At 43.2% G+C, this 106599-nt stretch carries 90 protein-coding genes, 1 tRNA gene, 2 pseudogenes and 1 riboswitch; of the genes and pseudogenes, 60 read left to right on the top strand and 33 right to left on the bottom strand.

Annotation, left to right across the window (positions count from 1 at the left end):
* The 6 genes from PBAL39_RS21460 to PBAL39_RS21435 form a co-directional block, all read left to right on the top strand.
* Window positions 1–356, top strand: a 356-nt coding sequence (locus tag PBAL39_RS21460; protein WP_008245571.1) for a DUF1731 domain-containing protein, incomplete at its 5' end; no start/stop codon positions are given.
* Window positions 357–371: 15 nt separating this feature from the next.
* Entirely contained in the window at window positions 372–569 is a 198-nt protein-coding gene (locus tag PBAL39_RS21455) for a deoxyribodipyrimidine photo-lyase (protein WP_008245568.1), read from the top strand.
* 288 nt (window positions 570–857) lie between these two features.
* Window positions 858–1280, top strand: coding sequence for a hypothetical protein (locus PBAL39_RS25755; protein ID WP_008245567.1), 423 nt, complete (start codon window positions 858–860; stop codon window positions 1278–1280).
* A 30-nt stretch (window positions 1281–1310) separates the two neighbouring features.
* Entirely contained in the window at window positions 1311–1904 is a 594-nt protein-coding gene (locus PBAL39_RS21445; protein ID WP_008245566.1) for a penicillin-binding protein activator LpoB, read from the top strand.
* Window positions 1905–1927: 23 nt separating this feature from the next.
* Window positions 1928–3364, top strand: a complete 1437-nt coding sequence (locus tag PBAL39_RS21440) for a COG3014 family protein (protein ID WP_008245558.1) — start codon at window positions 1928–1930, stop codon at window positions 3362–3364.
* A 41-nt stretch (window positions 3365–3405) separates the two neighbouring features.
* Window positions 3406–3663: a hypothetical protein gene (locus tag PBAL39_RS21435; RefSeq protein ID WP_008245556.1), complete on the top strand. Its 258-nt coding sequence runs from the start codon at window positions 3406–3408 to the stop codon at window positions 3661–3663.
* Here PBAL39_RS21435 and PBAL39_RS21430 read toward each other — a convergent pair.
* Window positions 3660–4145 (bottom strand): annotated as a pseudogene (locus PBAL39_RS21430) (ATP-binding protein); the annotation flags it as partial. The gene PBAL39_RS21435 and the pseudogene PBAL39_RS21430 overlap by 4 nt on opposite strands.
* 1028 nt (window positions 4146–5173) lie before the next feature.
* Here PBAL39_RS21430 and PBAL39_RS21420 point away from each other — a divergent pair.
* The 22 genes from PBAL39_RS21420 (at window position 5174) to PBAL39_RS21325 (ending at window position 30405) form a co-directional block, all read left to right on the top strand.
* Window positions 5174–9559, top strand: coding sequence for a CusA/CzcA family heavy metal efflux RND transporter (locus PBAL39_RS21420; protein ID WP_008245551.1), 4386 nt, complete (start codon window positions 5174–5176; stop codon window positions 9557–9559).
* Window positions 9560–9567: 8 nt separating this feature from the next.
* Complete coding sequence (locus PBAL39_RS21415; protein WP_008245550.1) at window positions 9568–10803, top strand: efflux RND transporter periplasmic adaptor subunit; 1236 nt, start codon at window positions 9568–9570, stop codon at window positions 10801–10803.
* 51 nt (window positions 10804–10854) lie between these two features.
* Complete coding sequence (locus PBAL39_RS25105) at window positions 10855–11199, top strand: four-helix bundle copper-binding protein (RefSeq protein WP_083801800.1); 345 nt, start codon at window positions 10855–10857, stop codon at window positions 11197–11199.
* Window positions 11200–11333: 134 nt separating this feature from the next.
* Window positions 11334–13520 (top strand): heavy metal translocating P-type ATPase, encoded by a 2187-nt coding sequence (locus tag PBAL39_RS21410; RefSeq protein WP_008245545.1) that lies wholly within the window; start codon window positions 11334–11336, stop codon window positions 13518–13520.
* Window positions 13513–14835 (top strand): NRAMP family divalent metal transporter, encoded by a 1323-nt coding sequence (locus tag PBAL39_RS21405; protein WP_008245543.1) that lies wholly within the window; start codon window positions 13513–13515, stop codon window positions 14833–14835. Before PBAL39_RS21410 ends, PBAL39_RS21405 begins: the two co-directional genes overlap by 8 nt.
* Before the next feature lie 40 nt (window positions 14836–14875).
* Window positions 14876–15532, top strand: a complete 657-nt coding sequence (locus tag PBAL39_RS21400; RefSeq protein WP_008245542.1) for a phosphatase PAP2 family protein — start codon at window positions 14876–14878, stop codon at window positions 15530–15532.
* Window positions 15522–16265, top strand: coding sequence for a ZIP family metal transporter (locus PBAL39_RS21395; protein WP_008245541.1), 744 nt, complete (start codon window positions 15522–15524; stop codon window positions 16263–16265). Before PBAL39_RS21400 ends, PBAL39_RS21395 begins: the two co-directional genes overlap by 11 nt.
* Window positions 16266–16297: 32 nt before the next feature.
* Entirely contained in the window at window positions 16298–16969 is a 672-nt protein-coding gene (locus tag PBAL39_RS21390; RefSeq protein ID WP_198139864.1) for a DUF1345 domain-containing protein, read from the top strand.
* A 22-nt stretch (window positions 16970–16991) separates the two neighbouring features.
* The gene (locus PBAL39_RS21385) at window positions 16992–17189 is read left to right on the top strand and encodes a hypothetical protein (RefSeq protein ID WP_157274154.1); all 198 of its coding nucleotides are present in this window, start codon (window positions 16992–16994) and stop codon (window positions 17187–17189) included.
* A gap of 12 nt (window positions 17190–17201) precedes the next feature.
* Window positions 17202–17807: an HD domain-containing protein gene (locus PBAL39_RS21380; protein WP_008245538.1), complete on the top strand. Its 606-nt coding sequence runs from the start codon at window positions 17202–17204 to the stop codon at window positions 17805–17807.
* 20 nt (window positions 17808–17827) lie between these two features.
* Window positions 17828–18004 carry a hypothetical protein gene (locus PBAL39_RS25630; RefSeq protein WP_008245537.1) on the top strand — a complete coding sequence of 59 codons (177 nt, stop codon included), beginning with the start codon at window positions 17828–17830 and terminating at the stop codon, window positions 18002–18004.
* A gap of 6 nt (window positions 18005–18010) precedes the next feature.
* Window positions 18011–18481, top strand: coding sequence for an MgtC/SapB family protein (locus PBAL39_RS21375; protein ID WP_008245535.1), 471 nt, complete (start codon window positions 18011–18013; stop codon window positions 18479–18481).
* A 163-nt stretch (window positions 18482–18644) separates the two neighbouring features.
* A complete protein-coding gene (locus PBAL39_RS21370; RefSeq protein ID WP_232282993.1) occupies window positions 18645–20453 on the top strand; it encodes an LTA synthase family protein in 1809 nt (602 codons plus the stop codon).
* Window positions 20450–21169, top strand: a complete 720-nt coding sequence (locus PBAL39_RS21365) for a phosphatase PAP2 family protein (RefSeq protein WP_083801799.1) — start codon at window positions 20450–20452, stop codon at window positions 21167–21169. The genes PBAL39_RS21370 and PBAL39_RS21365 overlap by 4 nt, the downstream gene beginning before the upstream one ends.
* 562 nt (window positions 21170–21731) lie before the next feature.
* A complete protein-coding gene (locus tag PBAL39_RS21360) occupies window positions 21732–22112 on the top strand; it encodes a helix-turn-helix domain-containing protein (RefSeq protein WP_008245530.1) in 381 nt (126 codons plus the stop codon).
* Between the two features lie 222 nt (window positions 22113–22334).
* Window positions 22335–22808 carry a hypothetical protein gene (locus PBAL39_RS25465; protein WP_157274153.1) on the top strand — a complete coding sequence of 158 codons (474 nt, stop codon included), beginning with the start codon at window positions 22335–22337 and terminating at the stop codon, window positions 22806–22808.
* A gap of 73 nt (window positions 22809–22881) precedes the next feature.
* Window positions 22882–23367 carry a DUF3347 domain-containing protein gene (locus PBAL39_RS21350; RefSeq protein ID WP_157274152.1) on the top strand — a complete coding sequence of 162 codons (486 nt, stop codon included), beginning with the start codon at window positions 22882–22884 and terminating at the stop codon, window positions 23365–23367.
* 56 nt (window positions 23368–23423) lie between these two features.
* Window positions 23424–23999, top strand: coding sequence for a DUF3347 domain-containing protein (locus PBAL39_RS21345; protein ID WP_008245524.1), 576 nt, complete (start codon window positions 23424–23426; stop codon window positions 23997–23999).
* Window positions 24000–24001: 2 nt separating this feature from the next.
* Complete coding sequence (locus PBAL39_RS21340; protein WP_008245523.1) at window positions 24002–24463, top strand: heme-binding domain-containing protein; 462 nt, start codon at window positions 24002–24004, stop codon at window positions 24461–24463.
* Window positions 24464–24468: 5 nt separating this feature from the next.
* Window positions 24469–27225: a multicopper oxidase domain-containing protein gene (locus PBAL39_RS21335; RefSeq protein ID WP_008245522.1), complete on the top strand. Its 2757-nt coding sequence runs from the start codon at window positions 24469–24471 to the stop codon at window positions 27223–27225.
* Window positions 27226–27236: 11 nt separating this feature from the next.
* Entirely contained in the window at window positions 27237–29780 is a 2544-nt protein-coding gene (locus tag PBAL39_RS21330; RefSeq protein WP_039867355.1) for a heavy metal translocating P-type ATPase, read from the top strand.
* 130 nt (window positions 29781–29910) lie between these two features.
* Window positions 29911–30405, top strand: a complete 495-nt coding sequence (locus tag PBAL39_RS21325) for a DUF305 domain-containing protein (RefSeq protein WP_008245511.1) — start codon at window positions 29911–29913, stop codon at window positions 30403–30405.
* A gap of 205 nt (window positions 30406–30610) precedes the next feature.
* Here PBAL39_RS21325 and PBAL39_RS21320 read toward each other — a convergent pair whose 3' ends face one another.
* The 8 genes from PBAL39_RS21320 to PBAL39_RS21285 all read right to left on the bottom strand — a co-directional run bounded on the left by PBAL39_RS21320 (window position 30611) and on the right by PBAL39_RS21285 (window position 35579).
* On the bottom strand, window positions 30611–30946 hold the full coding sequence (locus PBAL39_RS21320) for a PleD family two-component system response regulator (RefSeq protein WP_255348740.1): 336 nt from the start codon (window positions 30944–30946) through the stop codon (window positions 30611–30613).
* Between the two features lie 257 nt (window positions 30947–31203).
* Window positions 31204–31941: a metallophosphoesterase gene (locus PBAL39_RS21315; protein WP_008245507.1), complete on the bottom strand. Its 738-nt coding sequence runs from the start codon at window positions 31939–31941 to the stop codon at window positions 31204–31206.
* 3 nt (window positions 31942–31944) lie between these two features.
* Window positions 31945–32715: a metallophosphoesterase gene (locus PBAL39_RS21310; protein ID WP_008245505.1), complete on the bottom strand. Its 771-nt coding sequence runs from the start codon at window positions 32713–32715 to the stop codon at window positions 31945–31947.
* Entirely contained in the window at window positions 32715–33800 is a 1086-nt protein-coding gene (gene arsB / locus PBAL39_RS21305; RefSeq protein ID WP_008245501.1) for an ACR3 family arsenite efflux transporter, read from the bottom strand. The genes PBAL39_RS21310 and arsB overlap by 1 nt, the downstream gene beginning before the upstream one ends.
* Window positions 33800–34225 (bottom strand): arsenate reductase ArsC, encoded by a 426-nt coding sequence (locus PBAL39_RS21300; protein WP_008245500.1) that lies wholly within the window; start codon window positions 34223–34225, stop codon window positions 33800–33802. The genes arsB and PBAL39_RS21300 overlap by 1 nt, the downstream gene beginning before the upstream one ends.
* Before the next feature lie 5 nt (window positions 34226–34230).
* A complete protein-coding gene (locus PBAL39_RS21295; protein ID WP_050784380.1) occupies window positions 34231–34716 on the bottom strand; it encodes a GNAT family N-acetyltransferase in 486 nt (161 codons plus the stop codon).
* Window positions 34717–34727: 11 nt separating this feature from the next.
* Window positions 34728–35198 carry a DUF6428 family protein gene (locus tag PBAL39_RS21290; protein ID WP_008245498.1) on the bottom strand — a complete coding sequence of 157 codons (471 nt, stop codon included), beginning with the start codon at window positions 35196–35198 and terminating at the stop codon, window positions 34728–34730.
* Between the two features lie 51 nt (window positions 35199–35249).
* Window positions 35250–35579: a helix-turn-helix transcriptional regulator gene (locus PBAL39_RS21285; protein ID WP_008245497.1), complete on the bottom strand. Its 330-nt coding sequence runs from the start codon at window positions 35577–35579 to the stop codon at window positions 35250–35252.
* A 395-nt stretch (window positions 35580–35974) separates the two neighbouring features.
* On the opposite strand from PBAL39_RS21285, the gene PBAL39_RS21280 reads away from it, so the two are divergent.
* The 5 genes from PBAL39_RS21280 to PBAL39_RS21255 all read left to right on the top strand — a co-directional run bounded on the left by PBAL39_RS21280 (window position 35975) and on the right by PBAL39_RS21255 (window position 41571).
* A complete protein-coding gene (locus tag PBAL39_RS21280; RefSeq protein ID WP_157274150.1) occupies window positions 35975–36355 on the top strand; it encodes a helix-turn-helix transcriptional regulator in 381 nt (126 codons plus the stop codon).
* A 98-nt stretch (window positions 36356–36453) separates the two neighbouring features.
* Window positions 36454–36846, top strand: coding sequence for a VOC family protein (locus PBAL39_RS21275; RefSeq protein WP_008245495.1), 393 nt, complete (start codon window positions 36454–36456; stop codon window positions 36844–36846).
* Window positions 36847–38290: 1444 nt separating this feature from the next.
* The gene (locus tag PBAL39_RS21265; RefSeq protein ID WP_008245487.1) at window positions 38291–39487 is read left to right on the top strand and encodes a sulfite oxidase; all 1197 of its coding nucleotides are present in this window, start codon (window positions 38291–38293) and stop codon (window positions 39485–39487) included.
* 92 nt (window positions 39488–39579) lie between these two features.
* Complete coding sequence (locus PBAL39_RS21260) at window positions 39580–40176, top strand: DUF305 domain-containing protein (protein WP_008245485.1); 597 nt, start codon at window positions 39580–39582, stop codon at window positions 40174–40176.
* A gap of 3 nt (window positions 40177–40179) precedes the next feature.
* Window positions 40180–41571, top strand: coding sequence for a beta-propeller fold lactonase family protein (locus PBAL39_RS21255; RefSeq protein WP_008245482.1), 1392 nt, complete (start codon window positions 40180–40182; stop codon window positions 41569–41571).
* Between the two features lie 6 nt (window positions 41572–41577).
* Here the strand turns inward: PBAL39_RS21255 and PBAL39_RS21250 are convergent, their stop codons facing one another.
* The 5 genes from PBAL39_RS21250 to PBAL39_RS21230 form a co-directional block, all read right to left on the bottom strand.
* Window positions 41578–42564: a YeiH family protein gene (locus tag PBAL39_RS21250; RefSeq protein WP_008245480.1), complete on the bottom strand. Its 987-nt coding sequence runs from the start codon at window positions 42562–42564 to the stop codon at window positions 41578–41580.
* Window positions 42565–42681: 117 nt separating this feature from the next.
* Window positions 42682–43431: a substrate-binding domain-containing protein gene (locus tag PBAL39_RS21245; protein ID WP_008245473.1), complete on the bottom strand. Its 750-nt coding sequence runs from the start codon at window positions 43429–43431 to the stop codon at window positions 42682–42684.
* An 11-nt stretch (window positions 43432–43442) separates the two neighbouring features.
* Window positions 43443–44363, bottom strand: coding sequence for a substrate-binding domain-containing protein (locus PBAL39_RS21240; protein WP_008245472.1), 921 nt, complete (start codon window positions 44361–44363; stop codon window positions 43443–43445).
* Window positions 44364–44382: 19 nt separating this feature from the next.
* Window positions 44383–44838, bottom strand: coding sequence for a DsrE family protein (locus PBAL39_RS21235; RefSeq protein WP_008245470.1), 456 nt, complete (start codon window positions 44836–44838; stop codon window positions 44383–44385).
* A 19-nt stretch (window positions 44839–44857) separates the two neighbouring features.
* The gene (locus PBAL39_RS21230) at window positions 44858–45946 is read right to left on the bottom strand and encodes a c-type cytochrome (RefSeq protein ID WP_008245462.1); all 1089 of its coding nucleotides are present in this window, start codon (window positions 45944–45946) and stop codon (window positions 44858–44860) included.
* A 144-nt stretch (window positions 45947–46090) separates the two neighbouring features.
* Here PBAL39_RS21230 and PBAL39_RS21225 point away from each other — a divergent pair, with 144 nt between their 5' ends.
* The 3 genes from PBAL39_RS21225 to PBAL39_RS21215 are packed head-to-tail and all read left to right on the top strand — an operon-like array spanning window position 46091 to window position 47919.
* Window positions 46091–46990 (top strand): LysR family transcriptional regulator, encoded by a 900-nt coding sequence (locus PBAL39_RS21225; protein ID WP_008245460.1) that lies wholly within the window; start codon window positions 46091–46093, stop codon window positions 46988–46990.
* Window positions 46983–47489, top strand: coding sequence for a hypothetical protein (locus PBAL39_RS21220; RefSeq protein WP_008245457.1), 507 nt, complete (start codon window positions 46983–46985; stop codon window positions 47487–47489). The genes PBAL39_RS21225 and PBAL39_RS21220 overlap by 8 nt, the downstream gene beginning before the upstream one ends.
* A gap of 40 nt (window positions 47490–47529) precedes the next feature.
* Window positions 47530–47919, top strand: coding sequence for a YidH family protein (locus tag PBAL39_RS21215; protein WP_008245456.1), 390 nt, complete (start codon window positions 47530–47532; stop codon window positions 47917–47919).
* A gap of 160 nt (window positions 47920–48079) precedes the next feature.
* Here the strand turns inward: PBAL39_RS21215 and PBAL39_RS21210 are convergent, their stop codons facing one another.
* From PBAL39_RS21210 to PBAL39_RS21195, 4 genes are read right to left on the bottom strand one after another with little or no spacing between them, the layout of a single operon-like run.
* The gene (locus PBAL39_RS21210; RefSeq protein ID WP_008245455.1) at window positions 48080–49372 is read right to left on the bottom strand and encodes a voltage-gated chloride channel family protein; all 1293 of its coding nucleotides are present in this window, start codon (window positions 49370–49372) and stop codon (window positions 48080–48082) included.
* Between the two features lie 18 nt (window positions 49373–49390).
* Complete coding sequence (gene eno, locus PBAL39_RS21205) at window positions 49391–50671, bottom strand: phosphopyruvate hydratase (protein ID WP_008245454.1); 1281 nt, start codon at window positions 50669–50671, stop codon at window positions 49391–49393.
* Between the two features lie 58 nt (window positions 50672–50729).
* Window positions 50730–51143: an EamA family transporter gene (locus tag PBAL39_RS21200; protein ID WP_008245453.1), complete on the bottom strand. Its 414-nt coding sequence runs from the start codon at window positions 51141–51143 to the stop codon at window positions 50730–50732.
* Between the two features lie 20 nt (window positions 51144–51163).
* On the bottom strand, window positions 51164–51691 hold the full coding sequence (locus PBAL39_RS21195; RefSeq protein WP_157274149.1) for a hypothetical protein: 528 nt from the start codon (window positions 51689–51691) through the stop codon (window positions 51164–51166).
* Between the two features lie 42 nt (window positions 51692–51733).
* Window positions 51734–51802: riboswitch (Fluoride riboswitch) on the bottom strand.
* Window positions 51803–52029: 227 nt separating this feature from the next.
* Here PBAL39_RS21195 and PBAL39_RS25945 point away from each other — a divergent pair.
* Window positions 52030–52368: a four-helix bundle copper-binding protein gene (locus tag PBAL39_RS25945; RefSeq protein ID WP_008245450.1), complete on the top strand. Its 339-nt coding sequence runs from the start codon at window positions 52030–52032 to the stop codon at window positions 52366–52368.
* Window positions 52369–52706: 338 nt separating this feature from the next.
* Here PBAL39_RS25945 and PBAL39_RS21190 read toward each other — a convergent pair.
* The 8 genes and pseudogenes from PBAL39_RS21190 to ruvX all read right to left on the bottom strand — a co-directional run.
* Window positions 52707–53786, bottom strand: a pseudogene (locus PBAL39_RS21190) (YifB family Mg chelatase-like AAA ATPase); the annotation flags it as partial.
* Window positions 53787–53917: 131 nt separating this feature from the next.
* Window positions 53918–55258: a signal recognition particle protein gene (gene ffh, locus PBAL39_RS21185; RefSeq protein WP_008245448.1), complete on the bottom strand. Its 1341-nt coding sequence runs from the start codon at window positions 55256–55258 to the stop codon at window positions 53918–53920.
* A gap of 84 nt (window positions 55259–55342) precedes the next feature.
* Window positions 55343–56392, bottom strand: a complete 1050-nt coding sequence (locus tag PBAL39_RS21180) for a DUF3078 domain-containing protein (RefSeq protein ID WP_008245447.1) — start codon at window positions 56390–56392, stop codon at window positions 55343–55345.
* A 63-nt stretch (window positions 56393–56455) separates the two neighbouring features.
* Window positions 56456–57208: a hypothetical protein gene (locus PBAL39_RS21175; RefSeq protein ID WP_008245446.1), complete on the bottom strand. Its 753-nt coding sequence runs from the start codon at window positions 57206–57208 to the stop codon at window positions 56456–56458.
* Between the two features lie 48 nt (window positions 57209–57256).
* Complete coding sequence (locus PBAL39_RS21170; RefSeq protein WP_008245445.1) at window positions 57257–58177, bottom strand: glucosaminidase domain-containing protein; 921 nt, start codon at window positions 58175–58177, stop codon at window positions 57257–57259.
* On the bottom strand, window positions 58177–58851 hold the full coding sequence (locus PBAL39_RS21165; RefSeq protein ID WP_039867350.1) for a glucosaminidase domain-containing protein: 675 nt from the start codon (window positions 58849–58851) through the stop codon (window positions 58177–58179). Before PBAL39_RS21165 ends, PBAL39_RS21170 begins: the two co-directional genes overlap by 1 nt.
* A 2-nt stretch (window positions 58852–58853) precedes the next feature.
* Window positions 58854–59489 carry an O-methyltransferase gene (locus PBAL39_RS21160; protein WP_008245443.1) on the bottom strand — a complete coding sequence of 212 codons (636 nt, stop codon included), beginning with the start codon at window positions 59487–59489 and terminating at the stop codon, window positions 58854–58856.
* A gap of 15 nt (window positions 59490–59504) precedes the next feature.
* A complete protein-coding gene (gene ruvX / locus PBAL39_RS21155) occupies window positions 59505–59921 on the bottom strand; it encodes a Holliday junction resolvase RuvX (RefSeq protein ID WP_008245442.1) in 417 nt (138 codons plus the stop codon).
* Window positions 59922–59971: 50 nt separating this feature from the next.
* Between ruvX and PBAL39_RS21150 the strand changes: the two genes are divergently transcribed.
* Genes PBAL39_RS21150 through PBAL39_RS21140 form a run of 3 tightly spaced genes read left to right on the top strand, consistent with a single transcriptional unit; the run spans window position 59972 to window position 63157 of the window.
* Window positions 59972–61120: an ATP-binding protein gene (locus PBAL39_RS21150; RefSeq protein ID WP_008245441.1), complete on the top strand. Its 1149-nt coding sequence runs from the start codon at window positions 59972–59974 to the stop codon at window positions 61118–61120.
* A gap of 2 nt (window positions 61121–61122) precedes the next feature.
* Window positions 61123–62685: a regulatory iron-sulfur-containing complex subunit RicT gene (gene ricT, locus PBAL39_RS21145; protein WP_039867349.1), complete on the top strand. Its 1563-nt coding sequence runs from the start codon at window positions 61123–61125 to the stop codon at window positions 62683–62685.
* On the top strand, window positions 62678–63157 hold the full coding sequence (locus PBAL39_RS21140) for a gliding motility lipoprotein GldH (protein ID WP_008245439.1): 480 nt from the start codon (window positions 62678–62680) through the stop codon (window positions 63155–63157). Before ricT ends, PBAL39_RS21140 begins: the two co-directional genes overlap by 8 nt.
* Here the strand turns inward: PBAL39_RS21140 and murF are convergent.
* Window positions 63140–64441: a UDP-N-acetylmuramoyl-tripeptide--D-alanyl-D-alanine ligase gene (gene murF, locus PBAL39_RS21135; protein ID WP_008245438.1), complete on the bottom strand. Its 1302-nt coding sequence runs from the start codon at window positions 64439–64441 to the stop codon at window positions 63140–63142. The genes PBAL39_RS21140 and murF overlap by 18 nt on opposite strands.
* A gap of 89 nt (window positions 64442–64530) precedes the next feature.
* Between murF and PBAL39_RS21130 the strand changes: the two genes are divergently transcribed.
* From PBAL39_RS21130 to PBAL39_RS21110, 5 genes are all read left to right on the top strand, one after another.
* Window positions 64531–67014 carry a M14 metallopeptidase family protein gene (locus tag PBAL39_RS21130; protein WP_232282990.1) on the top strand — a complete coding sequence of 828 codons (2484 nt, stop codon included), beginning with the start codon at window positions 64531–64533 and terminating at the stop codon, window positions 67012–67014.
* Between the two features lie 322 nt (window positions 67015–67336).
* Entirely contained in the window at window positions 67337–70543 is a 3207-nt protein-coding gene (locus PBAL39_RS21125) for a SusC/RagA family TonB-linked outer membrane protein (protein WP_008245436.1), read from the top strand.
* Between the two features lie 12 nt (window positions 70544–70555).
* Entirely contained in the window at window positions 70556–71992 is a 1437-nt protein-coding gene (locus PBAL39_RS21120) for a SusD/RagB family nutrient-binding outer membrane lipoprotein (protein ID WP_008245435.1), read from the top strand.
* A gap of 470 nt (window positions 71993–72462) precedes the next feature.
* On the top strand, window positions 72463–75603 hold the full coding sequence (locus PBAL39_RS21115; protein WP_008245431.1) for a SusC/RagA family TonB-linked outer membrane protein: 3141 nt from the start codon (window positions 72463–72465) through the stop codon (window positions 75601–75603).
* A 19-nt stretch (window positions 75604–75622) separates the two neighbouring features.
* On the top strand, window positions 75623–77212 hold the full coding sequence (locus tag PBAL39_RS21110) for a RagB/SusD family nutrient uptake outer membrane protein (RefSeq protein WP_008245429.1): 1590 nt from the start codon (window positions 75623–75625) through the stop codon (window positions 77210–77212).
* A 176-nt stretch (window positions 77213–77388) separates the two neighbouring features.
* Here the strand turns inward: PBAL39_RS21110 and PBAL39_RS21105 are convergent, their stop codons facing one another.
* A complete protein-coding gene (locus PBAL39_RS21105) occupies window positions 77389–78294 on the bottom strand; it encodes an LD-carboxypeptidase (RefSeq protein WP_008245427.1) in 906 nt (301 codons plus the stop codon).
* On the opposite strand from PBAL39_RS21105, the gene metG reads away from it, so the two are divergent.
* The 4 genes from metG to PBAL39_RS21085 all read left to right on the top strand — a co-directional run bounded on the left by metG (window position 78293) and on the right by PBAL39_RS21085 (window position 82091).
* Window positions 78293–80443: a methionine--tRNA ligase gene (gene metG / locus PBAL39_RS21100; protein WP_008245418.1), complete on the top strand. Its 2151-nt coding sequence runs from the start codon at window positions 78293–78295 to the stop codon at window positions 80441–80443. The genes PBAL39_RS21105 and metG overlap by 2 nt on opposite strands.
* Window positions 80444–80450: 7 nt before the next feature.
* Window positions 80451–80522 (top strand) — tRNA-Arg (locus tag PBAL39_RS21095).
* Window positions 80523–80787: 265 nt separating this feature from the next.
* On the top strand, window positions 80788–81621 hold the full coding sequence (locus PBAL39_RS21090) for a hypothetical protein (protein ID WP_157274148.1): 834 nt from the start codon (window positions 80788–80790) through the stop codon (window positions 81619–81621).
* 23 nt (window positions 81622–81644) lie between these two features.
* Window positions 81645–82091, top strand: a complete 447-nt coding sequence (locus tag PBAL39_RS21085; protein ID WP_008245408.1) for a methionyl-tRNA synthetase — start codon at window positions 81645–81647, stop codon at window positions 82089–82091.
* A 53-nt stretch (window positions 82092–82144) separates the two neighbouring features.
* Here PBAL39_RS21085 and PBAL39_RS21080 read toward each other — a convergent pair whose 3' ends face one another.
* The gene (locus PBAL39_RS21080) at window positions 82145–82774 is read right to left on the bottom strand and encodes an HAD hydrolase-like protein (RefSeq protein WP_039867363.1); all 630 of its coding nucleotides are present in this window, start codon (window positions 82772–82774) and stop codon (window positions 82145–82147) included.
* Window positions 82775–82979: 205 nt separating this feature from the next.
* Here PBAL39_RS21080 and PBAL39_RS21075 point away from each other — a divergent pair, with 205 nt between their 5' ends.
* The gene (locus PBAL39_RS21075; RefSeq protein ID WP_008245404.1) at window positions 82980–85409 is read left to right on the top strand and encodes a TonB-dependent receptor; all 2430 of its coding nucleotides are present in this window, start codon (window positions 82980–82982) and stop codon (window positions 85407–85409) included.
* 93 nt (window positions 85410–85502) lie between these two features.
* On the opposite strand, the gene PBAL39_RS21070 is transcribed toward PBAL39_RS21075, so the two are convergent.
* From PBAL39_RS21070 to PBAL39_RS21055, 4 genes are all read right to left on the bottom strand, one after another.
* Window positions 85503–86969, bottom strand: a complete 1467-nt coding sequence (locus tag PBAL39_RS21070) for a SusD/RagB family nutrient-binding outer membrane lipoprotein (protein ID WP_008245402.1) — start codon at window positions 86967–86969, stop codon at window positions 85503–85505.
* A gap of 9 nt (window positions 86970–86978) precedes the next feature.
* Window positions 86979–90221, bottom strand: coding sequence for a SusC/RagA family TonB-linked outer membrane protein (locus tag PBAL39_RS21065; protein WP_008245400.1), 3243 nt, complete (start codon window positions 90219–90221; stop codon window positions 86979–86981).
* 415 nt (window positions 90222–90636) lie between these two features.
* Window positions 90637–91074 (bottom strand): carboxymuconolactone decarboxylase family protein, encoded by a 438-nt coding sequence (locus PBAL39_RS21060; RefSeq protein WP_008245395.1) that lies wholly within the window; start codon window positions 91072–91074, stop codon window positions 90637–90639.
* A 132-nt stretch (window positions 91075–91206) separates the two neighbouring features.
* Entirely contained in the window at window positions 91207–91704 is a 498-nt protein-coding gene (locus PBAL39_RS21055) for a Crp/Fnr family transcriptional regulator (protein ID WP_232282989.1), read from the bottom strand.
* A 166-nt stretch (window positions 91705–91870) separates the two neighbouring features.
* Here PBAL39_RS21055 and PBAL39_RS21050 point away from each other — a divergent pair, with 166 nt between their 5' ends.
* The 10 genes from PBAL39_RS21050 to PBAL39_RS21005 form a co-directional block, all read left to right on the top strand.
* A complete protein-coding gene (locus tag PBAL39_RS21050) occupies window positions 91871–93355 on the top strand; it encodes a gluconokinase (RefSeq protein ID WP_008245391.1) in 1485 nt (494 codons plus the stop codon).
* 154 nt (window positions 93356–93509) lie between these two features.
* Window positions 93510–94187, top strand: a complete 678-nt coding sequence (locus PBAL39_RS21045) for a DUF4397 domain-containing protein (RefSeq protein ID WP_083801798.1) — start codon at window positions 93510–93512, stop codon at window positions 94185–94187.
* Window positions 94188–94191: 4 nt separating this feature from the next.
* Window positions 94192–97032, top strand: a complete 2841-nt coding sequence (locus PBAL39_RS21040) for a TonB-dependent receptor (RefSeq protein ID WP_008245386.1) — start codon at window positions 94192–94194, stop codon at window positions 97030–97032.
* Window positions 97023–97829 (top strand): DUF4249 family protein, encoded by an 807-nt coding sequence (locus PBAL39_RS21035; RefSeq protein WP_008245385.1) that lies wholly within the window; start codon window positions 97023–97025, stop codon window positions 97827–97829. The genes PBAL39_RS21040 and PBAL39_RS21035 overlap by 10 nt, the downstream gene beginning before the upstream one ends.
* Before the next feature lie 36 nt (window positions 97830–97865).
* Complete coding sequence (locus tag PBAL39_RS21030; RefSeq protein WP_157274147.1) at window positions 97866–98933, top strand: sensor histidine kinase; 1068 nt, start codon at window positions 97866–97868, stop codon at window positions 98931–98933.
* A complete protein-coding gene (locus PBAL39_RS21025; RefSeq protein ID WP_008245380.1) occupies window positions 98930–99637 on the top strand; it encodes a LytTR family DNA-binding domain-containing protein in 708 nt (235 codons plus the stop codon). The genes PBAL39_RS21030 and PBAL39_RS21025 overlap by 4 nt, the downstream gene beginning before the upstream one ends.
* A 176-nt stretch (window positions 99638–99813) precedes the next feature.
* Entirely contained in the window at window positions 99814–103056 is a 3243-nt protein-coding gene (locus PBAL39_RS21020; protein WP_008245378.1) for a TonB-dependent receptor, read from the top strand.
* A gap of 12 nt (window positions 103057–103068) precedes the next feature.
* Window positions 103069–104991, top strand: a complete 1923-nt coding sequence (locus PBAL39_RS21015; RefSeq protein WP_008245375.1) for a RagB/SusD family nutrient uptake outer membrane protein — start codon at window positions 103069–103071, stop codon at window positions 104989–104991.
* A gap of 22 nt (window positions 104992–105013) precedes the next feature.
* Window positions 105014–106282, top strand: coding sequence for a DUF4959 domain-containing protein (locus PBAL39_RS21010; protein ID WP_008245373.1), 1269 nt, complete (start codon window positions 105014–105016; stop codon window positions 106280–106282).
* A gap of 21 nt (window positions 106283–106303) precedes the next feature.
* A partial coding sequence (locus PBAL39_RS21005) for a DUF4998 domain-containing protein (protein WP_008245365.1) occupies window positions 106304–106599 on the top strand: 296 nt, incomplete at its 3' end.

Here is a 106599-nt window from a genome sequence, read left to right as displayed (position 1 = left end):
TTTTCGCCGGGGCCACCCTCTCCGATGGCAAACAATGGGTGCCATGGATCCACATCGACGATATGGTTGGCATCTTCATTCATGCACTGGAACAGGAATCCATCACTGGCACGTACAATGCCTGTGCTCCCTATCCGGTGACCAACAAAACCATCACTCAGGCGATTGCACATCAGCTTCACCGCCCAGTCTGGCCCTTTAAGGTTCCCAAATCCTTCCTATCCTTATTGATGGGCGAGATGAGCATTGTCGCCACCATGAGCACCAATACTTCTGTAGAAAAGCTCCTGGAAAGCGGTTTCAGATTTAAATACCTACAACTTAACGATGCTTTAGCCGATATTTACGGCTCCTAACTACCCGGATACTTCATGAAAAAAGAAATTAGCATCTGCTGGCTCAGAAGAGATCTAAGACTCGAAGATCATACTGCACTTTACCATGCCCTGAAAGGCCCCCATCCCGTATTGCTATTGTTCATCTTCGACACCAACATCCTCAGCAAGCTGCCAGTAAAGGATGCAAGAGTAACATTTATCTACAACACCATCAAAGAGCTCAATGCCTAAAGGACCCTGAACTACAGGTATGTACAAAACCTGGGTACTCCTTGCTATTGCCTGTACAAAACCTTAGGCGACGAGGGCTGTTGTCTTATCAGGAAAGGGATGTTTTAAACATTAACCGCTTAATCGGCTTAATTGTAAAAACAGCATTTGATTTAACAATATTTAACTTTGTTATGGCAAAGTTGAGCGGAACTCTTTATATCTTTGTTATACAAAGCGCTTTTATTTGCTTTGAGTTAAATGCTCCCTAGATTCAAATCTGTCAGCTAAACATAAATTGATAAAGAGATGAAAAAGAATTTGATGATCATCGCCGGTTGTATCGCAGGTCTTGCGTATTCGACGGTGAGTTATGCGCAAAAGCCAGAATTACTACCGGATCAGAACCCTCGCTATCAGGAAACACGGGCGAAGTATATTGAGCTGGCTGATTCCCTTACCAGTACACAGGGAACAACGGTACAGAATACCTATAAAGCTTATGACTGGTATACGGCCAGGGCAGAAAGACGTCAGCTGCGCCGGGAAAGAAATGCAGCGTACGACTGGTATAACCCATACTATGGTAATTCTTACTTCGGCAACTCCTACTTTTATCCATCACTAGGTTCTTCAATCAGCCTGGGCTTTGGTTCCCGTCATGGATGGGGAAGCTTTGGATATGGTTTTGGTGGCGGTTGGGGCGGAGGCAGACGCTGGAACCGCTGGTAATCAATCACAAGAAAATTTACATTTAAATATATGCAGTTCAAAAAGATAATGACAATTGCAGCTTTTGCTGTTTCCGGAGTGATCATCAGCTCATGCTCCAGACAAGTAACACGTGTTAACACCGATCAGGCAATCGACATCAGTGGAAACTGGAACAATACCGATTCGCGATTGGTAGCTGCAGAAATGACCCAGACGATACTTGGCAGCAAATGGTTACCAAGCCATCTTGAGGCTAAACAAGGGAAAAAACCTGTCGTAATTGTAGGTACCGTTACGAACAAAAGCCATGAGCACATCGATGCTGAGACTTTTGTGAAAGATGTAGAGCAGGCTTTCATTTCCAGCGACCGTGTAAGACTGGTACAGGGAGGTAAAAAAAGAGAAGAACTGCGTGCGGAAAAAGGCGATCAGCAGGACAATGCTTCTGTCTCTACAATGAAAAAGTTTGGGTTAGAGAATGGTGCTGATTACATCCTTCAGGGATCAATCAATTCTATTGTAGACTCACATAAAAGACAAAAAGTAGTTTATTACCAGGTAAACCTTGAGCTAACCGACATTCAAACGAATGAAGTAGTATGGATCGGCGACAAGAAAATTACGAAATACGTTAAAAATTAGTCTGGTTTTCGGACTAAATCTCTATGTCAAATACGAGCAAGAATACTTTCGGAGCATCTGTCCTTCTTGGGCTGATGCTCTTTCTTTTTAGCTGTTCCAGTTACAATGACATGATTGCGCCTTACTATAAGGAGATCTCCAGCGGAAATTATGCTGAAGCACAGAAGGCGCTGGAAAAGAATAAAATCCTGAGCAAGCCACGTAATCAATTGCTCTTTCTTATGGAGAAAGGCAAGACCAGTCACCTGACCGGGGATTACGAAAATAGTAACCACTATTTTAACGAAGCTGATTCTATGCTGGAGCGCGGTTTTCGCAGTGCTGGTGACGCCCTTGTCGGCACGCTGGTGAATCCGATGACGCAATCTTATAAAGGGGAGGATTTTGAGAAATTCATGATCCACTATTATAAGGCCCTCAACTATGTTTTCCTGAACAAAACTGAAGATGCCATTGTGGAAGCACGACGCATCAGCTTACAGTCACAGGAGCAGGGAGATAAGTTCAATGACAAGGATTCCAGATATTCCAAAGATGCCTTTTCACTGATGCTGCAGGGGCTGATTTATGAATACGACAATGATGTCAATAATGCTTTCATCGCCTATCGTAATGCGGCAGAGGTTTTTCTGAACAGCAAAGACCAGACCTACTATGGCACAAAGATGCCCGTTGGTTTAAAAAACGATGTGCTGAGGACTGCTGATCTGAACGGTTTTACGGCAGAACTTCAGCGATTTGAAGGACTTTTTGGAATGCATTATACACGTCAACCAAAACCCGAGGGTGGTGAACTGATTTTCTTCTGGGAGAACGGCATGGCACCTGTAAAACAGCAGCAGGAATTTTTCTTTTCATTGGTAAAAGGTGATGACGGTGGCCTGTTCTTTACCAATGTTGGCGGCTCCATCATCATTCCCTTTGACCGTAGTTACAGTAATGATGGTTTCAATGCGAATTCTATCCAGAGTCTGAGGGCTACTTATCCAAAGTATGTGGCAAGAGCGCCTTTTTTCAGCAGGGCTACGTTAAGCAACGGTACAGATACGGTAGGTTTTGAGAAAGCTGAGGACATCAATGAACTGGCCTTTAAAACGCTGGATCAGCGTTTTCTGAAGGAGATGAGCAAGGTGCTTACGCGTCTGGCAGTGAAAAAAGGGGCGGAATATATCCTGAAAGAAAGCTCAAAAGGAACGGGGAAAAATGGTAAAGACAACACCCTGCTCGAAGGTCTTGGCCTTGGAGTTCAATTGTATAGTCTGCTTTCTGAAAAGGCAGATACCCGTAACTGGCAATCGCTCCCTGCAACCATTAACTATGCGAGAATTCCGTTGCGTAAAGGACAAAATACGATTACATTAAGCCTGAACGGGGCTAACGGCAGCGCCGCAGATACCAAAACGATAACAATAAACGGAACTGGAAGAATGCAGTTTTACAACTATTCTAGCCTACGTTAGTTAGGGCTTCCGGTTTTTATGATTACAATAGAATAAAAGAAATGCAAGAACCTTTTGACATCAGCATTGGAAATGTTGACTACGCTGTTTTTCCTGAAGGAAATGATACTTATGTCATCTTTAAGGACGGTAAAGAATACGTACAGATTCAAAAAGATACAGAGCTCCAATGGTTGAAGCTGGATCCTGAAACTGCCCTTCCGCTGTTTGAGATCGATGAAGAGATCAACCAGATTGGTAGGGAAATCCTTGCTTACGTGCCGGAAGAAGAGGATGAGGACGACGAGGAAAGCATCTAGGTAGGCCAGGTATTTCTATCAAGGCTACGGTAGTGTATTGCTTCTGCGAGATGTGCTGAGCTAATCGCTTCCGCGCCTGCAAGATCGGCAATGGTCCTTGCAACCTTAAGGATCCGGTCGTACGCCCTTGCGGAAAGGCCCAGTTTATCCATTGCTTTTTTAATCAATGCTTGTCCCTGTTTGTCGATTTTACAGACTTTTCTGACCATATTGGAACTCATCTGTGCATTGTAGTGAAGATCGGCCATGCCCTCAAAGCGGATATCCTGTAACCTTCTGGCTTCTATTACACGGTTTCTGATGACCATACTTGTTTCTGATTTTTGTTCAGAGCTGAGGTCTTTAAATTTTACCGGTGTTACTTCGATATGCAGGTCAATGCGGTCCAGCAAGGGGCCGGATATTTTGCTCAGGTATTTCTGTACCAACAGCGGGCTGCAGTGGCATTCCTTATCCGGATGGTTATAGAATCCACAAGGACATACATGCGTTGCCTTGTTTGCGATACGATAAGAGCTCGTCAAAGCCAAATATAGTAAGATATCCACATAATCCCGTCACTTTAGGTGAACATATACGGCGCAGAAGAATGGACTTAAATATGTCACAGGCGGCGGTCGCGAGGTCACTAGGCGTAGTCGAAGATTGCATCACGTATTGGGAAAACCACCGGAGTCAGCCGAAAGTTTCGTACTATCCACGAATTATTGCTTTTCTAGGATACTTTCCATGGCAGTTTGATATAAGTACATTGCAAGGCAGGTTGAAGGAATATCGATACCTACACGGGCTGAGCTATAAGACAGTCGGAGTGATATTCGGAATGGACGCTGCTCATATTAGGAAACTCGAGGAAGGAAGTGCCTTTCCGTTCCGCAAGACGATTGCAAAACTGGAGCAGTTGTTAGCAAGCCCGCCAACCGAATAGGGTCATCTTTGTTTAACTCTGGTATCAGCAACTGCAATACTTTAAATCGCTCTGTTGTCGCTATTATTTAGATATTGACGTTCTATATTTTTCATTAAATATTATTTTTCCTAAATCACTTCAATTTTGCTCTATATTTTTTTATATTTGGCAAAAGTGTATATAGTGAAATTTTGGAGCAGACTTATTTGTATTATAGTAATCGCACTGAGCTGTACTCCCTGCGCAGATGCTGCTGTATATAATAAATTTTCAGTTAAGACTAGCTTTTCAAGACCAGTTACTCAAACAAATAACAAAAGCTGCACAGATGCTTGTTCGCCGTTCTGCGTGTGTGCTTGTTGTAACACCCCAACATTTGTACGTCAAACAATAATTTCTATTGATATTCCTCTACAAATAGTAAGAGAGTATTCAAACAACATTTCCGGTAAGGCAACCTCCGCCTCTCTTTCCGTTTGGCAACCTCCCCAATTAGGTTAATTTAAATTATCAAGTTATTGCGCCTGAATCAATTCCTTATGGAAGTGATTCAGTCTCGCATTGATCTGTTTTTTTTATTTATACCTAATTTAAAATTCAATGCTGAAAAAAATCATTCAGTTTTCTATACAAAATAAACTGGTCATTGGCCTGTTTACCTTAGCGCTGATTGCATGGGGGGTATATTCCCTTCGTCAATTGCCCATAGATGCCGTACCAGATATTACCAATAACCAGGTGCAGGTGATAACCCTTAGTCCTTCCCTTGCCACGCAGGAAGTAGAGCGGCTAATATCCTATCCTGTAGAACAGACCATGTCTACCATTCCCGAGATAGAGCAGGTTCGTTCTATCTCCAGGTTCGGCCTTTCTGTAGTTACTATCGTGTTTCACGATGATGTAGATATTTACTGGGCTCGCCAACAGGTCAATGAAAAATTGGCCGAAGCTAAAAATAATATTCCCGGCGGGCTTGGAAACCCAGAAATATCCCCAATTTCAACCGGCCTTGGTGAGATATACCAATATGTGATCCATGCTAAACCGGGATTTGAAAAGAAATTTAATGCCCGTGAACTTCGGAGCATTCAGGATTGGATTGTCCGTAAACAGCTTTTGGGAACTCCGGGCATTGCCGAGGTAAACAGTTTTGGCGGGCTATTAAAGCAGTATGAGATTGCTTTAGACCCTGATAAATTGCGAAGCTTTAACCTAAGCATCAGCGATGTTTTTACATCGCTGGAACAGAACAACCAGAATACGGGCGGTGCTTATATTGATAAAAAACCAAATGCCTATTTCATCCGAAGTGAGGGACTGGTCGGCAGCTTGGACGACATCAACAAAATTGTAGTTAAGAACAACACCAATGGGATACCCGTGTTGATCAGGGACATTGCAACCGTTCAGATAGGCAGCTCTATCCGTTATGGTGCACTTACCCGTGCGACGGCAAAAAGCCAGGGCGAGGCCGTAGGCGGAATTGTTATGATGCTCAAAGGGGCGAACGCTAATAACGTGGTCAAACAGGTTAAGGTAAAAATAGACCGCATCGGTAAAACGCTTCCCGAAGGGGTTACCATAGAGCCCTTCCTTGACCGGAGTGCGCTTGTGGACAGGGCGATGGGTACGGTAGCTAAGAACCTGATCGAAGGTGCGCTAATCGTTATTTTTGTACTTGTTTTGTTCCTCGGGAATTTCCGGGCAGGTCTGGTCGTAGCATCGGTAATACCGCTGGCCATGCTGTTCGCTATTTCACTAATGAACCTTTTTGGCGTATCGGGAAACCTGATGAGCCTCGGGGCGATTGACTTTGGTCTTATTGTCGATGGGGCGGTGATTATTGTAGAGGCTACAATGCACATCCTCTCGGAAAACACCCTTGGCAGGGCATACACACAGCAAGAAATGGATGAACAGGTTGAAAAATCTGCTACCCGCATGATGAGCGCCGCTGCCTTTGGACAAATCATCATTTTGATCGTTTATTTGCCGATCCTGGCACTAGTCGGTATCGAAGGAAAAATGTTTGGCCCGATGGCGCAAACTGTTTCATTTGCAATCATGGGTGCTTTTATACTTTCACTAACCTATGTGCCGATGGTATCTTCACTGGTCTTAAGTAAAAAAGTAGCACATAAAAAAAATCTTTCCGACCGGATGATGGACTTTTTCCAGCGAAAATATAATCCGATGATAAATACAGCCCTGCGTAGAAGAATGGCGGTAGTGGTCTCCTCGGTAGTTCTGTTGGTCATTAGTGTATTCCTTTTTATGCGAATGGGCGGGGAATTTATCCCAACCCTGGAAGAAGGCGACTTTGCGGTAGAAACCCGTCTGCTTACCGGAAGCTCCCTATCCCAAACTATTGATAAAGTGAATCAGGCATCAGAGATACTTGTCAAAAAATTTCCTGAAGTAAAAGAAGTTATTGGAAAAATAGGTGCGGCCGAAATACCAACTGATCCCATGCCAATGGAGGCTTGTGATCTGACCATTATATTAAAAGATAAAAAGGACTGGACAACGACTCATGACCGGGAAGAACTTGCCGAGCTCATGAGTAAGGCACTGGAAGACGTGCCGGGCGTAAGTTTCGGGTTTTCCCAACCTATCCAGTTGCGCTCCAATGAACTGATATCGGGAGTGCGGCAGGATATAGGAATAAAGGTTTTCGGGGACGACTTAGGTGTCTTAACCGATATTTCGCAAAAAATTGGGAAAATTGTTTCCTCGGTTAACGGCGCAAAGGATTTATACCTTGAACAGGCTACTGGCCTACCCCAAATTGTCGTAAAGGTCAACCGCGACCGAATTGCACAATATGGACTGAGCATAGAAACCGTTAACCAGGCACTGAATACCGCATTCGCAGGGCAATCCGCCGGGCTTGTTTACGAAGGTGAACAGCGTTATGATATGGTAGTACGCCTGTCACAGCAAAACCGTCAGGGTATTGACGATGTAAAAAATGTATATGTAACTGCGCCCAACGGTAATCAGGTTCCACTTGACCAGTTGGCCGATGTTGAGTTTAACATTGGGCCGAACCAGATCCAGCGGGAAGATACCAAACGACGGATCATTGTCGGACTAAATGTCCGTGGCCGTGATATCCAAAGTGTAGTCACCGAAATTGAGCAAAAAATTAACCAACAGATCAAATTACCCGCAGGATATTACATTACCTACGGAGGCCAGTTTGAAAACCTTAAGGAAGCCACCAAAAGGCTTTCCATTGCGGTACCTGTTGCGTTGTTGCTAATCTTACTGCTGCTATATTTCTCTTTCGGTTCCGTAAAACAATCCATTCTGATCTTTTCTGCTATTCCGATGGCAGCCATCGGTGGCATCTTTGCATTGCTGTTAAGGGGAATGCCGTTTAGTATTTCGGCAGGTGTCGGCTTTATCGCCTTGTTTGGTGTAGCGGTGCTGAATGGTATCGTACTGATCACTGAATTCAACAGGCTAAAAAAACTCGGCAAATACGCAATAGATGAAATTGTCCTCCAAGGTACCGCCATACGTTTAAGGCCGGTACTGATGACCGCTACCGTCGCCTCATTGGGATTTTTACCGATGGCCATATCATCGGCTGCCGGCGCGGAAGTTCAAAAACCCCTGGCTACGGTGGTAATCGGCGGTCTGATCACCTCCACTATTTTAACCTTAATTGTTTTACCCGTGTTATATACCTATTTCGAAGGCTTTAAAAGTAAAAAGAAAATTGTTGTTCCAACTGCCCTGATTGCACTGTTCATTGCCGGGCTTACTTTACTTGCTCCGGCGTCACAGGCACAAACGCCCGGAACCGGTTCACCCATAAACATGCAACAGGCGATCCAAACAGCAATCAGCAATAACCAGTCGGTAAAGTCTTCCGGTTTGCAAATTAGCCAGCGGCAGGCATTAAGGAGCAGTTCAACAGACTTGGGCAAGACCAATATTGAGGTTCAATATGGTCAGATTAATGGCATAAAAAGGGACAATAATTTTAGTGCCTCGCAGAGTATCCCGTACCCAGGATTGTTTAAAAACCAACGCAATCTATACGATGCCCAGATCAGAGGCGCAGAAATAAGCCTGTCGGTTACACAAAAAGAACTGACCTACCAGGTAAAGAGTTCCTACACACAGCTTGCTTATTTTATTGCCCTGCAGGAATTGTATAAAAGCCAGGACAGTGTTTACAGTAACTTTTTAAAGGCCGCTTCACTCCGTTACCAGGCAGGGGAAACCAATCTGCTGGAAAAGACTACGGCTGAAACCCAGTATAATGAAGTGCGCAACCAGATGAGCAAGAACCAGTCGGATATTTTGGCCTACACCTCTGAACTTCAAAGGCTGCTCAATTCCAAGTCTAGTATAGAAATAGAAAAAGAGGAGTTCAGACAGGCAGACTGGAACAATACCGGTCTGGATAGTGCAATCACTAGAAATCCATTGCTGGCTTTGCAAAGGCAGCAGATAGAAATTGCAGATAAGGCGATTGGAGTAGAAAAAGCACGTTCCGGCCCCGATTTTACAATTGGCTATTTTAACCAGTCTATTATTGGCAGTCAGAACGTGAACGGTCAGGATCAATATTTTAACGGGGGCAAACGCTTTCAGGGCGTTCAGGCGGGGATATCCATACCGCTCTTTTTTAAGCCTTTTTCTTCCCGGATCAAAGCTGCCACAATAGAAAAACAGGTGGCAGAAAGCCAGTTCAGCCTGTTTCGGACCAACTTGCAGGGACAGTACAACCGTGCTTACCAGGATCTACTAAAAAATTCCCGCAGTATTGAATATTATAAAACCAGTGCCTTGCCAAACGCTAACCTGATCCTAAAGCAGTCGCAGATCGCCTTTCAGAACGGCGAGATTGGTTATGTGGAGTATTTGCAGGGATTACGGACTTATTCGGATATCCGCTTTAATTATTTGCAGGCCATCAACGAATATAATCAATCAGTTTACACACTTCAATACCTTATGGGTTTATAAAAAATAAAATGAAAAGAATAACTAAGACCATCAGCAGGATTGCCTGTATAACCTTACTGGCTGCATTTTTTGCCGCCTGCGGAAGTAAAGAAAATTCAGAAGAACAAACCGATGTTAAAGCGGACAGCACCCATCAGGAAGATAAAAATTCGGTAGAAATCACCCAGGCGCAGTACAAAACCGTTGGTATTGAGTTGGGCTCTGCCGAAATGAAGGGTCTGAGCGGGCTGTTAAAAGTAAACGGCTATATAGATGTACCACCTCAAAATCTGGTAAGCGTTACTACGCAGATGGGAGGGATAATTAAATCCACCCCACTTTTACAAGGTAGTATCGTCAGCAAAGGGCAGGTAATAGCGGTGCTTCAAAACCAGGAATTTGTACAGCTGCAACAGGACTACCTGGAAAGCAAGAGCCAGCTTGAATTGACAGATGCCGAATATAAACGTCAGCAAACCCTTGCCCAACAGAATGTGAACGCCCAAAAAACCGTACAGCAGGCCAAGTCACAATACCTAAGTAACCTGGCAAGGGAAAACGCCTTAAAGCAACGCCTGCAACTTATCAATATCATTCCGGCGAGCCTTACCGCTTCCAATATACGCAGCCAGGTAAATATATATGCCCCCATCAGCGGCTACGTAACCAAGGTGAACGTAAACACCGGAAAATTCGTCAGCCCAAATGATGTGATGTTTGAAATTGTCAATAGTTCTAACCTGCACGTTGAGCTGAACGTTTTTGAAAAGGATGCGGCAAAGGTAAAGGCCGGACAACGTGTCCGCTTTACCATGACCAATGATACAACCGAACAAATGGCTGTGGTTCAGCTTGTTGGACGTGAGATCAACCCGGATAAAACAGTAACTGTTCATGCCGTAGCCAAGGGCAGCAAAGGCTTTATTCCAGGAACGTACCTGAAAGCCCTTATAGAAACCGGGAGCAACCAGGTGATGGCCTTACCGCTAAGTGCTGTTGTGGACTTTGAAGGTAAGAAGTATATTTTCTTGGCGGGCACAGGACAGACCGAAGCTGCGCACCAGCATAAGGAAAAAGAAACAGAGGCCGAAACGGAAAAAGCTGGGGAGACATATCATTTTCAAATGGTAGAGGTAACGACCGGGATCAGTGACGGCGGCTTTATCGAGGTGCAAATTCCTGAAAAGATGAATGTAAAAGGTAAAGTCGTTTTGAAGGGAGCCTACGACCTGCTCTCCAAAATGAAGAACAGCGAGGAAGAATAATCAAGTCAACGTGGTAGAAATAAATCTACATATAGCTAATCTATTTTAATTATGGAAAATCAAAATCACCAGGCACTTATTCAGAAATTACTAAACTGTGCCCTAGCCTGTGAAAACTGTGCTGCCGAAGGCTTTAAAGAAGCCCAAAATGCAATGATGGAAAAATGCATACCAATGGACATTGATTGTGCGGACATCTGCATGCTTGCTGCCCGCCTTTTGCAGCGTGGATCAGAAATCTCACACGAGTTCTTGCTTATCTGCGAAAAGGCGTGCCGGATGTGCGCCCAGGAATGCGGTAAACATGATCACGAGCACTGCAAAAAATGCGCACAGGCCTGTACCGAATGTGCTGATGCCTGCCATGAGCATCACAGTAACTTAAACCAAGATTAATACACACATCTGATGAGGTGCTTTCTTCGGAAGGCATCTCTTTTTTATGCCGCCCTATGTAAATATAACTACTTAAAATACTGCAACATCAAAGAGCTTAACAAGGCTCAAAATTTAAAAATCAATAACCTGATATGGAAAGCAATAACAAAAAACAGCCGGCAAAAAAACCAACAGCCCCAAAAAACACTCCGGGGAATATCCGCGAAAGCAAAACGCCCAAACCTAAAAGTGCGGCAGATCAGAAAATCAATAAGGATACCCACTCCAAAGATCAGTCACATTCCCATAAGGAGAACAAGGCTGATCATTCCGAAGGAGATGGACACGATCATGAACATGGCGGCATTTTCGGCAAGAACACCGAGCTGATCTTTGCCATGCTTTGCGGGGTTGCCCTGGGTGCTGGTTTTGGCTTGTCGTATGTCAGCGGGCTTCCTTCCTGGGTCAGCCTGTCCCTGTATATCATCGCTTATTTCTTTGGTGGGTTCTTTACCGCCAAGGAAGCTGTAGAAACCATACTGAAAGGTGGATTTGAAATTGATTTTCTAATGCTGGTTGCCGCCATTGGCGCAGCGATTTTGGGCGCATGGGTAGAAGGAGCCTTATTGTTGTTCCTGTTCAGTTTGGGGCATTCTCTGGAGCATTATGCGATGGGCAAAGCCCGGAAGTCGATTGCCGCCCTGACCAGCCTTGCCCCCCCGACAGCGCTGGTGGTACGGGAAGGCAAAGAAGAAGAAATAGGTATTGAGCAGCTGGTGCTGGGCGATACCATTATCATTAAGCCCAACAGTAAAATTCCAGCCGACGGCGTGGTGGTTAAAGGCGAGGGGAGTGTCAACCAGGCTCCCATAACCGGGGAAAGCGTACCGGTCGATAAATCACCAGTGCCCGATCCAACCAAAGATTATACGGGAGAAAAAAGTATTAAACCACAATACCGGGTCTTTGCTGGAACCATCAACGGGGCTTCTGTATTGGAAGTGAAGGTGATCAAGGAAGCGAAGGATTCTACCATTTCGCGGCTTGTGAAAATGGTGAACGAAGCGGAAAAGCAAAAATCCCCTACACAATTGTTTACCGATAAATTTGAAAAATATTTTGTGCCTATTGTGCTGGTCTTGGTAACATTGCTTTGCTTTGCGTTCCTGGTCATTGATGAGCCTTTTAGCAAAAGTTTTTACCGGGCAATGGCGGTACTGGTTGCGGCCAGTCCCTGCGCCCTTGCAATATCTACACCAAGCGCCGTATTGAGCGGGGTTGCCCGGGCCGCCCGTGGTGGCGTACTGATCAAGGGGGGCAGGCCGTTGGAAGATCTGGGCGCATTAAACGCCATTGCTTTTGATAAGACCGGGACGCTGACCGAAGGAAAGCCACAGCTGACCAATGTGATCCCCCTGGATAAGGTTTCAGAAGAAGAGTTACTGGTAATTGCCGTAGCGGTAGAAAAATTGAGTGACCATCCCCTTGCCGAGGCCATTGTAAAAGGGGCTATGGAAAAATTGAATAAGCAGGCGATCCCCGAAGCCAGGAATGTTAAGGGCATTACCGGCCGTGGCGTTCAGGCGGAGGTAGATGGCAAAAAAGTCTTCATTGGTAACAAAGCCTTATTTGAAAAAGATAAGGGCGGTATTCCCGCTGAACTATTAAAACAAGTGGAAGACCTGGAGAAGGGCGGCCATACTTCTATGCTGGTGAAAAGGGATAGCGATTTCATCGGGATTCTTTCCCTGATGGATGTGCCCCGTAAAGAGGCAAAGCACGTGCTTGCAGAACTTACCGCTTTGGGCATAAAAAAAATGATCATGCTGACCGGGGACAATCAGCAGGTGGCCGAAGCGGTTGCCAAACAGATCGGGGTAACTGAAGCCTGGGGAAACCTGATGCCCGAAGATAAGGTAGAAGCGGTCAAAAAACTGGACAAATCCGAGAAAATGGTGGCCATGGTCGGAGATGGCGTGAACGATGCCCCTGCAATGGCAAAAAGTACGGTTGGTATTGCCATGGGTGCCGCAGGCTCGGATGTTGCACTGGAAACCGCAGACATTGCCCTGATGGGCGACAGGCTCGAAAGCCTTCCCTTTGCAATCGGGCTAAGCCGCAAGGCAAGGGGCATCATCAAACAGAACCTATGGATCAGTTTGGGAGTGGTTGCCGCCCTGATACCGCTAACCATTTTGGGCATAGCCTCAATCGGCCCGGCGGTGATTGCCCATGAGGGTTCTACCTTATTGGTTGTATTCAATGCGCTGCGCCTGCTTGCCTATGATAACGACCAGAAAAAGCAGGCTCCAAAACCAAAGGAAAAAAAACATGCTTAGAAAAGTAAAAAAATTCCTGAAGGCCCTTGGTCCGGGCGTCGTTACTGGTGCGAGTGACGATGACCCGTCGGGAATTGCGACCTATTCACAGGCTGGTGCCAAATATGGGCTGGCCACGCTCTGGACTGTTCTTATCACCTTTCCGTTAATGGCTGCGATTCAGGAAATCTGCGCCCGGATTGGCCTGGTTACCGCAGTCGGACTAACAACAACGCTAAAAAAGCATTACTCCAAATCCGTCCTCTACCTGATGATCCTATTCAGTGTACCTGCCATTATATTAAATATAGGAGCTGATATCGCAGGTATGGGCGCTGTGGCACACCTGATCTTTCCCGCTGTCCATGCGATGATCTTTAGCGTACTGTTTACGGCCATTCTATTGTTCTTTATTATTTATCTCCCGTATTCCAAATTCGTTTCGGTTCTGAAATACCTGTGCCTGACCTTACTGCTCTATATCATTGTTCCGTTTTTTACCAAACCGGATTGGGGGGCGGTATTAAAGGCGACATTCATCCCGACGATAAAATGGGACAAGGACTTTATAGGGATGCTGGTTGCAATCCTGGGAACAACGATCTCGCCCTACCTCTTTTTTTGGCAAACGGCAATGGAGGCCGAAGATGTAAAGGCGGTCAAACGCCAGGTGATGATCAATAAAAGACTGGTGACCATAAACGGGGATCATCGCACTCCATCCGAGCATAAGACCAGGGAAAAACGGCTGATGGGGCTACTGATCCAGAAAATGGGACTGGATGTAAACCTGGGCATGCTCTTGTCAAACATGATCATGTTCTTTACGATCCTTGCTACAGGTACCGCCTTGTACAGCCAGGGGATCAGGCAGATCGATACGGTAGAACAGGCGGCCAAGGCATTGGAACCGGTAGCGGGACGGGCATCCTATCTTTTGTTTGCCCTGGGGGTGATCGGAACCGGCTTTTTGGCCATTCCGGTGCTGAGCGGCAGCCTTTCCTATATTGTATCGGAAACCTTCGGATGGAAGGGCAACCTGGACAAAAAGTTCCATCAGGCCAAACCGTTCTATGCCATCATCATCATATCGGTAATCATCGGACTGCTGCTCAATTATATTGGCATCAGTCCGGTAGATGCGCTGCTATATACGGCAATTTTGTACGGGCTGACCTCACCGGTGATCATCGCCATTCTGCTGCACATCGCAAACAATAAAAAGATCATGGGAGAATATACCAATGGAAAGCTGTCCAATTTTCTTGGCTTTGCAACCCTGCTGGTCATGTCGGTTTCCGCTGTGTTCCTGATCTATTTGCAGTTCACCTCATAAATAATTTTCAATACGCTAAAACTGACTAATCTAATGACAAATGAAAGTGTCTAACATTCCCTTTCCTATAGTGATTACCGCACTTATTTTTACGGGGGTGTTGGCATTGTTTATTATTTCCAGCCATGACCTCAAGAGCGATTTTAATGCAATAGACCGGGGGCTGCTGATCTGGACGAACAGCTGGCATAACAATTTTATGGACCATGTGATGCTCCGAATAGAAAGCTTTTACTTTTGGGTTCCGTTTTATTGCTTCCTGATCCTGATGCTGCTGGCCTACGATAAGATCAGGTTTATGCGCATGATCCCCTTCCTGGTCTTATACCTGGGCATTCAGAATTTTTTGCTTTTTTTATTGAACAGCCTGCTCGGACACCTTCGCCCGTTATACGAACTTGGTTTAGCCTCCCGGTTGCACATTGGCATTGCCGGAAAGGGAATGGCCTATGGATGCATTCCCCTGGTATCAAATGCTGTGGGCATCGCCTTGTTCTTTTGTCTGTATTTCGACCAGCGCTACCTTCCCTTAAAAATATTGGTAGTGGTTTGGGCTGGGCTGCTCCTCTATGGCAGAATATATACAGGGTGGAATTTTCCTGACGAGATACTTCTTGGAATCTTCCTTGGCCTGACCCTATCCTATAGTTCATTTATCGCTTATCGATATTATTTAAACAGATATTATGCCAGTTGAACTGATGATTTCTTACAAAGAACTGGGTCTTACCTGCATCCCGGTTGTCCTATTGATTGCCGGCGGGGCAAGTGTTCTTTACCGCAAGCCCAATGCGGCAGTACAAAGCGTAATCCTTCATTTTGCCGCTGGGGTGGTGTTTTCTGTAGTGGCAGTTGAGCTATTGCCGGACATGATCAAAATTCATGACCCCATAGCTATTATTGCAGGGTTTATATTGGGTATCGCTTCCATGCTGGTCATTAAATCGTTTACCGCTAAACTGGAACTTAAAGAGGCCGGTAATATAGGAAAACAGCTTCTTCCCTGGGGGATGTTGACCGCTATTGGCATTGATCTGATACTGGACGGCCTATTGCTGGGTATTGGGTTTGCTGCCGGGGCAAAAGAGGGCATGCTACTGGCTCTTGCCCTGGCAATGGAATGTCTTTCATTGGGACTGGCCATAAGTAGCAGCCTGTTAAAATTACAGCTGAATGGTGGCAAGATTATATCCATACTGATGGGGTTGAGCCTGCTATTTGTGATGGGTACAGCTATCGGATTTTTTGTGCTGCACTATACGGGCGATATGGTACTTGAAGTCGTGCTTTCTTTTGGCTCGGCGGCTTTATTGTTCCTGGTAACAGAGGAACTTCTGGTGGAGGCCCATGAACAAAAGGATTCCCCGTTTTACACGGCCGCTTTCTTTGCCGGGTTCCTTATATTTATGATCTTGGGGATGGTCGTTTAAGTCTTTTAAAAGCATTATTATAAACTATGTATATGAAAATTAATCAACTGGATGCCCACTATAAATTATACATTTCCTTAGGGATCGCCCTGGTTGTCTTTTTGGTAACCTATGGCAGGCTATCCTTCTCTATCCATTTCATGATAACCTGGTTGGCATATGCACTAAGTAGCTTAGTGCTTGCTTGGATTACCATATTAACCTCGCACCCCGCCGAGGTGAAGCATGAAGCCCATGCCCAGGATTCCAGCCGCACGCTGGTATTTTTATTTGCAGTTGCTGCTGCTTTTGCCAGCCTTTTTGCGATTGTCATCCTGTTGCAGGGCAGTGCGGAAAAGTCAAAACAGGACATTGCCTTTCAGATTGTCATTCCGTTTGCCTGCGTGATCAGTTCCTGGTGGCTGGTACATACCATTTTTACCCTTCGGTATGCCCACTTTTATTACTGTGATATGGAGCGGGGCGATAAGGACAAAAAGATAAAGCCTGGCGGGCTGATCTTCCCCGAGGAGAACGAGCCCGATTATCTTGATTTTACCTATTTTTCATTTGTAATCGGCATGACCTTCCAAGTTTCCGATGTACAGATTACCTCGAGAAGAATTAGGAGGCTGGCCTGGATGCACGGCGTTTTGGCCTTTGCATTTAATACCATAATTGTAGCCCTTACCATTAATGTCATTTCCGGGCTTATCTCCAAATAGGCCGTTCCAAAAAAGTATGACAATGAAAAGGAACAAAATTCCAAATAGAAGAAATAAAAAATATATCCCTAATGCATTTAATGATTCACCTAAAGAAGTGGTGCCGCCAACTCCCTTAGTAAAAAAGGTGCTAAAGGTCACCCTTATTGCGATAGCGTCCATTTTGCTTATTGCCGCCATAATCCTGAGGGTTCGTCATTTTTTAATTAAACACTGGTAAAGCATAAACAAGATGGAAAATAATATCAAGTTATTAAGTAAGCAGATACCCATTTATGTCTCTGCTATTTTTGATGAGCACGTCAAGCCCGAACTGGTCTACCATAATCTGGAGCATACAAAGCGGGTGGCAAAAAGGACAATGGAAATCGCAAGGCATTATAGGCTTTCCGAAACCGATTGTTTCATTCTTCTTGCGGCTTCCTGTTTCCATGATACCGGACAGCTTTTTTCTGAGCCTCAAGGCCATGAACAGCAGAGTGCCGGCATTATGGAATCCTTTCTACGGGAACACGGTATAGAGCAGTTTATCATCGAAGCGATCAGCGGCTGTATAATGGCCACAAAGATACCCCACTGCCCGGAGACCTTTTTACAAGAGATCATCTGCGATGCGGATACCTACAACCTGGGAACGGAAGAGTTCCTGGTAACCGATGAATTGCTGAAAGAAGAATTGAGGCTAAGAGGGTTCCCGATCAGCAGGGAATGGGACAACATTACTCTTGATTTTTTAAAAGGGCATAGGTTTTTTACTTCCTATTGCAACCAAAAATTACAAAAAGGCAAACAGGAGAACATTGATGCATTTACCAGACGTATTGAAAACTCAAGATAAATTCAAAAGCAAAAAGAATTATGAAATGGACATTAGAAAATTTCCCCTTGGAAATGGGTGACCTAGAACCCCATGTAAGAGAAAAAGCGATTGAAATCGCCAACCAGTTAAAAAAGGAAGGACAAGTCAAAGAGCTGGCCATAGTAGAAGAGGCCATTAAGCGTGCACAAGAATGGTTTTTAAACATGGAGGGTTAACCTGTTATGAGACTGGATGCAGAGAATGAACTATTCATAGTTTTAAAATTGTTGATTGCATTTGTCCTGGGAGCGGCCATTGGCCTAGATCGGGAGAAGCACGGCAGTAGTGCGGGCATCCGCACTTATGCAGCGGTCTGCTTGGGGGCTACGTTATTTACGGCTATAGGAGAGCATATGCAAAACATTGCGGCTGCCTCACGGATCATCGCCAATATATTGGTCGGTATCGGTTTTTTGGGAGCGGGGATCATTTACAAAAATGACAAAACAAACAGTTCACAGGGCCTGACAACGGCCGCAACCATCTGGTGCACTGCCGGGATCGGGGTTGCCGTTGGCCTAAACATGCTGATCATTGCCGTCGTAGCCGCTGCTGCCATCTATTTTCTGTTGAGCCTCCATCACCAAAAGTGGTATCTGAAATGGAGAGATAAAATGCAGAAAGCGCATAAAAAGGAAAATTCTGACGACTGAAGTAATCATAAATTATAGAATGCAAAAATTTCTTAATAGCAGGTATATCATCCTCTTTTCCTTCATCTTATTTTTTCTGTTTGCTTCATTGTGTTTGCGAATAGTATTTTTATCGATTTCGGTAGTTCAGGCAGATTTAGACAGTTTAAATATTCCCGAGATTATGGCCAAGGGGTTTGTTTTTGATCTTACGGTAGGCTTATGTTTCACTATTCCCTATTCCATTTATCTACTGCTTTTACCACAGCGCTGGAACAGAACTGTATTCAATAAGATCGCAACTTATTTTATTGTTTTTCTAATGGTTCTCATCACCATATTTTCGTTTTTCGCAGAATATACCTTTTGGCGGGAATTTGAAAGCCGGTTTAATTTTATCGCAGTAGATTACCTGATTTATACCTACGAAGTCATCAATAACATCAACGAATCCTATCCCTTGCCACTCCTGATTGGCGGAGTATTGCTCATTACGTTAATAGTGGTAATCCTGAAAAGAAAAAATTTTGATAACAGCTTTAAATCAGAAACGCGCTTTTTGAAACGGCTATTTATCACTACGCTGATCTGTTTGGCAGCATTCCTGCTCTTATGGAAAACGGATAACTCCTGGGCGGAAAAAAGCAGTAATAGGTATCAGAATGAACTTTCTAAAGCAGGGATTTTTTCTTTTGTAGCTGCTTTTAAAAACAATGAACTGAACTTCGATCAGTTTTATCCGTTAATGGAGATAAAAAAGGCTTTTGCGATTATGAAAACTAGCCTTCGGGAATCTGGCTCCTCACCTGGTGGCAACCCTTTAGAGTTAACCAGGCAGATCACCGGTTCTGCTAAAGCTAAAACACCAAATGTAGTCATGGTGGTACTGGAAAGTTTCAGTGCAGAGTTTATGGGCAAATTTGGCAATGGACAAAAGCTGACACCCGTATTGGAAGCTCTTGCGGATCAAAGTTTATTATTCACCAAAATGTATGCTACCGGAACAAGAACAGTCCGCGGAATGGAAGCCCTTTCCCTGGCTGTACCTCCAACTCCGGGAAACAGCATTGTCAGAAGAAAGAATAATGAAGAACTGACTACTATCGGAAGCATTTTCAGGACTAAAGGATACCGAACTACTTTTTTTTATGGCGGGGATGGATATTTTGACAACATGAATCAGTACTTCGGCAGTAATGGATTTAATATTACTGACCGTGGCAGGAATTTGTCCATCGGCGATAATTATAAAACTACAAGAACGATTCTTACAGACAAACAGGTGAGTTTTGAGAACGCCTGGGGTATTTGCGACGAGGATCTCTTTGCTGCAGTAATCAGGGATGCCGATATTGGATTTGCGGCCAAACAGCCTTTTTATAATTTTGTGATGACTACATCCAATCATCGCCCGTTTACTTATCCTCAAAATAAAATTAATATTCCTTCAGGTACAGGCAGGGAAGGTGCCGTAAAATATACCGATTATGCAATAGGCAGATTTCTTGAACTGGCCAAAACAAAACCCTGGTATGCAAACACCGTTTTTATTTTTGTAGCCGACCATTGCGCAGGCAGTGCCGGAAAGAATGAGATTGACATTACCAAATACCATATTCCGGCTTTAGTGTTCAACATTCCAGGTCAGGCACCGGCCCGTATTGAAAAAATGTGTTCACAGATAGACCTTTATCCAACGCTTTTTTCTCTCCTGAACTGGTCATACACAAATAACAACTATGGTAAAAATGTTCTTGATAAAAATTATGCACCCCGGATCTTACTAGGTACCTATCAAAAGCTGGGATACATGAAGGCCGACAGTTTGGTGATCCTAAGTCCCGGAAGAAAGCTGGAAACATACCTGTACAATTCATCAACAAATGAACAGGCACCTCGTAAATTTTCAGGAAATGTGACTAATGAAGCAATATCCTATTATCAAACCGCCTATTATCTGTACAAAAATGGTGGTTTAAAATTAAAGAAATGAAAAGCTGCATACGATGTTTTTTATATATATTACCCTTATTATTTACGGTAAGCTGTTTTGCACGTCAGGCTGTGGATACCATACCGATACAATTTGATACTTCATGCGTTCAAGCTAAAGTTCCCCTGCAAGAATCAAATAGCGCCCTTCCGCTATCAGCTGTCATCATCCCGATGGGAGCTATGGCTTATGGCTTTGTAAAATTGGACAACAATGCCCTGACAAGGCTTGACCTGGAAGCCAGACATGAATTCTACAGTGAACACCCCCACCGCCAGTTTATCGTAGATGATTACCTCCAGTTTGCTCCAGGAGCAGCGGTATTCGCTTTAAATGGATTAGGTATCAAGGGAAAAAACAGTCTAATTGACCAGAGCGGCATTTATTTATTATCTAACATTATCCTAAACGGGACTACACAAAGCCTTAAGCGGATCACGGCCGTGACCAGACCTGACGGCACCCAAAATGCTTTCCCTTCCGGCCACTCTGCCGAAGCGTTTGCGTCCGCGGAATTCCTTCGCCGGGAATACGGCGGTCAATCTGCATGGTACACCGTATCAGGTTATACCGCTGCTGCTGCTGTTGCGGTTTTGATAATGTACAATAACCGGCACTGGCTTAGCGATGTTGTTAGCGGGAGCTGGCCTTGGCGTTCTGTCAACCCGGGCTTCGTATTGGCTATACCCAAAGGTCAAAAAAATATTTTCCGGTAAATCCAAAAACAATGCGCTGATCCTTCCAACCTACAGCAAAGGTATTGTCGGGTTCGGAATGCTGAAAGCATTTTAGATATAGCCAATTGCTGAACAAGATCATAGTCGTTCTGCCGGGCCTAGTTGTTGTATTGAAAATATTTTAGTTATATCCTTTATAACTTACTGAAACACATTCCTATTATTGATATATTATCATGACTCATTCCGTTTATTCAAAATCAAAATTTAAGTATTTGATGATGAGTTATGATAATTTACGTTACAATAAAACGAAGGTTTAATTGTAATCTTAAAATTTGTCTACCAATAGTGGTTTAGTTTTGTAATGCGCATTACAATAAGTACTTACACAAAGCATATTACATCAAAGTTTCCCAGAGATGACGTTTTATTGTAATATCTTTGTGTTAAGAATCACCTAGTATTTTTTACAATTATAAGCTGACACGGCTTAAGCAAGCCTATATGAATAGTCCTTTTAGTTTTATGCTATCTTGACAGCGATATCGGCATTCCTGCGTTGCCTTGTTTGCGTTTTGAACGCCAAACCGGAAAACCAATGCCTATTTCCTATCCTGAAAGTCCCGTATCGATAGGCGATCATATAAGAAAGAAAAGAATGGAATTAAAGCTACTTCAAAAGGACGTGGCAAAGATTTGTGGAGTTAGTGAAGATTGTATTACAAATTGGGAAAAAAACCGGAATACGCCTCAAATTCAATATTATCCTCGTATTAGTAATTTTTTGGGGTACTTGCCATTCGATGTTGATTTGAGAACTCTTCCAGGGAAGTTAAAAGCACATAGATATATTAATGGGCTTAGCCAGAAACAACTGGGAAAAATTCTAGGCGTTGATGGAGCTACGGTTTGTAGCTGGGAATTGGAGGAAAACAAACCACATAAGGCGATACTGACAAAGCTAGATATGATGTTGTAATCAATATCATTATTGCACCCTTTTTTGATAAACTGCGAAAAAGTTAAATTGCTTGCAAATACTTAGGTATATTATGAATTACGCTCTTTTGTCGCTTCGAGCTATTTTTTTAGCAGTTGAAAATTATATAAAATTATATGGAGATTATGTAAGTTATGAAACATAAGGATAGCTATCTTTGTAGTTACTACGGTATTAATAAATAATTCTACTTTCATATAAATGAAAATTAGTTTATCCATACAGCTTAAAGCAGTCTTTTTAACTTTTGTATTCCTGTTGAATACCTTAGTTGGCTTTGCCTGTGCGGTCGGGATGGATATGGGCTTTAATACAAAGCACCATGAAGACCAGAAAGTTGTTAGTTCCGGCAAGCATACTCACAAGAACGGGAAACATCATGATCATGCAAAACATAGTCATGATCAAAGCACTGGTGATCATCATGCCTCAAAAAGTCAAAAAGATAACTGCTGCAAAGAACAAGTAGACAAAATAACAAAAACTGATAAGCTGACTCAGCCTGGGTTTAATTATAGTTTGTTATCCTCTTCATTATTTCTTTTGCCTTCGACAGTTTATCGAATAGGCGAGACAGTTACTTTTCCAGTAAATGTTCCTAATACCTATTTTGTCCGGCATTGCCGTCCGCCAATTCCCGACGTACGTATTGCCATACAAAGTTTCCAAATTTGATTTTAAAGTTTGATCATTTTCTGAATGGTATTGACCATTCCAGCTAAGTAATTATTCTATTAAAATCAACAAAATGAAAAAGATATTTCTAATGGTTGCTATTATTGCAACTTCCTTTGTGCAATATGGATTTGCACAAATTGACCATGCTGGTCATCAAACGCAAGCTGTTGCGCTCCTTCCTTTATATTACAATATTAAAGACGCCTTAGTAAGTGGGGATGCAAAACTTGCAGCTTCAAAATCCCAGGAATTCGTTAATGCGGTAAACAGTACTGATGCGAAAGTAGTTGGTGAAACTAATAAGAAGGCCTTATTGGAACATGCTGGTAAACTTGCTAAAAGCAAAGATCTTAAAAGTGAGCGTGAGCATTTTGCAGGTCTTTCAACCAGCATGATCGCCCTGGCCAAAGCATCAAAATTATCGGATGAACCTGTTTATCAAATGTATTGCCCAATGAAAAAAAGTAATTGGCTAAGCAGCGAAAAAGCAGTTAAGAATCCATATTACGGCAGCGCCATGCTGACCTGCGGAAATGTGGTTGAAACTATAAAATAATTATTGTCTAAGTGCCCCAAGCAATAGCTTGGGGCTTTCTTACTAATCAAAAAAATATGAAAACAGCAATATTAGGTATGGCACTTGCCATACTATTGTTTTCCGCTTGTAATAGTGGAATTAAAGATACTGGCGATACCGATAAATCAAATGATACCAGACAAACTGGATCTACCACAAAAACAGTCGAAGCACTCAGCCCTACAAAAAGGATTGTAACAGAATATCTAAGCTTGAAAAATGCATTAACCAAAGACGACGATAAGACTGCTGCGCAGACTGGAAAAAGCCTTGTTGAGGCCATATCGGCAGTAGACAAAGCGTCGCTAAGTACAGAACAATCTAAAGTCTTTACGGATATCGCTGATGATGCAAAAGAACATGCTGAACATATCGGAGCCAATGCAGGAAACATCAAACACCAGCGGGAACACTTCGAAACCTTAAGCCAGGAAATTTACGACCTGGTTAAGTCGGGTGGCAGCCCGAGTCAGAAGCTTTATTATGATAATTGTCCGATGTACAATAATGGAAAGGGCGGTAACTGGCTTAGCGAGACCAAGGAGATACAAAACCCATACCTGGGCAAGGGAATGCCAACCTGTGGCAGCATTAAGGAAGAACTAAACTAATTATGGTCCGGGTGCGACATGGTCTTTTTTTATTAGCAGGGGTACTGGTTTTTATTCAGTTCATTCGGCCTGCCAGTAATATTAGCATGAAGGATTACCCTGCCGATATCAGCCGGATATACCCAATGGAAGGTAAAATAAAGGGGATCTTAAGAAACTCCTGTTACGACTGCCATAGCAACAACACCAATTATCCCTGGTATTCTCAGATACAGCCCAGTGGTTGGTGGCTTGCCTCGCATATCAAGAAGGGGAAAGAGGAACTTAATTTCAATGAGTTTGGTAGTTACTCCTTTCGCAGGCAGCAAAGTAAGCTAAAAGCAATATCTAATACCATTAAAGACGGAACAATGCCCATAAGCTCCTATACAATGATCCACAAAAATGCCAGACTTTCCAAAGCTGAGCAAGATTTAATCCTGAACTGGATAGAAGAAACGAAAGACAATCTTTCAAAAAAATAATAGAGATGAAAAAATTGATAGTATATATTTTACTGATGGGTTTGTTCGGGTTCGCATCTGCGCACGATGGACAGAACATATCATTGCAGCAAAAGCAACAGCCGGTAGTTTATACCTGCCCTATGCACCCTGAAATCCAGAGCAAGACGCCAGGCAATTGTTCAAAGTGCGGCATGAAGCTGGTTATTCAGAAGAAAAAAAGCGTTCCGGCCAAAAAGGCCGTGCCAGGTAGAAAAACTCACCCTTCAAAAAAAGAAGGTATGGGTGGTATGAAAATGTCGCAGCAAAAGGCGGCTGTCGAAGCACCTTATTCAGGTGAAACCTATACTTGTCCCATGCATCCGGAAGTTCATGCTTCCAAGCCCGGTAATTGCCCAAAATGCGGAATGAAACTGGTAAAGGAAACCCAAAAGACAGCTCCCACTAAGCATGAGGGAATGGATATGCCCATGAAAGAAGATGCTAAAAAGTCGGATAGTATGGAGGGCATGAAAGGAATGCAAATGGGAGATGACAATGCCACAATGGAGAATATCAAAAAGGCAAAAGCACAGTTAGGACCTATAAAAACCATTACAAGTAAAACGCCACCCCGTACTGTTCGCTATGATCTGTACATAGCCGATACCACGGTGACTTATGGAAAGAAATCTAAGAGGGCAATTGCAGTGAACGGGCAAATCCCTATGCCGACACTAACTTTTACCGAAGGCGACACTGCACTGATCTATGTACATAATAACCTGGATGAAGAAACTTCCCTTCACTGGCATGGACTGTTTCTGCCTAATAAAATGGATGGGGTACCATTTCTGACCCAAATGCCAATAATGCCACATGCCACCTATATCTATAAATTTCCGATTGTTCAGCATGGTACCCACTGGTACCATAGCCATAGTATGCTTCAGGAACAGATAGGTATGTACGGAGCTTTTATTATGAATAAAAGAAAAGAATGGGACATTCCTACCATCCCCCTTGTATTAAGTGAGTGGACAGATATGAAACCAGAAGAGGTACATCGCAGCCTTAAGAATGCTACTGACTGGTTTGCAATCCAAAAAGGAACGACACAGAGTTATGGTGAGGCGATAAAAACCGGACATTTCAAGACCAAGGTAAACAATGAATGGAAGCGAATGACGGCCATGGATGTAAGTGACGTATACTATGATGCATTTTTAATCAATGGTAAAAACCAAAATGAACAGCCGCAATTCAAGGCCGGGGACAAGGTCAGGCTTCGCATTGCAAATGGTGGAGCTTCTGATTACTTCTGGCTAAGCTATTCCGGAGGAAAGATTACTGTTGTGGCTACTGATGGAAATGATGTGGAGCCGGTAGAAGTAGACAGGTTAATCATTGCCACTTCTGAAACTTACGATGTTGTGGTAACGATCCCAGAAAACAAGAAATACGAGTTTTTAGTCACTCCGGAAGATCGTACGAAATCAGCATCCCTGTGGCTTGGAAGTGGGGAAAAGGTTTTTGCTCAGAAACTTGATAGACCAAAATACTTTGCCGGAATGAAGATGATGAATGACATGATGGACATGCAGGGCAATATGATTGAAATGGAAGGCATGAAAATGCAGAACCAGGTCATGGACATGAATACAGTCATGTATCCTGAAATTACCGGTGCCGAAAATCCAAAGGCAAAGAATAAAAAGACAGATGCCCCCGGCATGCAGATGCCGAATGATAAAAGTATGGCGGGCATGAATATGGCTGATGGCAATCCCGATATGGTAACCCTGAATTACAATATGCTTCGTGATCCGAAGATAACGACGTTACCCAAAGGGCCATGGAAAGAATTGAAATTTGATTTGACCGGAAACATGAACCGCTATGTGTGGACTTTAGATAATAAAACCGTTTCAGAAAGTGATAAGATCCTGATCAAAAAAGGCGAAAATGTGCGCATCATTATGTTCAACAACAGCATGATGCGTCACCCTATGCACCTGCACGGCCACGATTTCAGGGTAGTTAACGGACAGGGTGAAAATGCGCCCATGAAAAATGTTCTTGACATTATGCCAATGGAAAGAGATACGATAGAGTTTGCGGCCAGTGAAAATGGAGGAGACTGGTTTTTCCACTGCCATATCCTTTATCATATGATGAGTGGTATGGGCAGGGTCTTTAGTTATGAAAATTCACCGCCCAATCCAGAACTGCCGGACCCCAAGCTTGCCTGGAAAAAGCTATCTGCTGATGACAGGAAATATCACCCAATGGCCAGTATTGGACTGGAAAGCAATGGTAGTGACGGAGAACTGATGTTTTCCAATACCCGTTACCGCTTATCTACGGAATGGAGAGTTGGACTTAAATCAGAACATGGGATTGAAAGCGAAACTTACTTTGGGCGCTATATTGGCAAGATGCAGTGGCTGATGCCGTTCGTTGGTTTTGACTATCATTATAACCGCATGAACAATGAAAGGGAAAACAATCTATTTGGACAACTCAGCAATCAAAAGAACAGAAAGGCAGCCGTGATCGGTGCGCAGTTTATTCTCCCGATGTTAGTCACCGCTGAGGCCCGACTGGATAGTAAAGGAAAGTTACGCTTTCAGCTGGGACGGGAAGATGTTCCCCTGACCAGTAGGCTACGTTTTAATTTTATGGCTAATACCGATAAAGAATATATGGCTGGTTTTAGGTACATTGTTACTAAATATTTCTCTTTCTCTACCCACTATGACAGCGATATGGGTTATGGAGCTGGACTTACCATCACTTATTAATCATAAGCATTATGAAGCATACCTATCAAATAAGTGGAATGAGCTGCCGGGGCTGCAGCAAAAAAGTAGCACAAGCGCTAAATGGAATCGAAGGTGTTTCTGCAGTAGTTACCTTAATGCCGCCTGAGGCAACCGTGACCATTGAAAAGCATGTGCCTGTAGAAATCTTGCAGCAAGCCTTATCTAATGCCGGAGATTATAAAATCTTACTGCCAGGGGATCATCAGATAGCGAAGGCGCATGATCACAGCGCAGCCTCTTCTATAAAAGTCGATCTTGCGGCAGCTGATCAAAAGGGGAAAACAGCAAAACCAGGGTCAGGAAAGTATTACTGCCCGATGCATTGTCAGGGAGAGAAAACTTATGATAAACCTGGTGATTGCCCCGTCTGCGGAATGGATTTGGTGAGGCAGCCTGTCTTAAAACAAACTACGCAATATTCATGTCCTATGCACCCGGAGATCATTCGTGACCAGCCTGGCGCTTGTCCGATCTGCGGAATGGATCTTGTGCAAATTGCAGGGAATGACTCTAATGAGGAAGATGACAAAACTTATGATCGGTTACTGCGGAAATTTAAGATAGCAGCCATTTTTACCGTGCCCATCTTTTTAATTTCGATGTCAGAGATGATCCCGGGTAATCCCTTGTTTAAATTAATGGAACTTAAGTACTGGAACTGGGTGCAATTTGCTTTATCAATCTCGGTCGTATTTTACGCAACCTGGATGTTTTTTGAAAGGGCGTGGCGGTCAGTGGTAACCTGGAACCTGAATATGTTTACCTTAATAGGAATCGGGGCAGGGGTAGCCTGGCTTTTTAGTTTACTAGCCTTATTGTCACCAGGCATTTTCCCAGATCAGTTCAAGACCCATTCAGGCACCGTATATGTGTATTTTGAAGCAGCAGCAGTCATTTTAACGCTGGTACTGCTGGGACAGCTTTTAGAGGCAAGGGCACATGGCAAAACAAACAGTGCCATCAGGGAACTGTTGAAATTGGCACCGAACCAGGCGACCAGGATCGTAGGTGAAAAGGAAGAAACGGTGGCCATTGATGACATTCAAAAAGGAGACTTGCTTCGGGTAAAGCCAGGCGAAAAAGTGCCTGTTGACGGAAGCATCAAGATGGGAGAAGTCAATATTGATGAATCCATGATTTCCGGGGAACCTATTCCTGTAGATAAAAAGCCAGGTGATCAGGTAAGTTCAGGAACGATCAATGGAAATAAAACGTTTACAATGGTGGCTGAAAAAGTGGGATCAGAAACCTTGCTTTCCCAGATCATTGATATGGTAAATTCAGCTAGCCGTTCAAAAGCGCCCATTCAAAAGTTAGCCGATAAGATATCTGGATACTTTGTCCCTGTTGTTGTATTTATTGCAGTGGCGACCTTTGTCGTTTGGGCAATATATGGTCCGGAGCCTTCTTATGTGTATGCATTTGTAAATGCAATCGCGGTGCTCATCATTGCCTGTCCGTGTGCACTAGGCCTTGCTACGCCAATGTCGGTAATGGTGGGCGTCGGAAAAGGTGCAAAGTCAGGCGTACTGATTAAAAATGCCGAGTCCCTGGAAAAACTGAATGCCATTGATATTGTGGTGATTGATAAGACCGGTACGGTTACCGAAGGTAAACCTTCAGTTGAAAAGGTGGTCAGTGCAGATCCTAAGTTTACTGAAACAGATATTCTCCAAAAGATTATTTCCTTAAACAGCAGTAGCGAACATCCGCTTGCTCAGGCTACCTTACGCTATGGAGAAGAAAAGAACATAAATCGATTACCTATTGAACATTTTGAAGCTGTTACCGGGAAAGGGGTTGTTGGAATTTTTGAAAACGAAAACCTGGCTCTTGGCAATGAGAAATTAATGGAACAGGTTCATGCCGCAATTGCACCCGGACTAATGGAACAAGTTAAGGCAGAGCAGAAACTAGGTAAAACGGTTTCTTATTTAGCCTTAGGTGAGCATACTATTGGGTTTGTGGTCATTTCTGATAAAATCAAGGAATCGAGTAAAGAAGCCATTATGAAATTACAAAAGGAAGGCTTACAGGTATTCATGTTTACGGGAGACAATGAAGATACTGCAAAGGCAGTAAGTGCGACCTTAAGCCTAGATGGATATAAAGCCCAGATGTTGCCGGAAGATAAATTGAACGAAATTAAACGTTTACAGCAAGAAGGGAAAAAAGTAGCTATGGCTGGCGATGGTATAAATGATGCCCCAGCATTGTCGCAGGCAGATATAGGAATAGCGATGGGTACAGGGACGGACGTAGCCATTGAAAGTGCTGACATAACTTTGGTAAAAGGCGACCTTAACGGGATTGCTAAAGCAAGACTATTGAGCCATAAGGTAATGGCAAATATTAGAGGAAACCTATTTTTTGCCTTGGGCTATAATGCGCTGGGAATCCCCATTGCAGCAGGTGTTTTGTATCCATTTTTTGGAATCTTGCTATCTCCTATGATTGCGGCACTGGCTATGAGTTTTAGTTCAGTATCCGTTATCCTAAACTCATTAAGGTTGCGAGCCGTAAAACTGGATTAACTTAAGAAATATTGAAAAGACAGCAGTTTTATAATCACGGTCATATTCAAAGAAGCCGATCAAGAGCCGGACTTATAGAAATTAATCTATACCAATTAATTAACAGATTCAATACTAAAAATTAAAAGTCATGAAAAACGAAAATCAAAACAATGAACATGAAAAAATGAACCAAGGTGATAATCCATATAAGAAATTTCTTCTGATGCTTTCCATTTCTTTTATCCTGATGTATGGCATAATGTTCTTAAACGTTGACCAGGCAAACCATATTTATCTAAGTGTTACAAGGACTTATATGTCTATTCTCATGATATCGTCCATGGCTTTGGTGATGCTGCCTATGATGGGTAAGATGTACCCAAATAAAAGATTAAACAAGGCTATTTTAGCATCGGCCATTATTGTATTTATTACTGCCCTGACCTTTTTAAGACAACAAATATTTGTAGGCGATATTCAATATATGAAGGGAATGATACCCCATCACTCTTCTGCAATTATGACCAGCAAGAATGCTAATATCAAAGACCCCGAACTAAAGAAACTGTCGGAGCAGATTATTAAATCACAGGAGGAGGAAATCGTACAAATGAAAGCCAAATTAAAAGAGTTAGAAAAATAAGTTACCCTGTAGAGTTCAATTGGGGAAAAAATTGCAGACCGTGAGCAGGGAAAAGTTTAGGGTAAGAACTTTGCCTTTCTCATTTGTGGTGGACAGTTACTTGCCCGTTACCAGATATACAGGGAGTCATTTTATTTAGCTGGCTTTTTAGACAAGATTATTACCAAACAACCTATTTCCCTAAGGTTAAGGGATGTATATAAGTTTAGGAGTTTAGTGATAGTTTGATTAAATCCAAAAATTCATCTATGTTAAATGGTTTTTGAATATATGCATTAGCAAAATTTATTTCAGCTAAAATTGGTAGGTCTGGCCGAGTGGAACTCATAATAATTGGAATGTCCTTTGTTTCAGGACAATTTTTTATTGATTGGCAGATAATTGATCCATCATTACTTAATCCATGATGTAATAAAATAAGCGCTGGCGTATGTTCCTTTACCTCCTCAAGTCTAAATGGTTTTTGAGATATCAAAACATTATAGCCTTCTTCTTTTAGCATTATTGAGATCACATCAATAATCGCCGGATCTTTATCGATTAACAGAATATTTTAAGACATATTGATTTGAGAACAAATAAAATAAAAAGCGACTATAAATCGAGAAATAGAGCATAATATTTATGTTACTAGATTATCATTATTTCCTCTTTTAAAAAAAGGTCCTTACGATCTACCTGAATAAAAGCTTGACGGCAAAAAGAGAAATTCAGTGTGTGCGTCAAATCTGGCTTGTCCAAACTTATACACTCCATTATTCCACCTTTTTATGATAAGTAGCGTAGTGATGTTACTCGTTACTTAGCTTCAAATAATCCTTGCGCAAATTCATCTGGTAAGGGACTTTCTAGTATTCCCCGAGCGGCAATGTCAAGATCATAAGCAACTCTTCTAAATTCTACTTTAACACTTTCCGGATCTAAAACCGAACTACTTTTATCTAAGGTCAGCATGACATAACAAGCCCGTGCATCCCCATCCTTTGGTTTCCCAACCGATCCTAAGTTGATCACATGTTTAAAAACACCGGCATTGCTTTCCAGGATCCGATGATAGGGCTTATGGGAATGGCCGACAAATAAAAGGTCTGCATTTGCTTCTTCCATCATTTCTAGCACCTGTTTTTCTTCGGTGTCAAACAAAGTATATTCATCTACGCTCCGGGTACTGCCATGGGCCATTACGATGTTTAGTTTTTCATGTCCATGTTTAAATTCCAGTTTGATGTGTGCTGGAAGTGCCAATAAATATTCCCGGTGATGATGTTCAACTAAGTGGTAAGCATACTTTTTACCAGGCTCAATTAAGTTTTCAGGAGTACTGATCAGGTTTTCTACTTTTAAGTCGTGGTTTCCTGCAAGGGTAACAACGCCCCGCCGACGAATTTCAGCAATGACTTCATTTGGCCATACATTGTAACCCACTAGGTCGCCAAGGCAATATACAGCATCAGGGGCCTGCTCGTCCATGTCTTCCAGCATGGCACTAAAGGCTGGAAGGTTGGCGTGTATATCTGAAAAAAGTGCAATTTTCATATTCTATCCTACTCTTAACATATCAGCGTATTCATTCGGAAGTGGACTATCCTCTACCGCTTTAGCTGCCTTTTCTATATCATACTCAAAGCGAATAAACTCCACTTTAATGCTTTCTTTGTCGGTTACTGTACTATTAGGGTTGATGGTTAAAATACCATAACCACCCCTTGGGTCGCTGTCTTTTGGTTTACCTACTGAGCCAATATTGATGGCATGGCGAAAATGATCGTTGCCGTCTTTACCTGAATTTAAAATCCGGTGATAAGGCTTATGGGTATGGCCAAAACACATAATATCTGCATCTGCTTGTTCCATGATACGGAGCATGCTTTTTTCATCACGGTCTTCAAAAAGGTATTCATTCACCTTACGGGGGCTACCATGAACGAGAAGGATATTGCGTTTATCGTGGTTCAACTGGTATTCCAGTCTAATGTGAGCAGGAAGAGTTCTTAAATAAGCACGCTGCTCATCTTTTACCACTTCATTGGTGTAGGAGATAGACACCTTACCTAGTGCTTTTTCTTCGTCGGTTTTATAGGCACAACCGCAATCATCACTTGATCGGCCGATGCCCCAGTCATAATTTCCAGCGATAGTTGGTATACCTCGTTTGCGAATTTCATCAATTACTTCATTTGGCCAAATGTTATATCCTACTAAATCTCCAAGGCAATAAATGGCATCAGTGTTTCTGGTTTCAACGTCTTTAAAAAAGCCTTCCAGGGCAGGAAGATTTGCATGGATATCGGAAAAAAGTGCAATTCTCATTATTGTATCGTGTTTAAGGTTTCTGAAGGATAGTATTTTTTTCTGAAGTAAAAAGCAAGGTTTACCAGGGCAATTAATGCAGGAACTTCAACCAAAGGGCCGATAACTCCGGCAAAGGCCTGACCTGAATTAATTCCAAATACGCCAATGGCTACTGCAATGGCCAATTCAAAATTGTTTCCAGTTGCAGTAAAGGCGATAGAAGCACTCTTGGAATAATCTGCGCCAAAATAACGTCCTGCAAAAAAACTCATGACGAACATGATGGAAAAATAAATGACCAGTGGAATAGCAATTCTTACCACATCCATAGGAATTTGTACAATTAACTCTCCTTTTAAACTGAACATGATCACGATAGTGAAGAGTAAAGCAATCAGGGTAATGGGAGAGATCATGGGCACAAAGACATTGTCAAACCATTCTTTTCCCTTAAGACTGATCAGCGCATATCTTGAAATAATTCCAAGCGCAAAAGGCAGCCCTAAATAAATTGCAACACTTTTAGCGATTTCGCCAATGGTAATATTGACTTCCAACCCTTTTAGCCCAAAATAGGGAGGCAATACTGTAATAAAAATATAGGCAAATACACTGTAAAACAAGACCTGGAAAATGCTGTTCAACGCAATCAGCCCCGCTGCATATTCCCGGTTTCCTTCGGCAAGTTCATTCCAGACCACCACCATAGCAATACACCTGGCCAGCCCAATCAAAATCAACCCCACCATATATTCCGGATAATCTCTTAAAAAAATGATAGCCAAAAAGAACATTAACAATGGGCCAACTACCCAGTTCAGTATCAGCGAAACGCTCAATACTTTTGTGTCTTTGAACACTTTACCCATTTTTTCATAACTCACCTTTGCAAGCGGAGGATACATCATCAGGATCAGTCCAATGGCTAAAGGAATATTTGTGGTACCGCTGGAAAAGGAATTGATAAAGCCGGATGATGAAGGCACGAAATAACCAATACTAACACCAAGGGCCATGGCAATAAAAATCCATAAGGTCAGGTACCGGTCAAGGAAACCTAATTTTTTTCGTTCGGCCACAGGGGCAAAGTTATTTGCACTCATTATATTTTTTGGTTTATATGTTTGCTCACAAAATCAGCAGAGTAAACTTTAATCAGATCTCTTACCCTTCGGAATTCTTCCATGACTTCTTCGGCTGTTCCAGTCGCTTTTGCAGGATCCGGAAAGTTCTGATGAAAGCGCTCCACCTTGCCAGGAAAATAAGGACAGGCCTCATTTGCTTTATCGCATACTGTAATCACTGCATCAAAAGAAATAGACAGGTATTCATCTACATGGTTGGAGGTATGAGCTGAAATGTCAATGTGGTCTTCTGCCATCACCTGCACCGCTTTTGGGTTTACGCCATGGGTTTCTATTCCTGCACTATAAATATTGGCTTTACCTTCTGCATAATTACGCAGGTAACCTTCAGCAAGCTGGCTTCTGCAGCTATTACCAGTACATAGGACTAATATGTTTTTCAATTTTTTTAAATTATAGTTTGACTTCTTCTTTCTAATAACACAGTATCTCGCCAGAGGCCAAGTTGCTTTCCAATCTTTTCCCTGACGCCAAGGATTCGAAAACCAGCTTTTTCATGGATTTTTAAGCTTGCCGCATTTTCCGGAAATATTCCGGCCTGCAAAGTCCAGATCCCTTCTTGTTCACTTTGTCTGACCAAAAGATTAAGCAGATCAGATCCTATGCCTTTTCCACTGAATGCCGGATCAACATAAACACTGACTTCTGCAACTCCGGCATAAACACATCTGGAAGAAACAGGGGTTAAAGCTGCCCATCCACGAACAGTGCCATCCTGGTCATCAACAAAGCGACAGTTTATTAAATGTGAATTGTCCCATTCCTCAAAAGATGGGGCAGTAGTTTGAAAAGTGGCATTGCCCGTTGCAATGCCCTTTTCATAAATTAATTTAACCTGCTCCCAATCTGAAGGAACTAAAATTCTAATCCCCATGTTCATTTATTTTAGCAACAGCCACCACCTGGAGTACATGCATTTGCAGCACCCGTTAGGTTTACCATTTCAAGTTTTTCTTTCTTTTCCGGAATGCCGCATTTGTCCATTGCCAGGCAAGCAGTCGTTTTAGAGGTTAAAATAAAGTTATCCCCATCAAAAGCCAGGTCATACTTTCCAATGGTTTCAGATTGGTATTCTACTTCTATATCAAGGTCTTCCATGCCGATAACCTGCTCTGATAAGGAAATGATGTTCAATAATTTTCCTGCTTTTAAACGGTGCTCAAAATCATTTGCATCCCAAAGCTGAAAATTTGCTACTTTTTCATGGCGTACAGTGCCTCCGCAGTCTATAAAATCTTTTGTGATCACACCCACTTCTGTAACATGAAAGTGCTCAGGCACAACTTGACCATTCTCTAATTGGAAATTAACACTTTCTCTTTTAGCCAGGATTTCTTTAATTTCTGATAGTTTCATAATGATATAATTTAATATTGCAATTTAACGATTGATTTAATCAAAAAAAAGCTAACAGCAGTTAGCCTCTTGTTTGTAAGCGCCTAAAAATGCACCCATTTGATTTTCTATTAATTTCCATGTTACCGGATTGATACAGTAACAAACACTCACACCTTCAATTGTACCCTGGATGATTTCTGCATTTTTAAGTTCTTTTAGATGCTGGGAAATTGTCGCCTGAGCAAGACCAAGTTCATCTACCAGATCGCCACAAATGCAAGTATTAGATGCAAGAATCCTTTGCAAGATTGCGATGCGGGCAGGATGAGCCAGCGCTTTTAATAACGTTGCCAATTGATTTTGTTCGATGCTGAATATCTCTGTTCTTGTAAGTCCCATAATATATTGCAATATTACGATTAAGTATTGTATGATACAAATTTATTTTGGTTATAATTCTTAACTAGTCAAAATCCATCATCAAATCCTCGTTTCTCAATAATTAAACTGGATCAAATACCAGTACGCTTTACAAATTAGACCCATCCCCATTAACTCTCGCATATCCTTTTTCTTTTAGTTGAATACCATAAGCTCATTCCATTATTCAAATCAAAATTTTAGTTTTTGATGATGAGTTTATAATAATTTGCGTTACAGAACAACGCCTGTTAATTGTTGTCTCAGAATAACCACAATTAAAGAAACCATTCGCAAACAAGGCAACGTAAGGTAGCCACTTCGACATTCCTGCGTTGCCTTGTTTGCGTTTTGAAAGCCAAACCGGAAAACCAATGCCTATTTCCTATCCTGAAAATCCAGCATCTATAGGTGATCATATAAGAAAGAGAAGAATGGAACTAAAGCTACTTCAAAAAGAAGTGGCAAGCATTTGCGGTGTTACTGAAGATTGCATCACAAATTGGGAAAAAAACAGGAGTATTCCTCAAATTCAATTTTTTCCGCATATTATAAAATTTTTGGGTTATATGCCATTTGAGGTTGATTTGACCACTCTTTCAGGAAAACTAAAAGCACATAGGCACATTCGTGGGCTTAGCCAAAAACAACTGGGGAAAATTCTTGGAGTTGACGGAGCTACAGTTTGTAGCTGGGAATTAGAGGAAAACCAACCTCATAAAGCAATACTGGAAAAGCTAAATATTATGTTGTGACCATTATCATTATTTCACGGTTAAACGGATAATGCTTATGATTTAGATCCTGTACTACTATCGGTTTAAATTATTCCGTACTTTACCAGAAAAATCAGTTGAAACAATCTATAATTCATATCGCACTTTTAGTTAAAGATTACGACGAAGCCATCGACTTTTACGTTAATAAGTTAAGATTTAAAGTCATTGAAGATACACGCCTTTCAGATTTGAAAAGATGGGTATTAGTCCAGCCTCCTGGTTCCTCGGGATGCTGTCTTCTTCTAGCCAAAGCAGTCAATGAACAGCAAGATTCAAGTGTAGGTAATCAGAGTGGTGGAAGAGTTTTTCTATTTCTTGATACGGATAACTTTGTTGAAACGTACAATACAATGTTAGCTAATGGCGTTGCGTTTGTGCGTGAGCCAATTGTTGAAGCATATGGAACAGTTGCAGTATTTAAAGATTTATATGGTAATTTATGGGACCTGATTGAGAGAAATATTTAGAATTACTTGATGTTGCGGACATGCGGAGCGCGCTTTAATCAATATTTATTTTATTTACTAGATGTGGTACACCCAGACGCAATTACATATGCATGCATCAAATCGCATTGGGATCCTCTGTAATAATATTTAAAATGAGTTAACATCTCCCGTGCGCCTACGAAAGACGCCCGGTCCTTTTGTAATCACCTTATCTGCGCAGGTTTGATTTCGAAGCAATAAGTACCGGTTTAAATATATGCTTGGCACACTACGCATAAAGGATAATTATTATAGTGATACCCGTAGCATGGCGCTTGAATACAGTTACAATTTCGGCAACAAACAGTCAAGGAAAAGCTCGACTGGGGTACCGGTTCGCAAAACGTAAAGGGCAGCTAATGTAATTATCCAAACCTCTCTTTTATTTCGGAGTCTGACTTACTACCACTTATTGATCCTTTTGGAGAGTAACTTCACTATATTTTTAATTGGAGAAAAAGAAAAGCCCCTTGATTAAAAATCAACGGGCCTTATCTAAATTAACGCTCTCATATATTAAGCGTTTGAATGTGCAAATTATTGTATGAAGTGTGATATACTTCTTTCAACGGAAAATTTAATTCCAAAGCGAATCATATAAATCTTACATATTGCTAGTACTGTATTTACTGCACTCTATGCTGTTCAACCTTATTGTTAGTATCATGAATCCCACTTGAAGGTCTAAGGAAAAAAGAAATTGCCATAAATATTCCAATGATTATAAGGAAAACACCAACATATCTGCCCACCTTTTCGATAATTTGAGTGGTATACGCATTCCCGTATGATTTAAATTCTTCAACCCCGGCCACGTTTCGTCGGTTAAACTGTCGTTTGTTTATCTGGAATCTCAAATAGAATCCGCCTGCTATAAATATAATTGCCCAAATAATGTTCATGTCAAAATCTTTAAACGTACAACGCCTTTTTTATAGTGTTTGTTTGGAGTTGTCCAACTAGTGAAAATTTGGGCGAACCTTATTCTTTCAAAACGATCAGTCAGAAGTCAGTTTTCAAAAACTCAATACTTGCCGTTGACTAATTCTGTCAATGACCAGATCAAAAACATCAAATCTTTCATCAACTTTTAATACTCGCCAAGATTATTATAAAATCTTCTGATTTTAATTTCGCTATGGAAACCCTTTCATTCATGAGTTGTAAAGTACGCAATAAACGATCCTTTATTCGGCAATGAAAATTAGAAGAAATGCAAGATTACCTCAAAAAACGACCGTTTTTTGATAGAAATTGAGATGAGTATTTGATAAACAGTTATAGAACTATTGTGTCTTTTCTAGCAGGCCAGCGATGAAGTAAAGTCTACAGTTGTTTCCTTTCAACCATCAAGAAAAAGGAAGAATACAAGTTATCCTATGAGAGATTTTTGGCTATATTGTAATCACCTACATTTATTGAAATGAAAAACGACAAAACATCACAAAACTACACGTTAAACAGACGTAATTTTGTTACTGGAATTATCCCGGTGATAGCTGGCGCAACAATACCATCCTGGGCTTCGGCGAAGGAGATTCAACAAACCAGAGAAGACAATGACTTTCCAGGACTTATTACGCGAGAGAAAAAGCCATTAAATATGGAGTTTCCATTTCCTACGTTAAAAAACAGGATTACTCCAAATAACCAGTTCTTCATCAGGAGTCATTTTAATATTCCCAATATTGATGCTACAAATTGGGAATTAGAGATTGGCGGCAACACCAATCATGTCATAAAGATCAATCTGAGCGAACTTAAAAAGCTTCCTGCAAAAAAGGTAATGGCTACTATAGAATGTGCCGGAAACGGACGTGCTAACCTCGCCCCAAAAGTGAAGGGTTTAGGATGGGAACAAGGTGGGATCAGCAATGCTGAATGGACAGGAGTACCTTTATCCGTATTGTTAAAGAAGGCTGGCATAAAGGTGGGTACGGTAGACATTATTTTGGAAGGGAATGATGAGGGGATGATTACAGAAGAGCCGAAATCACCAGGAAAAATCAAATTCGCCCGAAGCATTCCGTTAAATATAGCAATGCAGGATCACATCATCATCGCCTATGAAATGAATGGAAAACCATTGAGTGCTGAACATGGTTTCCCGGCAAGGGCAATTATTCCAGGATGGTATGGTATGGCATCTGTGAAATGGCTGATGAAAATTACTGCATCTGAAAAGCCGTTTGATGGCTATTGGCAGACGATTGAATATGCTTACTGGAAGCGTGTTGAAGGACTACCTACCTTGACGCCCGTAACCACTACATTGGTTAAGTCTGAAATATCAAGGCCGGTATTGTTTGAAGCGGTGCCGGCTGGAAAACCTTATCAAGTAAGGGGTGCAGGATGGTCAGGTGATAGTAACCTATCGAAAGTAGAAATAAGCACGGATAAAGGAAATTCATGGCAACCAGCAAAATTAATTGGTCCTGCTATCCCTTTCGCCTGGCAGCTATTTGAATTTGAATGGGTGGTTCCTGCTAAGACTGGAAGATATAGTTTAATGGCTAGAGCGACAGATCAAAATGGCAAAACGCAACCCATGGAGCATGATTTAGACAGAAGAACTTACATGGTTAATTTTATCTCGCCAATTGATGTAGATGTAATATAGCTCAATAAGAACAAATTTCAGGATCTTGCGGTTATCGCATAAGGCTTGTTTGGCATAAACAGTTTATCACATTTAATATTCTACATCAAACCATGATCAGATTCACGTCTATACTTTTACTATTTGCTAGTTTCTCTGCACGAGCACAACATGAACACATGCAAATGGCAACTAAAAAAAATATCTTCCTTGGGCAAATGGCCCATATGATGATGAAGATGGATGAAATATCAGCTACCACATCTGCAGACAGAGATTTCATACAAATGATGATCCCACATCACCAGGGTGCTATTGATATGGCAGAAGAAGAGATTAAGACCGGAAAAAATAAAGAAATGATTCAGCTGGCTAAAAGTATCAAAGCTGAGCAACAAACCCAGATTCAGCAAATGCAACTCCTGCTCAGCCATCCTGAAGGATTTATCGCTACAGGCAACCAACATCAAAACGCTAACCAGAAGATGATGAAAGTGATGATGGAACAAATGCCTGAAGAAAAACAATTGACGGATACTGATCTGTCCTTTGCAAAAATAATGCTTCCTCACCATCAGGCTGCCATCGACATGGCTAAAGTTGAGTTGCGGTATGGAAAAAATAAAAATGTAAAAAGACTGGCCGAGAATATTATCTCAGATGAACAGATAGAAATCCAACAAATGAAGACATTTACAAACTCCCATTAACATATGAAAAAGATATCCTTGTTTACGCTATTTATATCCAGTTTTGTCCTACAATCAAAAGCACAATCAATCTATGCCCAAGACAGGGTTTATACAGGCAATCAGATATCTAATACGGTTTCTGTCTTAGATCCCTCAACACAAACGCTATTAGGAAATATTGTTCTTGGTAAACCCCAACCTGATATCTTAAGTCCTCTATATAAGGGACAGGCCCTGGTTCATGGCCTGGGTTATTCCCCTAAAAGGCAATTACTAGCAGCGGTTTCCATTGGATCAAATTCAGTAACCTTTATTTCAACAGCAAAAAATAAAGTTTTAAAAACTGTTTATATCGGACGTTCACCGCATGAGGCAACCTTTAACCCTTCAGGATCACAGGCATGGATATCGGTAAGAGGAGAATCGTATATCAGCGTAATTGATGCAAATAAACTGATTGAAATCAAGCAAATCCCAGTAGCCGACGGCCCGGGAATGGTTGCTTTTACTCCAGATGGAAAATGGGCTTATATTTGTTCCAGCTTTACTGCAGAAGTGGATGTAGTGAATGCAACTTCTTATGCTATTGTAAAGCGTATTCCAGTAGTTAGTCCATTTTCTCCAAATATATTCTGTAGTCCTGATGGGAAATGGATTGCATTGACACATAAGGATGTAGGGAAGATCACTGTCATCAGCACGGAGACAAATACGATACATACAGTAGTAAATACAGGTCCAATTACCAACCATGTCACTTTTACTTTAGTTAATGATTCACCTGTGATGCTGGCAACCATTGGCGGAGAAAACAGCTTAAAAGTATTTAGTGTTTCACAAGATTTCAAGCTTACTGATAGCGTTGCGACAGGATCATTGCCACATGGCGTCTGGACTTCGGCAGATGGTAAATTTGCATATGTCGGATTAGAAAATGATGACCAGGTACAAGTGGTTGATCTGGTAAAAATGGCCGTTGTAAAAACCATTGCTATTGGACAATGTCCGCAAGCATTGTTGTACGCCGCTAATGCCAGCCCTGCAAATGCCTCAAAAGAAAATTTAACCCCGCTTAATCTTGCAGACAAAAGTCAGGTGATTAAATTGATGAATAAGGATAATTCAATGTCATCAGGCATGCTAAACGTAAGAAGCGTAGGCTTGACTGATCTTGTCCAACAGGACTTTAAAAAACTCGAGCCAAATACTTCGTATACTTTAGCGTTAACCAACTCCTCAAATGATACGTTTAACGCAGATTATGTCATCAATTCTTTTAAGACCGATGAAAAAGGAGCTTTTAGCGGTCAATCCTCGGGGATAATTAAGAGTGTAGGAACAGGTGGCGCCGATTATAAACATGTGGTTCTTATTGATGATCTTTCAAAAAAGCTGGTGATGATCAGTAACTAATGTATTTTAAACCAAAGATATAACTGCCCATAATGCAGCACTTGAAATTACTATCCATAAAATTACGCCTTGTAACAGTGGCATTATCCCCACTGCTTTCAAGATAGTAAATGAGAGTCCGCTTCCTATCAGGAACAAGGTTAAAGTTAAGCCTGCTTTTGCTAATGCTACAAAGTAGGGCGCAAAAGGCTTAATAAAAGGTAAGTAGGTGTTGGCGATCATTGCCAGGATAAATAGCCCTATAAAATAGGGTATACTAACTTTGCTATTGTTGCTTTTGAACAGGAAAGATGTACCAAACGCTACGGGAACAATCCATAGTGCTCTGGCTAACTTAACAGTTGTGGCTATCTGTAGTGCTTGTTCACCATATTTACTGGCTGCCCCAACAACAGAACTGGTATCGTGAATAGCAATGGCACACCACATACCAAATTGTGACTGTGACAAGTTAAGCGCATGTCCGATAGCGGGGAAAAGAAATAAGGCCACCGAGTTGAGTATAAAAACAGTACCCATTGCAACGGAGATCTGTTTTTCTTCTGCGTTCATTACAGGCGACAATGCAGCAATAGCACTTCCACCACAGATCGCCGTTCCAGCTGATATCAAAAAAGATGTTTTACGTTCTATTTTAAATACTTTTCCCAGGATAAAACCAATGATAAGCACTCCGAAAATAGAAACTACGGTAAACAGTACGCCTTCTTTTCCTGCTTTCATTGCACTGAATACATTCATTCCAAATCCTAGCCCGACAACAGAAATTTTTAGCAGCAGGTTTGTGGCCTTGTGATTTAAATGCAGATAGGGATGTTCCATTAGTTGCGCCAATACTAATCCTAGCAATAAGGCTAAAGGAGGCGACATAAATGGAAAGAGGCACAGCAAAACTGCCAGGATGAAGATAATTTTACGGGTGTTTAAATTTAAGTTTAGCAGGTTACCCGCCTTTATTTTAGAAGAATTTGAATTGTCTTTGATTTGTGTCATAATTTTGATTGTCTTTATTTTCTAATTCAAAGATCCATAACTAATAAACCCCGATCAAATCATTAAAACTTATCTTCCATAACTTCATGTTATAGAAGATAAGTTTTTAGACATTATTTATTCCCAACCCCATTTTTTGAAAATGAGATGTCCTTTATCGGATTGCATAAACTTGATAAAATCCTCAGTTTCCGACTTATGCGTACCAGTGCTACCCCTCACTACAGGTGTACCTCTATAGACTGTTTGTGTAACAGGAATCCTAACCATTGAGGTGAGGTCTGGTAAACGGTTATGCCAGGAGCCAAATGTTATCCAGGCATCATATTGAGGATCATTTTTCCATGCAGCAATACCCAATGCCGAATTTGCAAATGTACCTGCTATACGCTGCTGTATGTTTGCAATCAGATCTTGTCGACCTGCCAAATCTTCCCAAAGCCCCATTTGCCCAGCCCCATTCACATCAAGAATTTTCACACCTGGTTTACAGAGATCGCCCAGATTTTTGATGTTTTTAGGATTGCCGGGCCGTACCAGGATCGCTGCCGCACGTTTATATAACTCTGTCCGAGAGTTCGCCACTATCATGTTTGGGTGGTCAGACATGAATTTTGAAAGCATGTATTCTGCTCCTCCAAAGAACAGATCTGCATGTTTCATTGCATCCGGCATCCATTCATTATCTGGCCCGGCAGTGACTTTAATTACGATATCATGCTGCTTTCCAAAAACCTTCGCACATTCATTGATCGGTCCGAGCGGCCCACCGGGACCATAGACATATAAAGTATCGTTTGGGATTTGTGCATTCCCAATGGTCACTACAGCAACGACTGACAATATGGTTAAAAATATATTTTTCATTGTGTTTATGTTTAAGGTAAATCAAAACCAAACTTTTTGTAGATGGCAGCAGCCTGCGGACTGATCAAAAAATCCATAAAATCTTTTGCAGCGGCCGGATGTGGCGCATCTTTTAACTGTCCCGCTATATATTGCGCATGGATATTCTCTTTTTCAGGAATTTCAATGAGCTCAACAGGATGGCCAATCATTTTCTGATAGTAGGCCTCAGTATACCATACTGGAGCGGCGTCACTTTCATTGTATAGGATCCTCATTGGTGATTGGCGATGATGGATCATGGTAAGATAAGTAGTCTTATCTTTAACTTTATCTTCCATGATGGTAGATTTTAATGTTTCTCCTCCAGCTTTCAGATAGGCTTCTTCAATACGTTTACCAATCCCTTCATTTTCTGGATTTGGCATACTGATCCTCAGCTCTTTATCTGCTAAATCTTTGAGTGACTTCAATGCCTTCGGATTTCCCTTTTGAACCATGATTGCCAACCTGTTTCTAGCATATAAAGTCGTTTTGCTAAACCATTCAGGGGTCATGTCTATCCGGTTCTTACCAGCTGTATAAACATCCGGCTTTAAGGTAATTCTCATGTTGCCCACCACAATGCTACCGGTTTTTATTTGTTGGGCTAAAATGCCTGGGGGAAGCGTTTCGGCAAATACCCGCTGATAATGTGGATATGACTTTTTAAAGGCTGCAATTAATTCGTCAATGCACATAAACTGGTTACCGGCAAAGAAAACCACCAGTTGGGGATCATTAATGTCTCCAAAAAGATCAGGCACATTGTCTACTCCAGGTACTGTGAACTGAACTTTACTTTCAGGTGGAGTATTCCAGGGCGGATCAAAGCGATGATCCTGGGCCTTAACATTTCCACAAAGCAATAAAAATGCAACTGTGGCTAAAAAGGTGTGATTTATATATTTCATGATTTTCTAATTATTTGGTTTAAGGATGTACAACTGCCCATCCCTGATATTGACGGATGATGATTTCACCATTGCCGCTGGGTACATAACTGATAAAATCAAATAAGGTATTTTTTTCGATCTTTCTTTCTCTGACGGTATTTTCGCATTGTGCAAGAATTACTCCTCTGGACTGCAGTTCTAATAATGTTTTTTCAAAAGATCCGTTCTTCTGGTAAACAGCTACGCCATCTCCAAAGGCAATAAGTTCTGCATTGATTTTCCCTTTTAACCTGGGATCGTCGAGTGCATTTTTTAGGTTTCGAAGTGTTCCTGCAATCTTTTTCTCATCACCGTTATTGATTACATACAGTGCCTTATAATTTTTCAGGGTGGCTTTTGCCCCTGTAAAATTAGCAGGTGTAGCTTGGGCAAAAGTGGCCGAGGTTGCTGCGATCAGCAAAAATAATGTACAGATTAAGGTTATTTTTTTCATGATTTTAGATTTTGATAATTTATTTAGTTGTTAATTTTACTTGTTTTTCGGAGGTTACAATTGGTGCAAATGGACCATATTTATGCTGATTTTCAGAAAATTTGTCGGCATATGGTCCGTATGGCGCATCAAAAGGTTTTTTTAACAAATCAGGGTAATCTTTTCTTTGATCTTTATGTGGTCTTGGCTGTGAGTTCACAAAAGCAGCGAGATCCCAGGCCTCCTCATCACTTAACTGCGCATCTCCATATCTGGCGCCATATGGCATATTGTTCTTTACGAACCCCGCAAAGTTACTGAGTCTATACATCCCTGCGCCATCATTGTAGCTGTGTTTGCCCCATAATGGCGGATAAACATAAGTTAGTTTGTCTTCATCGAGTATTCCCTCACCCTTTGCACCATGACAACTTTGACATTTACTGGTATATAAAATCGCTCCATGTTTGACATTCGCTGCCCTATCCAGGTATTTTAATTTTTCGGTTCCCGTTCCAAATACTTTCTCCCCTTTTTTTACACCAGTTCCAAGCCATTTCATATAAGCCAGCATTGCCTGTATCTCTTTACTAGATTCGTCTGGTACTTTGCCTGCAAGACTTCGATTGAAGCACTCTGCAATACGTGCCGATGCAGGTTCAACCTTTCCTGATCTGCCACTCATTTTAGGAAAACTGGAAATAAAACCAGCATAATTATTTCCGAACAGTTTGGTTCCACCCTCGAGGTGACAATTCTGACAGTTCATACCATTTGTAATACGGGCTATGGATCCATTTGGCCCAAAATATTTGCTCGTATGTGCTATTAATTCTTTGCCATACCTAATCATCTGGCCGTACTTGGTGTCCGCCGGAATCGTATTTTCATCAGGCGCTTTCCAGGCATCAGCAGGTACAACCTGGCTTTTGACTTTAACAGCAGCTATACCGGTTTCCACATCCTGTTTGGTTTTTGCTGTCAATTCTACATCTGGCTGCCCATTAAAGAATAAAGTGCAGATGAAAATAGTTCCACAAGCAACAAATAGAATCGCAATGATAGCCGTTGTCCTGGCTGTATATATAAGTGCTTGTCTGATTTCTTTTTCTTTTGATTCCTTATTCATAACCAATGTTTTTCTGTTACAAATGTGCATTTATTCTACGCATCAGAAAAAGCATAAAAAGTTATTGATGATAACATAAGGTTATGATGTCAGTACCTGTTGAAACAAATTGTTTGTATCTTAGCTTATCTACTAAAACCGTGTATGATAGATTTCCGTTTGCAAGTATTTTATGCTGTCGCTAAAAGGCTGAATTTTACAAAGGCCTCGGCAGAGTTATTTATCAGTCAGCCTGCTGTAACCAAACACATTAAAGAATTAGAGCAGGAGTTCAAAATGTCATTATTTGAACGCAGTGGAAACAAAAAAATCAGCCTCACCCCAGCCGGCGAATTATTGTTGCATTACGCAGAACAGATTTTTGGAACCTACCGGGAACTGGAATATGATATGAATCTACTTACTAAACAGCATAAAGGAATATTGAGGATTGGTGCCAGCAGTACTGTGGCACAATATATCATTCCACCTGTATTGGCACAGTTTCACAATAAGTTTAAGGATATACAAATCCAACTGGTTACCGGAAATACAGAAGATGTAGAGCAGCGTTTGATTGCTAAGGAAATAGATTTTGGAATCATTGAAGGCATCTCCCGGAACCCACAGATTAAATACGAACAATATCTAAAAGATGAGCTGGTGTTGGTGTGTTCTGGTCACAATTATGCCATGAAAAAGGAAATAATCAAACCGAATGAGTTGAAGGATTATGATTTATTACTTCGTGAACCTGGTTCTGGTACACTAGATGTTATTGCATATGCTTTAAAAGCACACCGGATAAAGGTGGGGGACTTAAATATAGAAATGCAGTTAGGTAGTACCGAAAGCATTAAATCCTATTTGATTCACAGCAAATGCCTGGCTTTTTTATCTATCCACTCCATATTGAAAGAGCTCAAGAATAATGAATGCCGCATCATAGATATCAAGGATATGGTTATCGAAAGGCCGTTTCATTTCATTCAGCTTCATGGTCAGCCGGACGCTCTGGCGGAACTATTTATGCGCTTCGCTAAAAGCTACAACTACAATGTATAGTGTTACCGAAATTTCGAGGAAATATCAGCCAGCTAAAGTGCTGCTGCTCTTTGTTTCTGAAGCTCCTGGAGGTGACGATAAACATTTTTACCTGGGAAATACTAATCTGTTTCGAACAATTTATCTTGCATTTAGTGAGGTATTTGGCGATTTTAAATCTGTAGAAGATTTTTTGCAGTTCTTTAAAGGCACGGGATGCTTTTTGGAACATCTAACTTGTACACCTATTGATAAATCGTCAGTTAAAATCAGAAAAAACCAGAGGCAGGGGGGAATAGAGCAATTAGCTCATAAAATCAGAACATATCAACCCCGATTAATCATGATCCTAATGAAAAGCATTGAACAAGAGGTTAAAGAATCTATTGACCTATCAGGCTTATCGTTTATCGAAGAAATTGCAGTTACCTGCTATCCTGCCGGCACTGAATCAAACAGGCTTACTTGCATCCGGGATACCAGGGTTATCATCTCCAAACTGGCATCGATATTGACATAACATGCAAATATATTGCTGTAATATACCGATACAGAACAAGATGAAAATTCAAGATCAGGAAAACACCAAACAGCATGCAGGAGACCATTTGGCTAATGAAAGAACATTTTTGGCCTGGATCAGAACCAGTATTGGTATCATGGGATTTGGCTTCGTGGTGATGAAATTCTCGCTATTTATCAAGCAGATCAGTGCCGCACTGGGGAGTAAAGTGCCCCTGCACCAAACCGGAGATTCCCGCATTATCGGGATTTTTCTAGTTGCCCTGGGAGCAATTACTATCATTTGTTCTTACTTAAGATATAATTCAACGAAAGAACAATTGAATCAGGGGGTGTATTACCATTCAACACTTTTTGTTAAAGTTTTAACCGCTTTAGTTTTCATAGCTAGTATACTTTTACTGCTCTACCTTATTAAAACAACATAGGCAGTTAAATCATCTGTACTTGATGCTTTAGAAAAGAGAGGAAGGAAAGCGGTCGATATAGCGTTGTTTTTTGATATAAATTGCTGATTGCATTGGTCAAGGATCTTATAAAAATTTCACCTCTTTATGATAATCCACAGGAACAGGATAAGTCAATATTTTATGTTCCCGTAAATATTTTGGGTACCGCAATACGCTGTGAAGAATATATACCTGAATGGCCACTGAAAAAATAGGCTGTAAAACAGGCTACCGCAAAAAACATGGTGTATTCACTACCAAAAAGTTCTATACCCATAATCGTACAGGCAAGGGGTGTATTCGTTGCACCAGCAAAAACAGCAATAAATCCAAGGGCAGCAAACAAACTAACTGGAGCATTTAATAAGGTCGAAAGTGCATTGCCTAATGTTGCGCCAATATAAAACAAAGGCGTTACCTCACCACCTTTAAATCCAGTTCCTAATGTTAAAGTTGTGTAAATGGTCTTCCATAACCAGCTCCAAGTATCTGCTCCACCAGGCTGAAAAGCAGAGGGAATTGTAACGGCTCCTTGGTATTCGCTATCCACGCCCAAACTTAAGTAATCCGGTTTCCCGATGGCGTAAGTCAAGCCTATAATAATCAGACCACCGATAACAGGAATAAGCCACTGGATCTTACATACTTTAGAAAAAAAGGCCTTGATCTCATGCACCATTACAGCAAACAGGTAGCTGGCCAGACCAAACAATGTGGATGCTAGAATAACCTTACTAAGCAGGAGTAGGTTTACCGGCAGGTATTCAGATAGAAAGTAGGCACTTTTCTCTATGAGATCGATGTGATAAGCGGTATGATGGATGCCCCAGGCAGAGACAGTAAGATCACCAAGCACGCTGGCAATTAATGCGGGAAGTAAAGCCTTGTACTCTATTCTTCCAATGGCCAGAACTTCCATTGCAAATATGGCACCGGTGAGCGGTGTTCCGAACACCGCCCCAAACCCGGCTGCAATTCCCGCGGTAAGGAGCATCTTGGTGTCTACCTCATTTAGCTTAAACCAGCGGCTAAACATTCCTGCGATGCTTCCTCCGATTTGTACCGCGGTTCCCTCTCTTCCAGCCGATCCGCCAAACAAATGGGTAATCACTGTAGTTATTAAGATTACTGGCGCCATCTGCCTGGGCACTCCACCACCCGGCCTATGGATTTCATCCATGATCAGGTTATTTCCTTTTTCTGAGGACCTACCAACTGACTGATAAATCAGGTGGATCACAATACCTGCTAAAGGTAGCAGAAAAATGAGACAGGTATGCTGAAAGCGAAAGTGAATGGCCCAGCCTAGCAGCCAAAGGAACAAGGCAACCATACTTCCTATTGCAATGGCAACAGGAAGTATAAGCAGCGTCCATCGAACCGCATATTTAAAAACCGAAAGGTGTTCAAATAAAAATTTATTATGTTTCATTGTAGGTTAGCGGCTGATTTATAATTTTTTATAAAAAGTATTGATTCCTGCAAATGATGCCCTATCACCAAGTTCTTCTTCTATCCGAAGCAACTGGTTAAATTTAGATACCCTTTCAGAGCGGCAGCCACTTCCTGTTTTGATGTGCCCCGCACCGGTAGCGACAACCAGATCCGCAATTGTCGTGTCTTCAGTTTCACCACTGCGGTGAGAAATAAAGCAATTGTAACCGTTTTTTTGGGCTAGTTCTACGGCCTTTAGCGTTTCGGAAACTGTACCGATCTGGTTCAATTTAATCAGTACGCTGTTTGCAATGCCCTGGTCGATTCCCTGCTGGATAATACTCGGGTTGGTGCAGAATATATCATCTCCAACCAATTCCACTTTGTCTCCCAAAAGGCTGGTCAGCTTTTTCCATCCCTCCCAATCGTTTTCGCCCAACCCGTCTTCCAACAGGATAATTGGGTACTCTTTTAACCATCCTTCCCAAAAGCCAATCATTTCATCTGTTGTGATCCGTTCTTTAGAACTTTTATAAAATTCATATTTTCCATTATTCCACATTTCGCTGGTCGCTGGGTCAAGACAAAGGGAAATATCCTTGCCTGGAGCAAAACCGGCAATATGTATCGCTTCCATGATGATTTGGACGGCTTCCTCATTAGAACTCAGATTTGGCGCAAACCCACCTTCGTCACCAACTCCGGTATAATAGCCTTTCGCTTTTAGCAGACTTCTCAGGGAATGAAAAACAGCTTCGCCCATACGGATACTTTCCTTAAACGAGGGGGCGTTATGAGGGGCAATCATAAATTCCTGAAAATCGATGTTGTTATCAGAATGCCTTCCCCCATTAATGACATTCATGCACGGTACGGGCATTACGTAACCTTCCCTTTCCACTAGCTGCCTATACAAGGGAATCCCTTTTGCAACGGCCGAAGCCCGGGCGAAGGCGATTGAGGCCGCAAGCATCGCATTTGCGCCGAGCCTTGATTTATTCTCGGTTCCATCCAGACCAATTATATGATCATCGAAGGCCTGCTGACCCTCAAAGGATAAGCCGGTGACTGATTTGCCGACTTCGACGTTAATCCCTTTTACTGCTTTTTCCACGCCTTTACCATTATAGCGCTCTGGATCACCATCTCTAAGCTCTACGGCTTCTTTTTCACCCGTACTTGCCCCGGATGGAGAAATACCCCTTGCTGTTGTTCCGTTAAGAGTGACTTCTACTTCTACTGTCGGATTGCCCCTGGAATCCAAAATTTCACGGGCATGAATTTTAGTTAATTTCATAGTTTTTTGTTTTATATTGATTTTTAGTATTTCGGTTGCTTACAAATAATTGAGTTTCTCAAAAGATCAAAACCAGTGTTCCCCCAATGATCAGCAGGGCACCAAAGAATACTTTCAGGGTAAGAGCTTCTTTCAGGAACACCATTGCAAGTATAATAGTTAGGGCAACACTCAACTTATCAACAGGGGCGACCTGGGACACTTTCCCGATCTGCAAAGCCTTGTAGTAGAATATCCAGGACAAGCCGGTGGCAAGACCAGATAAAAAAAGAAATAGCAGGTTATGCTTTGACAGTTCCGTAATTCCTTTAAGTTCGCCTCTGGCCATTACGATCCCCCAGGCTACAATCAGTATTACCACCGTTCGTATGGCAGTAGCCAAATCAGAATTGACATTGGTTACGCCGACTTTTGCAAAGATGGCCGTAAGGGAAGCAAAGAAAGCTGATAATAGCGCGTAGATCCACCACATAGTTTTATGTTAATTTTCCGTTATTGAATAATTCCAAAGTAAATGAGTACAAGAACCGTTGCTCCGGCAAATGCCGAACCAGCGGAAAGAATGCTTTTGAAGATAGGTGATGAAAGAGCGGATGGCCATCCATACATCCCACCCGCACCTGCTTTACTTAAATGAATGATCGTAGTTAGATTCGGTTCATGGGAAGGGCGTAGACGCTTAACGGTGTTTTTAATCAGTCCTGAAGCAATCTGATCTGCACTAGCAACTAGTAGCGCAATGGTAATAAGAACCTGCCAAATTTTTTTGCAGAAATTCTGGAAGAGGCAATAAATAATGAAGGCATAAAAAGGAAGCCAAAAACGCTTATCACTGGCCCAGTACATGATCGTATCCCAGAATGCATTATGGTGCTGATTTATCCACAAGAACCATTCAGTTTCAACCGGCAGGACCATTGCTAACACTGATCTCACTTTGGCAGACAGACAAAGTAAGACAAGCGCAATTAAGATAGCTGCCAGCAATAAGAGTTGAGAATTTATTTTTAATTTTTTCACCTACAATACTTTGACCGGCAGATTTTATTACCTGCTGGAATTTCTATTGTAGGCGCCATCAGCTTTTGAAAAAAGCGGTTGAATCGGAAGGACACCATTTCCGTATTGCAAATATAATACTAATAAAATGATGTGCAAAATCTTAAAGTAGGTGTTGAGAATTTAATTTATCACTATTCCTCCTTATTTGAATACGAGAACCAGTTTCTTATTCTTCTACCGTTTAAACAAGCATCATATCACGGGATTAAAGCTTTTCTTAAACAAAATGAAACCGCCTGGAAATAAACATGTTATCTATATAGGAATTTTTTTTATAACCCTAAAAAATTAAAGTTATGGGATACCATGAATGGAAAAACTGTATTGATGCATGCTTAAAGTGTGCTTCAATTTGCAATCATTGTGCAAGTTCATGCACTCAGGAAGAAGACGTGAAAATGATGGCGCGGTGTATTGAGCTTGATATGCAATGTGCAGCCATCTGCTACTCTGCCGCTCAATTGATGAGTATGGGTAGCTCTTTTGCTCAAGACATTTGCCGTATTTGCGCAGATATTTGCCAGCAATGCGGAGATGAGTGTAGTAATCATCATACCCAGCATTGTCAGGAATGTGCAGATGCTTGTAAGGCTTGTGCGGAAGAATGCAGAAGAATGACAGGAGTAGCTGCTTAAGATGCCAATCACCGTGAGCATTAATTGATTAAGGGCAGCATTCTAGTTGCCCTTTCATTTTTATAAATAGGCAAATTTATTCCATTCATTTTATTTTCATTATTCCCTCGTTTCTCAATAATTAAACTGGATTAAATACCAGTGCGATGTAAAAATCAAACCTATCCACATGAACTCTGGAATATCTTTTTTCTTTTAGGTGATTATCATAAACTCATTCCATTATTCAAATCGAAATTTTAGTTTTTGATGATGAGTTTTTGATATTTTGCATTACAGAACAACCACTGTTAATTGTTGTCTCAGGATAACCACAATTAAAGAACCCTTCGTGAACAAGGCAACGTAAGGTAGCCACTTCGACATGGATTCATAGAAGCAATGAGCATGAAACTGGCAGGGTACTCCACACTGATGCGGGCACGCGAGATGGTAACACTTCGGTCTTCCAGCGGCTGTCGCATTACCTCAAGGGCGGTACGTTTGAATTCCGGCAATTCATCCAGGAATAAAACCCCGTTATGGGCGAGTGATATCTCCCCCGGTTGCGGGTTGGCGCCACCGCCGACAAGTGCAAGGTCTGAAATCGTATGATGCGGACATCGAAATGGGCGTTCGGTCATCAACGCATCCCTGGTGTTGAGCTTGCCGGCTACAGAATGTATTTTTGTCGTTTCCAGTGCTTCCTGAAGGCTGGGTGGGGGCAGTATGCTCGGAAGCCTTTTGGCGAGCATCGTTTTTCCAGATCCCGGAGGACCAATAAGGATCACATTGTGGCCACCAGCCGCCGCTATCTCCAGTGCTCTTTTAATATTTTCCTGGCCTTTAACATCGGAAAAGTCCTGCTCATAGTTGTTGATGTTGCTGAAAAATTCCGTCCTGGCGCTGACGGTTATGGGACTTGGTTTGTCCTCGGTTTTAAAAAAGGAAATGACTTCAATCAGGTTGTGCATTCCATATACCTGGAGGTCTTCGACGATGGCTGCCTCTCTTGAGTTGTCTGCCGGAAGCAGAAAACCACGGAAGCCTGCGTTCTTTGCCTCTATAGCAATGGGCAATACACCTTTTATGGGCTGTAATCCGCCGTCTAAGGACAGTTCTCCCATAATGAGGTAATCTTGTAGTTCTTCATTCTCTATTTGTCCTGATGCGGCTAAAATCCCTATAGCAATCGCCAGGTCGTAAGAAGAACCCTCCTTGCGGATGTCAGCCGGAGCAAGGTTGATCACAATTTTCTGCCGGGGCATTTTTAGTCCGCAGGACTGTATTGCGCTCTCCACCCTTTTCAGGCTCTCCTTAATGGCATTGTCGGGAAGGCCGACAATGTGATATTTATTGCCTCCGCCAATACTGACCTCAATCGTGATGGTCTGTGCATTTACGCCGAATACAGCGCTTCCATAAGTTTTTACCAGCATAATTCCGTTTGTGATTCCGGTGAATCTATAGCTAAGCGAAAAATAAATGGTTATATAAATCGCAAAAAAACCAGACTGCACAAAAAAGCCAGAACGTTAATTCTGGCTTCGTATAATCGGTATTTTGAGGATTACATTTTTCCTTGTGGCATCTTAGGCATGTTTCTCATCATTTTCGCTGCTGCTGCAGGGTTCGAGAATTGTTTCATCACCTTCCGCATATCTTCAAACTGCTTGATGAGTTTGGTTACATCTTCAACCTTGTTGCCGGAGCCCTTGGCAATCCTTGCACGTCGGCTCTGCTGAATGCTGTCAGGGTTTTCGCGTTCGTATTTAGTCATCGACTGGATGATGGCTTCTACATTTTTAAAAGCATCATCTTCGATTTCTACGTTTTTCATCATTTTGCTGACACCAGGAATCATGCCCATGAGGTCTTTCATGTTACCCATTTTCTTGATCTGCTGGATCTGGCTGTAGAAGTCGTTGAAATCAAACTTGTTTTTGCGGATTTTCTTCTGGAGCTCAGCAGCTTCCTTCTCGTCGAACTGTTGTTGAGCACGTTCCACAAGGGATACCACGTCACCCATACCCAGGATTCTTGAGGCCATCCTTTCAGGATAGAAGACATCCAGAGCTTCCATTTTCTCGCCCGTACCGATGAATTTGATCGGTTTGTTGACGACAGACTTGATCGATAGGGCGGCACCACCGCGGGTATCACCATCCAGTTTGGTCAGGACCACACCGGTAAAGTCTAACCTGTCGTTGAATGCTTTTGCAGTATTAACCGCATCCTGTCCGGTCATGGCATCAACAACGAACAGGATTTCGTGCGGTTTAGTATTTTCTTTAACAGCAGCGATTTCATCCATCATCTGCTCATCAATTGCCAGACGACCGGCGGTATCGATAATGATGACGTTGTTGTGCTGTTTTTTACCTTCAGCAATACCTTCCAGTGCAATACCTACAGGATCTTTAGATTCGATATTCGCATAAACAGGAACGCCAATTTGCTCACCAAGGATCTGCAGTTGGTCGACCGCTGCAGGGCGGTATACGTCACCAGCTACCAGCAAAGGTTTTTTGCCTTTACTTTTGAGGTAATTGGCCAGCTTTCCTGTGAAGGTCGTTTTACCCGCACCGTTCAGTCCGGCGATCAATATGATGGTAGGATTATTCTTTAAGTCTATTTCAGTTACTTCACCACCCATGAGCGCTGTAAGCTCATCATTCATGACTTTGGTAAGCAACTGACCAGGAGAAACAGCAGTAAGCACGTTCAGGCCCAGGGCCTTTTCTTTCACATCATCAGTGAAGCTCTTTGCTGTTTTATAATTTACGTCGGCATCGAGCAATGCTTTACGGATCTCCTTCATGGTTTCTGCCACGTTGATCTCGGTAATGCTGCCTTGTCCCTTCAGAACTTTAAATGCACGGTCTAGTTTATCCTGTAAATTTTCAAACATTTTCTTTAATGCTTAGTGTTCAATTTTTTGTAAAAGCCAAAGTTATCAATTTTGGCTGAATGCGATTAGAAATTTTATAAAGTATTAGCGTGGGAAGACAAATGTGACACCCAGTGCGAGGGTTTGGCTGCCCTGGATTTCATTGTCTGAATCCTTATCAAATAAGCCGACGCCAGTGACGGTCACATTCATGAGCCTGTTTAATTGCGAGCGCAGTTCTACGTCCAGACGGTGGTCAATATTGACCAGAGACCTGTCATAAGGAATAAACATCTGATAACGCGCTTTCAGGTTCACATTGGTAAAGATCTGTTTGTCGAAGTTGCTGACGATCTGGAAAGCGAGCTCATTCTTGAAATTTTTATCAGTAGGAACACCATAATAGTCGGCACGTGGAACAAATTCCTGTCCTGGATTGGTTTTTTCAAAACGTGCCCTGTCAGCAGCAATGAGGTCATCTGTACCCAATACAAAGGTTTGTTTCGCCGTACCCGTACCGATACGCGTCGAGAAATAACCATTGGGCTTATACTCAAAACCGATAGATTCAGTGAGGTAACCAGGAGACATGAATTTGGAGATCAGCGATTGTTGTTCAATGTTTTGTCCGTCCCTGTAATAGTTGAATCCCCTGTCAAACTGTGATTCAAAGTTGACAGATCCGAAGAAGTACCAGTTTTTGGAAAGTTGCAGGGCTGCCTTATTATCCCAGAAAATCCTGTCCCTGGTTTTCTTTTGCAGCTGGTCCTTATTATTGATCTTTCCATATTCCAGGATGACCTCACTGGTGTAACTATAACCTTCTTTACTATATTCGGCCTTATTGTTGACTACGCCGCCTACAGCAAGAGAGTTGATTCCCCCACCTTTCCAGTTATTCGAGAAGGTTGCCTGGTTGACGTTGATGCCTACGCTGGTCCTGGTTTTCCAGTAATTGACTTTTTCGTCGATGACAATTGGGACGATTGCAACTGGCTTAATCTGCAGGTTGCCTGTTCGTGATGGCAGCGGACTGCGTTTAAGTTTAATGTCAAGTCCCTTTGTATTAATGGGGACGGTGTCCACTTCCTGCGCATGCAGGGAGGAAAACGACAGTACGGATACTAATAAAAGGCTGGCATAAAAAATCTTCATCTTTACAAAGAAAAAGAAAATTGTTGCTTATTAAAAGTTTAATGTTAAACAATTTACTGAAGGTTAGAATTCCTCCACCTCAATTTTTGGCAGTGCCGGCAGACGGAAAGCATTGGGGTTCCTTTTGTAGCTGGCATAACTGTTCCTCAGGTAAACGATCATGGCATAGTCTGACGCGCTGAGAATAAACTGATAGGTCGGACGGTACTGGGACATGAAATCTGCCGCTTCATAGTCGCCGATATGGAGCACACGCTTGACATAATCCGGTCTAAAGCGATAGTCGATCAGTGCCTCTTTGTAATCCCGTTCAAGGATGGTCTGCAGGTGCCTGGCATTTTTTCCCTCGCGACTGAGCAGATTATAAATAGCATCAATGCCCAGTCCTACGCCGTTTGTGCCCAGGTTGAGCAGGTCTTTGGCCTTGCCCCTGTCCAGCGCATATTTGTACTCTTTTAGCGATTGTTCATGTTGTGCCCTCGGGCTGAGTTTTGCTCCGGTGATAGACACCTCTTTGAGGGCAATACCCAGCGATTTGAGCTGGAAGTATACCGCTTTGCTGTTATGTATCACCAAGGTATCCAGCGCATAGCCCTGGAGCACCGCAAAGACGGTGTCACCCACAGCTGCTTTGATCGCAAACTCGCCTTTAGGATTGTTATAAATTCCCTCGTCACTGCTGCCATTGTAGATGTATACCCTCGCCAGCCGCTGCTTCGAATCTTTGTCGACCACAAAACCCTGCACAGTAGTAGTTTGTGCGATGGCGCCCAGGGAATGGATATAAAAAAACAAGAATACTCCTAAATACTTCATTGACCAGCAAAGCTACAAGATATAAAATGCAGCGATAAAAGATTAACATTATTTAACCAAGATCAGTTTTTGCCCGATTTTAATGCCATCCTCATTGAGGTTATTCAGCAGCTTGATGTCATCAATACTGATGTTGAAACGTTTGGAAAGATTATATAGGGTATCTCCTTTTTTAACGATATAGCTGTCGCCAGATGCAAGGGGTTGTTCCGATGTTACTGGTGGTTTACCTGAGGGGATATATACCACCCTTGGTGTGTCCGATTTGGTCGTGTCTACAACAATAACCTCTTTGGAAGGAGGCGTGGGCACAGGTGTAAACTTCTTTTTTTCCTGAGGGATGTTGGCGTTGATCTCCGAGAAGACCTTGTCTTCTCTTTTCAGCTTTTCTCTTTCCGTTTCCGACTGGTCGTACTGATAAAGCTGGTATTTTTCTATGGTGTTGATCAGCAGGTTGGGATACTGGGGATTGGTGGCGTAACCTGCCTTTTTGAGTCCGTAAGCCCAGTTTTTGTAATCATTTTTATCTAGCTCGAACAACGCACTGTATCTTTTTCTCCTTAAAAAAGCAGAGTGGTCTTTATAGGATTCTCTGGCATCTTTATAAACCCGGAAACAATCGTTCTGCTTGTCGTCATCTTTATAATAAGCCTTGCCTCTCCAGTCTGATGTACACTTGATGCCGAAGTGGTTATTGGCATATTTTGCAAGGCTGCTATTGCCGCTGCCCGATTCGATGATACCTTGTGCAAGGGTGATACTAGCAGGAATCCCAAAGGCATTCATTTCTTCAATGGCTACATCTTTGAAAGCTTCGATGTAGTTTACCGTAGTATAGGAACGTGCATTTGGATTGGACTTGCCTGCTGCTTTTTCAATTTGTTTGTTGTTGCGGCTGTATTTTCTGGAGGAACAGGCGCTGAAGAAGAGGACGGTGGCGGCAAGGAGAAGGAGTACTTTGTGATTCATTAGAGTTTTAGTTTCTGTCCGGGTTTAAGCCTTGAATTTTTCAACCCGTTTTTAGTCATGAGTGTTTTTATGGTGGTATGGTTTCGTTTGGCGATGGCACCCAGGTTATCACCGGAGCGAACCGTATAATACCTGCCTGAGCGTCTGGTAGATTTGTGGGTATATACCGGTACCGGCGGTTCTACATAATCTTCAGGCCTCTCATCATACTGAAACAGTTCATATCTTTTGATGATGTTGACTACTTGTGTTGCCCAGGTGCGGCTGCGTGCGTAACCACCTCTCTGGATACCCCTTGCCCAGGAGCGGTAGTCGTACTGATCGTATTTCTCGAACAGCGGGCTGAAAGCGGTACGACTTTCCAGGAGATCGATAAAATGGATGTAGGAATCTTCTGATGTTGGATAATCCCGGTAAGAAGAGCTGATTTCTGTGTTGGTGTTGGGACCTTTGATCCCGAAGTGGTTGTTGAGGTACCTGGCGATTTTACTTTGCCCGGCTGCAGATTCGTGTATGGCAACGGCCAGAATAATGCTGGCGGGGATTTTATGTTCGCGCATGAGCTCCTGAGCCTGTTCTGCGTGTTCGGTAATGTATTCTGAGGTGCTTTGTGCCTGAACCGTAAATATGGAGAGCATGGTAAAAAGGCATAGTAACCGTAGTTTTTTAATCATAATTATTTTTTTCTAATGATAAAAAGCCCGTCCCTTACGGGCAGGATTAATTTTTCTACGCGGTCATCCGCTGCTATTTTGTCGTTGAAGGTAGTAATATTTTTTGTGTCTTTGTCCTGGGTGGTGTTCAGCACTTTACCGCTCCAGAGGACGTTGTCAACGATGATCAGTCCGCCGGGGCGCACGCGGTCGAAGATCAGGTCGTAATACGTGCCATTGTTCTTTTTGTCTGCATCGATAAAAACAAGGTCGAAGGTTTCATCCAGCTGACCGATGGTTTCGGTGGCATTGCCGAGGATATATTTGATTTGCTGTCCGAGTGGAGATTGGGCGAAGTTTCCGCGTACCATTTCTTCCAGCTCCTCGTTGATGTCGAGGGTATACAGCAGACCATCCGCGGTAAGTCCTTCGGCCAGGCAGAGTGTGGCATAACCGGTGAACGTTCCGATTTCCAGAATCCTGCCTGGACCGATCATCTTGCTCAGCATGCTCAGGACCCTGCCCTGATAGTGCCCGGAAAGCATGCGTGGCATTAATACTTTCAGGTTGGTTTCCCGGTCTATTTTTTTTAACAGTTCGCTTTCAGGCTCGCAGTAGTTGAGCAGCAGTTGCTGCATCTCTTCGTTGATGAGGCTCATAATTTGTTTGTATGACTATAAACGGGGTTGTTCCATAAAATATTGCAGGATGATGGTGGCTGCAATGGTATCTACTCTGGATTTGTCCTTACGGTCCTGCTTTTTCAATCCACTTTGCAGGATGGTCTGATGGGCGAGCTTGGAGGTAAAACGCTCGTCGACCCAGAACTGAGGAATGTCAGGAAAGGTCTTTTTTAGCGTCCTGGCAAAACCTTTGATATGCTGCGCCGATTCCGAAGGACTACCGTCCATTTGTTTTGGATCACCGATCACAAAAGCTTCAACCTGTTCCGTCAGGAGGTATTTCTTCAGGTATTCGATGATGTCTTTCGGGTGGACATTGTCCAGGCCGGTGGCTATAATTTGCAGGGGATCGGTGACGGCAATACCGACGCGCTTGGTCCCGTAATCAAAAGCTAGAATTCTAGGCATAAATGCAAATATGCAAATCAATACGCTAAAAAATTGCTATTTTGCACCAAATGCAGTTTAAAGACATCATCGGACAGGAGGAAGTTAAGGAACAATTGCTGCAAACAGTTGCGGAGAATAGGGTCAGTCATGCCCAGTTGTTTCTTTCGAGTGAGGGCAGTGGCGCTTTACCATTGGCGATTGCCTATGCGCAATACATCAATTGCCTGGACAAACGTACCGGTGATAGCTGCGGCGAGTGTTCATCCTGCAGGAAATATGAGCGTTACATCCATCCGGATCTTCATTTTTCCTATCCTTTTTTTGCTTCTAAAGACGCACGTGTGGCCGTGGATGTGCTGGATGAATGGAGAAGTATGCTGATGAATGATCCCTATTTTGACATGGATATCTGGCGCTCCAACCTGAATGCGGAAAACAAACAGGCCAATATCAATATCGCGGAATGTCATGATATTATAAAAAAATTAAGTTTCAAAGCTTTCGAGGCGGAGACCAAAGTGTTGATCATGTGGCTGCCGGAATATCTGGATAAAGAAGGGAACTCCCTGTTGAAAATTATTGAAGAGCCACCAAAGAATACCTTGTTTATTCTTGTTGCGAATAACCAGGAGCAGATTCTGTCGACATTGTTATCAAGAACGCAGATTGTCAAGATCCCTAAACTTTCCGATGCTACCATTGAGGGGTACCTTGTGGAACGTCATGGTCTTGGCGAGCAACAAGCAACGGAGTGTAGTTTTCTTGCCGATGGCAACCTGATTGAAGCCAAGCAGTTAGTGGCCAATACGCACAATGAGCATGCAGATAAGTTTTCGGAATGGCTGCGCATGGGGTATGGGAACCGGGTGTTAGATCTGACGGCCTTCACTGACCTTGCCGCCGGCTGGGGAAGGGAGAACCAGAAAAATTTTTTGAAGTATGGCATTAATTTTCTGAGGGAGTGCAGCCTGTTGCTGAGTGGAGCCGAAACATTGGTGAAATTGCCGGGCAGGAGTCTGGATACGGCGAAAAAGTTAAGTGCCCATGTGCTTGATCTGGGCATGGCTGAGGCCATAATTCATGAACTTGAACGTGCACATTACCACATTGAAAGAAATGCAAACCCGAAAATTCTGTTTTTAGATGTATCTTTACAATTGGTAAAAATTATTAAGTTTAAAACGTTCCCGCAAGGGACTCAACATATATACAATTAAATATGGGATGTGGAAGTTGTTCTACAGGAGGCGGTTGTGCCCCCTCGGGCTGCAAAAGTAATGGCTCATGCCTTACTGGAGGATGCCAGAAATTAGAAGTTTACGATTGGCTGTCGAATTTGGATATGCCTTCAAATTATATACCTTTTCAAGTAGTAGAAGTTAAGTTTAAAGGTGCCAGGAAAGAGTTCTTTCTAAATAATGACAATATTTACCTGGAGATTGGCGAGCTGGTTTCAGTGGAAGGTCCTACAGGTGGTTATGATGTTGGGCACGTTTCCTTAACTGGGGAGCTGGTGCGCATGCAGATGAAACGCCGCAAGACCCCTATTGATCAGGTCACACGTAAGATTTACCGAAAAGCAACTGAAGCTGATGTAGAGAAGTGGAAGATTGCAAAGGGACTGGAGTGGGAGACGATGCATAAAGCGCGTACACTTGCACTGGACCTGCGCCTGTCGATGAAAATCAGTGACGTGGATTATCAGGGTGACAAGACAAAGGCTACCTTTTTCTATACTGCTGAAGGGCGTGTGGATTTCCGCGAGCTGATCAAGAAAATGGCGGAGACTTTCCGCATCAGGATTGAGATGCGTCAGATCGGGATGCGTCAGGAGGCTGGTCGTCTTGGCGGTATCGGTTCCTGCGGGCGTGAGCTTTGCTGTTCTACCTGGCTGACAAACTTTAAAACGGTTTCTACTGCGGCGGCAAGGTATCAAAACTTATCTTTAAATACGCTTAAGCTTGCCGGTCAGTGTGGAAAGCTGAAATGCTGCCTGAACTATGAGCTGGATACTTATCTTGATGCACTGAAGGATATTCCTGATCGTGTAGACAATCTGCAGACAGAAATTGGTGTGGCTCGTCATCAGAAAACAGACATCTTTAAAAAACTGATGTGGTTCGCCTACCCAAATATGGAGGACTGGATTCCGCTGAAAGTGGATCGTGTGAAAGAGATCATGGCAATGAACAAAAAAGGGCTTAAACCTAGCAACCTGAAAGAGGAGGCTGTGGAGCTCGTTCATGCTGCAGTGGTAGAGAAGGTACACGATTATGAGAATGTAGTGGGGCAGGACAGTCTGACGCGTCTCGATGATAAGCCTAAAAACAAAGGAAACAGAAATAACCGCAATAAGGGAGCTGATCGCGGAGAACGTGGAGAGCGTAGCGAACGCAATGATCGTGCTGAGCAGCGCAACGGCGGCAACCGCAATCCGGAGCAAAAGGCAAATTCCGGTAATCGTAATGACAGAGGTCAGAAGCAAGGTGGACAGGGTAAAAGCCGGCCTGAGGGTGCCGCAAGACCTGAGCAGCAGAACCGTTCTGAAGGAAGCAGGCCTGAAAACAACAGGAACCGTGAGCAGCAGGCTAAGGGCCAGGGCAACCAGCAGCCTAAGCCTAAACCAGTTAATAAACCGCAGGGAGCAACTCCTGCTGGTGGTGATGGCGCTGCCGGGCAAGTACAACCAGGAGTAGCTAAAGAAGGTGCTCCGTCAGGAAACAGAAATAACAGAAACAGGAACCGTAGAAAGAAACCAACGGATAAGCCTAAAGATGAATAATATCAAATCTTATATATGGGTTGCGGGTTGTTTGCTGGTACTAATGCTGGGTGGCTGTGATGCGAATACTGTTGTCGATAATAATCTGGCCATGCCTTCCCGGAATTGGAGTTATGCCAATAAGGTGAAAGCGGTGTTGGAAATTACTGATCCTTCCAAGCGGTATCAGGTAGACTTCAAGCTACGCCATACTGCAGATTATAAATACTCTAATATTTTTGTGCTGCTTCACCTGAAGACAGCGGGAAAAAAAAAGGAAACACGCAGGTTTGAGTTTAAGCTGGCTGAGCCTGACGGTAAATGGACCGGGTCAGGCTCCGGCAACCTTTATACCTACACATTCAGCATGCTGAAGAACTACCAGTTTCCTGCCGCCGGACACTATGAGCTGGAGGTAGAGCAGAATATGCGCAACAATCCGCTGAAAGAGATCAGTGATGCCGGAATTAAGGTGTCAAAGCTGGGGGAGTAGTTGTTCCAGTGCCATGCCTCTTGATCCTTTCAGGAGGATAAGGCTGTCTTTTACAGGCTGCTGCTGCAGGTAAACGGCGGCGTCGGCAGGGCTTTCAAAATAATGTCCCGAATGCCCCATTCCGGCCTGATGGAAGTTTTTCCCTATAAAAATGAGTGTATCTAATGTCATGTTGGTAGCTTGCAGGATGATTTGCAGGTGCTGTTCAGCTGATTCGCTGCCAAGTTCAAACATATCCCCAATGATGACCACTTTGTTTGCAGCATGAAGGCTGTCCATATTTTTTAGAGCAGCGTTCATGCTACTGGGGTTTGCATTGTAGAAATCGCAGATAACGGTGTTATGTTCCGTTTTAGTGAGCTGCGAGCGGTTGTTTTGTGGTGCATAACCGGAAAGTCCTTTGTTAATCTGTTCAGGAGTAAGCGAAAAGAAATCTCCTATACAGATTGCTGCAAGGATATTTTCAAAGTTATAAGCTCCTGTAAGCTGGGTGCCGACGGAAAATTCTGATCCTTGTTTTTGCCAGGAGAGCTCCAGAAAAGGGTCTGTGCTGTTAAGTGCTCCAGAAATTGTATTGCTGCGTTCTGATCCGTAATAAACGATGTCTGAGAGCTGTGCTGTATGGGCCATTTCCAGCAGGTATGGATTATCGTTGTTGATGAATGCTTTTCCCTGCTGTTGCTTCAGGTGGGCATAAAGCTCAGCCTTTCCTTTTTTCACACCTTCAAAGCCGCCAAATCCGTCGAGGTGCGCCATTCCTACGTTTGTAATGAGCCCGTATTCAGGTAGCGCAATGCTGCAAAGCAGCTCTATTTCTTTCTGATGGTTCGCGCCCATTTCTATTACAGCAATTTCTATATCATCGGTAATGGAGAGGATCGACAGCGGGACGCCAATGTGGTTGTTGAGGTTTCCGCTGGTCGCGAAAGTCCGGTATTTTTCGGAGAGTATTGCTTTGATGAGCTCCTTGGTTGTTGTTTTGCCGTTGCTTCCTGTGAGTCCGATTACGGGAATGCGGAGCTCGATACGGTGGCTACGGGCCAAGTCCTGCAATGCAGTCAGCACATCAGGAACGAGGATGCAACGCTCGTCGGTATGGTACTGCTGATCATCAATAATGGCATATGCAGCGCCTTCTTTCAATGCCTGTGCAGCAAATTCATTGGCATTGAATTTATCTCCACGCAGCGCAAAAAAGAGACAGTCTTTGCTGATGGCCCTTGTATCTGTACATACAGTGCGGTGATTTAGGTAATGCTGATACAGGAAGTTGGTGGCTGACATATAGTTTATGATAAAAGATATGGTAAAATTACACTATGAAAGAGAAACAAAAAATATTCTTTAGTATTTTGGAGTCTAATTTTCGCGATATGAAGAGTATTTGGTGTTCTGTTTTATTTTTAATGATCAGTACAGGAATGGTTATGGGACAGTTGAAGTCTCCGGACGAGTTCCTTGGATATGAATTGGGCACCAGATTTACAGCTCATTCAGATGTAACCGGTTACCTCAGACATGTTGCAGACAATACAAAAAATGTAAAGCTGGTCAGCTACGGGACAACTTATGAAGGGCGTGAGCTGAAGGTGGCCATTGTTACCGCGGTAGAAAACCTGGACCGTCTGGAGCAAATCCGCCAGAACAACCTAAAGTTGAGTCTTGCAGAAGGGCCGGAGATGAAGCTGACCAACCAACCAGCGATTTTATGGCTGAGCTATAACGTTCATGGCAATGAAGCCAGCTCTACAGAAACGGCAATGAAGATGTTATATACGTTGGCAGCCGGTAAGGCTACAGGCGTACAGCAATGGTTGAAAAATACAGTAGTAATCCTGGATCCCTGTCTGAACCCTGATGGACGGGAACGTTATGTGAATTATTTCAGATCGGTGATGGGTGCGGTGCCCAACCCCGATCCGATGGCCAGAGAACATATAGAGCCCTGGCCGGGAGGGCGTTCCAATCATTATTATTTTGACCTGAACCGCGACTGGGCCTGGCAGACGCAGCTGGAAACACAACAGCGCCTGGAATTGTACCATGAATGGATGCCTGAAGTACATGTGGATTTCCATGAGCAGAGTTATAATGATCCTTATTACTTTGCTCCTGCAGCAGAACCTGTACATCAGGATATTACCGACTGGCAGCGCAGCTTTCAGGTGACTGTAGGTAAGAATAACGCAAAATATTTCGATGAGCAGGGCTGGCAGTATTTCACAAAGGAGCAGTTTGACCTGCTTTATCCCTCCTACGGGGATACCTATCCTTTATATAATGGTGCGATTGGGATGACTTATGAGCAAGGTGGGATTGGTGCCGGTTTGTCGGTAGTTACGCTCAGTGGTGATACGCTGACCTTAAAAGACCGGATTGCACATCATTTTACCAGTGGTATGGCCACGCTGGAGGCGGTATCGGAGCATGGCGGTAAACTGGTGGATGAGTTCCGTCTTTACTTTGAGCGCTCTGCTGCTACCGCTCCTGGTACCTATAAAGGGGTGGTGATCAAGGCTCAGCATGCCGGCAGGATGAAGAAACTCAGGGAGCTAATGGACAAGAATCACATAAAATATGCTTTTGGCATGGACAGGGGATTGAGCGGTTATAATTACGAGACACGTAAGACCGAGTCTTTTAAAGTTGAGCGTAACGACATGGTCATCAGTTTTCAGCAACCAAGGTCGGTGCTGGCAAATGTATTACTGGAACCACAAACCTCGGTGAGTGATTCCAATACTTATGACATTACGGCCTGGGCGCTTCCTTATGTTTACGGCCTGAAGGCTTATGCCGTGACGGATGCAATTAAAGGGAAGTACAACGATATTCAGCAGCAGACGGCAACAGTGCCTATTGTGGCGAAACCATATGCCTGGATTTTTCCCTGGGATGACATCGAAGATGCACAGGTGCTGATCGCCTTGCAGCGTGAGCAAATCAAGGTTCGGATTGCAGGTGAGGCTTTCAGTTCGGGAGGTAAGTTTTTTCCTGCAGGAACACTCCTGGTGTACCGGTTGGAGAATGAAAAGCAGCTGAAAAGTCTGAGCACCAAGTTACAGGCCATTGAGCAGCGGTTAAAAATGTCTTTTTTTCCTGCAGCAAGTGGCTTTGTTGATAAAGGTAAAGATTTTGGCTCTTCGGCATATCAACTGCTGAAGGCGCCAAAAGTCGCCATGGTGATGGCGGAGGGCAGCTCTACGCAGAGCTCGGGAGAAATCTGGCATTTTATGGAGCAAGTGTTGAAATATCCGGTAAGCATTATTTCCAGTTATAATATGGGGAATCTGGACATCAATAAGGTCAATGTCCTGATTGTTCCTGACGGTTCGTATGGATCGGATATGGCAGGCAAGTTGGAAAGCTGGTTGAACCTGGGTGGCAAGGTGATCCTGTTTGAAGATGCCATCGCCAATGTGAATGAAAGCAAGCCCTTTGCGATTAAAAAGAAGGAGCTGTTAAAACCTGAAGATAAAGGAGCAACGCTGACATACAGCAGCAGAAACCAGGATAATTTGTCTGAAGCCATTCCTGGTGCAATATTTAAAGTTTATATGGACCGTAGTCATCCTCTTGCTGCCGGTATTGGTGATTACTATTATGCACTTAAAACAGACGACCGGATTTTTGAGCCGTTGGTAAAAGGATGGAACGTAGGGGTGCTGAAGAACGACAGTTACATGTCTGGTATTGCTGGCAAGCAGGTCATTCGGAAGCTGGACAACGGAATGTTGATTGGTGTGCAAAATATCGGTCGTGGAGCTGCAGTATATCTGGGGACAGACGTGCTTTTCAGGAGTTTTTGGGAAAGTGGTAAACAACTGTTTGTCAATGCGTTGTTTCTTGTTAATTAACCATTAATATTTCAATAATTCAAATCGGTTTCTTTATATTACAATAATAGTCCTTAACTTATTGTGTTAGATTTAGGTAGTTTGCATGATATCTATCATTTATTTTACACTGTTTAAATTTTTGGTTTTTTTCGATATAAAAGTCTGTTTTTTATTAAATTAAGGAATATAATTTCCTTTTTTTGGTTTTTTTAACGTTTTTAGTGAACTATTGCTGTCGGACGTAATGTCATCTAATTGTCTAAGAAGTTAATTTAGATGGGCTTAGACCTCAAAAGGCATATATTTGCCACATTAACTAATCTAAATTTTTGAAATTTTTATGAAAAAACTTCTACAAAGTTTGTTCATACTTGTGTTGTTTGCAGGTTCTGCAATGGCGCAGGAAAGGACAATTACTGGTACAGTTACGGACAAAGGGGATGGTCAGCCGCTTCCCGGAGTAACTGTCAGAATGAAAGGTGTCCAGGGAGGCACGCAAACGTCATCCGACGGAAAATTCTCTTTGAAGGCAAATTCAAGTGTTACTGAGTTAGAATTTTCCTATCTCGGTTATCTAACCCAAACAGTTTCAGCGGCTTCTAATGTAGTGAATGTTGCATTGGTTGCAGATTCCAAACAGTTGAGTGAAGTTGTGGTTACTGGTATGGGTGTTTCCAGGGAAAAAAAGGCGCTTGGCTACAACGTTCAGACGTTACAGGCAGATGATCTGACAAAGGCATCAAACCCAAGTTTAGCGGGTGCTTTACAAGGTAAGCTTTCGGGTGTGGAGATCAAACCTTCGAGTGGTATGCCTGGTGCATCAGCAAACATTACCATTCGTGGCGCAAGGTCATTTACGGGAAACAATAGTCCGCTGTATGTAATCGATGGCCAGCCTATCGCATCAACATCGAACTTTTCTACAGGAAACAGTGTAACCGGTACGGATATCGCTAATCGTGCCGTAGATTTGAACCCGAATGATATTGAGTCTATGACTGTATTGAAGGGACAGGCTGCGTCTGCGTTGTATGGTATCCGTGCTTCAAACGGTGTAATTGTGATTACAACTAAAAGTGGAAAAGGACTGGCAAAAGGAAAGCCTGTGATCTCTTTCTCTTCCAACTTTGCGCTGGATAAGCTGTCACGTAAACCGGAGCTTCAGACTACATGGGCCCAGGGTACGAATGGTAATTTTGCCACTCCTACTTCGATGTCATGGGGACCAAGAATCGATGATTTGCCCAACAACCCTACAGTAGGTGGGAATGTTGCAAATGCATTAAATGGTGGAACGTTACGCCCTGGTAAATACTATGTACAGCAACGTGCAGATGCTGGGTTAGATCCATGGGTTACCCCTCAGATTTATGACAATGTCGGTGACTTTTTTGAGTTGGGTACTACATTTAATAATTCACTGAATGTGAGTCAGGCTACCGACAACGGCAGCTTTTCCATAGGCTTAGGAAATACCAATCAGAAAGGTATTATCTCTTCTACTGGCCTGGAAAGATATAATGCAAAGATTTCTGCGGAGAGTAACTTAAGCAAGTCCTGGAAGGTCGGTTTTTCTGGAAACTATGTTCAGTCGGACATTGATAAAGCGCCTTCCGCTAATGACGGTTTGCTTGCCACTGTATATGGTGCACCTGCGCATTACGATAGCAAAGGCATTCCTTTCAGCACGCCTTCAGATCCTTATACTCAGATCAACTATCGTGCATCGAACTTTAACAACCCTTATTGGGCTATGGAGAACAATGTTTTTAACGAACGCACCAACCGTTTCTTCGGTAATGGTTATGTAAACTTCAATCCTGATGTAAACTGGGGAAGAGACTCTAAATTCAATGTGAAATATCAGTTAGGAGTGGATTCTTATTCTTCTAATTATCGTGATATTTTTGAATACGGAAGTGGTAATACTGCAGGAAGTATCAACAACTATGGCAACACATCGGCAGTTTATAACTCCCTTTTGACCGCTACGTATGGTGTTAAACTTTCTGATGATTTTACGTTAAATGCATTGATCGGTAATGAGATCAATCATGAGAACAATAAAACGTATGATGAAACCGGTTACGATTTCAACTTTGGCGGCTGGAAACATATTGATAACGCAACAAGCAGAAATGCTACAGAAGCAAGATATCAATATAGAACAGTCGGTCTATTTACGAACATTGACCTTTCATTCAGGAACATGCTGTACCTGACTTTGACCGGAAGAAATGACGTGGTATCCAACATGCCTAGAGATAACCGTTCGTTCTTTTATCCATCAGCTTCATTGGGCTTCGTGCTTACAGAGCTTGGAGGATTGAAAGAAAGCGAAACTGTTAACTTTTTAAAAGTGCGGGCTTCTTACGCGGAAGTTGGTCAGGCAGGTAATTATTTGCCGAACTATTATGCTGAGCCTGTATATGGTGGTGGTTTCTTCACCAACCCAGGTGTTGTGTTTCCTATAGACGGAGATGTGGCTTACACACCATACAGTACTCTGTATGATCCAAACTTAAAACCTCAGAATACCATTTCCAAAGAGGTGGGTATTGAAGGTCGCTTTTTCAATAACTTGATCGGCATTGACTATACTTTCTCAAGACAAGATGTAAAAAATCAGATTTTCCCTGTTCCTCTTGCTGGTTCAACCGGTGCCGATGAGTTGATTATGAACGGCGGTAAAATACACACGAATGCACACGAAATTGCCTTAAATGTTAATCCTATTCAAAAGAAAGACATGAGCCTATCAGTAGGTTTCAACTTCACTAGAATCAGGAATGTGGTTGATGAGTTGGCACCAGGCGTGGAAAGCATCTTCCTTGGTGGATTTGTAACTCCTCAGGTGCGTGCCGGTATAGGTAGCACATTCCCTGTAATTTACGGTGGAACATTCCTGAGACATGAGAATGGTGGTATTCTTGTTGACGAAGATCAGTTCCTTTCAGATGGAACTACTAGAAACCCTTATTATGGTACGCCTCTTACCGGTGGCCCTGATGTAATCGGAAGTGTTGCTCCTGATTTCCTGTTGGGTAGTAATGCTACCTTCCGTTACAAGAGAATTACCTTGAATACCACTTTTGAGTGGAAAAGCGGAGGTTCTATCTATTCAGGAAGTAATGGTCTGATCAATACTTACGGTGTGAGTAAAGTTACAGAGGACCGTTCTACACCTTTTGTTTATCCCGGTGTTAAAGCCGATGGTTCTCCAAATGATATCGTGAGAGGTGGTTCTTCTGATCCTAATGCATATTACAACCTATATTCTCAGGTTTTGGGTAATATTGATGAAGCTTTCATTTATAAGTCATCATTTGTTAAAATGAGAGAGTTGTCTGTAAGCTACAAATTGCCCGAATTTAATAAGCTTAGTCTTAATGTGAGTGCGTTTGCACGTAACATCCTGATCTGGTCTGAACTTCCGAACTTCGATCCGGAGTCTTCTCAGGGAAATACAAACATGGGTGGTGCTTTTGAGCGTTTTTCTGTTCCTCAGACATCTACATTCGGTCTTGGCTTAAACCTTACATTCTAACATCAGCAAATCATGAAATTAAACAATATATTAAAAACGGGTTTGGCAGTTGCTATGGTAGCCACTGTTTTTACCTCTTGTTCTGAGGATTTGATGGATGACATCAATCAGGACAGAAATAACCTGACCAACGCAACAGCCAGGTTTATACTTCCGCAGGTAATTACTTCGACTGCATTCAACATTACTGGGAGCGACTATGCTTTCTATGCAGATGTATATATGGAACATCATGTAGGTGTCTTCGGGCAGATGTTCAATGCAGAAACCAGGAATGGTGAGCCTTTTTTGTCATCTACTTATAACAACTCATGGGCAGCAGGTTATAATAACCTCTGGAACCTGAAGACGGTGATTCAGAAATGTTCTGAAGGTGGTCCTGAAGACGGTAATTTTCAGGCGCTTGGTGTTGCACAGGTACTCAGTGCTTATAACCTTGCGATGCTAACAGACTTAATGGGGGATGTGCCATGGACAGAAACCGGGCAGCCGGGTGTGATCTATCAACCCAAAATAGATAAACAGGAAGCGATTTATGCAGACGTGATGAAGTTTCTCGATGATGCCATCGTGAACCTTGAAAAGCCAACCGATTTTGAGTCGTTAGGATCAAAAGATTTTCTGTTTAACGGCGATAGTGAGTCATGGATTAAGATGGCTTATGGTCTTAAGGCCAGATACAAAATGCGCTTGTCGTTCAGATCAGCAAAATATCAGGAGGTGATCGATGATGTAAATCAATCGTTTACTACTGCTGCTGAACAAGCGGCCTACAAATTCAATGGCGGTTCTACTAAAAATCCTTTCTTCTTGTTTCAACAGGACAGAAAATACTTTGGTGCAAGTCAGAGTTTGCATAATAAACTGGTTTCCAGAAATGACCCGCGTGATGCAAGGTTCTTCGTTCCCAATGCGGGGCAAACAGAGGTGCTGTTTGCTCAAAATGGCGGCACGGAACAGGTTCAGCAAAAATATGGCATTTCCGGTTTGTTAAATATTGCAGCTCCGGTTCATATTCTTAGTTACCATGAACTACAGTTTCTAAAAGCTGAAGCTTATGCGAGGTTGAACAATGTTGCTTCAGCAGAGGCGGCCTTAAAATTGGCTATCAATGCTGCATTTGTAAAAGTGGGATTAACTGAAGCTGCAGGGACCACTTACTACAATAGCAATGTAAAAGCCTTGTTTGATGCAAATCCTTTACAGGAAATCATGAACCAAAAGTATTTTGCGTGTTTTGAAGATGAATCTATTGAGGCATATAATGATTATCGCAGATTGAAAGCAATGAACAATAATGTGATTACATTGACAAACCCAGGTAAGTTCCCATTACGCTTTACTTATGGAAGCAGTGATGTGACCACCAACAATAATGTGAAAGCTGCATATGGCGACGGTCAGTATGTTGCCACAGAGAATGTATGGTGGGCTGGTGGGACCAGGTAGTATATTTTAAATATTTCAACAAAGGGCTGGTCACTAAAATTGATCAGCCCTTTTTTTGTCCTGATATTCGTAATTGGTACATTTCAAATTTTATCTGTTAAGAGGGAGTTAAGGGATTCTTTAGGTCTTGGAGTTATTCCCTGAAAGAATAGTTCTTTAGAGGACTATCCCTCTTTTTTTAGTTAAAACTTCTACTAAGTCTATAGTTTATTTTGTTACAGCCTTAAACTGTTAAAAAACGTTAAAAATTTGTTGGGCTTTATTTTTAAGATTGATTTTGGAATTAATATTTGATTTTGTCTGTTTATTCGAAATTATATTCTGTTATGCGAGCAAATCCAGAGGTCTTTTATTGTAGATAAATTGTCATTGTATTGTCATATATGATGTGCCGGTTATAACAATTAGATGCATGCATATCATTTATCGCTATATTCAAATATTATTAACTAACCTAAATTTTATTTTTTATGAAAAAACTTTTACAAAGTTTGTTCATTCTACTGTTTGTCGCAGGCGCGGCAATGGCACAAGAAAGGACAATTACTGGTACAGTTACGGATCAGGAAGATGGTAAACCACTACCAGGCGTAACAGTAAGGATCGCAGGGGCCAAAGGAGGCACCCAAACAGGAGGAGATGGTAAGTATACCCTTAGAGTCCCTTCATCAGCAAATACACTTGAGTTCAGTTATCTGGGTTATGTCTCTCAAAACAAATCGATTTCTGGCAGCGTGGTGAATGTATTACTTGCAGTAGACGCAAAGTCACTGACAGAGGTGGTGGTAACCGGTGTGGGTGTGGCTACAGACAAGAGGAAAACAGCGATTGCAATTGAGACGGTTTCTGCTAAAGAGATGTTAGCTGTTCCTTCAGCTTCAATAGATAAGGCGTTAATCGGTAAAGTTGCTGGTGCGCAGATTTCTTCGTCTTCAGGTCAGCCAGGACAACAGGCTGCTATCATGCTTAGGGGTATTAACACCATGCAAACTACTCAGCCAATGATTTTGGTTGATGGAGTACAGGTAAATGCTGGAAATAGTGTGAATGGATCGTCTTCTAACTTTTCATCAAGGTTAGCTGATTTAGATCTATCGAATGTGGATCGGGTGGAAGTTATTCAGGGTTCGGCTGCCGCGACCCTATATGGTGCACAGGGTGCCAACGGTGTTATCCAGATTTTTACAAAAAAGGGACTTAGGAATGGTGAAACAAGAATCACTGTGAATTCCAGGGTAAACATTGATAACATGTTAAAAGGCAAGTTTGGAATTGCAAAAAACCACTATTTCGAAACTGATGCCGAAGGTTATATTGTTGATGGAGATGGAGTAAGAATTTCCAGAGATGCTCAAGGTTTCTGGGGCGCACCTCAGGCTCCAGCCTTGTCAGGAACGCTTACTAATGATAAACCTTATAAAGAAACGACTTTCGATCACATTGATCAATTATTCAAATCAAATGTTCCAACATTTAACAATACAGTGAATGTGTCAGGCGGTGCGGAAAAATTTGATTATGCTATTAATGCCTCAAACATCAAACAGAAAAGTATTCTTAATGGAGATTTAACCAGAACCAATTTGAGCTTAAACGTGGGTGCAGAATTGGCAAAGAATCTGACATTGCGTTCTACTACACAATTAATTTATTCGGATAATTCTACCGGTGGTATTACTGGTGCGAATAACGTTTATAGCGCGCTTGCAAGTGGTTTGACTTCGAGATCGTACTGGGATCTGACTTTTCGTGATGATTTAGGGAATTATGTGTCAAATCCGGAAGGAGATAATTCGGTAAATCCTTTTTATACTTATCAGTTTAGGGATAATACATCAAAAAATGTACGTATTGTTCAGGGTATAGATTTGAATTATAAATTTCCAAAGTTTGTGGAAATTAATTACAAATACGGTATAGATAATTATCGTAATGATTTCCAGGATGATATCTTATATCAACTGAAAAACAATTTGTATGGAACATCACAAATTGGATTAGATCCATATAATGGTCGAATCACTTTTGACAGAGATAAAGAAACATTGCAGAACTCATTACTGTCAGTGTATTTTAAAACTAATTTCGAGGAAGATTTTAATTCGTCTTTACCAATCAGTACCTCAACGCAATTGTCTTATGACTACCGTCATAGAAAGTACCAAAATACTCTTATGGAGGGCACGGGTTTCCCATCTTATCCGCCGTTTACAATTGGTCAGGCTAACAGCAAAACCTTTGAAACTACTGATGAGGAATTCATAACTTATGGTTATCTGATTAACCAACGTGTGGATTACGGATCATTATTTGGATTTTCTGGAGGTGTCAGAGTCGATTATTCATCTGAGTTCGGTGCAGGTAGCAAAGCTTTTGTGTTTCCTCGTGGAGATGCTTATGTTAGATTTGATGATTTAATCAAGAGTCCTAAACTATACGAGTTAAAACTGAGGGGAGCGTATGGTGAAGCCGGGGTTCAACCGAATACATATGACAGGCGTGTAACCCTGGAAAACGGCAACATTGGTAACGGAAGCTATTTAAGCCCAAGGGCAGAGAGCCGAAATGCTGATTTGAGAGTTCAACGTTCGCGAGAAGCAGAGGTTGGTATTGATGCAGGTTTAATGCTTGGAAAGAACCAATGGTTCGAAAGATTGAAATTGAATGCAACATACTGGGATAGAAAAAGTACCGATGTGATTGAGGTACTCGATGTGGCACCATCTTCAGGATCTTCAAGTATTAAAGACAATTTGTTGGATCTTCGTTCAAATGGATTTCAGTTTTCAATTGACGCGGACGTTTACACAAGCGATAACTTCAGCTGGCAATTTGGTACCAGATTTGGTGCTAGCAAATCTATAATTGATAGAATTTCTGGTGGTAAAGATGTTTCTATTGGATCAGGTGGATCGGGCCAATTTGTTCTTAGAGAAGGGGAATCTGTTGGTGCATTTTTCGGCAAAGCGCCATTAACCAGTGTAGATCAATTGGACCCTTCCGGAGCGAGATATATTCCTGAAGCGAATGTGGGGAACTTTGTGATAGTTAATGGGATGGTTGTTAATCAGGCTACTAAGCAGGTTCAATTTACCAGCAACCAAGTGCCTATTGGAGATCCAAATCCTAAATTCAATGTGTCTTTTACCAACGCATTCACGATTCATAAGAACCTTTCCGTATCGTTCCAGTTGGATTGGACTCAGGGAAATAAGATCTATAACCAAACTAAACAATGGTTATATCGTGATTTGATTCATGAAGATGTTGACAAAGCTGTTACTGTAGGGAATGAAACAGGCGCGTTTATAAATTATTACACTTCTTTATACAATACAAACACAACCAACGGTTATTTTGTGGAAGATGGTTCATTTGTAAGGCTAAGAGACGTTACAGTTAGTTATAATTTCAATTCGTTGATCAAGAAAAACTTTTTGAAAAATGCGACACTCTCTGTTTCAGGTAGGAATTTATTCACCATCACAGATTACACAGGTTTCGATCCTGAAGCAGCGGCGAATCTGAATGATCCTAAAAGAAGAGGATTGGATTTGTATGCATTTCCAAACTTTAGATCATTCCAAGTTGCTTTGTCATTAGGGTTTTAATTAGTTAAAAGAAAGAATTATGAAAAAAATAAAATATATGTTACCGGTATTTCTTTTGATACTGTTGACAATTGGATCGTGCAAAAAGGATATCTTGGATTTGGAGAATCCGAACGCTCCGGGGCTTCCAGCTTTGGAAACTGAAGAAGGAATTCAACGCGCAGCGCTTGGTGTATACAGTAAATTCGGACTTGACTATTTTTGGTTGGTCCTGGGTTATCATGATATCATGGGTGATAGCTATTTTATCTCTGCGGGTAACTTTTCATGGAGATGGGCAAATCAAACATCGAAGATTACTTTGTCTAATGGCACGGTGCTGACACCTCCACAGGGGGGCTCACAACCAACAGAATTGAGAGCCAGAAATGACCGTTCTTTTACTGACGATAATGCCTTCAGTAATGAATGGGAGGTTTGTTACGCAATTAACAATCAATCAAACATCCTGCTTGAGGCACTTCAGTCTCCAGATCTTGCTTTTGGTTCGGATACAGAAATGAAGAAGAAAGTAGTTGCTGCCTGGGCGTATTGGTGGAAAGGATTTGCGTATTCGAGATTAGGTTCAATGTATGTATCTGGTGTCATCAATGATGTTTCTGGAAAAACAACTGGTAATTTCGTTTTAAATACTGAATTGATTACTGAGGCGAACAGAAACTTTGATCTTGCAGCAGCGCAATTGCAAGGAGTAGCTTATGATGCATCTTACAAATCATTTCTTGCAAGTTTCATCCCTGATTTTGTAACCGAATATGGTGGTGGTGAAACAACCATAACTCCTGAAGCTTGGATCAGGAATTTAAATACTTACAAAGCAAGAAATATTCTGGTTAACAAAAGATTGACTGAGATGACTTCAGCAGATTGGACTGCTGTAAAAACTTTTGCTACTGCTGGTCTTCAACAAACTGATGCGACCTTCACTACTAGGTCTGCTGATGCGAATGACCTTGTAAGTTTGACTGCGTGGGCTCCTGCGAGACTATTGATCAGTGGTTGGGAGTACGTTTCGGAAAGATTGGTTCAGGATTTTAAACCAGGAGATGCCAGATATACAAGAAATATTATTCCTGTATCTGGTGGTACTGTGGTGAACAGATCTGGTAGAGGATTCCAGTATGGTACAAGGTATCAGTTTAAGGCAATTGAAAACGGTGGTGATTATGCCTCAACAGTCGCAGGACTTGCTGTTATTCCAATTGCTTGTTCTTATGAAGAAAATGAGCTTATGCTTGCGGAAGCAAACATCAGATTAGGCTTAATTGAACCGGGATTACAATCAATTGATAGAGTGAGAGCATTTCAGAATGCAGCTTTAGCCGCTGTTGCTGGTACAGGACTAAATGCTACCCAAGCTTACGAAGAGCTGAGAAGAGAAAGAAGAATCGCTTTGATTAATAAGAACGTTTCTTTCTACGATGCACGTAGATGGGGTATCCTCGATGCTGGCGCTGGCCGTACAGGAGCAGTAGTTGTAGGTCCTAACGGAGTAATTGACAATAATGCAAAAATTGAATATAACTATCTGTCATATTGGGATGTTCCTAAAAATGAGCTTGATTTCAACTCAAATAGCAATGTTTCAGTACCAGTTGTGGGCAACTAGTAGTTAGAGTGATTTGCCAAAAAAAGGCGACCTGTAGGTCGCCTTTTTTATTTAAACTTCTATTTTGCTGTTTGATATAAAGTTGGAAATGATCCTTACATGCTCAAGCTGAGTCTCATTGGCGCCGATGTTTATGAGTCTTGATGAGCTTTAATATTTTAATGGTCGGCATATACTTAAATAAAGCGCAGGTATGTTCTATTCGCTGTATTTGAAAGCTCAACTCTGCTTCCAAGGATCATGGTTCTGTTATCTTCAATATGGCCAACCGGAAAATTGAAACAAACCGGATAGTTGTATTCCTTTACCAGATCCCAGATTACCTGTTCTACACTTGCTCCAAAGGGAATGCTTTCTGGTTTTGTTTCATTAAAGGCCCCTACAATGAGGCCTTTTAGTTTTTCAAGTTTACCACTTCGATGAAGCATGCGCATCATCCTGTCTATACTATACTCGTATTCTCCGACATCTTCCAGAAAAAGGATTTTATCCGTGTAATCCATTTCTGACGAAGATCCCTGAAGCATTACAAGAAGAGTCAGGTTGCCCCCGATCAGAACGCCCTCAGCTTCTCCAGGCCTGTTTGGATAGGAGTCCTGGTTAGGATATTCATATTGAATTGCCTCTCCAAATAGTGCCTTTCTTAGCGATTCCAACGATTCAGGCGTGGCGTCATCAAAGGTATATGGCATTTGACCATGAATGCTTTGCGTATTTTCTGCAGCCATCAGGTGAGCGAGCAATACCGTGATGTCACTAAATCCGACCAGCCATTTCGGTGACAATCTGAACTTGCTGAAATCAAGTTCGTCAATGATTCTTATGGTGCCATATCCGCCCCGCCCTGCGATGATGGCTTTGATGTCAGGGTCATCTAGAAATGTCTGAAGATCAGCGGCCCTTAATTCGTCGCTGCCGGCAAACTGATGGTGCGCTGCATAAACGGTATCGCCGATTAAAACCTCCAAACCCCATTGTTGAAGAATAGCGATTGCACTGTCAATTCGCTTAGGTAATTTTTTGGCCGGACAAACGATTGCAATTTTGTCTCCTTTTTTTAAATATGCTGGCTGTTTAATCATGGGTAAAACACTTATCTTTGACAAAATAATAAAAATAGTCTTGGATAATAGTAAAATAAAACGATATACCGTGACGGCTGCTTTGCCGTATACCAATGGACCAGTGCATATTGGTCACTTGGCGGGAGTATACTTGCCCGCTGACACTTATGTAAGGTATCTGCGCTCCAATAAAAGAGATGTGAAGTTCATTTGCGGATCCGACGAAAATGGAGTTCCAATTACATTGAAAGCTAAAAAAGAGGGTGTTACTCCTCAGGAAATCGTTGATAAATACCATGAAATCATTGGAGATTCTTTTAAGGAATTCGGTGTTTCATTTGATATTTACCATCGTACATCTTCCCTGATGCACCACCAGACTGCTTCTGACTTTTTTGAGAATCTTTACGAAAAAGGGGTGTTCACCGAAGAGGTTACAGAACAGTATTATGATGAGAAGGCACAAACCTTTTTAGCAGACCGCTACATTACTGGAACTTGTCCAAAGTGTGGAAACGAAAACGCTTACGGGGATCAGTGCGAAAATTGCGGCAGTACATTAAATGCAACGGATCTGATCAATCCAAAATCGACCTTGTCTGGAGAAAAACCGGTGAGAAAGGAGACCAAGAACTGGTTTCTTCCTTTGGATAAATATGAAGATCAACTGAGAACTTATATTGAGGGGCATAAAGAATGGAGACCGAATGTATATGGTCAGTGCCAGTCCTGGTTAAATGCCGGTCTGCAGCCACGTGCGATGACAAGGGATCTAGACTGGGGCGTTCGTGTTCCTGTCAAGGACGCAGAGGGCAAGGTGCTTTATGTTTGGTTTGATGCACCGATTGGCTACATTTCGGCAACAAAAGAACTTTTTGAATATGCACGCCTGGATGTATGGAATCCTAAATCAGAAGAGTATTACATCAACAAAAATACCCTGACGAAAGGAAACTGGGAAGATTATTGGAAAGACGAAAACACCAAGTTGGTTCATTTCATCGGCAAGGATAATATCGTCTTTCATTGCGTGATCTTTCCTGCCATGTTGATGGCCCATGGAGATTATACATTAGCAGACAATGTGCCTGCCAATGAATTCCTCAACCTGGAAGGTCAGAAAATTTCGACATCCAAAAATTGGGCGGTCTGGTTAAATGAATATCTGACTGAATTTAAAGGCCAGCAGGATGTACTGCGTTACGTGTTGACTGCAACTGCTCCGGAAACGAAGGACAATGATTTTACGTGGAAAGATTTTCAGGCAAGGAATAACAATGAACTGGTAGCGATACTAGGTAACTTTATCAATAGGGTTGTAGTATTGACGCACAAATACTTTGGCGGTAAGGTGCCTATGCTGATGGAGGTCAAGCCAGAGGATCAGCAGGTCATTGATGAGCTTGCCGAATATCCGGCACGGATTAGTGCATCTATTGAAAATTATCGCTTTAGAGAGGCTTTAATGGAGGTGATGAATGTTGCACGTCTGGGTAACAAATACCTGGCAGACATGGAGCCATGGAAAGTGATTAAGACAGATGAGGATAGGGTAAGGACCATTCTTAACATTAGTCTACAAATCGCAGCTAACCTGGAGATCCTGATTGAGCCATTCCTGCCATTTACTGCGGATAAGCTGATGAAGATGCTCAACTATGGTGGTCACCAGTGGGAAAGCGCTGGTAAGATGGACTTGTTGTGCCGTGGTCACCAGCTGAATGAGCCTCAGCTTTTGTTCGAAAAAATCGAAGATGAAACTGTACAAGCGCAAATTGATAAGCTGAACCAGAGTAAGGCAGCCAATGTAATCAACAATGCCGTACTTACGCCCTCTAAAGACAATATTCAGTTTGAACAATTCGGGGCAATAGACATTCGTGTAGCAACCATCATTGCTGCCGAGAAAGTAGAGAAAACGAAAAAACTACTCAAACTGACACTGGATACCGGCTTGGATCAACGTACTGTGGTATCAGGAATTGCGGAATTTTATAAACCAGAAGAGATTATAGGACAGCAGGTTAGTTTAATTGTCAACCTTGCTCCTAGAGAAATTAAAGGAATTTTATCACAAGGAATGATTTTAATGTCTGAAAATTCAGAAGGAAAACTTACTTTTGTAGCTCCTGTACAAAACCATGGCAATGGAAGCGTAATCAGGTAAGTTTATTGGTTTCGTAGTTCAACGGATAGAATAGAAGTTTCCTAAACTTTAGATATGGGTTCGATTCCCGTCGAGACCACAAAATTTTTTCCAGCATAGGAATAAAATGAGAAGATTATTTGGAAAGCCTTTAGATCAAAATCTAAAGGCTTTCCTGTGTAATAATTGTAACTTGTGAAATTAAATCATACTAGCCCTAATGGCAAACTCCACCGAGGAGTTAGGGATCCAATTTTTTAGAATTGGATAGATAGTAACTGCTTTAGACACACCTTTAAACTTTAGTGAGTTTAAATTCTTATCGTATATTTAGGAAATTAAACCCCCTCTTTAAAATGCTCTTTATGACAAAAAAGCTTACGCTACTACTGCTTGGTGTTCTGATTACAGCTTGTGCCTACAGCCAGAGTTTAAGAAACCATATCTTTTTCAAAGATGATTGGAGTTCGATAATGGGTAGACCTAAAACGATGAAAACAGTCTCGGTTTCTTATAGAACGAATGGAGAGGTTGGAAATAAGGTCGAGTTGATGCAATTTGACGAGCGCAGTTTACCTGTTTACAAATCCTCTCTAAATGACAATGGTACGGTTTCAAAGATTGAGTATTTTAAGTATGATACATTAAAACGACTCCTTTTAGAGCGTTATATTCTTGATAAGAATACAGATAAACCTACCCGTAGAGTACTTTTTTATTATACCTATCAAGACGGAAAATATCCGGTAAAGTATCAGGAGTTAAATCGAGATAGTGTCGTTGTTTCCGAAACGCATACGACAATGAATGCTATGGGGCTGCCTGAAGAATCATTTTTATTTGAGCCTGTTGGGGTATTTGTCGGATCAGAAAAAGCGATCTACTTCCTAGACCAAAATAAAGTGGCGCTCAGTGTATTAGATAATGAAGGTAGTATTACCTTCACTGATACCGCATTTTTTAGCCTGAGCCCCAATGTAAGAGTGAACAGCCCTAATCTTCGATATAATGAGCGCGGAGATCTAATCTGGAGCCAACGGCAGGCAAAAAGTGGGACTGTGCTGAATGAGTATGATTATATTTATGATGAGAAAAATAATTTTATCAAAAAGTCCATGTTTAAGGTTACTACCAAGCCAAATGGGAAGAAAAGGCGTGAGTTGACGCAGGTGGTAGAAAGGACCATCACGTACTGGTAGAACTAATTTCGTCTTGCGCAGGCATGCTGATCACTTATGGAAGGAATAAGCTTTTACTCGATGCAGAAGTGTCGGAAAGGGCGGGGGTGATCCTAGAGTTAAAAGACGGGGAGAAGGCGCTGATAATAGCGAGAGAAAGGGACGGTGACATCCTTGAGCGACAAAAAGAAGCTCAACGCAAAGGGCAAGAGAAAACAGAAACAGGCTGGCATATCCTTGGCTATGTCAGCCTTCTCCTATGGAAAAGGAATTTAGATTTTCAAATCATCAGCGGTCAGCGACCTTCTATTACGGGTGTCGACGGTACAGAAAAAACAACTTTAATGAAACTCATTCTCGCGGAGACGGACCCGGAGGAAAATGTCGATATACTAATTTCAGCGATTAATGAATATGTTGGTACTCTGATTGTCATCTCTCACGATCCAGTTTCCTGCAACAAATTCAGATGGCGGATGCAATTGTGCTGAGTTAAATGTGTTGGAATAGGGCTGGGCGCTAATTAGAACCTTGGCCCTATTTATCATTGTTCATCTGCAATAAGCCCAAAACCGGCCAGTTTCTTTTTTGTATCTTCATAATCGGTATGACAGATACCGGTGAGGCCCAATCCTTCAGCAATCTGGACGAATAACATGCGGTCGTCAATATAAATGCTTGTCTCAACATCGCTTTGCGATATGTCTATGGCCACTTTAAAAATGTCTGCATCCGGCTTCCGGAAGTGCACAAAACTGGAGGATATAAAGAAATCAATAAACTCATTTAACCGGAATGTATTGATCCTGTATTGATTGAGTTCCCGACCTTCATTGCTGATGACGGCTACTTTCAGGTTGTATTTTTTCTTCAGGTCGCAGATTAGTTTGATCATGTCGTGATAAGGCAGGGATTTGCTGACCATAAAATCTTTGAAGTCTTCCCTGGAGAAATTGCGCTCTTCGTAGAAGACCAGCCTGTCCAAATATTCATCTAGTGTGATCTTGCCGACTTCATAAGTGTCGAAGGTCAGGTGGTGTCTTTCTTCTACTTCCGGCAGTTCTAGATTGAACCGTTGTGCAGCTTCAGCTCTCGCCTGTCTGTCCCAACCATTTGTCAGTAAAACACCGCCAATGTCGGTAAAAAGTGTGGTAATCTTTTTTTGTGGATTCATGAATGCTGTTTTGATGGATTGGGTCGCTAATGCCCCTTTCTTCAAAGATAACGTTATGACCCGTTGAAAGAAAGTCAAAATCCACCAAGTGCAATATTATTTATACTCATTATTAATAACTCTTGTTTTCTATGATTGATTTCAGTTACTTTGCGCCCGATTTAAGTATAATTAATCTAAATAGTACGCAAATACAAATACACAAATGCAAAGACTTCTACTTTTTATTTTTTTAACATTTATAACTACTGCCACTGCAGTAGCTCAGGAGACAGGGAGCGTTAGAGGACGCATTACCACATCGGACGGAACGATTGCCGAGGGGGTAACTGTAAAATTTAAGGGAACTACTTTTGCTGGTATGACCAATGAAGATGGGGAGTACAGCATCCGCAAGGTTCCTTATGGAACTTATACTCTTGTGGTTTCTGCGGTTGGTCTTTATCCAAAAGAAAAGCAAATTACTATAGGTAAAGGAGTGTTGGTTGCTGATTTTTCATTGAATGAGAATAGGTCACAACTGGCAGACGTACAAATCTCTACCAACAGAAAGAAATTCAAGGTAGATAAGGTATCACCATCACTGCGTTTGCAATCGCCATTGATCGAGGTTCCTCAGAACATTAAAGTGGTAACCAGTCGGGTCCTTGCCGATCAGATGGTTTTTGATGTGGTGGATGGATTAACCAGGAATGTCAGTGGTACAACAAGAACAGGGCACTGGGATGCACAATATGCAAACATCTCCACTCGTGGTACTACAATTCCTGCGTTCCGTAATGGAATGAACATGAAAATGCCATGGGGGCCTTTGGCAGATGATGCTTCCACTATTGAGCGCATTGAATTTGTAAAAGGCCCTTCAGGTTTCATGATGGCGAACGGTGAGCCCGGTGGTATCTATAACATTGTGACGAAAAAACCTACAGGTGAAAACCATAGCTCAGTGAGTCTGAGTGGTGGTGGCTATAACCTTGGACGTGCAGCAGTTGACCTTGATGGAAAGCTTTCTAAAGATGGACGTCTATTGTATCGCTTGAATCTGGCAGCACAGTCTAAGGGAAGTTTTAACAAATATAACTTCAACGACAGGTATATATTTGCCCCTGTAATCAGTTATCAGATTGATAGTGCAACCACGATTACAGCAGAATATACCCATCAGCATGTAACTGCTCAGGCACTTGGAAACTACAGTTTTTCTGCAATCGGATTTAAAGATGTTCCACCAAGTTTCTTCCTTGGGGATCCTGCGTTGGATCCAAGTAAACTGTCGGATCATAACATTACCCTTTATTTTAATCACCGACTGGACAACAACTGGAAAGTCAATGGACAGGTTGCATATGTAAAGTATGGTTTGGAAGGCGGCTCAATGTGGCTTTCAAGTATTGCCAAGAACGGTGATATGTTAAGGTATTATAACTTAAGTGAGGAGCTTGCCATCAACAAAAATGCACAGATGAGCATCATGGGTGACGCTAAAACAGGATCTATTATCCATAGGATCATGGGTGGTGTTGATATGGGTAACCTGAAGACGTGGGGAGACTTTAGTCCTGGGAACTCAGACATCAGGCTGGCCATCACGCCTACCAACCCTACAGGAATTTTCAATGTCTATAATCCTATATACGGTATTCCAACGGCGAACATTCCAATTTTTGATCGTTCCAGAAGTATTCAGGTTCGTTCAGGATCAAATACATATGCTACTAATCTTACCTACACAGGAGTATATCTACAGGATGAAATCCGCATGTTGGAAGAGAAACTTCGTTTAACACTTGCAGGCCGTTTTACACATTCTGTAACCGTAGGTAAAACCAATGCAACGCAGATCTCTGACAATGTGTTTAGCCCACGTGTTGGTTTAAGTTATTCTATCACCAATGATTTCTCTGCATATGGTTTGTATGACCAAAGCTTCCTGCCTGTGGCAGGTCAGAATTACGCAGGTGAGGCATTCAAGCCGATCCGTGGGAATAACATCGAATTTGGATTGAAGAAAGATCTTTTTGATGGCAAATGGAATGCAACTGTTGCAGCCTACAAAATTAATAAGAAGAATGTATTAACGGCTGATCTTGATCCGGAGCACCTGGCCATAAATCCAAATGCCCAGATACAATTAGGTGGTATTGAGTCTAAAGGTATTGAGGTTGACATTGCTGGTGAGGTTGTAAAAGGCCTTGACGTATTGTTAAATTATGCCTTTACTGATGCAAGGGTGAAGAAAGATGCCAATCCGTTATTGATTGGAAGACATGTTCCCAACTCAGTAAAACACATTACAAATGGCTGGTTGTCTTACCGTTTAAAAAATGCAAACTCTGTCCTGAATGGCTTTGGCTTAACCGGTGGATACCAATTACAGTTTGACCGTTATGCCGGCTCAACAGCCTCACCGATGAAATTGCCTGCTTATGTTCGTTTTGATGCTGGTGCGTCTTATGAAAAAGGCAAAATCACCATCTCTGCCTTAGTCAACAATTTGTTGGACCGCAGGTTGCTCACTCAGGGTTCTTACACCAACCTGGGTAGCAGAGAAACTGCAACTTCATCATCTTACTATACTTATATCTATGATATGCCTAGAAATGCAAGGGTAACCTTGACTTACAGGTTTCAATAATAATATTCGAACATGGTGCTTTGTTAAGAGCGGCCTGGATTTTGATCCAGGCCGCTCTTTGTTTTTTGCTCATAATCAATAGCGCTGCTGTACCTAGTTCAGGTCCCAGAAGATCTTTGTAGTGGTTGCATCACCACCAATTGCTGATGCAGCCTCAGCCCTATTGGCGCCGTTTAATGTCTGTTCATTAATTGGATAAATGATGCGCAGTGGAATGGTGAGTCCCGATGGTGCTGACTGCCCTGGTGGCGCTGTTGCTGCGCTTGGGGGTGTAAGTACTGGAAAGCCCAATCTTTTCCATTCCACCCAACTATCGTAACCTCTGTTGTACAGGGCAATCCATTTCTGGACACCTATAGATTCCTTGTAGTTAGAGGAGGCGGTTGGAAAAGCGACATCTGGTCGTGCCAGGTACGTGTTTGCCTGGTCTGTAGTGCCGCCCCAATATACAATAGATGCCGTTATGGCGTTGTTGTAATGAGAGGTCGCGGTGCCTGGAACCACAAAACCCCGGCTGGCTGCTTCCGCCAATGCAAATTCGGTTTCAGGATAGTCCATCAGTAGCGCCTCAAAATCCAACGCAGAAATCCTGTTGGTCATTGTGGAGTAATTCGCGTAAGAGTTGGAGAAGCCATAGTACCCGCCCACATAGTTTCCTCCGATGGTGGTAAAGAAGCCGGGTCTGCGAGGATCTTCAAGGCTGTTTAACTTGTCGATAAATGGCTTGGCACCTATATAGTCTGTTCTGCTGGTTAGATCCGGGTTTGCAGCAGTCGCAATTGGGTTATTGTTGGGTGGTACGGAAGTATAGGCGAAAGCTGCATTGTCAGATGCCGATGCAAATACATTTGGTGCTGCAGATTCCACGGCGGTTTTTGCTACACTTGGGTTTTCATCAGCCAGGATCAAGCCTAATCTAAGCTTCAGTGAGTTCCCGAATTTCTGCCAGTTGTCGATTGGCGTTGCCTTCTGTCCATAAATCAGATCCGCAGATCCAAAACCGTCGAAAGCAGGGTTCAGCTGTTCAAGTGCAGCGTCAAGTCTCACCAGCAGATCGCTGTAAATGGTTTTTGCGTCATCGTATTTCGGTTGTACATTGCTGATGTCCAGAGCCTGGGTATAAGGTACGTTTCCAAATGTATTGACTAATGTAGACCAGGCTAATACTTCCATGATTTCAATCTGCGCATTTTGATTTTGCCGGACTTCTTCGCTGACAAATTTGTCTTCGGCCAGCACACGTTTAGATTCCTTTAGGTCCATAAGCACGTCTTTGTAAAGCGCAGACCAAAATGCCTGGGGCAGTGTTCTTGAGGTTAAATTGTACCTGGGCTCATCCAGGTATTCTGTTGCTGTCCAATACTGGACGTAAAACCGGAAAACATTGGTGTTGACGCTGGGGCTGGTCAGCACATCCGTAAAACTCTTTTGGGCGGCACTGAAAAGCGTTGCTGCAGGAACCACCGTCGCTTTCTTGTCGTCGATGTTGTATTCTTCGAGGTTCTTTGCGCAGGAGCTCAAAAAAACTGCTGCAATTAGAACAATATATATCTTTTTCATGATTGTTGTTTATAATTTGAATTTAACATTGAAGCCATAGTTTCTGACTGCAGGGTAAGAACCACTCTGGTATCCCTGGACATTTCCCGATCCAAGTCCATCTTCCGGGTCTGCATAGGGTACATTTTTGTGGATGATCCAGAGATTTCTGCCAATGAGTGAGACGTCGATGCCTTTAAAAGGGCGGATTTTGCTGACCAGCTTTTCAGGCAACGAATAGGTAAGTGCCAGTTCCCGTAACTTTATGTATCCTGCATCGTAGATCGTTGATGCTCTTGGTGGATTGTTCGGGTAGCCATACGCCGCCACTCCTGAATTTGATACGTCGATCCGCTGTGTGTTTGGTGTGCCGTCTGCAAGTACGCCAGGTAGGATGATCCCGCCTCCATTTGCCAGTGAATTTCTGACCGGATTGCCCAGGTCGTTTAAGCCTGCGGTCTCCGGGTAAAGACCTGTTCCAAGACCGTACCATTGATCCAGGCTCCATAGGTCTCCGCCTTTGCGAATGTCAATTAAGAAGTTGAGCGACATGTTTTTGTAAGTAAAAGTGTTTCCAATACCTCCCATCCAGTCGGCATTCGGGTCTCCAATAATCATAGCTGAGCTTTCTGTCGCTTCGTAATAGCCGTCCGCATTTATTACCGGCTGGCCATCTCTATAAACATAATCTGTTCCGCGGATCACACCATAGGGCTGTCCGATAGCCGCGTTGTAAGTTACCCCACCAGACAAGCTGAGCGCATTCAGCTCGATATTGGTAACATTTTCATACAGCGAGAGTACCTTGCTTCTGTTGAGTGACCAATTCAGATTCATGGTCCATGAAAAGTCTCTGGTTTTGATCGGTACCAGGTAAGCAGACAGCTCGATGCCTTTGTTTTGCACCTCTCCGGCATTCACGAATAGTTTCAGATAGCCGGTTGCGGTAGTAACCGGCACGGCTGTAATCTGGTCGATGGTATTTGTTTTGTATAAAGTCAGATCTAGTCCTAACCGGTTGTTCAGAAACGAGGTTTCGAGTCCCGCTTCGATATTTTTTGTACGTTCGGGTCTGAGATTTGCATTGTTTTTTGTGTCTGCGATAGAGAACATCGGGATGGATCCAAAGGCAGTAGGTTTCAGGTAGGTGTCGAATACGCTTAGCGGCGGGGCATCATTACCTACCTCGGCATAGTTCAGTCTTAGTTTACCATAAGAAAGCCAGCTCAGGTCTTTCAGCAGGTTTGAAAACACAAAACTTCCCGCAACGGATGGGTACCAGAAGACATTCTTATTCGTGGGGAGGGTAGTAGACTGGTCTCTGCGGATGGTTGCGTCCAGAAATACCAGGTCTTTGTATCCAAAAGTTGTGCTGGCAAAATATCCATCTACGGCTCTTCGTTCATAAAGCTCGACCGGTGCTTCAATCGGGCTCACTGAATTTGACAAAGCATACAGGTTGGGCACCACAAGTCCTCCATTTGTTTTTGCATTGATGTTGGTGAGCTTGCTGCGTCTTAAGTTGGCACCAAGTAATCCTTTGAAGGAAAAGTCTTCAGAGATGTTTTTATTGAAATTCATCAGCAGGTCGTAATTCGTCTCTGCGAATGTTCCATTCGTGCGGCTGTAGGCGGCTACATCAGTGCTGCCAACGGCAATTCGCTCTTCCTGTATGTCGAAGGTTCCATCGTAAGAAACCCTTCCCACCACGTCAAACCAATCATTTGCCTTATAACTTAGTGATGCGTTCCCGAAATAATGATCTCGGGTATCATTCTCAAAGTTCTCATATCTATTGAAGTAAGGGTTGTCTGCATATATCGGCTTAGTTCCGGTGGCATCAGACCAGTTCCAGCTTATATTTTGTCCATTTCTTTCATAGGCTTCTTTTAACTCGTTGATGTCCGCACCAACATTCCACCATTGACGGAATCCCTGGTTAGGATTGATCCCTGCGTATCCCGTTCCGAACCGGCCTAATCCATCGATACGCGAGTAGTTGACAGCAGAGGCAATGGTCAGATCTTTGGTGATCTCATAAGATCCGCCCACATTAAACAGGTTTTTCGTGATCTTGCTATTTGGCAGTACGCCGGTTTCATCATTTCTGGTGTAACCGATCTTATAGGTCGACTTGTCGCCGCCACCATCGAGGCTTACGCTTTGGTTGGAGCTGACAGAGCCTTTGTAGAACGAGGAGGGGTCTGTCCCTGCTGCTACCCATGGGGTGGCCTTTCCGTAATTTGGAGAGAAGGGATCTAATGAAGACCATTGGTAAATCATAAGGTTGGGATCAAAGCGTGGACCGTAGGAAGCATCGGAGCTGAACTGTGGTGTCATTACCTTTCCTGTTCCAAAAACATCTCTGTACCAGAATCCGGGCGTGGGTACAGGATTACCTTCCCCGTCTTCAGCAGGGGAGTTGTACCCCTGGCCATATTCTTTTTGGTACTCTACAAAGGTTGATTTGTCGATTTTTCCAAAAGTAACACCGCTGTTGATGGTGATGTTTGTGGAATTTTTACGACCCTTTTTTGTGGTGATGATGATCACACCGTTTGCGGCTCTTGATCCGTAAAGTGCGGTAGCGGCAGCGCCTTTTAGGACTGTCATAGAGGCAACGTCGTCCGGGTTTATGTCGGCTGCGGCATTACCAAAGTCGTAACCGGCACGACCTGTCGATTGGTTCAGTGTGTTCGGACTGGCGTTGCTTACTGGAACGCCATCCACCACAAATAGGGCCTGGTTATTGCCTCCTATTGACTTGGAGCCCCTGATGACTACATTTGTGGATCCACCCATGGCATTGCTTCGCTTGATGTCAAGTCCCGCAACTTTACCACCCAATGAGTTGACCAGGTTGTTGTTGCGTGTTCTGGTGATTTCTTCCGACTTGACTTCCTGCGCTGCAAAGGGCAGTTCATTCTTTTTCCTTGAGATGCCAAGCGCAGTAACGACTACCTGTTCCAGTTGCTGGGCATCTTCGCTGAGTACAATGTCGATGACCTCGCTGCTGCCAATGGTTACGCTTTGTGGTTGAAACCCAATGTAAGTGGCTTCAAGTGTTTTTGCCTGGGAGGGAACGATCAGGGCGTATTGTCCTGCTGAGTTGGTCATGGAACCCTGTTGAGTCCCTTTAATTCTTACAGTGACGCCGGGGATTGGCTTTCCATCTGTCTTGGATCTTACAGTACCTTTGATATTTCTGTCTTGTGCGTAGGTTTGCGCACACAAAAACATTAAGGCAAATAAAATCTGCATCAATTTTTTCATAAAATTAGGTTTTTAGTAGTTAATAATGATTGTAATGTAATTTTTCTGGCTAAAAACCGTGAATTTTTTAGTTAAATTAAAGACAAAGAGATTTTTTGCGTTCTTTTTGTTGGTTAATATTAATTATCTAGCAAAGAGTGGTATTTTTCTATTGGTTTTGATTCCTTTTTTGTGTTATTTGTGGCTGTTCTAGAATATTGATATTTTTTATTCAATTTTTATTGGTGTTTTTTAATCTTTTCTATCATTATTATATAAATTTTTGTCTTTTTCATGGAAAAAGAATGGTGTTTTTGCTTTGCTATAATTTTGACATGCTGATTTTTCACCACAAAAGCTGCAGATATCATTTCTCAGATATTGCAGCTTGTTTTTAAACGTCGGCCTTTAACAAATCTTTTTTATAAAAAAGATTTTAGAGTTCTGGCGTTAATGCTGTGGTTACGCCGATTCTGTTCCAGGCATTAATAATTACAATAGCCATGATGACTTCGCTCAGATATTGTTCTCCCAATAATTCGGCGGCTTTTCTGTAGGTTTCATCAGATACCCTATTGCTGATCATGGTGACTTCTTCTGTTAACGCGAGGATTGCACGTTCCTGATCGTCAAAGAAGGGTGTCTCCTGCCATGCATTCAGCGCATAAATACGCTGTTCTGTTTCGCCTGCTTTTCGGGCATCTATCGTGTGCATATTGATGCAGTAGGCACACCCATTCAGTTGTGAGGCGCGTATCTTGATGAGTTCTTTATGGATCTTTGTCAATCCTGATTTTTCGATAAAACCTTCCAGATTGAACATCGCTTTGTATGCTGCGGAATTTACTTCGTGGATTTTGATTCTGTTGCTCATGATTTTATGTTCTTGTTAAATCAAAGATCCACATCGTCATGCCCTAAAAAAATGAACTGAGTTTAAGAAAATACGGCGGCTTAAAAATATCACAATCATCAGCTACAAGGTTAGCCAGGATAATCGGTTAACTCATTTGATCTTTTTCGCCCTCAGCCTGCTCAGAAACTGAGGTGTGAATCCAAGATATGAGGCCAGCATATACTGCGGAACACGCTGTAGAAAGTTAGGAAACAGCTTGCTGAAATGAAAATAACGCTCCTCGTCGGTCATGTTGAACAAAAACTCAATCCTATTCTGAGCGGCAACAAAGGCCTTTTGCATCATGATCCTGAAGTAGCTTTCCAATCCTGGGATTTGCTCAGACAAGGAGATCCTTTCTTTCTCGGAAAGCAGCAACAGCTCTGTGGACTCAAGCGCCTGGATGTAACAGTTCGAAGGACGCTGGTGCATGAGGCTCGATTGGTCGGCAATCCACCAATGTTCCAATCCAAAGTGGATGATCTGCTCGTTGAGTTTTCTGTTTACAAAATACTGTCGAGTACATCCCTTCAGGATAAAGTAGTTTCCCGGGCATACTTTTCCCGGTTGCAGCAGGTATTCCTTCTTTTTGAGCGTCTTCAGTTCCATTTTGCTAGAGATCAGTTCCTGCTCTTCCGGGCTCAAAGTAACATATCGCTGTAGGTGGTTTAATAAGGAGGGGTACATATTTGCTGAGTACAAAACGATGAAACAATCCGGGTTAAAAATACCTTATTATATCCTGAATTTATAAATTGCAGGATAATCATTGACTATGGATTACATTTTAGGAATAGACATCGGTACCGGAAGCACAAAGGCTGTAGCGTTAAATCTCAGTTATGAAACACTTGAAGTGTGTCAGGAGTATTATCCTACTTCTGCTCCCCGTCCAGGTTATAGTGAGCAGGATCCCGGTCTGATCTGGGATGCTTTCATCAGCTGTCTGCAGGGTATGGAAAAACAGTTGGGCTCAGCTCCTGTAGCCATTGGTCTAAGTAGTGCAATGCACAGTCTGATTGCAGTCGACAAATCTGGAACGCACTTGGCGCCCATGATCACCTGGGCCGACCAGCGTAGCGCCGCTATCGCTGCAGCAATTAAAGATTCTCCTGCCGGAATGGAACTTTATAGAAACACAGGGACGCCAATTCATGCGATGTCGCCATTATGTAAGCTCATCTGGATGACGGAGCACAATCCCGAGCTGGTTGCACAAACGCACAAGTTCATATCCATCAAAGAATACATCTGGCATCGCTTGTTCGGGGAATTTAAGATTGACCACTCTATAGCTTCATGTACCGGTTTGTTTGATATTGTAGCGTTGAAATGGCATATGCCAGCATTAGAAAGGGCGGGAGTGCGTAAAGAACAACTCTCCGAGCCTGTAGAAACAGACTATTCAAAAAAAGGTGACAAATTGAAGTTAGCAGGACTTTCGGGGTTTAAGAAAACCGTTTTTGTTGTTGGAGCCAGTGACGGCTGCGCAGCAAATCTGGGTAGCCATGCCAATCAACCGGGGACTGCCGCCCTAACGGTAGGAACGAGTGGTGCTATCCGCATTTGTAGCGCGAAGCCTATTTACAGTGGGAAAGCGATGACCTTCAATTACCTGCTGGACAAACAGACTTATATCTGCGGGGGGCCGGTTAACAATGGTGGGCTTGCGCTACAGTGGTTGCTTAAAAACGTGCTGGGCAAAACGGAATTGAATGATGAGGATTATCAATCCGTTTTCGATAGTGCTGCAACCGTTACTGCAGGAAGTAAAGGGCTTATTTTCCTTCCCTACCTCTCCGGGGAAAGGGCGCCAATCTGGGATCCTTCCAGCTCGGGTGCTTTTATCGGACTCCGGCTGGATCATGGTCATGATGAACTTTGCAGGGCGGTGCTCGAAGGCATCTGTTATGCATTGAATGATGTGCTGCTGGTTGTTGAGCGGGCCTCCGGACCCATCAGTCAGCTCCATGTAAGTGGTGGATTTGTGCATTCCCGGATGTGGATGCAGCTGCTGGCAGACATTACCGGTAAGAAGGTTGTGCTGCTGCAAACAGAAGATGCTTCTGCCGTGGGCGCTGCTTATCTGGCAGCCGCTAATGTATTGCCAGAGATTGGCCGTCCGGTCTCATCGGCAGAGGATCACCTGGCGCCAAATCCCATCCATCATCAGGAATATCTCCGGATGTTTGGTATCTATCAGCAATTGTATGGCAGTCTTCATGAGGTGATGCACCAGCTTCAGCCCAAAAACTCCTAACCGCCTGACTCCTGTTTTTCGCAGGAATAAAGGACTTGATCTCTATATCAGGGCATTTCGTCGCAATTAACATTTGTTAACATGTTAATTTCTAAAATTCGGTCTGTCAAGACGGATTTTGTCTTTAACCTATTTTACATTTAAATCAATTGCGATGAAAATTTCTACATTTTATTGTGTTGCAGTGTGCTGCATGATCTCCTTAACCTCTTGTCTAAAAAATTCATCTGTTGATGAGCAGCCCCCCTATGTAAGCGTCATCAATACCTCACCTACATTAGGGACAGTAAACATTTACGTTGATGGCACGGTATTGAATAGTGGAGCGGTGCCTTTTGGTGGTGCTCTTGCCTATAGTCAGGTTACTGCCGGCGATCACACCTTTAAATTTACTACAGCAAGCGGGACAGAGAGCCTGCTGACCAAAGCGGTTTCTTTGTCTGCCGACAAGATTTATTCTTTTTACCTTACAGGAAAGGAGGAGCAGATGGATGGTTTGCTGGTGGAGGATGATTTGTCTGTTTCCTCTACAGATAAAGCATTTGTGAGGTTCATCAATCTTTCTCCGGATGCACCGGCGCTTGACCTCTCCACAGCAGATGGTGTAATGCTGTTCAGCGCCAAAGCTTATCGGGAAAGCACGGCGTTTAATGCAATAAACCCGGCGACATACACGCTTGTGATCAAAGATGCCAGCACAGCGGTACAGTATGCTGCGATCAATGCAATCGCTTTTACTGCGGGGAAATACTATACCATCATTTCAAGGGGGATGTTGGTGCCGGGATCTATAGATCAGCCCTTCAGCAGCCAGATCATCATCAACTTATAACCTTATGAAACGTGGTTTATTTTTGATGGCCCTGGTCTGCCTGATGTATGTAGGTGCCAGGGCTCAGCGTCCTTTTGTGACGAAGGCAGCGTTGGATGGCCTATATACGATGTCAATGAGCAGGATGCTGGATACCATCGCCGTCCGCAGTAACTTCCGGATTGTGTATGAGCAGGAGATGGTGGAAGGTTTCAGCATATCTGATCACTTCAATCAGGAGAACGTGAAAGAGGTGCTGGCCAGAATGTGTAAAGAGCATAACCTCCATTATTGGGTGGCGTCAGACCAGGTAATTTATATCATTAGAAAGCCTGAGGATGTCCACCGACTGATGAAACTCAATAGGTCTGTGTCGCCTGAAACACAAAGTACCGTTCCCGCTGCGGGAATACCGGCTTCAATTGGCGTTTCGACGCCCCTTAAGCCGGAGGTGTTGGAAGCCGTGGAGCAAGAGACTGCTGTCGTCGGGAGCAGAAAACCTATCCGCCTTACAGGCAGGATCGTCGACCGGAAGACGGGGGAGTCGCTGCCCTCAGCCATCATTCGCGTCAGTAACACGACCATCAGCACTACTGCCAATCTGGATGGCTATTTTACACTTCTCCGTGTTCCTTCTGATACCTGCAGACTGGAGGTCAACTACATTGGCTATCAGCCGGAAATGCTGCAGTTGAATAAAGATAACGTTCAGCAAGAGCTGATCATCGGTCTTTTTCCGTCAATAAGGATGCTGACAGAGGTGGTGATCACAGATAAAAAAGGAGAAGGTGTGATGAGTGTCGACAAAAGACGGGTCAGCGTATTGCAAATTTCTCCTGCCCGGCTGGAGGAGCTGCCGAATATAGGCGAGAAAGATATCTTACGCTCCTTTCAACTGATGCCTGGTGTTAGTGGGAGTAATGAGTCTTCTTCAGGCGCCTATGTGCGTGGTGGCACGCCCGATCAGAACCTGGTCCTTTTTGATGGGTTTACGGTCTATCAGGTGGATCACTTATACGGATTTTTCAGTGCCTTTAATAGCAATGCGGTTAAAGATGTGACGCTCTACAAGGGCGGGTTTTCGGCGAAATATGGTGGCCGGCTCTCCAGTGTCACGGACATTACCGGCAAGGAAGGTAACAGTAAAGAGTCCAATATCGCCGGAGACCTCAGTCTGCTGAGCGCCAACATCTTCCTGGAAAAGCCAGTCAATGAAAAATCCACCTTGCTGCTTGCCTACAGGCGCTCCTATCAAGGGCCGCTTTACGATAAGATATTCAATAAGTTCAACAGCACTACGGCAACAACAACAAGAACTGGTGGGGGTAATACGGGAGCTCCGGGAGGACCTCCAGGGGGAGGGTTTGGGGGTAGCGGTGGCCCAACGGTCACTGTTCCCTCATCCTATTTTTATGACCTGAATGCGAAGTATACCTATGCGCCGGATCAGAGAAACAGGTTCTCCTGGAGCATTTACCAGGGGAACGATAACCTGGACAACAGCAGGGACATGAACCTGCCTTCCTTCATCGGTGGCGGTGGCGGCCTTTCAACTACGGATAAAACCACCTATGGCAACCTGGGGTCCAGCTTTAAGTGGTCCAGCAAGTGGAGCTCAAAACTCTACTCTAATACTTTAATCAGTTATTCTACCTATCACAGCGACCGGGATAATAGTGTCACGGCAACCATCCAGGATGAGGAAGGCAATGAACAGGAAATCAATAACGGTACCTTTGAAAAAAACAGACTCCGCGATTTTAGCCTGAAGTCCGACTGGGAATTGCAGGCAAATGAAAAGTACAAAATCCTTTTCGGCGCCTTTGCCTCCCGCCAGAATGTATCGTATGAGAATGGTCAGAACGACACCAGCAAGCTGATCGACCAGCATACCAAAGCGCTGACAACTGGGATGTATGCAGAACTGGAACTCAATCCGACGGTAGATTTCCAGCTCAAACCCGGAATTCGCAATACCTACTACGACCAAACTGGAAAGCTTTACCTGGAACCCCGCTTATCGGCCACCTATACCCTGACTGACAAGTTTACGCTTAAAGCCTCCGGAGGGCGGTTCTATCAGTTTGCCAACAGGGTCATCAGGGAGGACATCCTTTCAGGAAGCCGTGACTTCTGGGTGCTGGCCAATGGAGATGCCATCCCGGTCAGCTCTGCAAATCACTACATTGCGGGCTTTAGCTACGAAACCGGGAAGTTCCTTCTTGATGTTGAAGCCTACTATAAAGAGCTGGATAACTTATCTGAATATTCTCAGCGCACAACGGGAAACCCTCGACAGCGCACATTGGGCCTCGAGGAACATTTTTATAGTGGCTCCGGTTATAGCAAAGGACTGGAGGTGATGCTTCAGAAAACGAGAGGTAAATATACCGGTTGGATCAGTTATACCCTTGCCGATGCCACCAATCATTTTGATGCTTATGGAGGCGACTTCTTCGCCAGTCAGGATACCCGGCATGAACTCAAGCTGGTCAACATGTACCGCCTGGGTAAATGGAATTTTTCTGCCACCTGGATCTTTGCCACCGGCAAGCCCTACACCGCACCGCTAACCAGTTATACCATTGATGATCTCAGTGGCAACAGCCATACTTACCTCAGCATCAGTGATAAAAATGCACTCCGGATGCCGGCCTACCATCGCCTGGATGCGGCAGTGACCTACGATTTTATTAAGGTCGACAGTCGTAAAACGGGGAGCATCGGTTTTTCCTTGTTTAACATTTACAATAGATCCAACGTATGGTACAAGCAATACTCAATCATTAACAACCAGGTAGTCACCTCTAATGTAAACTACCTTAGCTTTACACCCAACCTTACACTTAGTCTGAAATGGAAATAATAAAAATGCAACGCCTGATGATGCTCCTGTTGTTATTGGGGGCAATGTTTAGCTCCTGCAAAAAGGAGGCAAATGTGGAAGCAGATTATACCCGTCCGGTGGTACAGGCTTATCTGGTTCCGGGGCTCCCCCTGAGGATGAAAGTATATTACCAGAAATATCTTGAAGATACCATTTCCTATGGTTACCCGATGAAGGGGCTCCAGCCCACTGTTTCTGATGGTATAACAACGGTCAGGCTTCTGGAAACCGCTGATGGTGTTTATGAATATGCCGATGCCGGCTTCGTTCAGGACCACAAAACCTATACGCTGAATTTCAGCTACCTGGATAAGGTGATCTCGGCACAGACGACAGTCCCTGATGCGCCGGTAGGCTTTACTGCTTCTGCTGTCAGTCAGGAGGTGCCGGCCTTCAGCTTTGGCACTACTCCGGCCACCTTTGTGCCTGTCACTTTCAGCTGGAGCAACCCTGGCGCTGCGGCTCATTTCCTGATGCGCTTCAGGAATACCACTGATGATCCTGTACGTACCGACAGCAGGAATGATGCTGCCTATGCCGATACGGAAGTTTTGCTGGGGACGGCGGTAACCTATCAGACGCAACAAATGACTTTCCGCTTTCTTGGCGATTATCAGGTGTTGCTATATCATATTAATCAGGAATACAGTGATGCGATCAGCAGCAGTGGGGGAACGTCGCTTAACCTGACCAATCCATCCACGAATATTGTCAACGGACTGGGGATATTCACCGCCATGAAGGCGGACAGTTTAAGTCTGCACGTCTATCAATAAATCTTTATATTTGGAACTGACGGGAGGAAAATCACTGTGAGAAACTCGAAATACTGGCGTTTGCTGAGCGCACTGGCACCATTACTCATCTGGCTGCCTTTGCTTGCCTTTCCATTGTTTTCGAGGGCGGTGAACCTCCCCCAGCCCATGCGCAATGAGTTGCTCCGGAGCCTGCTGGTGTCCAACTTCATCTTGATTGTCATCTTTTATGTGCACAGCTACCTGATTTACCCACTGCGCGAGCGCAGATATGGTACCATCACCTATGTGTTACTGCTGTTTGTCTGCCTGGCAGTATTCATGCTTGTCAACCACCTGCTGATGCCACCGCCCCGGTTTTCCGGACATGGTCTTCCACATCCTCCTCCAGGCATGCGACCGGGAGGTCCTGGTTGGATGGGGCCCGGAGCTTTCCTCGGTGCTGCACCCTTCGTATTTGTCGTTCTTGTCAGCTTTACTTACCAGTTATACCTTGATAAGGTGAAACGCGATAAACGGATGGAGGAAAGGGAGAACATCCACCTGAAAACAGAGCTTGAATTTTTGTCCTCTCAGATCAGTCCCCATTTCATGTTTAATCTCCTGAATACGCTGGTGTCTATGGCGCGAAAGAAATCAGAGTTGCTTGAACCCTCATTGATACAGCTGTCACAATTGATGCGTTACATGCTTTACGACAATAATGCGAGCCAGATCAGCCTTGCTACAGAAGTAGAATACCTTAAAAATTACATCAGCCTGCAGTTGCTGCGTTTTGGTGATGACATCCGCCTGAACCTTTACCTTTCCGGCTCTTTTGAGCGTTATACGATCGCACCCATGTTGCTCATTCCTTTTGTCGAAAATGCCTTTAAGCACGGTACGGCAATGATTCATGATCCCATCATTGATGTGTCCCTGAAAATTTCAGAATCCGGGGATATGCTCGAGCTGCTGGTAGTGAATGGCATTGCGCCAGTGACTGCCTCTGCAAAGGGGGATTCCGGCATTGGGCTCACCAATGTGCGCAGGCGACTGGATCTGCTTTATCCAGGGAAACATGAGTTTGTGGTAGGGCACAAGAACAATACTTTTACTGTTAAACTTCAAATCCAGCTGCAATGAAATGTATACTCGTAGATGATGAACGCCCTGCACTGGAGTTGCTGGAAGATAATGTAAAACAAATCTCTTATCTCCGGCCTGTGGCTTCATGTCGCAGTTCACTGGAAGCATTGGAAGTTCTAAGAACACAACAGGTTGACCTGATGTTTCTGGATATACAAATGCCTGGAATCAATGGACTCGAACTGCTGCGGTCCATAAAACAACCACCAATGGTGATCCTGATTACAGCTTATGAGACGCATGCTCTTGATGGTTTTAATCTTGATGTGGTCGACTATCTGGTAAAACCGGTACCTTTTCCAAGGTTTCTGAAGGCTGTAGAAAAGGCACATGAACGCTTTCAATTCCGACAGCCAGAGATCAAACCTGTGACCGTGGAGCAGGACCATGTTTTTGTCAATGCCAACTATGCACTAGTAAAAGTAAGCTTGCAGGACATCACCTATATTGAAGGGCTTAAAGACTATGTGCGCATTCATGTGGGAAACGATCACCCTGTGGTCACCCGGATGGCCATGAAGGGAATAGAAGAACGCCTGAATACCGGGCGTTTTATGAGAGTGCACAAGTCCTTTATTGTTGCTCTCGATAAAATAACATCAGTGCAGAAAACACAGCTGCTGGTGGCAGGTGTGGAAATTCCTATCGGGGAGGGATACCGTCACAAATTGCTTGCTTACGTCAGCAGCAGGAATCTTTAATCCTTTAAACACTGTTTTTATGTAGAAGTGTCAATGCTACGTTTATCGAAGGATTGTCCATTAAAATCGACGAATCACCCATTGTGAGGCGATTAAAAACGATTTAGTTTTGATTGAATCAGGCTTTGCAACATTAAGGCTGAAACAACCAAACCAGGACAAACTAAACTAATCGCATGAAACAACTTTACACCAATGGGGTAAGGCAACTGCTTTACCTGCACCATCATTCGATCACCTGTCTGATTTTTTTACTCACACTGTTCCTTGCGATGCCATCTGCATCCGCGCAACAGGGAAGTAAAATCAGGATTTCAGGGGTTGTAAAAGACACTACCGGCGTCGGACTCCCGGGAGTGAGTCTCTATGCTGCCGACAACAAAAACAATGGTACCATGACTGATGTCAATGGTCGTTTTGCATTTGAAGTGACCGCGGGGGCTAAAATTACCGTCACCTCTGTTGGTTTTATTCAGACCAGCTTCATCGCCGATCCTAAACAGCTACAGGTTAGCATAATGATGAAGTCCGATGATGGTAATTTATCAGAAGTGGTCGTCACGGCCTTCGGCCGTAAGCAGCGTAAGGAGGCTGTGGTAGGATCGGTATCCAGTATTGATCCCGCCAAACTGAAAATCCCTTCTAGTAACCTGACTAATGCGCTGGCGGGTCAGATTGCCGGTGTGGTTGCTTACCAACGCAGCGGGCAGCCAGGGCTCGACAATTCTACCTTTTTCATTCGTGGGGTAACGACCTTCGGCTACAAACAGGATCCTCTGATCCTGGTCGACAACGTAGAGCTTACCTCCAATGACCTCGCACGCCTCCAGGTAGACGATATCGCCAGCTTCTCCATCCTGAAAGATGCGAGTGCTACCGCCTTATATGGTGCACGGGGTGCAAACGGCGTTATTCTCGTGACCACCAAGGAAGGTGCAGAAGGCAGTGCCAAGGTGAACATCAGGTTTGAAAATTCAATCTCCCAGGCTACACAGGATCTGGAGATTGCTGATCCGATCACCTATATGAAGATGTACAATGATGCAATTACGACACGTAACCCTCTGGGGGTACCCCGCTTTACTCAAAATGACATTTACTTCAGGCAGCAGACCCTGGACAATGCGCCGGGCAGCAACAAGTATGTATACCCCGCGGTCAATTGGCTGGACGAGCTCTTCAAAAAAAATACCAGCAATCAGCGTCTGAATGGTAGTGTCAGCGGCGGTGGCAAAATCGCACGTTATTACATTGCAACTTCTTATAATGTAGACAACGGTATCCTGAAAGTGAGCCCTGTCAACAACTTCAATAACAATGTGAAGCTGGAGAACTATCAGCTTCGTTCCAACATTAACATTAACGTAACACCAACTACAGAAGTGGTCATCAGGCTTTCTGGTACATTTGACGAGTACAATGGCCCTATCACAGATGATGGTTCCTTTTCTTCTGATTTATACAGAAAGGCCCTGCATACCAGTCCTGTACTTTTCCCGGCTTCTTTTCCCGCGAATCCGTCATTGGGCATTGATACACACATCCTCTTCGGTAACAGTGCCACTGAAGGAACAGGGAATGATGTAGCCTACGCCAATCCTTATGCAGATATGATGAAAGGGTACAAGTCTTTCTCACGCTCGAGAATGTCTGCACAGCTGGAGCTGAACCAGAAGCTGGACTTCTTTACCGAGGGACTGAACTTTAAGGGAATGTTCAATACCAACAGGTATTCTTATTTTGACCTGACACGCCAGTACAACCCGTTTTTCTATAATGTGTCGTCTTATGACCGCATGACAAATGATTATACACTAAGGTGGATCAACAGCAATCCAGGACAGGCTACAGAATACCTGAGTTTTGATCCGGGATTTAAAGATATCAATACCTTCCTTTACTTTCAGGGGGTGCTGGATTATGCAAAAGTTATTGGCGAAAAACATAATGTAAATGCTACTTTAATCGGCACCCGGCAGCAACGGTTGTATGCAAATGCTATTGATCCCGCTACCAATACGCCAAGTCTCCAATATTCGTTGCCTTACCGTAATGTAGGGTTGTCCGGTCGTGCGGGCTACAACTATGACAGCCGCTATTTTGTAGAGTTTAACTTTGGCTACAACGGCTCCGAGCGCTTTGCTGAACAAAACAGGTTCGGTTTCTTTCCAACCATTGGTGGCTCCTGGGTCATCTCAAATGAGAAGTTCTGGGCAGGAAGTATTAGCAATGTAGTCAACAAGCTGAAGGTGCGCGCAAGTTATGGCCTGGTGGGTAATGATGCCATTGGCGATCAGCGTTTCTTCTACCTTTCCAATGTCAACCTGAATGGTGGCAACCCTGCCTATTTCGGTCAGAATAATGGCGTGACAAGACCTGGCGTTAGCATTACCAATTATGCCAATGACCAGGTTACCTGGGAAACCTCGAGGCAAACAAACCTCGGACTGGAACTGAGCTTGTTCAAAAGCTTTAACCTGATTGCGGAGGTTTACAAACAGCACCGTTACAACATCCTGATGCAGCGGGCTTCAATTCCATCCACAACGGGTCTTGAGTCGGCGGTTAGTGCAAACCTGGGCACGGCAGATTCTAGGGGTATGGATCTTTCTGCAGATTACAGCAAAACTTTCAATGGAGGATTCTGGATGTCCGGAAGAGCGAACTTTACCTTCTCACAAAATAAATATGGTACCTATGAGCAGCCTGCGTATCAGGAGCCATGGCGCATCCTGTCCGGTCAGAAAATCGGCGTACGCTGGGGATATATTGCCGAGCGTCTGTTTGTGGATGACGCAGAAGCAGCGGCAGCGCCGAGCCAGCTTTTTGGTACGGGTGCAACGGCACCCAAAGGTGGGGACATCAAGTACCGGGACGTAAATGGCGACGGCAAGATTACGGCTGCGGATCAGGTTTTCCTGGGACTGCCCTCTACTCCGGAGATTGTTTACGGCTTCGGGATTTCGTCAGGATATAAAAACTTTGATCTCTCTGCTTTCTTTCAGGGCGTAGGCAGAACAAGTTTCTTTATTGATCCTTCTGCCGTAAGCCCCTTCCTGGAAAACAGACAGGTGTTACAGGCTTTTGCAGAAAGTCACTGGACTGAAGAAAACCAGAACCTATATGCAAAATATCCACGTTTGGGTACCAACAGTACCGAGCTGACAAACAACCTCCAGACCAGTTCCTGGTGGATGCGTGATGGTGCATTTATCAGGCTGAAGTCGCTGGAGCTTGGGTATACTCTGCCACAAAAATTGGCAAAAAAGCTTTTCCTGGCCAATTGCAGGGTTTATTTCAACGCATTGAACCCACTTACCTGGAGCAGGTATAAAGACTGGGATCCGGAGCTGGCCTCCAATGGATTCAGCTACCCATTGCAGAAAGTATACAACTTCGGCATCAATGTTAACCTTTAATCCACGCTAATAATGAAATTATCATCAAAAATATTTATCGGGGTTCTATGGTCGGTGACCTTGTTTACCTCCTGTAAAAAATACCTGGATGTTACGCCGGATAACGTAGCGACCATTGACTATGCTTTTCGTAACCGTAACGAAACAGAAAACTACCTGTTTACTTGTTATTCTACCCTACAGAGCCTGAGCACGGTCGGAGATCCTGCCTTTACGGCCTCTGGAGAGATTTTCTTTCCCAATACGCTGACAGAGCCAACACTGGGCAGCAGGGCAAGTGAGCAGGGATTCCACCTCATCAGGGGAACACAGACCTCAGACAATCCTGCACTGAACTATTGGGATGGTGAACAGCTTGGACAGCCCTTGTTTAAGGCGATCCGCCGCTGCAATATATTCCTGGAAAATATCGATAAGCCAAAAGACCTGGCACAGTTTGAAAAAAACAGGTGGATTGCTGAAGTCAAATTTCTAAAGGCTTACTATCATTATTATCTGGTGAGGATGTATGGCCCGATTCCCTTGATCCGCGAGAATCTGCCAATTGATGCCTCTACTGAACAAACAAGAATCAAGAGGGCACCTGTTGATGAAGCCTTTGACTATATTGTTCAATTGCTGGACGAGGCGACGCCAAACCTGCCTGTAACCATTCAGGATCCTGCCCAAAGCCTCGGCCGCATTACGCAATTGATTGCCTTGTCACTGAAAGCCGAAATCCTGACCACGCAGGCCAGTCCCTTTTTTAACGGGAATCCAGATTATGCAGGGTTCAGAGATAAAGATGGCGTCAATCTTTTTCCCGTTGCCTACAGCGCGGAGAAATGGATCAAGGCAATGGAAGCCTGCAGGGCTGCAGTGAATGCCTGCGAAACCAATAACATGAGCCTTTATCATTTTATTGCGCCAGGAAACCTTCCGGCCATCCCCGAGCAGCTGAAAACGGTAATGGATGTCAGACAGAGCATCACCGAGAAATGGGAAGTCAACCCTGAGGTAATCTGGGCTTCCAACTCTGTTTTTGACCTGCAGAGCATGTCTATGCCAAGGTTGACAAGTGCCATGGTAGAAAATATGGGCGGTGCCCCTGGGAACTTTGCTGTTCCGATTGTGATGGCAGAGTTGTTTTACTCTAAAAATGGCGTGCCGATCAATGAAGACCGTTCTTATGATTACAGAGGACGTTACGCCATTGAAGCGGTAAAAACAGAAGATAAATATTTGCTGAGAGATGGTTATCCGACGATCAAGATGCACATGGACCGGGAGCCTCGTTTTTATGCGGATCTTGCCTTTGATGGCAGCAATGTCTTTGGTAATGGCGTAAATAACCCGGAAAATATGTTGTTTGTTCAGGCTCGTGGTTCCTCTTCGCTTGCAGGACCTAAGGATAACATCAGAGTGAATGTGTCTGGTTACTGGCCAATAAAATTGGTAAACTACCAGTCTGTATTTGGCAGGGAGGTAACACAACAAGCTTTCAAGTTGCCCATTATGCGTCTTGCAGGTTTGTACCTCCTGTATGCAGAAGCGCTGAACGAAGTACAGGGACCAACGGCTGATGCTTACCGCTATATTGACCTTGTACGTGAACGTGCTGGTTTGAGAGGAGTTCAGGAGTCCTGGAATACTTATTCTACCAATGCTGGTAAGGTCAACTCTAAAGACGGACTGCGTCAGATCATCCAGCAGGAACGGAGGATTGAACTCTGCTTTGAAGGACGTATTGGCTGGGACCTGCGTCGCTGGAAAATCATGCAGCAGGTATTGAGTACACCTTTACAGGGTTGGAACATTCAGGAAGCGGATCCTGTGGGGTACTACAGACCAAGAAGCCTGGTGGTTCCGGTATTCGGTCTGAAAGACTACCTGTGGCCTATAAAATATGATGACCTCATCATCAATCCTAATCTGGTTCAAAATCCATACTGGTAACTAATATTTAGATTTTACAGACATGATATTAAACATAAAAAATACAAGCATCCTTCAGCATCGGCTGATGTTGCTGCTGAGCTTTGCCCTGTTGCTTTGCCTGTACTCCTGCAAGGAAGGTGAGGGTTTTAATCAGGCGGTTTCCAATGACATGACCAAACCGGGACAGGTCAGCTCCGTAAAAGTGGAAAACTACTCCGGAGGTGCCGTGATCACCTATGACCTGCCCAACTCCGAAAACCTGCTGTATGTTCTGGCGGAATATAAAATCAATGACCTGGTGGTGCGACAAACAAAATCATCTTACTACACAGATACCATCCGTGTGGAAGGATTTGAAAAAAGCCAGGATTATGAAGTCACTTTGTATGCCGTTTCAAGGGCTGATGTGAAATCTGATCCACTGCTGGTGACGGTACACCCGGCCACGCCTTCTTATCTCGCGACTTACCCTACCGTAGTGATGCAACGTGATTTTGGCGGTGTCAATGTCAGGGCTTCTAATCCAGATAAAAAAGCCATCGGTGTCATCGTGATCACTACAGACCAAACCACTGGAAGGATGCTTCCGGTGGAACAGTATTACACAGAGGCCGCAGACATTAACTTTAGTGTGCGTGGTTTTGATACCTTAAAACGCGACTTTGGCGTCTACATCACCGATCGCTGGGGCAACATCTCCGATACACTGATTCAGAACATCAGCCCGATTTATGAAGTGCTGGTGCCAAAAAACAGGTTTAGCGAATACCGCCTGGCAAGTGATGCACCATTAGGTGCCACAGGTCTGGGCTGGAATACCACAAGGCTCTGGGATGGTATTACTGATGATCCGGGATGGCATACCGATGCCGGCAACGGAAACCCTTTGCAGATTTGTACTTTCAATATGGGAACAATGGTCAAACTCAGCAGGTACAAACTGTGGGAACGTGGTGAAGCTTATGGTAACGATTATTCCTACGGACACGGGAACCCCAAATCATGGACGCTGTGGGGCTCCGCTGAAACCGCTCCAAGGGATGTCACTCTGCCTGTAACCTCCAATCCTGGTGATGTGGTCGGTGATTGGGTGAACCTCGGTAATTTCGACTGCCCGCCACCGCCATCAGGAAATGCACCGGGACAGACCACACCGCTTGACCTTGCTGCAGTGAAGGCAGGATTTGAGTTTAATATCTCTCTCGATGCTCCGAGGGTAAGGTTTATCCGCCTGGCTGTCAAGAATACCTGGGGAAATGCAGATTTTGCTCACGTAATGGAACTGTCGTTCTGGGGAAATACAAACTAATAAATGGTTAAATCCTTAACAATGAATTGGAAGATGAAATTCAACATACATTATTTATGTGCTGGTTTTGCTCTGTTGTTCTTCGCGAACAGCTGCAGTAAGGATGCCACAGACTACAGGAACTATCTGGATGATAAAGAAAAGGTCTATCCGGGTGTGCCGGCAACGATTATTGCTGCCCCAGGAAATTATAGAGTTAAATTAAGCTGGAACCCTAGTCCGGATCCTTCGGTACAGAAGTACCGGGTGTTCTGGAACAATGGTGCGGACTCCATTGAAGTAGCTCCTGCAGCTGGCGGAACCTCGGCCCGGGTGTC

The organism is Pedobacter sp. BAL39 (assembly GCF_000170795.1).
Classification (GTDB): domain Bacteria; phylum Bacteroidota; class Bacteroidia; order Sphingobacteriales; family Sphingobacteriaceae; genus Pedobacter.
This window is presented reverse-complemented; position numbering and strand designations above follow the sequence as displayed.

Excerpts from the sequence above, each read along its gene's own strand:
- PBAL39_RS21455 (WP_008245568.1), top strand. The coding sequence starts at position 372 with ATGAAAAAAGAAATTAGCATCTGCTGGCTCAGAAGAGATCTAAGACTC.
- PBAL39_RS25755 (WP_008245567.1), top strand. The coding sequence starts at position 858 with ATGAAAAAGAATTTGATGATCATCGCCGGTTGTATCGCAGGTCTTGCG.
- PBAL39_RS21445 (WP_008245566.1), top strand. The coding sequence starts at position 1,311 with ATGCAGTTCAAAAAGATAATGACAATTGCAGCTTTTGCTGTTTCCGGA.
- PBAL39_RS21440 (WP_008245558.1), top strand. The coding sequence starts at position 1,928 with ATGTCAAATACGAGCAAGAATACTTTCGGAGCATCTGTCCTTCTTGGG.
- PBAL39_RS21435 (WP_008245556.1), top strand. The coding sequence starts at position 3,406 with ATGCAAGAACCTTTTGACATCAGCATTGGAAATGTTGACTACGCTGTT.
- PBAL39_RS21420 (WP_008245551.1), top strand. The coding sequence starts at position 5,174 with ATGCTGAAAAAAATCATTCAGTTTTCTATACAAAATAAACTGGTCATT.
- PBAL39_RS21415 (WP_008245550.1), top strand. The coding sequence starts at position 9,568 with ATGAAAAGAATAACTAAGACCATCAGCAGGATTGCCTGTATAACCTTA.
- PBAL39_RS25105 (WP_083801800.1), top strand. The coding sequence starts at position 10,855 with ATGGAAAATCAAAATCACCAGGCACTTATTCAGAAATTACTAAACTGT.
- PBAL39_RS21410 (WP_008245545.1), top strand. The coding sequence starts at position 11,334 with ATGGAAAGCAATAACAAAAAACAGCCGGCAAAAAAACCAACAGCCCCA.
- PBAL39_RS21405 (WP_008245543.1), top strand. The coding sequence starts at position 13,513 with ATGCTTAGAAAAGTAAAAAAATTCCTGAAGGCCCTTGGTCCGGGCGTC.
- PBAL39_RS21400 (WP_008245542.1), top strand. The coding sequence starts at position 14,876 with ATGAAAGTGTCTAACATTCCCTTTCCTATAGTGATTACCGCACTTATT.
- PBAL39_RS21395 (WP_008245541.1), top strand. The coding sequence starts at position 15,522 with ATGCCAGTTGAACTGATGATTTCTTACAAAGAACTGGGTCTTACCTGC.
- PBAL39_RS21390 (WP_198139864.1), top strand. The coding sequence starts at position 16,298 with ATGAAAATTAATCAACTGGATGCCCACTATAAATTATACATTTCCTTA.
- PBAL39_RS21385 (WP_157274154.1), top strand. The coding sequence starts at position 16,992 with ATGAAAAGGAACAAAATTCCAAATAGAAGAAATAAAAAATATATCCCT.
- PBAL39_RS21380 (WP_008245538.1), top strand. The coding sequence starts at position 17,202 with ATGGAAAATAATATCAAGTTATTAAGTAAGCAGATACCCATTTATGTC.
- PBAL39_RS25630 (WP_008245537.1), top strand. The coding sequence starts at position 17,828 with ATGAAATGGACATTAGAAAATTTCCCCTTGGAAATGGGTGACCTAGAA.
- PBAL39_RS21375 (WP_008245535.1), top strand. The coding sequence starts at position 18,011 with ATGAGACTGGATGCAGAGAATGAACTATTCATAGTTTTAAAATTGTTG.
- PBAL39_RS21370 (WP_232282993.1), top strand. The coding sequence starts at position 18,645 with ATGGCCAAGGGGTTTGTTTTTGATCTTACGGTAGGCTTATGTTTCACT.
- PBAL39_RS21365 (WP_083801799.1), top strand. The coding sequence starts at position 20,450 with ATGAAAAGCTGCATACGATGTTTTTTATATATATTACCCTTATTATTT.
- PBAL39_RS21360 (WP_008245530.1), top strand. The coding sequence starts at position 21,732 with ATGCCTATTTCCTATCCTGAAAGTCCCGTATCGATAGGCGATCATATA.
- PBAL39_RS25465 (WP_157274153.1), top strand. The coding sequence starts at position 22,335 with ATGAAAATTAGTTTATCCATACAGCTTAAAGCAGTCTTTTTAACTTTT.
- PBAL39_RS21350 (WP_157274152.1), top strand. The coding sequence starts at position 22,882 with ATGAAAAAGATATTTCTAATGGTTGCTATTATTGCAACTTCCTTTGTG.
- PBAL39_RS21345 (WP_008245524.1), top strand. The coding sequence starts at position 23,424 with ATGAAAACAGCAATATTAGGTATGGCACTTGCCATACTATTGTTTTCC.
- PBAL39_RS21340 (WP_008245523.1), top strand. The coding sequence starts at position 24,002 with ATGGTCCGGGTGCGACATGGTCTTTTTTTATTAGCAGGGGTACTGGTT.
- PBAL39_RS21335 (WP_008245522.1), top strand. The coding sequence starts at position 24,469 with ATGAAAAAATTGATAGTATATATTTTACTGATGGGTTTGTTCGGGTTC.
- PBAL39_RS21330 (WP_039867355.1), top strand. The coding sequence starts at position 27,237 with ATGAAGCATACCTATCAAATAAGTGGAATGAGCTGCCGGGGCTGCAGC.
- PBAL39_RS21325 (WP_008245511.1), top strand. The coding sequence starts at position 29,911 with ATGAAAAACGAAAATCAAAACAATGAACATGAAAAAATGAACCAAGGT.
- PBAL39_RS21315 (WP_008245507.1), bottom strand. The coding sequence starts at position 31,941 with ATGAAAATTGCACTTTTTTCAGATATACACGCCAACCTTCCAGCCTTT.
- PBAL39_RS21310 (WP_008245505.1), bottom strand. The coding sequence starts at position 32,715 with ATGAGAATTGCACTTTTTTCCGATATCCATGCAAATCTTCCTGCCCTG.
- arsB (WP_008245501.1), bottom strand. The coding sequence starts at position 33,800 with ATGAGTGCAAATAACTTTGCCCCTGTGGCCGAACGAAAAAAATTAGGT.
- PBAL39_RS21295 (WP_050784380.1), bottom strand. The coding sequence starts at position 34,716 with ATGGGGATTAGAATTTTAGTTCCTTCAGATTGGGAGCAGGTTAAATTA.
- PBAL39_RS21290 (WP_008245498.1), bottom strand. The coding sequence starts at position 35,198 with ATGAAACTATCAGAAATTAAAGAAATCCTGGCTAAAAGAGAAAGTGTT.
- PBAL39_RS21285 (WP_008245497.1), bottom strand. The coding sequence starts at position 35,579 with ATGGGACTTACAAGAACAGAGATATTCAGCATCGAACAAAATCAATTG.
- PBAL39_RS21280 (WP_157274150.1), top strand. The coding sequence starts at position 35,975 with ATGCCTATTTCCTATCCTGAAAATCCAGCATCTATAGGTGATCATATA.
- PBAL39_RS21265 (WP_008245487.1), top strand. The coding sequence starts at position 38,291 with ATGAAAAACGACAAAACATCACAAAACTACACGTTAAACAGACGTAAT.
- PBAL39_RS21260 (WP_008245485.1), top strand. The coding sequence starts at position 39,580 with ATGATCAGATTCACGTCTATACTTTTACTATTTGCTAGTTTCTCTGCA.
- PBAL39_RS21255 (WP_008245482.1), top strand. The coding sequence starts at position 40,180 with ATGAAAAAGATATCCTTGTTTACGCTATTTATATCCAGTTTTGTCCTA.
- PBAL39_RS21250 (WP_008245480.1), bottom strand. The coding sequence starts at position 42,564 with ATGACACAAATCAAAGACAATTCAAATTCTTCTAAAATAAAGGCGGGT.
- PBAL39_RS21245 (WP_008245473.1), bottom strand. The coding sequence starts at position 43,431 with ATGAAAAATATATTTTTAACCATATTGTCAGTCGTTGCTGTAGTGACC.
- PBAL39_RS21240 (WP_008245472.1), bottom strand. The coding sequence starts at position 44,363 with ATGAAATATATAAATCACACCTTTTTAGCCACAGTTGCATTTTTATTG.
- PBAL39_RS21235 (WP_008245470.1), bottom strand. The coding sequence starts at position 44,838 with ATGAAAAAAATAACCTTAATCTGTACATTATTTTTGCTGATCGCAGCA.
- PBAL39_RS21230 (WP_008245462.1), bottom strand. The coding sequence starts at position 45,946 with ATGAATAAGGAATCAAAAGAAAAAGAAATCAGACAAGCACTTATATAT.
- PBAL39_RS21225 (WP_008245460.1), top strand. The coding sequence starts at position 46,091 with ATGATAGATTTCCGTTTGCAAGTATTTTATGCTGTCGCTAAAAGGCTG.
- PBAL39_RS21220 (WP_008245457.1), top strand. The coding sequence starts at position 46,983 with ATGTATAGTGTTACCGAAATTTCGAGGAAATATCAGCCAGCTAAAGTG.
- PBAL39_RS21215 (WP_008245456.1), top strand. The coding sequence starts at position 47,530 with ATGAAAATTCAAGATCAGGAAAACACCAAACAGCATGCAGGAGACCAT.
- PBAL39_RS21210 (WP_008245455.1), bottom strand. The coding sequence starts at position 49,372 with ATGAAACATAATAAATTTTTATTTGAACACCTTTCGGTTTTTAAATAT.
- eno (WP_008245454.1), bottom strand. The coding sequence starts at position 50,671 with ATGAAATTAACTAAAATTCATGCCCGTGAAATTTTGGATTCCAGGGGC.
- PBAL39_RS21200 (WP_008245453.1), bottom strand. The coding sequence starts at position 51,143 with ATGTGGTGGATCTACGCGCTATTATCAGCTTTCTTTGCTTCCCTTACG.
- PBAL39_RS25945 (WP_008245450.1), top strand. The coding sequence starts at position 52,030 with ATGGGATACCATGAATGGAAAAACTGTATTGATGCATGCTTAAAGTGT.
- ffh (WP_008245448.1), bottom strand. The coding sequence starts at position 55,258 with ATGTTTGAAAATTTACAGGATAAACTAGACCGTGCATTTAAAGTTCTG.
- PBAL39_RS21180 (WP_008245447.1), bottom strand. The coding sequence starts at position 56,392 with ATGAAGATTTTTTATGCCAGCCTTTTATTAGTATCCGTACTGTCGTTT.
- PBAL39_RS21175 (WP_008245446.1), bottom strand. The coding sequence starts at position 57,208 with ATGAAGTATTTAGGAGTATTCTTGTTTTTTTATATCCATTCCCTGGGC.
- PBAL39_RS21170 (WP_008245445.1), bottom strand. The coding sequence starts at position 58,177 with ATGAATCACAAAGTACTCCTTCTCCTTGCCGCCACCGTCCTCTTCTTC.
- PBAL39_RS21165 (WP_039867350.1), bottom strand. The coding sequence starts at position 58,851 with ATGATTAAAAAACTACGGTTACTATGCCTTTTTACCATGCTCTCCATA.
- PBAL39_RS21160 (WP_008245443.1), bottom strand. The coding sequence starts at position 59,489 with ATGAGCCTCATCAACGAAGAGATGCAGCAACTGCTGCTCAACTACTGC.
- ruvX (WP_008245442.1), bottom strand. The coding sequence starts at position 59,921 with ATGCCTAGAATTCTAGCTTTTGATTACGGGACCAAGCGCGTCGGTATT.
- PBAL39_RS21150 (WP_008245441.1), top strand. The coding sequence starts at position 59,972 with ATGCAGTTTAAAGACATCATCGGACAGGAGGAAGTTAAGGAACAATTG.
- ricT (WP_039867349.1), top strand. The coding sequence starts at position 61,123 with ATGGGATGTGGAAGTTGTTCTACAGGAGGCGGTTGTGCCCCCTCGGGC.
- PBAL39_RS21140 (WP_008245439.1), top strand. The coding sequence starts at position 62,678 with ATGAATAATATCAAATCTTATATATGGGTTGCGGGTTGTTTGCTGGTA.
- murF (WP_008245438.1), bottom strand. The coding sequence starts at position 64,441 with ATGTCAGCCACCAACTTCCTGTATCAGCATTACCTAAATCACCGCACT.
- PBAL39_RS21130 (WP_232282990.1), top strand. The coding sequence starts at position 64,531 with ATGAAGAGTATTTGGTGTTCTGTTTTATTTTTAATGATCAGTACAGGA.
- PBAL39_RS21125 (WP_008245436.1), top strand. The coding sequence starts at position 67,337 with ATGAAAAAACTTCTACAAAGTTTGTTCATACTTGTGTTGTTTGCAGGT.
- PBAL39_RS21120 (WP_008245435.1), top strand. The coding sequence starts at position 70,556 with ATGAAATTAAACAATATATTAAAAACGGGTTTGGCAGTTGCTATGGTA.
- PBAL39_RS21115 (WP_008245431.1), top strand. The coding sequence starts at position 72,463 with ATGAAAAAACTTTTACAAAGTTTGTTCATTCTACTGTTTGTCGCAGGC.
- PBAL39_RS21110 (WP_008245429.1), top strand. The coding sequence starts at position 75,623 with ATGAAAAAAATAAAATATATGTTACCGGTATTTCTTTTGATACTGTTG.
- metG (WP_008245418.1), top strand. The coding sequence starts at position 78,293 with ATGGGTAAAACACTTATCTTTGACAAAATAATAAAAATAGTCTTGGAT.
- PBAL39_RS21105 (WP_008245427.1), bottom strand. The coding sequence starts at position 78,294 with ATGATTAAACAGCCAGCATATTTAAAAAAAGGAGACAAAATTGCAATC.
- PBAL39_RS21090 (WP_157274148.1), top strand. The coding sequence starts at position 80,788 with ATGACAAAAAAGCTTACGCTACTACTGCTTGGTGTTCTGATTACAGCT.
- PBAL39_RS21085 (WP_008245408.1), top strand. The coding sequence starts at position 81,645 with ATGCTGATCACTTATGGAAGGAATAAGCTTTTACTCGATGCAGAAGTG.
- PBAL39_RS21080 (WP_039867363.1), bottom strand. The coding sequence starts at position 82,774 with ATGAATCCACAAAAAAAGATTACCACACTTTTTACCGACATTGGCGGT.
- PBAL39_RS21075 (WP_008245404.1), top strand. The coding sequence starts at position 82,980 with ATGCAAAGACTTCTACTTTTTATTTTTTTAACATTTATAACTACTGCC.
- PBAL39_RS21070 (WP_008245402.1), bottom strand. The coding sequence starts at position 86,969 with ATGAAAAAGATATATATTGTTCTAATTGCAGCAGTTTTTTTGAGCTCC.
- PBAL39_RS21065 (WP_008245400.1), bottom strand. The coding sequence starts at position 90,221 with ATGAAAAAATTGATGCAGATTTTATTTGCCTTAATGTTTTTGTGTGCG.
- PBAL39_RS21060 (WP_008245395.1), bottom strand. The coding sequence starts at position 91,074 with ATGAGCAACAGAATCAAAATCCACGAAGTAAATTCCGCAGCATACAAA.
- PBAL39_RS21055 (WP_232282989.1), bottom strand. The coding sequence starts at position 91,704 with ATGGAACTGAAGACGCTCAAAAAGAAGGAATACCTGCTGCAACCGGGA.
- PBAL39_RS21050 (WP_008245391.1), top strand. The coding sequence starts at position 91,871 with ATGGATTACATTTTAGGAATAGACATCGGTACCGGAAGCACAAAGGCT.
- PBAL39_RS21045 (WP_083801798.1), top strand. The coding sequence starts at position 93,510 with ATGAAAATTTCTACATTTTATTGTGTTGCAGTGTGCTGCATGATCTCC.
- PBAL39_RS21040 (WP_008245386.1), top strand. The coding sequence starts at position 94,192 with ATGAAACGTGGTTTATTTTTGATGGCCCTGGTCTGCCTGATGTATGTA.
- PBAL39_RS21035 (WP_008245385.1), top strand. The coding sequence starts at position 97,023 with ATGGAAATAATAAAAATGCAACGCCTGATGATGCTCCTGTTGTTATTG.
- PBAL39_RS21025 (WP_008245380.1), top strand. The coding sequence starts at position 98,930 with ATGAAATGTATACTCGTAGATGATGAACGCCCTGCACTGGAGTTGCTG.
- PBAL39_RS21020 (WP_008245378.1), top strand. The coding sequence starts at position 99,814 with ATGAAACAACTTTACACCAATGGGGTAAGGCAACTGCTTTACCTGCAC.
- PBAL39_RS21015 (WP_008245375.1), top strand. The coding sequence starts at position 103,069 with ATGAAATTATCATCAAAAATATTTATCGGGGTTCTATGGTCGGTGACC.
- PBAL39_RS21010 (WP_008245373.1), top strand. The coding sequence starts at position 105,014 with ATGATATTAAACATAAAAAATACAAGCATCCTTCAGCATCGGCTGATG.